General features: G+C 33.2%; 100 protein-coding genes, 2 tRNA genes and 1 pseudogene (2 of these 103 running past the window's edge). 73 read left to right on the top strand and 30 right to left on the bottom strand.

Features of this window, described 5'->3' with window-relative positions; translation table 11 throughout:
* The 4 genes from rfbB to FLAK523_RS06945 all read left to right on the top strand — a co-directional run.
* Positions 1–188 carry the final stretch of a dTDP-glucose 4,6-dehydratase gene (gene rfbB / locus FLAK523_RS06935; RefSeq protein ID WP_248907805.1) on the top strand. It extends 862 nt beyond the left edge of the window, so 188 of the gene's 1,050 nt are visible here — the last part of the coding sequence; the start codon falls outside the window, past its left edge; its stop codon occupies positions 186–188.
* 412 nt (positions 189–600) lie between these two features.
* Positions 601–732, top strand: coding sequence for a GxxExxY protein (locus FLAK523_RS15270; RefSeq protein WP_368670298.1), 132 nt, complete (start codon positions 601–603; stop codon positions 730–732).
* A 20-nt stretch (positions 733–752) separates the two neighbouring features.
* Entirely contained in the window at positions 753–1,619 is an 867-nt protein-coding gene (gene rfbA, locus FLAK523_RS06940; RefSeq protein WP_248907806.1) for a glucose-1-phosphate thymidylyltransferase RfbA, read from the top strand.
* 441 nt (positions 1,620–2,060) lie between these two features.
* Positions 2,061–3,692 (top strand): polysaccharide biosynthesis protein, encoded by a 1,632-nt coding sequence (locus tag FLAK523_RS06945; protein ID WP_368670299.1) that lies wholly within the window; start codon positions 2,061–2,063, stop codon positions 3,690–3,692.
* 175 nt (positions 3,693–3,867) lie between these two features.
* Here FLAK523_RS06945 and FLAK523_RS06950 read toward each other — a convergent pair whose 3' ends face one another.
* A complete protein-coding gene (locus FLAK523_RS06950) occupies positions 3,868–4,608 on the bottom strand; it encodes a tyrosine-protein phosphatase (RefSeq protein ID WP_248907810.1) in 741 nt (246 codons plus the stop codon).
* 156 nt (positions 4,609–4,764) lie between these two features.
* On the opposite strand from FLAK523_RS06950, the gene gmd reads away from it, so the two are divergent.
* The 33 genes from gmd (at position 4,765) to FLAK523_RS07115 (ending at position 40,335) form a co-directional block, all read left to right on the top strand.
* A complete protein-coding gene (gmd, locus tag FLAK523_RS06955) occupies positions 4,765–5,853 on the top strand; it encodes a GDP-mannose 4,6-dehydratase (protein ID WP_248908059.1) in 1,089 nt (362 codons plus the stop codon).
* The gene (locus tag FLAK523_RS06960; protein ID WP_248907813.1) at positions 5,854–6,777 is read left to right on the top strand and encodes a GDP-L-fucose synthase; all 924 of its coding nucleotides are present in this window, start codon (positions 5,854–5,856) and stop codon (positions 6,775–6,777) included.
* A gap of 139 nt (positions 6,778–6,916) precedes the next feature.
* Positions 6,917–7,786 carry an ABC transporter permease gene (locus FLAK523_RS06965; protein ID WP_248907815.1) on the top strand — a complete coding sequence of 290 codons (870 nt, stop codon included), beginning with the start codon at positions 6,917–6,919 and terminating at the stop codon, positions 7,784–7,786.
* A gap of 234 nt (positions 7,787–8,020) precedes the next feature.
* Positions 8,021–9,319 (top strand): ABC transporter ATP-binding protein, encoded by a 1,299-nt coding sequence (locus FLAK523_RS06970; protein WP_248907817.1) that lies wholly within the window; start codon positions 8,021–8,023, stop codon positions 9,317–9,319.
* A gap of 9 nt (positions 9,320–9,328) precedes the next feature.
* Complete coding sequence (locus FLAK523_RS06975) at positions 9,329–10,207, top strand: bifunctional 2-polyprenyl-6-hydroxyphenol methylase/3-demethylubiquinol 3-O-methyltransferase UbiG (protein ID WP_248907819.1); 879 nt, start codon at positions 9,329–9,331, stop codon at positions 10,205–10,207.
* 260 nt (positions 10,208–10,467) lie between these two features.
* Positions 10,468–11,466: a hypothetical protein gene (locus FLAK523_RS06980; protein ID WP_248907821.1), complete on the top strand. Its 999-nt coding sequence runs from the start codon at positions 10,468–10,470 to the stop codon at positions 11,464–11,466.
* 205 nt (positions 11,467–11,671) lie between these two features.
* The gene (locus tag FLAK523_RS06985) at positions 11,672–12,541 is read left to right on the top strand and encodes a nucleotide-diphospho-sugar transferase (RefSeq protein WP_248907823.1); all 870 of its coding nucleotides are present in this window, start codon (positions 11,672–11,674) and stop codon (positions 12,539–12,541) included.
* A complete protein-coding gene (locus FLAK523_RS06990) occupies positions 12,534–13,385 on the top strand; it encodes a glycosyltransferase family 2 protein (protein ID WP_248907825.1) in 852 nt (283 codons plus the stop codon). The genes FLAK523_RS06985 and FLAK523_RS06990 overlap by 8 nt, the downstream gene beginning before the upstream one ends.
* Positions 13,386–13,493: 108 nt before the next feature.
* Complete coding sequence (locus FLAK523_RS06995) at positions 13,494–14,546, top strand: hypothetical protein (protein WP_248907827.1); 1,053 nt, start codon at positions 13,494–13,496, stop codon at positions 14,544–14,546.
* Positions 14,547–14,577: 31 nt separating this feature from the next.
* Positions 14,578–15,480, top strand: a complete 903-nt coding sequence (locus FLAK523_RS07000) for a glycosyltransferase family 2 protein (RefSeq protein ID WP_248907829.1) — start codon at positions 14,578–14,580, stop codon at positions 15,478–15,480.
* A gap of 76 nt (positions 15,481–15,556) precedes the next feature.
* A complete protein-coding gene (locus FLAK523_RS07005) occupies positions 15,557–16,405 on the top strand; it encodes a glycosyltransferase (protein ID WP_248907830.1) in 849 nt (282 codons plus the stop codon).
* Between the two features lie 12 nt (positions 16,406–16,417).
* Positions 16,418–17,353, top strand: coding sequence for a glycosyltransferase (locus tag FLAK523_RS07010; protein ID WP_248907831.1), 936 nt, complete (start codon positions 16,418–16,420; stop codon positions 17,351–17,353).
* Positions 17,354–17,360: 7 nt separating this feature from the next.
* On the top strand, positions 17,361–18,224 hold the full coding sequence (locus FLAK523_RS07015) for a glycosyltransferase family A protein (RefSeq protein WP_248907832.1): 864 nt from the start codon (positions 17,361–17,363) through the stop codon (positions 18,222–18,224).
* Between the two features lie 308 nt (positions 18,225–18,532).
* Positions 18,533–19,264, top strand: a complete 732-nt coding sequence (locus tag FLAK523_RS07020) for an FkbM family methyltransferase (protein WP_248907833.1) — start codon at positions 18,533–18,535, stop codon at positions 19,262–19,264.
* On the top strand, positions 19,261–20,070 hold the full coding sequence (locus tag FLAK523_RS07025) for a glycosyltransferase (RefSeq protein WP_248907834.1): 810 nt from the start codon (positions 19,261–19,263) through the stop codon (positions 20,068–20,070). Before FLAK523_RS07020 ends, FLAK523_RS07025 begins: the two co-directional genes overlap by 4 nt.
* Positions 20,071–20,323: 253 nt before the next feature.
* The gene (locus FLAK523_RS07030) at positions 20,324–21,265 is read left to right on the top strand and encodes a beta-1,6-N-acetylglucosaminyltransferase (RefSeq protein ID WP_248907835.1); all 942 of its coding nucleotides are present in this window, start codon (positions 20,324–20,326) and stop codon (positions 21,263–21,265) included.
* Between the two features lie 4 nt (positions 21,266–21,269).
* Positions 21,270–22,286 carry a glycosyltransferase family A protein gene (locus FLAK523_RS07035; protein WP_248907836.1) on the top strand — a complete coding sequence of 339 codons (1,017 nt, stop codon included), beginning with the start codon at positions 21,270–21,272 and terminating at the stop codon, positions 22,284–22,286.
* Between the two features lies 1 nt (position 22,287).
* On the top strand, positions 22,288–22,920 hold the full coding sequence (locus tag FLAK523_RS07040) for a CatB-related O-acetyltransferase (protein ID WP_248907838.1): 633 nt from the start codon (positions 22,288–22,290) through the stop codon (positions 22,918–22,920).
* Positions 22,913–23,593, top strand: coding sequence for an acylneuraminate cytidylyltransferase family protein (locus FLAK523_RS07045; protein ID WP_248907840.1), 681 nt, complete (start codon positions 22,913–22,915; stop codon positions 23,591–23,593). Before FLAK523_RS07040 ends, FLAK523_RS07045 begins: the two co-directional genes overlap by 8 nt.
* Before the next feature lie 143 nt (positions 23,594–23,736).
* On the top strand, positions 23,737–24,777 hold the full coding sequence (locus FLAK523_RS07050) for an N-acetylneuraminate synthase family protein (protein WP_248907842.1): 1,041 nt from the start codon (positions 23,737–23,739) through the stop codon (positions 24,775–24,777).
* A 1-nt stretch (position 24,778) separates the two neighbouring features.
* Positions 24,779–25,900, top strand: a complete 1,122-nt coding sequence (gene neuC, locus FLAK523_RS07055) for a UDP-N-acetylglucosamine 2-epimerase (RefSeq protein WP_248908060.1) — start codon at positions 24,779–24,781, stop codon at positions 25,898–25,900.
* A 143-nt stretch (positions 25,901–26,043) separates the two neighbouring features.
* The gene (locus FLAK523_RS07060) at positions 26,044–27,477 is read left to right on the top strand and encodes an MBOAT family protein (RefSeq protein WP_248907844.1); all 1,434 of its coding nucleotides are present in this window, start codon (positions 26,044–26,046) and stop codon (positions 27,475–27,477) included.
* A complete protein-coding gene (locus tag FLAK523_RS07065; protein ID WP_248907847.1) occupies positions 27,477–28,358 on the top strand; it encodes a hypothetical protein in 882 nt (293 codons plus the stop codon). The genes FLAK523_RS07060 and FLAK523_RS07065 overlap by 1 nt, the downstream gene beginning before the upstream one ends.
* Positions 28,359–28,487: 129 nt before the next feature.
* A complete protein-coding gene (locus FLAK523_RS07070) occupies positions 28,488–29,402 on the top strand; it encodes a polysaccharide deacetylase family protein (protein ID WP_248907849.1) in 915 nt (304 codons plus the stop codon).
* The gene (locus tag FLAK523_RS07075) at positions 29,399–30,232 is read left to right on the top strand and encodes a GNAT family N-acetyltransferase (protein WP_248907852.1); all 834 of its coding nucleotides are present in this window, start codon (positions 29,399–29,401) and stop codon (positions 30,230–30,232) included. The genes FLAK523_RS07070 and FLAK523_RS07075 overlap by 4 nt, the downstream gene beginning before the upstream one ends.
* A complete protein-coding gene (locus tag FLAK523_RS07080; RefSeq protein WP_248907854.1) occupies positions 30,229–31,638 on the top strand; it encodes a hypothetical protein in 1,410 nt (469 codons plus the stop codon). Before FLAK523_RS07075 ends, FLAK523_RS07080 begins: the two co-directional genes overlap by 4 nt.
* Positions 31,620–32,771 carry a glycosyltransferase family 4 protein gene (locus FLAK523_RS07085; protein ID WP_248907856.1) on the top strand — a complete coding sequence of 384 codons (1,152 nt, stop codon included), beginning with the start codon at positions 31,620–31,622 and terminating at the stop codon, positions 32,769–32,771. Before FLAK523_RS07080 ends, FLAK523_RS07085 begins: the two co-directional genes overlap by 19 nt.
* 365 nt (positions 32,772–33,136) lie before the next feature.
* Positions 33,137–33,973, top strand: coding sequence for a bifunctional 2-polyprenyl-6-hydroxyphenol methylase/3-demethylubiquinol 3-O-methyltransferase UbiG (locus tag FLAK523_RS07090; protein WP_248907858.1), 837 nt, complete (start codon positions 33,137–33,139; stop codon positions 33,971–33,973).
* Positions 33,974–33,992: 19 nt separating this feature from the next.
* Positions 33,993–35,096 carry a glycosyltransferase family 4 protein gene (locus tag FLAK523_RS07095; RefSeq protein ID WP_248907859.1) on the top strand — a complete coding sequence of 368 codons (1,104 nt, stop codon included), beginning with the start codon at positions 33,993–33,995 and terminating at the stop codon, positions 35,094–35,096.
* Positions 35,084–36,211 (top strand): glycosyltransferase family 4 protein, encoded by a 1,128-nt coding sequence (locus FLAK523_RS07100; protein WP_248907860.1) that lies wholly within the window; start codon positions 35,084–35,086, stop codon positions 36,209–36,211. Before FLAK523_RS07095 ends, FLAK523_RS07100 begins: the two co-directional genes overlap by 13 nt.
* A gap of 148 nt (positions 36,212–36,359) precedes the next feature.
* Positions 36,360–37,442, top strand: a complete 1,083-nt coding sequence (locus FLAK523_RS07105) for a glycosyltransferase (RefSeq protein ID WP_248907861.1) — start codon at positions 36,360–36,362, stop codon at positions 37,440–37,442.
* On the top strand, positions 37,439–38,776 hold the full coding sequence (locus tag FLAK523_RS07110) for an O-antigen ligase (RefSeq protein WP_248907862.1): 1,338 nt from the start codon (positions 37,439–37,441) through the stop codon (positions 38,774–38,776). The genes FLAK523_RS07105 and FLAK523_RS07110 overlap by 4 nt, the downstream gene beginning before the upstream one ends.
* Positions 38,777–38,943: 167 nt before the next feature.
* On the top strand, positions 38,944–40,335 hold the full coding sequence (locus tag FLAK523_RS07115) for an exopolysaccharide biosynthesis polyprenyl glycosylphosphotransferase (RefSeq protein ID WP_248907863.1): 1,392 nt from the start codon (positions 38,944–38,946) through the stop codon (positions 40,333–40,335).
* Between the two features lie 432 nt (positions 40,336–40,767).
* Here the strand turns inward: FLAK523_RS07115 and FLAK523_RS07120 are convergent, their stop codons facing one another.
* Both FLAK523_RS07120 and FLAK523_RS07125 read right to left on the bottom strand, forming a co-directional pair.
* A complete protein-coding gene (locus tag FLAK523_RS07120; protein WP_248907864.1) occupies positions 40,768–41,907 on the bottom strand; it encodes a DUF4105 domain-containing protein in 1,140 nt (379 codons plus the stop codon).
* A gap of 19 nt (positions 41,908–41,926) precedes the next feature.
* The gene (locus tag FLAK523_RS07125) at positions 41,927–42,913 is read right to left on the bottom strand and encodes a PorV/PorQ family protein (RefSeq protein WP_248908061.1); all 987 of its coding nucleotides are present in this window, start codon (positions 42,911–42,913) and stop codon (positions 41,927–41,929) included.
* 278 nt (positions 42,914–43,191) lie between these two features.
* Between FLAK523_RS07125 and FLAK523_RS07130 the strand changes: the two genes are divergently transcribed.
* The 5 genes from FLAK523_RS07130 to FLAK523_RS07150 all read left to right on the top strand — a co-directional run bounded on the left by FLAK523_RS07130 (position 43,192) and on the right by FLAK523_RS07150 (position 46,623).
* Positions 43,192–43,902 (top strand): phosphatidylcholine/phosphatidylserine synthase, encoded by a 711-nt coding sequence (locus FLAK523_RS07130; RefSeq protein ID WP_248907865.1) that lies wholly within the window; start codon positions 43,192–43,194, stop codon positions 43,900–43,902.
* Between the two features lie 9 nt (positions 43,903–43,911).
* Positions 43,912–44,775 carry a glycoside hydrolase family 25 protein gene (locus tag FLAK523_RS07135; RefSeq protein ID WP_248907867.1) on the top strand — a complete coding sequence of 288 codons (864 nt, stop codon included), beginning with the start codon at positions 43,912–43,914 and terminating at the stop codon, positions 44,773–44,775.
* Between the two features lie 125 nt (positions 44,776–44,900).
* Positions 44,901–45,296: a transposase gene (locus FLAK523_RS07140; RefSeq protein WP_248902299.1), complete on the top strand. Its 396-nt coding sequence runs from the start codon at positions 44,901–44,903 to the stop codon at positions 45,294–45,296.
* Positions 45,297–45,334: 38 nt separating this feature from the next.
* Positions 45,335–46,159, top strand: coding sequence for an IS3 family transposase (locus tag FLAK523_RS07145; RefSeq protein WP_248908062.1), 825 nt, complete (start codon positions 45,335–45,337; stop codon positions 46,157–46,159).
* 95 nt (positions 46,160–46,254) lie between these two features.
* Complete coding sequence (locus tag FLAK523_RS07150; protein ID WP_248908065.1) at positions 46,255–46,623, top strand: four helix bundle protein; 369 nt, start codon at positions 46,255–46,257, stop codon at positions 46,621–46,623.
* Positions 46,624–46,747: 124 nt separating this feature from the next.
* On the opposite strand, the gene lptB is transcribed toward FLAK523_RS07150, so the two are convergent.
* The 4 genes from lptB to FLAK523_RS07170 all read right to left on the bottom strand — a co-directional run bounded on the left by lptB (position 46,748) and on the right by FLAK523_RS07170 (position 49,773).
* Positions 46,748–47,488, bottom strand: coding sequence for an LPS export ABC transporter ATP-binding protein (gene lptB, locus FLAK523_RS07155; RefSeq protein WP_248907869.1), 741 nt, complete (start codon positions 47,486–47,488; stop codon positions 46,748–46,750).
* Positions 47,489–47,646: 158 nt separating this feature from the next.
* Positions 47,647–48,000, bottom strand: coding sequence for a carboxymuconolactone decarboxylase family protein (locus tag FLAK523_RS07160; protein WP_248907871.1), 354 nt, complete (start codon positions 47,998–48,000; stop codon positions 47,647–47,649).
* Position 48,001: 1 nt separating this feature from the next.
* Positions 48,002–48,808 carry a twin-arginine translocase subunit TatC gene (gene tatC, locus FLAK523_RS07165; RefSeq protein WP_248907873.1) on the bottom strand — a complete coding sequence of 269 codons (807 nt, stop codon included), beginning with the start codon at positions 48,806–48,808 and terminating at the stop codon, positions 48,002–48,004.
* Complete coding sequence (locus tag FLAK523_RS07170; RefSeq protein ID WP_248907874.1) at positions 48,808–49,773, bottom strand: SIS domain-containing protein; 966 nt, start codon at positions 49,771–49,773, stop codon at positions 48,808–48,810. Before FLAK523_RS07170 ends, tatC begins: the two co-directional genes overlap by 1 nt.
* Before the next feature lie 85 nt (positions 49,774–49,858).
* On the opposite strand from FLAK523_RS07170, the gene FLAK523_RS07175 reads away from it, so the two are divergent.
* Positions 49,859–52,054, top strand: a complete 2,196-nt coding sequence (locus FLAK523_RS07175; protein ID WP_248907875.1) for an ATP-dependent DNA helicase RecQ — start codon at positions 49,859–49,861, stop codon at positions 52,052–52,054.
* A 43-nt stretch (positions 52,055–52,097) separates the two neighbouring features.
* Here FLAK523_RS07175 and FLAK523_RS07180 read toward each other — a convergent pair whose 3' ends face one another.
* The gene (locus FLAK523_RS07180) at positions 52,098–52,340 is read right to left on the bottom strand and encodes a hypothetical protein (protein WP_248907876.1); all 243 of its coding nucleotides are present in this window, start codon (positions 52,338–52,340) and stop codon (positions 52,098–52,100) included.
* 162 nt (positions 52,341–52,502) lie between these two features.
* Between FLAK523_RS07180 and FLAK523_RS07185 the strand changes: the two genes are divergently transcribed.
* Positions 52,503–54,083 carry an NAD(P)/FAD-dependent oxidoreductase gene (locus FLAK523_RS07185; RefSeq protein WP_248907877.1) on the top strand — a complete coding sequence of 527 codons (1,581 nt, stop codon included), beginning with the start codon at positions 52,503–52,505 and terminating at the stop codon, positions 54,081–54,083.
* Between the two features lie 16 nt (positions 54,084–54,099).
* Here FLAK523_RS07185 and FLAK523_RS07190 read toward each other — a convergent pair whose 3' ends face one another.
* From FLAK523_RS07190 to FLAK523_RS07200, 3 genes are all read right to left on the bottom strand, one after another.
* Positions 54,100–55,536 (bottom strand): amidohydrolase, encoded by a 1,437-nt coding sequence (locus FLAK523_RS07190; RefSeq protein WP_248907878.1) that lies wholly within the window; start codon positions 55,534–55,536, stop codon positions 54,100–54,102.
* A 23-nt stretch (positions 55,537–55,559) separates the two neighbouring features.
* Complete coding sequence (locus tag FLAK523_RS07195) at positions 55,560–56,876, bottom strand: amidohydrolase (RefSeq protein WP_248907879.1); 1,317 nt, start codon at positions 56,874–56,876, stop codon at positions 55,560–55,562.
* A gap of 267 nt (positions 56,877–57,143) precedes the next feature.
* Positions 57,144–57,605: a GNAT family N-acetyltransferase gene (locus FLAK523_RS07200; protein ID WP_248907881.1), complete on the bottom strand. Its 462-nt coding sequence runs from the start codon at positions 57,603–57,605 to the stop codon at positions 57,144–57,146.
* 165 nt (positions 57,606–57,770) lie between these two features.
* On the opposite strand from FLAK523_RS07200, the gene idi reads away from it, so the two are divergent.
* The 7 genes from idi (at position 57,771) to FLAK523_RS07235 (ending at position 60,978) form a co-directional block, all read left to right on the top strand.
* Positions 57,771–58,298, top strand: a complete 528-nt coding sequence (gene idi / locus FLAK523_RS07205) for an isopentenyl-diphosphate Delta-isomerase (RefSeq protein WP_248908067.1) — start codon at positions 57,771–57,773, stop codon at positions 58,296–58,298.
* Positions 58,299–58,364: 66 nt separating this feature from the next.
* Entirely contained in the window at positions 58,365–58,775 is a 411-nt protein-coding gene (locus FLAK523_RS07210; RefSeq protein WP_248907883.1) for a 6-carboxytetrahydropterin synthase, read from the top strand.
* Positions 58,775–59,239 carry a peroxiredoxin gene (locus tag FLAK523_RS07215; protein ID WP_248907886.1) on the top strand — a complete coding sequence of 155 codons (465 nt, stop codon included), beginning with the start codon at positions 58,775–58,777 and terminating at the stop codon, positions 59,237–59,239. The genes FLAK523_RS07210 and FLAK523_RS07215 overlap by 1 nt, the downstream gene beginning before the upstream one ends.
* Positions 59,240–59,289: 50 nt before the next feature.
* Positions 59,290–60,258 carry a type I phosphomannose isomerase catalytic subunit gene (locus FLAK523_RS07220; protein WP_248908069.1) on the top strand — a complete coding sequence of 323 codons (969 nt, stop codon included), beginning with the start codon at positions 59,290–59,292 and terminating at the stop codon, positions 60,256–60,258.
* A gap of 68 nt (positions 60,259–60,326) precedes the next feature.
* Positions 60,327–60,593, top strand: coding sequence for a hypothetical protein (locus tag FLAK523_RS07225; protein ID WP_248907888.1), 267 nt, complete (start codon positions 60,327–60,329; stop codon positions 60,591–60,593).
* A 78-nt stretch (positions 60,594–60,671) separates the two neighbouring features.
* Positions 60,672–60,745, top strand: a tRNA-Thr gene (locus FLAK523_RS07230).
* Between the two features lie 159 nt (positions 60,746–60,904).
* Positions 60,905–60,978, top strand: a tRNA-Thr gene (locus FLAK523_RS07235).
* A 298-nt stretch (positions 60,979–61,276) separates the two neighbouring features.
* Here FLAK523_RS07235 and FLAK523_RS07240 read toward each other — a convergent pair.
* The 6 genes from FLAK523_RS07240 to FLAK523_RS07265 all read right to left on the bottom strand — a co-directional run bounded on the left by FLAK523_RS07240 (position 61,277) and on the right by FLAK523_RS07265 (position 66,784).
* Positions 61,277–61,987 (bottom strand): DUF4369 domain-containing protein, encoded by a 711-nt coding sequence (locus FLAK523_RS07240; protein WP_248907890.1) that lies wholly within the window; start codon positions 61,985–61,987, stop codon positions 61,277–61,279.
* Between the two features lie 111 nt (positions 61,988–62,098).
* On the bottom strand, positions 62,099–63,961 hold the full coding sequence (locus FLAK523_RS07245; protein ID WP_248907892.1) for a peptidase M61: 1,863 nt from the start codon (positions 63,959–63,961) through the stop codon (positions 62,099–62,101).
* Between the two features lie 110 nt (positions 63,962–64,071).
* Positions 64,072–64,350, bottom strand: a complete 279-nt coding sequence (locus tag FLAK523_RS07250; RefSeq protein ID WP_248907894.1) for a DUF2805 domain-containing protein — start codon at positions 64,348–64,350, stop codon at positions 64,072–64,074.
* Between the two features lie 117 nt (positions 64,351–64,467).
* Entirely contained in the window at positions 64,468–65,295 is an 828-nt protein-coding gene (locus tag FLAK523_RS07255; protein WP_248907896.1) for a sterol desaturase family protein, read from the bottom strand.
* Positions 65,296–65,457: 162 nt separating this feature from the next.
* Positions 65,458–65,811: a DoxX family protein gene (locus FLAK523_RS07260; RefSeq protein ID WP_248907897.1), complete on the bottom strand. Its 354-nt coding sequence runs from the start codon at positions 65,809–65,811 to the stop codon at positions 65,458–65,460.
* 55 nt (positions 65,812–65,866) lie between these two features.
* Entirely contained in the window at positions 65,867–66,784 is a 918-nt protein-coding gene (locus FLAK523_RS07265; protein WP_248907898.1) for a DMT family transporter, read from the bottom strand.
* 240 nt (positions 66,785–67,024) lie between these two features.
* Here FLAK523_RS07265 and FLAK523_RS07270 point away from each other — a divergent pair, with 240 nt between their 5' ends.
* Positions 67,025–69,130 carry a TonB-dependent receptor gene (locus FLAK523_RS07270; RefSeq protein WP_248907899.1) on the top strand — a complete coding sequence of 702 codons (2,106 nt, stop codon included), beginning with the start codon at positions 67,025–67,027 and terminating at the stop codon, positions 69,128–69,130.
* A 137-nt stretch (positions 69,131–69,267) separates the two neighbouring features.
* A complete protein-coding gene (locus FLAK523_RS07275; protein ID WP_248907900.1) occupies positions 69,268–70,227 on the top strand; it encodes an L-threonylcarbamoyladenylate synthase in 960 nt (319 codons plus the stop codon).
* 317 nt (positions 70,228–70,544) lie between these two features.
* On the opposite strand, the gene FLAK523_RS07280 is transcribed toward FLAK523_RS07275, so the two are convergent.
* Positions 70,545–71,174: a hypothetical protein gene (locus FLAK523_RS07280; protein WP_248907901.1), complete on the bottom strand. Its 630-nt coding sequence runs from the start codon at positions 71,172–71,174 to the stop codon at positions 70,545–70,547.
* A gap of 782 nt (positions 71,175–71,956) precedes the next feature.
* On the opposite strand from FLAK523_RS07280, the pseudogene ltrA reads away from it, so the two are divergent.
* Positions 71,957–73,251, top strand: a pseudogene (gene ltrA / locus FLAK523_RS07285) (group II intron reverse transcriptase/maturase).
* Between the two features lie 95 nt (positions 73,252–73,346).
* Here ltrA and FLAK523_RS07290 read toward each other — a convergent pair.
* The 4 genes from FLAK523_RS07290 to htpG all read right to left on the bottom strand — a co-directional run bounded on the left by FLAK523_RS07290 (position 73,347) and on the right by htpG (position 79,113).
* Complete coding sequence (locus tag FLAK523_RS07290; protein ID WP_248907902.1) at positions 73,347–74,471, bottom strand: HAMP domain-containing sensor histidine kinase; 1,125 nt, start codon at positions 74,469–74,471, stop codon at positions 73,347–73,349.
* A gap of 67 nt (positions 74,472–74,538) precedes the next feature.
* Positions 74,539–75,339 (bottom strand): alpha/beta fold hydrolase, encoded by an 801-nt coding sequence (locus FLAK523_RS07295; RefSeq protein WP_248907903.1) that lies wholly within the window; start codon positions 75,337–75,339, stop codon positions 74,539–74,541.
* Positions 75,340–76,104: 765 nt separating this feature from the next.
* Entirely contained in the window at positions 76,105–76,719 is a 615-nt protein-coding gene (locus tag FLAK523_RS07300; protein ID WP_248907905.1) for a hypothetical protein, read from the bottom strand.
* A gap of 504 nt (positions 76,720–77,223) precedes the next feature.
* Complete coding sequence (gene htpG / locus FLAK523_RS07305) at positions 77,224–79,113, bottom strand: molecular chaperone HtpG (protein ID WP_248907906.1); 1,890 nt, start codon at positions 79,111–79,113, stop codon at positions 77,224–77,226.
* Between the two features lie 181 nt (positions 79,114–79,294).
* Between htpG and FLAK523_RS07310 the strand changes: the two genes are divergently transcribed.
* From FLAK523_RS07310 to FLAK523_RS07320, 3 genes are all read left to right on the top strand, one after another.
* A complete protein-coding gene (locus FLAK523_RS07310) occupies positions 79,295–79,774 on the top strand; it encodes a lipocalin family protein (RefSeq protein WP_248907909.1) in 480 nt (159 codons plus the stop codon).
* Between the two features lie 20 nt (positions 79,775–79,794).
* The gene (locus tag FLAK523_RS07315; protein ID WP_248907911.1) at positions 79,795–80,490 is read left to right on the top strand and encodes an OmpA family protein; all 696 of its coding nucleotides are present in this window, start codon (positions 79,795–79,797) and stop codon (positions 80,488–80,490) included.
* Between the two features lie 139 nt (positions 80,491–80,629).
* Positions 80,630–81,574 (top strand): ABC transporter ATP-binding protein, encoded by a 945-nt coding sequence (locus tag FLAK523_RS07320; RefSeq protein WP_248907913.1) that lies wholly within the window; start codon positions 80,630–80,632, stop codon positions 81,572–81,574.
* 59 nt (positions 81,575–81,633) lie between these two features.
* Here the strand turns inward: FLAK523_RS07320 and FLAK523_RS07325 are convergent, their stop codons facing one another.
* Positions 81,634–84,045 carry a S9 family peptidase gene (locus FLAK523_RS07325; protein ID WP_248907915.1) on the bottom strand — a complete coding sequence of 804 codons (2,412 nt, stop codon included), beginning with the start codon at positions 84,043–84,045 and terminating at the stop codon, positions 81,634–81,636.
* A gap of 290 nt (positions 84,046–84,335) precedes the next feature.
* Here FLAK523_RS07325 and FLAK523_RS07330 point away from each other — a divergent pair, with 290 nt between their 5' ends.
* Complete coding sequence (locus FLAK523_RS07330) at positions 84,336–85,343, top strand: 3-oxoacyl-ACP synthase III family protein (RefSeq protein ID WP_248907917.1); 1,008 nt, start codon at positions 84,336–84,338, stop codon at positions 85,341–85,343.
* 88 nt (positions 85,344–85,431) lie between these two features.
* On the opposite strand, the gene FLAK523_RS07335 is transcribed toward FLAK523_RS07330, so the two are convergent.
* Positions 85,432–87,861 (bottom strand): outer membrane beta-barrel family protein, encoded by a 2,430-nt coding sequence (locus FLAK523_RS07335; RefSeq protein WP_248907922.1) that lies wholly within the window; start codon positions 87,859–87,861, stop codon positions 85,432–85,434.
* 298 nt (positions 87,862–88,159) lie between these two features.
* Between FLAK523_RS07335 and argS the strand changes: the two genes are divergently transcribed.
* Positions 88,160–89,938, top strand: a complete 1,779-nt coding sequence (argS, locus tag FLAK523_RS07340; protein ID WP_248907924.1) for an arginine--tRNA ligase — start codon at positions 88,160–88,162, stop codon at positions 89,936–89,938.
* A 63-nt stretch (positions 89,939–90,001) separates the two neighbouring features.
* Here the strand turns inward: argS and FLAK523_RS07345 are convergent, their stop codons facing one another.
* Positions 90,002–90,238, bottom strand: coding sequence for a hypothetical protein (locus FLAK523_RS07345; RefSeq protein ID WP_248907926.1), 237 nt, complete (start codon positions 90,236–90,238; stop codon positions 90,002–90,004).
* Between the two features lie 305 nt (positions 90,239–90,543).
* Between FLAK523_RS07345 and ffh the strand changes: the two genes are divergently transcribed.
* From ffh to FLAK523_RS07405, 12 genes are all read left to right on the top strand, one after another.
* On the top strand, positions 90,544–91,896 hold the full coding sequence (gene ffh / locus FLAK523_RS07350; RefSeq protein ID WP_248907927.1) for a signal recognition particle protein: 1,353 nt from the start codon (positions 90,544–90,546) through the stop codon (positions 91,894–91,896).
* A 151-nt stretch (positions 91,897–92,047) separates the two neighbouring features.
* Complete coding sequence (locus tag FLAK523_RS07355; RefSeq protein ID WP_248907928.1) at positions 92,048–92,932, top strand: bifunctional 5,10-methylenetetrahydrofolate dehydrogenase/5,10-methenyltetrahydrofolate cyclohydrolase; 885 nt, start codon at positions 92,048–92,050, stop codon at positions 92,930–92,932.
* 48 nt (positions 92,933–92,980) lie between these two features.
* Complete coding sequence (locus tag FLAK523_RS07360) at positions 92,981–93,388, top strand: DUF1801 domain-containing protein (protein WP_248907929.1); 408 nt, start codon at positions 92,981–92,983, stop codon at positions 93,386–93,388.
* A 428-nt stretch (positions 93,389–93,816) separates the two neighbouring features.
* Positions 93,817–94,260: a hypothetical protein gene (locus tag FLAK523_RS07365; RefSeq protein WP_248907930.1), complete on the top strand. Its 444-nt coding sequence runs from the start codon at positions 93,817–93,819 to the stop codon at positions 94,258–94,260.
* Positions 94,261–94,372: 112 nt separating this feature from the next.
* Positions 94,373–96,118, top strand: a complete 1,746-nt coding sequence (locus FLAK523_RS07370; protein ID WP_248907931.1) for an ATP-binding protein — start codon at positions 94,373–94,375, stop codon at positions 96,116–96,118.
* Positions 96,111–96,857, top strand: a complete 747-nt coding sequence (locus FLAK523_RS07375; RefSeq protein WP_248907932.1) for a LytTR family DNA-binding domain-containing protein — start codon at positions 96,111–96,113, stop codon at positions 96,855–96,857. The genes FLAK523_RS07370 and FLAK523_RS07375 overlap by 8 nt, the downstream gene beginning before the upstream one ends.
* A 325-nt stretch (positions 96,858–97,182) precedes the next feature.
* Positions 97,183–97,467, top strand: coding sequence for a hypothetical protein (locus FLAK523_RS07380; RefSeq protein WP_248907935.1), 285 nt, complete (start codon positions 97,183–97,185; stop codon positions 97,465–97,467).
* 84 nt (positions 97,468–97,551) lie between these two features.
* Complete coding sequence (locus tag FLAK523_RS07385; RefSeq protein WP_248907937.1) at positions 97,552–97,791, top strand: hypothetical protein; 240 nt, start codon at positions 97,552–97,554, stop codon at positions 97,789–97,791.
* A 573-nt stretch (positions 97,792–98,364) separates the two neighbouring features.
* Positions 98,365–98,967: a phage tail protein gene (locus FLAK523_RS07390; protein ID WP_248907939.1), complete on the top strand. Its 603-nt coding sequence runs from the start codon at positions 98,365–98,367 to the stop codon at positions 98,965–98,967.
* A 156-nt stretch (positions 98,968–99,123) separates the two neighbouring features.
* Positions 99,124–105,504: an MBG domain-containing protein gene (locus FLAK523_RS07395; protein WP_248907940.1), complete on the top strand. Its 6,381-nt coding sequence runs from the start codon at positions 99,124–99,126 to the stop codon at positions 105,502–105,504.
* Positions 105,505–105,585: 81 nt separating this feature from the next.
* Positions 105,586–106,419: a hypothetical protein gene (locus tag FLAK523_RS07400; RefSeq protein ID WP_248907941.1), complete on the top strand. Its 834-nt coding sequence runs from the start codon at positions 105,586–105,588 to the stop codon at positions 106,417–106,419.
* A gap of 543 nt (positions 106,420–106,962) precedes the next feature.
* The gene (locus FLAK523_RS07405) at positions 106,963–107,889 is read left to right on the top strand and encodes a magnesium transporter CorA family protein (RefSeq protein ID WP_248907942.1); all 927 of its coding nucleotides are present in this window, start codon (positions 106,963–106,965) and stop codon (positions 107,887–107,889) included.
* A gap of 48 nt (positions 107,890–107,937) precedes the next feature.
* Here the strand turns inward: FLAK523_RS07405 and rluF are convergent, their stop codons facing one another.
* The 4 genes from rluF to FLAK523_RS07425 form a co-directional block, all read right to left on the bottom strand.
* Positions 107,938–108,750 carry a 23S rRNA pseudouridine(2604) synthase RluF gene (gene rluF / locus FLAK523_RS07410; protein ID WP_248907943.1) on the bottom strand — a complete coding sequence of 271 codons (813 nt, stop codon included), beginning with the start codon at positions 108,748–108,750 and terminating at the stop codon, positions 107,938–107,940.
* 186 nt (positions 108,751–108,936) lie between these two features.
* Positions 108,937–109,785 (bottom strand): alpha/beta fold hydrolase, encoded by an 849-nt coding sequence (locus tag FLAK523_RS07415; protein WP_248907944.1) that lies wholly within the window; start codon positions 109,783–109,785, stop codon positions 108,937–108,939.
* 39 nt (positions 109,786–109,824) lie between these two features.
* The gene (locus FLAK523_RS07420) at positions 109,825–110,604 is read right to left on the bottom strand and encodes a zinc ribbon domain-containing protein (RefSeq protein ID WP_248907945.1); all 780 of its coding nucleotides are present in this window, start codon (positions 110,602–110,604) and stop codon (positions 109,825–109,827) included.
* Between the two features lie 3 nt (positions 110,605–110,607).
* Positions 110,608–111,702, bottom strand: coding sequence for a Nif3-like dinuclear metal center hexameric protein (locus FLAK523_RS07425; protein WP_248907947.1), 1,095 nt, complete (start codon positions 111,700–111,702; stop codon positions 110,608–110,610).
* A gap of 109 nt (positions 111,703–111,811) precedes the next feature.
* On the opposite strand from FLAK523_RS07425, the gene lpxK reads away from it, so the two are divergent.
* Together lpxK and FLAK523_RS07435 are read left to right on the top strand one after the other, a co-directional pair.
* A complete protein-coding gene (gene lpxK, locus FLAK523_RS07430; protein WP_248907948.1) occupies positions 111,812–112,837 on the top strand; it encodes a tetraacyldisaccharide 4'-kinase in 1,026 nt (341 codons plus the stop codon).
* The gene (locus FLAK523_RS07435) at positions 112,809–113,621 is read left to right on the top strand and encodes a purine-nucleoside phosphorylase (protein WP_248907950.1); all 813 of its coding nucleotides are present in this window, start codon (positions 112,809–112,811) and stop codon (positions 113,619–113,621) included. Before lpxK ends, FLAK523_RS07435 begins: the two co-directional genes overlap by 29 nt.
* A gap of 6 nt (positions 113,622–113,627) precedes the next feature.
* Here the strand turns inward: FLAK523_RS07435 and FLAK523_RS07440 are convergent, their stop codons facing one another.
* A protein-coding gene (locus FLAK523_RS07440; protein WP_248907952.1) for a response regulator crosses the window boundary here: on the bottom strand, positions 113,628–115,343 show its 3' portion. Its footprint extends 450 nt past the window's final position; the window shows 1,716 of its 2,166 coding nt (coding positions 451–2,166); its start codon lies beyond the right edge, outside the window; the stop codon is at positions 113,628–113,630.

Genomic DNA, 115,343 nt, shown 5'->3' on the forward strand with positions numbered 1-115,343 from the left:
CGGGTCATGATTTAAGGTATGCAATTGATGCTTCAAAGATTAATCAAGAATTAGGTTGGAAGCCTTCTGTTACTTTCGAACAAGGATTAGAGCGAACCGTAAATTGGTATTTAGAGAATCAAACTTGGCTGAATAATATTACTTCGGGTGCTTATGCAACGTATTACGAAAAACAATATTCTAATTAACTCGAATTAATCCGAATTTAACTAATGGATGTAGCCAATAAAATACTTTACAAAGAAGAAAGTTTTGCTATTATTGGGGCTTGTATGAAAGTAAGGATTACTTATTTCTAAGATTATAATTTTCTTTTTTGCTTGATCAAAAAAGAAACAAAAAAATCAAGTCTCCACATCCTCGTCGGTCAAATTTATTTTCGAATGCTAAAAGAAAAAAACTCGTCCTGCGTCCTCAAACAGCTTTTCTTTTTACGCATTCTTCAAATATTTGACGCTCGACTGCGGATGTTAAGGACGTTTGGTTCTCGCAAAAGAAACAGCAATTTGGATTATAATTAAAAAATAGATTTAATACTCCAATTAATATTACTTTGTTTGTTATGATACCATTATTTTGGAAATAAAAGCAGTATCGCAAATGCCAGTTGCATTTTATGCACAATTGAAAAATTATTTAAAATGTACAAATATGGAAATGGGTATGTTGATTAATTTCGGCACGCCTTCATTAATTTATAAAAGAATGATTAATTTGAAAAATTCGAATTAATTCGTAAAATTAGTACTATTATGAAAGGAATTATATTAGCCGGTGGATCCGGTACAAGATTGCATCCATTAACATTAGCGATGAGTAAGCAAATGATGCCAGTGTATGATAAACCCATGATTTATTATCCATTGTCTACCTTAATGACAGCGGGTATTAATGAAATATTAATCATATCCACACCTCATGATTTGCCCAATTTCATAAAGTTATTAGGAGATGGTTCTGCTATTGGATGTAAATTCAGCTATGCAGAACAACCTCTTCCAAATGGGTTAGCCCAGGCATTTGTTATTGGTGAAGAATTCATTGGGAATGATAGTGTGGCGCTGGTTTTGGGAGACAATATTTTCTTTGGTTCTAATATGGATGAGTTGCTGCAGTCCAATACAAATCCTGAGGGAGGAGTGGTGTTTGCTTACCACGTTTCTGATCCTGAAAGATACGGAGTTGTCGAATTTGATAAAGATTTAAATGCGCTTTCCATTGAGGAAAAACCATTGGAACCCAAATCAAATTACGCGGTTCCAGGATTGTATTTTTATGATAATTCGGTTGTGGAAATAGCCAAAAACATTAAGCCCAGTCCCAGAGGCGAGTACGAAATTACAGATGTAAATAAAGTATATCTTGAAAAAGGAGCTTTGAAAGTTGGGATTCTAAGTAGAGGTACTGCTTGGTTAGACACGGGTACTTTTAATAGTTTAATGCAAGCAGGCCAATTTGTGCAAGTTATTGAAGAGAGACAAGGATTAAAAGTAGGATGTATTGAGGAAATTGCTTGGAGACAAGGGTTTATTTCGGATGAAAACTTAAAGGATCTTGCTGAGCCGTTAAAAAAATCTGGATATGGGGAGTATCTTCTTGGCTTGCTCAAATCTAGATAGTGCTAATAAAAAAAAATGATTTTTTAATTTGAAAGGGCTGAAACAGTTCTTTTATTTGTTATTTTTGCTACTGCGAATATAATAACGCTTATATAAATATATATATTGGATAATAGTACAAAACCATCTTCGACTTCTTTTAAAGCTAATTTTTTCTCCAGAGAAAACTTATGTTTTAATATTCATAGCTTAAGTTATTTGCCTCGGTGGATAATTGTTGTGATGGATTTGTCTGTATTAATAGTGGCTTTTTTCTTTACTTTTTTATTGTTCAGGGGAACGGGATTAGACTATATTATAACTCCACACAGCATCATTTTCATTAATTTGTTGTTTGGCGTTAACCTATTTTTCTTTTGGTTATTTCGAACCTATTCTGGTATAATCAGGCACTCTTCCTATATTGATGCGGTTAAGCTTTTGTTTTCCCAAATGGCTGTCATGATCCTGTTTCTAATGTTGAATTTTTTATTTGAAATATTCTTTGGACACAAGGCGTTTTTAAATACCGCGCTTTTTATCAATATGGTGTTGTCTTTCTGCGGCTTGTTTTTATACCGTGTGATCGTAAAACAAACTTTCGAACATTATTTTCAGAAAAAAAATGATGTTAAATTGATTAGGGCTATAATTTACGGAACGGACGCCAATGCCATTTCGGTAGCCAAAGCCTTAAAGTTGGAAACGCCAACCCGTTTTAAAATTGTTGGGTTTGTGGATAGAAACAGCCAAAACCATTCCAAGCGAATGTTGGATTTACCGATATTGGTGCTTAAGAAAAAGTTACCCACGCTGATGCGATCTGTTGGTGCCGAAGGGGTCATTATAGCGGACAAAAGCTTGTCAAAAGAGGAGCGCTTAGTAATTGTGGACCAATGTCTTGAATTCAATTATAAGGTATATATTGTTCCTGTGATCACGGATTGGGAAAATCAAAAGGAAATTTCCCAAAAAGTAAAGACCTTACAAATTGAGGATTTACTGGAGAGAAAAGCGATTGTCTTGGACAATAAATCCATTTCGAAACAGCTAAAAGACAAAACCATATTAATTACCGGGGCTGCCGGATCCATAGGAAGTGAAATAGTAAGACAGGTATTGGGTTTTAACCCTAAAAGGATCATTATATTAGACCAAGCCGAAACGCCGTTACATCACCTTTGTTTAGAAACGGAAAGTATCGTTACGACTTCTAAAATATGCACCGTAGTTGCGGACATCAGAAATAAAGAAGCATTGAATAGAGTGTTTAAACTGTACAAGCCCGACGTGGTATTTCATGCGGCAGCATACAAGCACGTGCCTTTGATGGAGGAAAACCCTGCGCAAGCGATTCTTACCAATATTGAAGGGACCAAGAACTTGGCCGATTTGGCATGCGAACATAAGGTGGTAAAATTTGTCATGGTTTCTACCGATAAGGCAGTCAATCCAAGTAACGTTATGGGAGCGAGTAAAAGGATAGCTGAGAAGTATGTCCAATCGTTGCAATTAAAAAGCCGAAAGGAGAATAACCTAAAAGCCACAAAATTCATTACTACGCGTTTTGGCAATGTTTTGGGTTCTAATGGTTCTGTGGTGCCTTTGTTCAGCAAACAAATTGAAAATGGCGGGCCGGTAACCATAACCCATCCCGATATTATCAGATATTTCATGACTATTCCAGAGGCCTGTCAATTGGTTCTGGAAGCGGGTGCCATGGGTAATGGGGGGGAAATCTATATTTTTGATATGGGTAAACCAGTGAAAATAATTGATTTGGCAAGAAAGATGATCAAATTGGCCGGCTTTACCCCGGATAAAGACATTAAGATACATATTGTAGGCTTGCGACCGGGAGAGAAACTGTATGAGGAATTGCTCAATGACACTTCAAAAACAATACCGACCCACCACGATAAAATTATGATTGCCGAGGAAATCCAGGACGAATATGAAAACCTGCATACCGAAATTGAGGAACTGATAGGAATCGCCAATTTTTTTGATAATGACGATATAGTTACAAAAATGAAAAAAATTGTTCCTGAGTTTATAAGTATGAATTCCACTTATGAGGTATTAGATAAGTAGCAATAGTTTAAATAATTTTAGTTCAAAAGGTTTACAAAGAATAGATTCGTTGTAAACCTTTTTTTATTTATTAGTATCGCTATTTAGCAGGCCTTTCCAGGAAGGGATAAATGAATAAAGTTCAGTGATGATCTAGTTTTTTATAACAGTAGATATTCTATAAAATAAAAATTACTTATTCGATTCTGAAAAATTGATTGTTTGCAATGACTTCTTTAAGTGGTGTTAAGTCCTTAATTTTTACTTTTTGATCAAAAGATGCTATATGATTTTCATGATGTACATCTGAACCCACATAGTCATACATCCCCTTAGAAAGTAATTGATTGGCTATTTTAGTGATTTCAGAACCGTAATAGCCTACAACTGATAAAAGATTTAATTGGAATAGACATCCCGCTCTTTTTAGCTTCACGTATTCGTTAAAATTATTGTGGTAAAACAAGTACCGTTCCGGATGGGCTAAAACTGGAATATATCCCGCCACTTGTAAGTCAAATAGAATCGAGTACAATTGTATGGGTGCATTGATGTAAGACATCTCTACTAAAACATAATTTCCTTTTAACGTTAATAATTTCCCAGATTGAAATAATCGTACAAATTGGTCGTCCATTAAGTACTCGGCTGCGGCATTAAAAGGGACTTTTATATTGTTTTTTTCAAGCTCTAGAATAGTATTGTTCTTATTGTAAACAATTTGCTCATAAGTGTTATCCCAGACATGCTGAATGATATGTGGAGTTGTGATGAACTGAGTGATTCCAATCTCTTGAAGCGCTTTTGTGAGTTTTAGAGTGTCTTCAAATGTTCTAGCACCATCATCTATACCCGGTAAAAGATGGGAGTGAATATCAATGTGGTTGTCAGGAATTAAATCTTTTAAAACCGTCTTGTTTTTAGTAAAAAAAAGCACATTTTTGTGTTTATAAATGAAACAGCAAAGTAACTGAATATTTTGCAATACTAATCTTAATTAATATATAATACTATCTGCAAATTGTTATATTTGTTTTAAAGCTTATAATTTTATCCTAAGGGTTTAATGGGAAACGAAAACGACAAAATCACAATGAAAACAGCTTTAATTACTGGGGTTACAGGTCAAGATGGGGCATATTTAGCAGAGTTATTGCTTTCTAAAGGGTATATGGTTCATGGGATTAAGCGTAGAAGTTCTATGTTTAATACCCAACGAATTGATCACTTATATGAAGATATCCATGTGGAAAACCAACGTTTTAAATTACACTATGGAGATCTAAGTGATGCAACTAATTTAATAAGTATTATACAAGAAACCCAACCTGATGAAATATATAATTTGGGGGCTATGAGTCATGTAAAAGTAAGTTTTGATATACCTGAATATACCGCTAATGTTGATGGTGTAGGGACATTGAGACTTTTGGATGCTATTCGATTATTGGGTCTTACAAAAAAAACTAAAATATATCAAGCTTCGACATCAGAATTATATGGAAAAGTTCAGGAAGTGCCACAGTCAGAAACCACTCCGTTTTACCCACGGTCTCCTTACGCAGTTGCTAAAATATATGCCTATTGGATTACCGTTAATTACAGAGAAGCGTATGGTATGTTTGCTTGTAATGGAATCTTATTTAATCATGAAAGTCCACTTCGAGGAGAAACATTTGTAACCAGGAAAATCACTCGTGGTATTGCTCAAATGGCTTTAGGGATTGAAACAGCATTGTACATGGGTAATATTGATGCACAACGAGATTGGGGGCACGCCAAAGATTATGTAGAAGCGATGTGGTTGATGCTACAACAAGAAAAAGCCGAAGATTTTGTCATTGCTACCGGAGTTACTAATACAGTTCGATCTTTTATAATATTAGCTTTTAATGAGCTTAGTGTGGAAATAGAATTCAAAGGAGAAGGTGTTTCTGAAGTTGGAATTATAAAGGCCAGCTTGAATCCAGATTATGCTTTTATAATTGGACAAGAAGTTATAAAAATAGATCCAACATATTTCCGACCTACAGAAGTCGATTTGTTGATTGGTGATAATACAAAGGCCAAGACGCTTTTGGGTTGGGAACCAAAATATACATTGGGGATGATTGTTAAAGAAATGATGGAGGCTGATTTGAAATTGATCAGAAGAGAGAAATTAGCTAAAAGTTTGGATTAGATGGATAAGAGTTCAAAAATATATGTTGCGGGACACAATGGTATGGTGGGGAGCGCAATTTTTCGGAATTTAAAAAGTAAAGGATTTAACAATATTGTTACGAGAACCTCCTCCGAATTAAATTTAATTGATCAACAAGCAGTAGCTTCATTTTTTGAAATTGAAAAACCGGAATTTGTCTTTTTGGCTGCCGCCAAAGTCGGAGGGATTTTGGCTAACAATACCCTTAGAGCTGATTTTATTTATCAAAACATCATGATACAATCGAATGTTATTCATCAGAGTTATAAAAATAAAGTAAAGAAATTATTGTTTTTAGGCTCAACATGTATTTATCCAAAATTGGCGCCTCAGCCATTGCGAGAGGAATATTTGTTGACTGGATTGTTAGAGCCTACCAATGAACCTTATGCGATAGCCAAAATCGCAGGCATAAAAATGTGTGATGCTTATCGTGAGCAATATGGATGTAACTTTATTTCCGTTATGCCTACAAATTTGTACGGTTTAAATGACAACTATGATTTGCAAAATTCTCATGTGTTACCCGCTTTATTACGGAAGTTTCATGAAGCTAAAATGAATGACGAGCGTGAAGTCACGGTTTGGGGGACAGGAAGTCCTTTAAGAGAGTTTTTGCATGCGGATGATATGGCGGATGCCTGTGTTTATTTGATGGAAAAATACAACGATCAGGGGTTCGTAAATATTGGTTCAGGCCAAGAGATTTCCATAAAAGACTTGGCTTCCTTGATTAAAAAAATAGTAGGTTACAAAGGTATTGTTGTGTTTGATAATTCTAAACCCGATGGCGCTCCAAGAAAAGTAACAGATACTACAAAGCTGGACCAATTGGGTTGGAAATTTTCAATTTTTTTAGAACAAGGGATTCGACAAGTATATCACGATACATTTAACAAGTAAAAGACGTTCAATTCTAAGTTTTTATAATTTCAATAGACAATAAAAGGGAATACTACTGTCAAAATGTTATATTTGGTAACTATAAATAGCATTGTTAAATGTTATTTTAAAATTAATTGATCCCCATATCATCTAGTAAATGAGTAGTTCAGAAAATACTAATACCACTTGGCTGTTTGAAATAACACCCAAAAACAAATTCTTCTCGCTGAACCTCAAGGAAGTTTGGCAGTATCGTGATTTGCTTATGCTTTTTGTGAAAAGAGATGTGGTGACGGTATACAAGCAAACCGTTTTAGGGCCGCTGTGGTATTTGATTCAGCCTTTGTTCACTTCGATTACCTTTACCATAATTTTTAATAATTTGGCTGGAATAAGTACGGGAACCGTACCTCCATTCTTGTTTAACTTAGCAGGAATAACCGTGTGGAATTACTTTACGGCCTGCCTCACGGGGACCTCAAACACTTTTGGTGCCAATGCGGGTATTTTTGGTAAAGTGTATTTCCCCCGAATTATAGTTCCCATATCCATAGTAATCTCCAATTTGTTGAAATTTGGGATTCAATTTTTAATATTTATCGCTTTTTATTTATTCTATTATTTTCAGGGCGCCGCCATAAGTTTAAATGGGATTAGTATTTTATTTCCATTGTTAATTGTAGTGATGGGGATTTTGGGATTGGGATTGGGGATGTTTATTTCTTCTTTGGTGACAAAATACAGAGACTTTAGCTACTTAATAGGTTTTGGAGTGCAATTACTGATGTATGTTTCAGCCGTGGTTTACCCTATGGCATTGGTTGCAGCAAAAATGCCGGACTATGCCTGGCTCGTTCAATACAATCCATTGGCTTATATTATAGAAACTACCCGTTATATGTTATTGAACGTGGGGCAAATTTCCATCTGGGGATTGGGTTATACTTTTGCGGTGACTGTATTTGTTTTTTTAGTAGGAATACTAATTTTTAATAAGACGGAGAAGAGTTTTATAGATACGGTTTAATTTGTTGCAGTTGCCATTTTTGTCTCTTAATTAAGGAATAAATGGATTTTTAATAGGTTCAAAACAAAGTAATTGCAATAGATGTGATAAGCAAGTTTGTTTTTGATTTTTTTTTTTTTCTTTTTTTGTGAGTCAGGGTTGCGAAGCGGTGCAAGTACTTTAATTAAACTTAAAATAGTTTAAAATTATGCCATTAATGAAAAACAAAGCCTTCAGATAGTCAAAAGTAATAAAATGAGTAAAGATATTATAATAAAAGCCGAAAATATTTCTAAGCAATACCGCCTAGGACAGGTAGGTACTGGTACTATGGCTCACGATTTGAATAGATGGTGGCATCAAGTACGCGGTAAAGAAAACCCTTATTTAAAAATTGGGGATACTAATGACCGTTCTACTAAAGGGGAGAGTGACTATGTGTGGGCTTTGCAGGACATTAATTTTGAAGTGGAACGTGGTGAGATTTTAGGTATAATAGGGAAGAATGGCGCTGGTAAATCTACCTTGCTCAAGATTTTATCACGAGTTACTGCACCCACTACAGGGAGCATAAAATTTGGGGGGCGTGTGGCTTCTTTACTTGAAGTAGGAACCGGTTTTAATGGCGAAATGACGGGTAGGGAAAACATTTATTTGAATGGTGCCATTCTGGGAATGACAAAAAAAGAAATCACCTCAAAACTGGATGAAATCATTAATTTCTCGGGTTGTGAACGTTACATAGATACCCCTGTAAAGCGCTACAGTAGTGGTATGACGGTGCGACTCGCTTTTGCAGTTGCCGCATTTCTGGAGCCTGAAATTTTAATTATCGATGAGGTTTTGGCTGTAGGGGATGCCGAGTTCCAGAAGAAAGCCATTGGCAAAATGCAGGATATTTCCCGTAAAGGAGGTAGAACGGTTTTGTTTGTGAGTCATAACATGGCGGCCGTGAAGAGTTTGTGTACGAGGGGGGTTGTTTTGGATAACGGGAAGGTTGCTTTTGAAGGCGAGATAGAGGAGGCTATTTCTGAATATTTGAATCTTGATAACCATGTAGCTTCTAGGAAAATATATAATAATGTTGAAGCTCCTTCAAGCGAAATTGTTAGGTTGCTAGAATCAGAAGTTATAAATGATATTTTTGAAAATAAAACGGATTATTTTATTATTGAAAAAGTTGGCATTAGAATAAAGTTTGAGATTTTGGTTGAAACATCCGATTTAGTTTTAGGTTTAAACCTTTATAATAACGAAGAAATTCATATATTGAGTTCCCATCAAAAAAATCAAAACATAAATTATAAAGTTGGAGCTTATCAAGCTATTGTTTGGTTTCCAAATAATTTTTTGTCTGAAGGATATCATTTTTGTGGAATAGCTGCTATGTCTTATAAAGGTGTCTTCAGAGTGCATTTTCACGATGTCAATAAGTTTTCTTTTAATATTATTGATGAGTTTATGGAAAATACCGCTAGAGGAAGTTATTATAAAGGAAAATTTCCAGGAGTTGTAAGACCAATTTTAGATTGGGATAATGTTGTTGTTTTATAAGATTAAAATATGAAAAATTTAGAGTTTACAGGTGAACGTATGACTACAGGTCTTGGATCAGTTCATGGTGTTATTGAGCATTTACATAGATATGCTATTGCTCAAAAAATCACTAACAATAAAGTTGTTTTGGATATAGCTTCCGGTGAGGGTTACGGAAGTTTTTTACTAAGCAAAAGTGCCACTAAAGTGTTTGGAGTTGATATAGATGAAGAATCAATAAATCATGCAAAAGTTAAATATGCCTCATCAAAGAACATTGAGTTTAGTGTAGGATCTACTGACGCTATTCCATTAGAAGATAGATCTGTTGATGTCGTTATTTCTTTTGAAACAATAGAACATCACGATAAGCACGATTTGATGATGAAAGAAATTTCTAGAGTTCTTAAAAAAAATGGCGTTTTATTGATTTCTTCTCCTGAGAAAAGTATTTATAGTAGTAGGGATCCTAACAATCCTTATCATATTAAAGAATTGACTTTAGATGACTTTAGCGATTTGTTGAAAAGGAATTTTAAAAATGTTAATTTGTTTAATCAACGATTTGTAATAGGTTCTTTAATTCATTTGATTGATCAAGATTGTGAATCAAAATTTAATTTGTTTGATGGGGACTATCTACAGATTAAGAATAAATTAGATGAAGATGATTTTTACAATAAGTCTTATTTTAATTTAGCGATATGTTCAAATGCAAACAACAATGATTATTTAGAAGTTGGATCGTCAATTTTTAATGGGGTAAGAGTTGTTAAGGAGGAAATAAATGTACTTAAAGAAAGTTATGAAAAACAGTATAATAATATATTATCTACTGAATCTTTTAAATTAGGTAATTCAATTATTAAAAAAATAAATTCAGTTAGAAAATTATTAAAAAGATAGCCCCTTGCGACATCTCTTTCCCAATTTCACATCATTCCAGAAAATTACACTTGCTTTCTTAAATTAATTATTAAGTTTTTAACATTTAAAACTGACTTTGAAATTATGGGTGCAATTGTTTTTATTTAAACCTAATTCGGATATTCATATTAAGTTTTTAAAAAGAATTATATTTAAATTAGAAAAAAATTGAGAATATGGATTATCAATAATAAAATGATATTTAATTTAAATAACTCTTTTAATACATTTGAAAAAAAATGCAATTAGCCTTCACAATTTGTTCTAATAATTATTTAGCTCATGCTAAAACTTTAGGAGATTCATTTTTGGAATTTCATCCAAACGTTAGATTTATAATAGGGTTAGTTGATAAATATGATTTAGAGTTTGATTATAGTTTTTTTTCGGCTTTTGAGATCATACTCGTTGAAGAAATAGCGGTTCCAAACTTCGAGGAGTTAAATGAAAAATATAACATTACCGAGTTAAATACAGCTGTAAAACCATCCTATTTACATCATATATTTAAGAAGTATAATGCAAAAAAAATACTTTATATTGACCCGGATATTTTAGTAACAAGTAGTTTTGACGAGGTTTTTGATGCGTTAGATTCAAAAAATATTGTTATAACACCACATATGTGCAGTCCTGTTGACGATGAGTTTGGTCCTAATGATTATGATGTGTTAGGAGGAGGAGTTTATAACCTTGGTTTTATTGGATTAAGCGATTATGACCAGGTAAAAGGTTTTATTGATTGGTGGCATAACCGCGTTGTAAAATATGGGTATGGAAATCAAAGAAAAGGAATGTTTTTTGATCAGCTATGGATTCAGTATGTACCATGTTTTTTTGATAATTATTACATTCTAAAACACTTGGGCTATAATATGGCTAATTGGAATCTTCATGAAAGAGAAATAAGCGCACAGGATAATGTAAATTTCATTATAAATGATGACTATACCTTACGGTTCTTTCATTTTAGTAGTTATAAATTCGAGAAGCCAGATACGATATGCAGGTATCAAACGCGATATGATTTTAATTCAAGACCGGACTTGGTACCACTTTTTAATAAGTATGCCACTAAATTAAAAGAAAATAAAGTAGATCAAATAAGTAAATTAAATGTGTTTTATTATCCTAATTTGCATCAATTGAGAGCAGTAGAAAAAAAAAAGACAACTACTCTAGAAATTATTTATCGAATGAAGAAAGCGATAAAAATTCTAATTAAGGGACGTATATAAAAATAGCGCTTATTTACAAACCATATAATATCTTTGAACAAAGTAAGCAATCAGTTATAAATGGAAATTTCAACACTTAGATAATTCAATATAAATTAAATACATGTCATTCAGTACCCCCATTCTTTTTCTGATTTTTAATCGTCCTGAAAACACTAAAAGGGTTTTTGAAGAGATAAAAAAACAAAAGCCCAAGTATCTTTATGTGGCTGCAGATGGACCACGTTCCAATATTATTGAAGATATAGAGAAATGTAAAGAAACAAGGAATCTGGTGCTTAAGGGTATAGATTGGGATTGTGAAGTAAAGACATTATTCAGAGACGAAAATTTTGGTTGCGGTAAAGCTGTCCAGAATGCTTTAGACTGGTTTTTTGATGAAGTTGAAATGGGAATTATTATTGAAGATGATATATTACCGGACTCCTCATTTTTTTGGTATGCTGAAATATTGCTTGATCGATTTAAAAATGATTATCAAATTTTTTCTATTAATGGATGCAGTTTGGCATATGAAAATCATAAATATGATTTTGGTTTAACTCGTTATTTTAATATGTGGGGCTGGGCTAGCTGGCGACGATCTAATGACTTGGTTAATAAAACCTGGAATACTTATAATGGTATTGACGATTTTAAAAAAGGCAGTAAATTGGTAAAATCATTAAGTTTGCCAACAATTTTACCGCAAAAAGAATGGATTAATAGATGGCAGTTTCTTTTTGATGCTACAAAAAACGGGAATATAGATACTTGGGATTATCAATGGGTATTTACTTGTTTGAAAAATCAGCAATATTGTATTCGTCCAAATTTGAATATGATAAATAATATTGGTTTTAATAAAGACTCAACACATACAATTCAAGTACCCCATATAAAATTGAGCAATATTAAAGTCAATACTCTAAAAATAACAAATGGTATTTTGAATGGCAAAATGAAAATAGATTCTATTTATGAAATTGTAAATGTTGCAGAATATTGGAATGGGGTTGTAATTAATTCTTCTAATTTCATTAAGAAAGTAAATGGTTATTTTAAAAAATCTTTAAATTTATTTAAAAATGCCTAAATTCTCCATCATCACTATCAACTACAATAATCTAGACGGGTTAAAACGTACTATCGAAAGTGTGGTCAATCAAACCTGGCAAGAGTTTGAGTACATTGTTATTGATGGAGGTTCTTCTGATGGTAGTTCCGCTTATATTGAAAGTCAAAGTACAAACATTGATTTTTGGGTAAGTGAATCTGATAAAGGTATTTATAACGCCATGAATAAAGGAATTAAGGTAGCCAATGGGGAATATTTGCTGTTTTTGAATAGTGGGGATCATTTTTACGACAATCGAGTTCTAGAAAAATTCCATTCCTTAATAGGGGAATTTGATTTAATATATTTTGATGAATATAGAGTAGGTGAACGACTTTCTGAAATTGTTAAATACCCGAGTAAATTAAACTTTTCGAATCTTTATTTAAGCTCATTGTCTCATCCCAATACTTTTATTAACAAAAACTTGTTTGATAAAGTTGGTCTTTATGATGAGAGTTTGAGAATTGTATCCGATTGGAAGTTTTCTATATTGGCATTATTTAAGTACAACTGTACCTATTTGAAAGTAGATGGTGTGCTTTCTGTTTTTTATTTAGATGGTATTAGTTTTTTAGAAGATAATTCTAAAGAGAGAAATAAAGTCTTAAATGATTATTTTAAGCCGTTTGTTGATGATTATGAAGAGTTTGTCCGTAATAGAAATGAGTTAAATCATAATAAATCAATTTTGCAATCTAATAGATTTAAAATGCTATTTGAAATTGAAAAAACAAAAGGGGGGATGAAGATTGTTTCACTTTTTTTTAGAATCTATATTATTTTTTTCTCAAAGGAAAAAATAAAAGATGTTTTGAATTAATAAGATAGTATGATGTCATACTTATTCTTAATCTAATAAAGGAATTTTCGATTATAGTTTTATTCTTTACATATATCATTTGTAAAGTAAAAAAAATAAAAAAGATTTATGAAAGTGTTTATACCCCATCATAAGGTTTTAAATATTTATTTTGATGAAATAAATAAATATGCAACAATTGATTATATATATGGGAAGCTGGAAGATTATAAACCTAATTATGAGATTGTAAATATTCAGTTTCCTGAAGCTATTTTTGCTTTTAAAGTACCTACAAAAGAACAATTAATTGATTTAGAAGAACTTTTTTTAATCTGGAAAATAAAATCAAAAATTGTTCTAACATTAAATGATATAGAGTCACACTATGATAAAGGTAATAAGTTTAGCACTTTGTTCAAATTATTGTATAAATATGCTGATGGAGTTATTCATTTAGGCAACTACTCATTAAATAAATATCAATCTATTTTTGCAGAAAAATGTAGGCATAAGTTAATTAATCATCCATTATATGATAGCCTTTTGAATACTAAGGAAGTCTTTGATTTTCAAGATAAGTTTAAAGTAGATTTTCAAGATAAATATGTTGTTTCTGCTATTGGTAGTTTTAGGTCAATGGAAGAAGTTAGGCTATTATTGGCAATTTTCAATAAAATTCCTGTAAAAAATAAATTTTTAGTAGTGCCTAATATGCTGCAATTTGTAAAACCTAAATATTTTAGACCCTATCGTTTTAGGAATATTTATAAATATATTTCTGAAAAAATAATTTGCTTCCCTTTAAAAAAGGAACAGTATTTTTTTGACAATCGATTTTTAGAATATGGATATATGACTGATTTAGTTCGGAATTCTTCACTTATTATTATTCCAAGGATTAAAAATTTAAATTCGGGGAATTTATTTCTAGGCTTAACTTACGACAAGCCAATGGTAATACCTAAAATTGGGAATTTAACCGAAGTAGCGGAGTATTTTGATTTACCAACGCTTGATTTGAAAAAGAGAAATTACAATGAAGTTTTGTCGATCGTAACGGATGAAAAAATAAATAAAATTTTCAAAAGTAATGAATATCTAAATAAAAAAGAACAATTTCACCCCAAGAAAATTTCAAAAGAATATGAAAGTTTTTTCAAGACCTTAGGAGGGATATAAAGTGTATTTTTATATTTAAAAATAAATTAGAATGTTAGTATCTGTAATAATACCTTGTTACAATCAAGGAAATTTTTTAAACGAAACCTTAGAGTCTGTTTATAAACAAACATATTCAGACTGGGAATGCATTATAGTTGATGATGGTAGTATAGATAATACTATGGAAATTGCTCAATCATGGGTGTCAAACGACAAAAGATTTAAATATTATAACAAAGAAAATGGAGGTGTAAGTAGTGCAAGAAATTATGGAATAGAATTAGCGCAGGGAGAATTTCTTCAGTTTTTAGATTCAGATGATATTTTGGACATGAAAAAAATCGAAATTTCAATAAATCTATTAAAATTGCCAAAAAATAGTGAAGTACAAATGGTGATTTCTAATTTTAAGATGATTTCATCAGATTCGAAGGAATTTTATCCGGCATTTTGTGAATTGACATACGAATCATTATCATTTGAAAATTTTTTATATAATTTTTTTTCAATTCAAATACAATGCGGTTTCTTTGATGTGAAATTGTTTGAGAGCATAAAATTTCCTGAAAACTTATCAGCTCAAGAAGATTGGGTTGTGTGGGTTCATCTTTTTAAGAATAAGCCCAATTACATTTTTAAAAATTTACCTTTAGCATATTATAGAATTAATCCTACTGGAAGAATGATGACAATGGGTGCAGATGATAATCAGATTAAGGTTTTAGATTCTTTGAAAGAAATACTAACATACCACCAATATCACCAGTTTTCTGTTCATTTAATGAGTAAATACTATGATTCAACAAAACTATTTAGAAATAATTTGACATTAGTAAAAACATCTAACACTTATAAAGCTGGATTAATAATAAAAAAAGTTCTGAATAAAGTTGGGATGTTGAAACTTGCTAAAGAAATTTTCAAAAAAATTCTAAAATTTAAAACAAGATAGCCTGAAAAAATGGTGTTTTTTTTATAAACTTAAGGCAAAATGATCAATGTTTTTAATTTTATAACAATACAAATTTATGATTTCAATAATTATTTGTTCTAGAGATTTACACCTATATGATAAGGTCGAAAAAAGTATAAAAAAAACAATTGGTTCAATAACGTATGAGATTATAAAAATTGATAACTCAATTGACAATATATCTATAACTAAGGCATATAATTTGGGTATTGATAAATCAAAATATGAACATTTATTGTTTGTTCATGAAGATATTTTATTCCATACAAATAATTGGGGTGATATTTTGATAAATATTTTTAAAAAGAATAGTAACATTGGATTGATTGGTATTGCTGGAGCTAAATATAAAAGTAAATATCCTAGTGCATTTTGGCATACAGAAACAAGTATGATAAAATTAAATTTGATACAACATTATAATTGTAAAAAAAGTAGTTTACATACAATTGGTTTTGAAAATGATGATTTTGAAGATGTAGTTGTTTTGGATGGTGTATTTATGGCATTAAATAAAAAATTGAATGTACGATTTAACGAGGAAATTTTAGGATTTCATTGTTATGACTCAGCGATATGTATAGATGTTTTAGAGATTAAACGTAAAATTATTGTCACGAATGAAATTTTAATTGAACATTTTTCTATTGGAAATACAGATTTAAAATTTGTAAATTCACTAATAAAATTTCATGAATTATATAAAAGAAAATTACCTAAATATTTAACCTCTAGTTCAAAAATTAATGATGTAATTGCTCTAAAAAAGTTTTTAGAAATTTGTTTGCAAAATAGATTTATTCCATATAATTTTTGGATAAAATATATGATTTTTAATTTATTTGATAAACTAAACTATAATTTATTAAAATTATTAATTCATAAAAAATTAAAAAAAAACTGACATAAAGATAAGATGAGTTTAGTTTCTATAATATTACCAAGCTATAACCATGCAAAGTTTTTAAAAAAACGTTTGAAAAGCATACAGGACCAAACTTTTAAAGATTGGGAACTAATAATTATTGATGATTGTTCTTCTGATGAAAGTGTATTCATTATAAATGAATTTATAAAAAGCCATCCTGCAATGAAAATCAAACATTTTATTGTTAACGAAACCAATTCGGGAAGTGGTTATAAATCCTGGCAAAAGGGGATTGTGCTTGCTGAAACTGATTACATCTGGTTAGCAGAAACCGATGATTATTCCGAACCTTTTTTTTTAGAAGAATCATTAGGTATCTTAGAAAAAAATAGCAATATTCCTTTGGTGTTTTGTACAAGTAATTATGTAGATGAGAATAATAAGTTTTTATATGATAGCAGAAAAAGAACATCTCCTCTAGGCATCTCTGAAGATACTTTCGGGGTAATAAAAAACGAAATCATTATAAACAGTTTTCCGTTTAATTCATTTATAACTAACGGCAGCAGTGTTGTGTTTAGAAAGCCGATTACTGCTATACCTGTTGAATTATTCCGAAACAGGCAGATGTCGGACTTATTTTTGTGGACTTGGCTCATTCAAAAACAGGATATTGCTTTTTTGAATAAAAAGTTGAACAATTTTAGACGACACGCTGATTCAACAACAACTAAAATAGATTTATATCAACGAGAAACTTTGTATACAGAATTTGTAGACTATTTGAATTTTTATCCCAATACTAAAAAAAACGAATTATTATTTGCAAAATTCGTTAAAGAGTATTGGATAATCCAATTAAAGAAAGGACATTTTTCCATACAATGGTTAAGAGGTTTAAAAAACTATAATTTTTTCACATTACGAACAAAACTGATGGTACATTTGTTTAGGTTTGTACTTTCTAAACTATATTTTTTTTAATCTATATATGCAACAACCATTAGTCAGTGTAATTATTACTACCTATAATCGAGATAAATATCTCGAGGAGGCAATCTGTAGTGTCGTTAATCAAACATATTCCAATATTGAGGTTTTAGTAATTGACGATGGTTCAGTCAAAAACTATGCAGAGCAAATTTGCGCTAAATATTCAAATTGTACTTACCATTATAAAATAAACGGAGGTTTGTCTTCAGCTCGTAATTGCGGAATTGAAAAAACCAATGGGGAATTTATTGCTTTTTTGGACGACGATGATTTTTGGCATCCTACAAAAATTGTAAAACAGGTTCTAGTTTTACTTGAAAACCCCAATATTGATTGTGTTCACTCTTCTGCGGCTGTGGTTGACGAAAAGTCAAACCCTACAGGAATTTATATTGGAGCAGCACAAAACAAAGTTCATAAACGTTCAGGATATGTTTTTTGGAATGCCTTGGGTTGTTGGGTAGTGAAATCCCCAACTCCCTTAATCCGAAAAAAAGTATTCAAATTCGACATGATGTTTGATGAAAACATTATGGTAGGTGAAGATATTGATTTTTACCAGCGCATATTCTATCGTCATAAAGTGCATTATGTCAATGAACCACTTGCTTTTTATAGGGAGTATGATGACGCAAGACGACTTTCTTTACAGAGAGAAAAGTTCGTTGGAATAGAAAAGAAAATGTTTTTAAATTTTAAAAAGATGGGAATTAAAAATCCATTTACTTTACACTTAATCGCAGTTAAACTTTTGAAAAAAGCAATCAAAGAGAATAATTCTTTATATTTTGAGGCAAAAAAAACAATCTCAAGTATAAATATTTATTTTCGACCTCGTTATTTTTTGAATCGCTATTTTTGATAATTACTAAGCTAATTAGATTGACAAGTAAATTTGTAATGATTGCGTTTTACTATAAAATTTATTCTTAAATCAGGCTTACTTTACTCGAAATATAGATTGAAAAAAGTAATTAAAAATTCCCGATAATTTTCTAATACATACTAATAAAACCAGAGAAAACATTTTTTATATTAAAAATCAAAAGCAGCATTGTAGTATAATTAATCTGGAAATAATTATAAATTAGGATGCCTATCAAAATTGTTGCAGTAAATGTTTTTAATTTAGGAAAGTTATATTATTCGCAAAAAGTAAACTAATACCATATGATTTTTTTTAAAAATGTTTGCGTTTTCATTCTGTTGAATGTTATGCGCAAATTAGGCAGAGGAAAGTATCTCACAAGTAAGGTATTTTCAAGTAAGAGAATATTAGAAAGAAATTTTCCGAAATCTACAAATTTTAATTTTGTTCAAGTTGGAGCTAATGACGGGGTCAGTTTTGATAGTTTATATGAAATAGTTGTTAATAGAAAATCGAGTGGTCTAGTGATTGAGCCTATAAAAGAATATTTCGACGTATTAGTTCTTAATTATATAGAATTTGAAAATATTGTTAAAGAAAATAAGGCTGTTCATCCAACAGAAAAGGAGTTTCCCATCTATAAGGTTAAAAAGGAAGCATATGATAAATATCCTGATTGGGCAAAAGGGATAGCCTCTTTTAATCCGAGCCATCATGAAGCATTGAATATTGAAACTTCTGATATATTTGAAGTCTTAGTGGTGTGTGATCACTTAATGAATATAATTAATCAAAATGTTGAAAATAAAGAAATAGATTATTTTCAAGTGGATACTGAAGGGTTTGATTATGAAGTTATAAAAATGATTAACTTTAAATTAATCAAGCCTAAAATTTTAAAATTTGAAAGTGTTAGTTTATCTGTAGAGGATATTAATTCGGTAAATAATCTGTTAAAAATGCAAGATTATTATATTTTTAAAGAAGGTAATGACGTTGTTGCAGTCGATTTGAAGAAAGTTAGATTACTATGATTGATAAAATTATTCATTATTGTTGGTTTGGAGGCAATAGAAAACCAGAGTTGGTTAGAGATTGTATTAAATCTTGGAAAAAGCATTTGCCGGATTATAAAATTATAGAGTGGAATGAAAAAAATTCCGATTTGTCCCATCCATTCGTTCAACATGCATATAAAATGAAAAAATGGGCTTTTGTAGCCGATTATGTAAGACTTACAGTTTTATATGAAAAAGGAGGATTGTATTTAGATACCGATATGTTGGTTTTGAAGCCACTTGATTCTTTTTTAAAAAATGATTGTTTCTTTGGAGCAGAAGATAATAATTACATAAATTGTGCGATAATTGGAGCAAAAAAAAACAATGAACTTATTGAGAAATGTCTTTTAAAATATGATTTAGTCGATGTTAATAAGGATATTAATTGGTTACAATTTACAATACCAATAATTATCACTGATGTCTTTAGGTTTAAATACGGATATAAGAATGGTTTTGATAATGATATCGTTAAAATTAATAATGTTGTAATTTATCCAACGATTTATTTTTATCCTTTTCCATATAGTTGTAAAAATGATATACTTAATTTAAAAAAATATATCCGCTTAGAAAGTTATACTGTTCATTTATGGGTTAGCTCATGGTTGCCACACAGTGAGTTTCATTACATAAGGGCTAGAGAATATTCAAAGGGGTTAAGACTTGTCTTTAATAATTTATTGCTAGGTAAAATAAATCTTAAATACATAAGAAAATTAGCTTCGTCAGTAAAGCAATCATTTATGAAAAAATCCATTGACACAACTTTCTCATAAATAATTAAATCTCTTGATAAGAAAAAAGTTTTGCCACAGACTTATTGTTTGTTGAAAATATTTGAGAGGGAGAAGATGCGTGTTTTTATGCAAGTGAAACTTTTGAAAAAAAGGCACTTAAAAAAATAATTCTTTTTATCAATGAGGTAAAAAATTATCTCAGAATAAATACTTACTTTCACTGCTGATATTATTTGAATCGCTAAAACTGTTGAATAAATTGAATGAAATTAAAAATAGGTAAAGAATTTTTATGCAAATCTGTTATATAATATTAGCTCATAGATATCCGAGTCAGTTAAAACGATTAGTTCAGAAATTAACTGCTCCTGAATCTTTTTTTTATATTCATATAGATAAAAATGTTTTAATAGATTCTTTTTTGAGTGAATTGGCTGATTCACCAAATGTATGTTTTATAGAAAACCGCAGAGAAGGAATTTGGGGAGATATCGGAACTGTTAAGGCTACAATCAGCGCTTTAAAGCAAGTATTAAAAGATAAGCGTAGAGGTTATTGTATTCTTCTAAGTGGTCAAGATTATCCAATTAAATCAAACGATTGTATTAAATCGTATTTAACATCTAATTTTGGAAATGAATTTATTGACATTTTTCCATTGCCAACAAAATATTGGTCGATAGATAGAATGGTAAAATATAAGTTTAATTTATCTTCCAGAAAACAAGATTTTGTACTTGTTGGTTCGATACTGGAACCAGAATTTTTTACAAAAAAAACATTTAAGAAAATCTATCAGTCAATTAAAGTTGGTCATTATGATTCTATATTAAAAATCTTTAAAAAAAGGAGATATCCAGACTATATTAAGCCATTTGGAGGAAGTCAATGGTGGGCTTTGACAACACAAACGACTGAAAAAGTTATCGACTTTGTTGTGAAAAATCCTGATTATGTTGACTATCATGTATATTCATTAATTCCTGATGAAATGTTTTTTCAGTCAATTATTATGTATTTAGTGGAGAAGAAAAATGATATTAAAATCATGCCATTTCTTTCGTATGCTAACTGGGAAAAAAAGAATTGTGATTTGCCAGTTACATTTACTTCTGCAGATTTTGAAGAATTAAGTTCTCAACCTAATTCTAAATTGTTTGCAAGGAAATTTGATATTAGTATTGATGTGGAGATTTTAGATAAAATAGATACCTTTCATTCTCAAAGAAATTAAAAAAATGCGAGTAGGATTCAACCCCAATAAAGATAAGATCCAAGAGCCTAATGATTTTTTTCATCAGGTTATCATTCCTATTTATATACCCAACCAAGAGGGGTATTTTAAGGATAGTTTTCAAATTCTGCGATTTTGTTTGGAGTCGCTTTTTAAAACTTGTCATAGTCAAACTTATATTACTGTTGTAAATAATGGAAGTTGCGATGTTGTCGTGCAATTCCTGCAGCAACTTTTGAGTGAAAAAAAAATACATGAGCTTATCCATTCTACAAATATTGGTTATGTAAATGCGATGCTTAAAGGCATTGTCGGACATGATTTTCAGATAGTTACTACAAGTGATGCTGATGTTTTGTTTTTAAATGATTGGCAAAAAGAATCTTATAAATTGTTTGATACTTTTCCAAAAGCTGGAGCCATATGTCCAACACCATCTTCAAAAACTTTGAAGTTTTATTCTTATAACCAAATGTTTGATTGTATATTCTCAAAAAAAATGAAATTTACAATTGTAAAAAACCCTAATGCTATGCGTAATTTTGCCTCAAGCATTGGGAATCCTAATTTTTATAATGAATTTCATCTGAATAAATTTTTAACAGTTACTAACAACAATATAAAAGCAGTTGTAGGTGCAGGCCATTATATAGTAACGTATAAGGGATGTATATTTATTAATCTTACAGAAAAATATTCTGGTTTTGTTTTAGGTGGAGGAAGTGATGATCTTTTGGATAAACCTGTCGTGAAACAAGGCTATTGGAGAATTGCTACAGAATATAATTACACCTACCATATGGGTAATATTATTGAACCATGGATGGCAGAAAAATTTAACATGATAGAAGATCAAAGTAATCTTTTATTAGAAAAACCAAGCTTAAAACAAATCAATCAAAATGAGATTGCTAATTTTATTAAAGAAAAGATTTTCATGAGATTTTTAATTATTAAGCCAGTTTGGAATTTGTTTTTAAAATATAAAGGATTATCAAACGAAGAAGCTAACCATTATTAATATGCGCAAATTTATTAAAAAAGTACTGCTTTATTTTTTAAATACTGTTGAAAAACGAGAAAACGTTATTGTTTCTGGTTTTTCAAGTGGATTGCAAAATGTAATTTTTGAAGGAAAAAATGTTGTTCCCGAAGGTTGTAATTTTTCTGGAAAAATAAAGATAGGTTATGCCACTACATTAGGTTCTAATAATCTTCTAGGTGGCATAATCAGCATTGGTAAATATTGTCAATTAGGAGTTGATGTTGCTATTCATGCTACGAATCATCCCCTTTCCTATATGTCGACGTACATTAATCAAAATTTATTTCAGGGTGAGTTAAAACAATTAAAACAAGAGAATAAAATTAGCATAGGTCACGATGTTTGGATAGGACATGGGGTTATTATTGTAGGCAATGTAACCATAGGCAATGGAGCTATTTTAGCAGCAGGAAGTGTTGTAACGAAAGACATTTTACCTTATGCTATTGTGGCGGGTGTTCCCGCCAAAGAAATTAGAAAACGTTTTTCGGATAAAGTTATTAATGAAATTGAAACTTTAAAGTGGTGGGGTAAATCGGAAGCCGAATTAGAAGAGATTAAGCTACTTTTTTTCAAGGATTTTACAAACAAACATAGTATTTATGACTAAAACAATAGCCATTATACCTGCTCGAGGCGGTTCAAAACGATTTCCGCAAAAGAATGTTCATTTATTTGGAGGCATTCCTTTATTGATGCATTCCATTAATTATGCGTTAGAAAACAGTGCTATAATTGATACTGTTTATGTATCTACGGATGATGCTATAATTAAAAAAATAGCATTAGATCATGGAGCAAAAGTTATTGATAGGCCTGAAACACTTTCTGGTGATCACGAACCTACAATCTCAGCATTGAAACATGTTTTAGAATCCATTGAAACAGCTGTTGAAAATGTTGTTTTATTACAAGCTACCAATCCATTGCGTCCTGCAAATTTGCTGAAAGAAGCTTTTGAAATCTACAAAAAAGAGAATTATGACAGCTTGTTTAGTGTTACTAGAAATCATCAAAAACTCGGAAAACTCGTCAATGCTAAATTCATTCCGTACAATTACACCATTGGACAACGCAGTCAGGATTTAGAACCGCTTTATTTTGAAAACGGTTTGTTGTATATCACAAATGCATCCTTAATTTTGAACAATGTTATTATTTCGGAAAATGCTTTTCCACTTGAAGTAAATCATGTTTTTGCAAGCATAGATATCGATACTCCGGAAGATTTGGAGTATGCGGAGTATTTAATGAAAAAAGTGTCTCGACTGCACTCGACATGACAAAACACAACCAGTATTAAAAAGTGTCTCGACTGCGCTCGACATGATATAATATAATTGTCCTCTCGAGTCTTTCGGGTATAGTTCAGGACAAGCTAAGTCAGGAGGTAAAAGAGATAACCCATAATTCATAACAGAAAACCATGAACCCATATATAGAAATCGCAGGAAGAAAAATCGGGCAAGATTTTTCGCCATTAGTCATTGCCGAAATTGGTATTAATCATGAAGGCTCTTTGGTCATAGCCAAAGAAATGGTAGATGCCGCTCACAGAGCAGGCGTTGAGGTAGTCAAACACCAAACCCATATTGTCGAAGACGAAATGTGTGGTGCTGCCAAAAAAGTAATTCCTGGAAATGCTGATGTTTCTATTTACGAAATTATGGATCGCTGTTCTTTGAACGAAACAGATGAACTGGAATTGAAGAATTATGTTGAAAGTAAAGGAATGCTATTTATTTCGACTCCTTTTTCCAGAGCGGCTGCGGATAGGCTTGAGAAATTTGAAGTCCCTGCTTATAAAATTGGTTCGGGGGAATGTAATAATTATCCGTTGCTAGAACACATTGCTTCTTTTGGGAAACCGGTTATTTTAAGTACTGGAATGAATACTATAGAAAGTATTACCAAAGCCGTTGCCATTTTCGATAAATACAATGTTCCTGTGGCACTCTTGCATACCACAAATTTATATCCTACCCCTATTCATTTAGTTCGTTTTGGCGCTATGATGGAGATGCACAATGCATTTCCTGATGCTGTTTTTGGATTGTCAGATCATACCATAAATAATAATGCTTGTTTGGGCGCTGTAGCTTTGGGTGCTTCTGTTTTAGAACGTCATTTTACCGATCACATGCAACGCACAGGTCCAGATATTGTGTGTAGTATGGACGAGAAAACAACAAAGGATTTAATAATAAACTCTAAGGAGATTTGGCAAATGCGCGGTGGATTAAAGGAACCTGCCCATGAGGAACAGGTGACTATTGATTTTGCTTTTGCAACCGTTTGTACCATTCAACCTATTGCAAAAGGAGAAATACTTACCAAAGAAAATATTTGGGTGAAACGTCCGGGAACTGGGAAGATTTTGGCGGCGCATTTTAACGATCTTATAGGGAAAGTTGCTACTAGAGATATTGAAAATGATGAACAATTAGATTTTTTAGATTTTGAGTAAAATAAAAAAAATAGTATTTCTAACAGGTACTCGTGCTGATTTTGGTAAAATTAAATCTTTGATTTCAATTCTTGAAAAACAACCAGAATTTGAGGTTTTTGTATTTGTCACTGGAATGCATTTACAAAAAGAATACGGATATACGCTGATTGAAATTGAAAGATGCAATTTCAAAAACCTGCATACTTTCGAAAATCATACCCACGAGACTACCATGGATTTGACATTAGCCAAAACCATTGAAGGTTTATCCAGTTACTGTAAACAAGTAAATCCGGATTTAATCGTAATACATGGAGACCGAGTAGAAACTTTGGCAGGAGCTATTGTGGGATCTCTAAATAATATTTTGGTAAGCCATATTGAGGGAGGTGAAATTTCAGGAACCGTAGATGAACTAATTCGGCATAGTGTTAGTAAATTGAGCCACCTTCATTTTGTTTCCAATGGGGAAGCAGCCAAACGATTGATACAAATGGGAGAGATGGAATCAGCGGTTTACACCATTGGGTCTCCTGATATTGACATCCTATTTTCGGATAAATTGCCTGATTTGGTTATTGTAAAGGATTATTACGAAATCGATTTTGACCAGTACGCCATTGTTATGTTTCATCCTGTTACTACGGAAATCGCAGCGATGGAAGAATATGCGCTCAATTTTGTGCAGGCTTTGCTCGCTGACAGTCATAATTATGTCGTTATTTTTCCTAATAATGATTTAGGAAGCACAACTATAATAAAGACGTACGAACTTTTGAAAAATAACAATCGTTTTCGAATTTTTCCCTCACTGCGTTTCGAATATTTTTTGACCTTATTGAAAAACAGCCAATTCATCATTGGTAATAGTAGCGCAGGAATACGCGAAGCACCTTATTACGGGATTCCAATTATTAATATAGGAACAAGACAACTCAATAGAGCAATTCATGCTGATATTATAAACGTGGATTACAGTCAAGAAAATATCACCAAAGCATTAAGGAGCATTGATTTGCATCAGACTCTAAAAATGGACGGCGATTTTGGGCAAGGCAATAGTGCTGCTTTATTCTTAGAATGTCTTATGAAGAAGGAGTTTTGGCAATTGAACCATCAAAAACAATTTAGAGATTTATAATTGGAAACACTGGATTTCAATCCTAAAGTAACCGCTATCAATACGGGTTTTGTTGCATATTCTTTTGAGGTAAAAAGGAAATTACAAAAGAATAATCCTTTTCTTTGCAGCTGTAAATTAGAAAATAATTTTTAAGACAAACTATGTTTTTCAACTCTTTGGCTTTTGCCATTTTTTTACCCATTGTTTTCCTTTTGTATTGGTTTGTTTTCAATAAAACAAAAAGCAGTCAGAACCTTTTATTGATTATTGCCAGTTATTATTTCTACTCCTGTTGGGATTGGCGTTTTTTATTTCTGTTGGTTTTCTCCACTTTTCTAGATTATTATACCGGCATTCAAATTGAAAAAAGCACTACTGAGAAAAGACGAAAGTTTTGGTTTTGGTTGAGCGTCAGCGTTAACTTAGGTTTCTTAGGAGTGTTTAAATACTATAATTTTTTTTCAGCCTCTTTTTCAGAAATGTTAAATGGTGTGGGGTTACAGACGAGCCCCTTGTTGTTGAATGTGATTTTGCCAGTGGGAATTTCCTTTTATACTTTTCACGGCTTGTCGTATGTAATTGATATTTATTTGAAAAAAATAAAAGCAGAATATAATTTTGTTGATTATTCCTTGTTTGTTAGCTACTTCCCCTTGTTGGTCGCTGGGCCTATAGAAAGAGCAACCCATTTGTTACCACAAGTAAAAATAAAAAGAACATTTAATTTGGCGCAAGCCAAAGAAGGAATTTATCAAATCATTTGGGGTTTAGTCAAGAAAGTAGTTATTGCTGATACCTGCGCGACCTATGCCAATGCTGTTTTTGATAATTACAGTTCAATGAATTCGTTGTCTCTGATTTTGGGTGCTGTTTATTTTGCATTTCAAATTTATGGTGACTTTTCGGGATATTCTGATATGGCGTTGGGGATATCAAAATTATTTGGTTTGGATTTATTACGCAATTTTAATTATCCTTATTTTTCAAGGGATATTGCTGAGTTTTGGCGCAGATGGCACATTTCGCTTTCCTCTTGGTTTCGGGATTACCTTTATATCCCGTTAGGAGGTAGTAAAGGTTCGAAAACAATGCAGGTCAGAAATGTGTTTATTATTTTTGTAGTTAGCGGCTTTTGGCATGGTGCGAATTGGACTTATTTAGCTTGGGGATTTATCAATGCTCTTTATTTTTTACCGCTTTTATTGTTGAATAGAAATCGTGCTAATATAGATGAAATTCAACTGAAATGGGATTGGGATTCCCTAAGAACAATTGGGAGTATGCTAATGACCTTTTTTTTAAGTACTATTGCCTGGGTGTTTTTTAGAGCCAAAACTATAACGGATGCTTGTTTGTATTTGAAACGAATAATAGTAAATAGAGAGTTTTCCTCACAGTACCTTGATAATGAGCGTTACAATTATGAATTGCTTCTCATGGTAGGGTTATTCGTTTTAGTAGAATGGAATAATAGAACCAAATTAGAACCTATTTCAGGAAAATACACTACCGTCAAACTGGCTTTGGCTTTACTGGCAATTATTGCATTTGGTACGTATTCAGATTATAAAGAATTTATATATTTTCAATTCTAATGAAAAATTTTTTACTATTCACTTTAAAAACAGTACTCTTAACACTAGCAATCGCAGTTGTTTTAGATTTTATGTATACGGCTGTTTATGCGCAGTCGAATCAAAGGGGTAAAATAGATTATATTTACAATTCACAAGGACGGAATTACGATGTGGTTGTTTTAGGTTCCTCTAGAGCCAATAATCATATTGTGCCTCAACTGTTTGAAGACAAAGGACTCAAAACCTTTAATTACGGTATGAGCGGTGCTCATTTATTTGAAGCTGATTTGTTATTGAAGTTGATGGTAGAGCGAAAATATAAAATTAAAAATGTGATTGTTGAGGTCGATTTGAATTTATCTAATGATCAAAGAGCCGATGGAATTGCATCTCGATTTTTACCTTATATTCATCTGTCGAATACAATAAAAGAGCATTTCTCTAGAGAAAGCGATTTCAATTTTTTGTATTATATCCCTTTTTACCGGTATGTAGAATTTGATTCTCAAATTGGATTCCGGGAGCTGTTTAAAACAGCCCATAAAGAAAGGACTAATTATTTTGAAAATGATGGGTACCATCCTTTATTGAGCACTAAGAAAGGAAGAATGAAAAATGATTTGACGCATTTAAAACCTTTGTTGCATAATAAGTATTATGAAGAAGTTAAGCAAATTTGTAAAATCAATAAAATTAATCTCATCGCTGTAATGACCCCGATGTGTTCGAATACAAAAGGTATGAACTATTTTGAAAAGGTGAACAAAATCTATCCTGAAATTCATAATTATGAGAATGTGGTGGTTGAGGATCGCTATTTTTCTTCCTGTGGGCATATGAACGATGCGGGTGCTAGATTGTTTACAGCAAGAATTATAAAAGATTTTTTCAACAAATAAATTAGGGGTATGGATTAAGTTAAAAAAGACGAAACTGATTTTAGAAATGAAATAACGTAATATTGTCTTTAATCACCGAAAAAAGCGATATTTGGTAACTCAATCACAGAAATAATTTAGATATTTATAATGTTAACAGTATGTAATTATCACTATATTAGAGAAAGTTATTTCTCAGAATACCCAAGTATTTTTGGAGTAACCCCGAATGGTTTTAAAAACCAATTAAAATTACTAAAAAAAACAGGTTGTTTTATTACTCCAAGTCAGTTGGTTGAAGATTATGATGCCGTAGTTTCTTCCAAATACAATTATTTCTGTATTACTTTTGATGATGGCTTAAAAGAACAATTTGAATTTGCATTGCCAATTCTACAAGAATTAGATATTCAAGCCTTTTTTTTTGCCAATTCTATTAATACAGAAATGCAAAAAGTTTGTACAGTTCATAAAATTCATCTTTTACGTTCAATACTTTCGCCAGAAAAATTGATGTATTTACTGAAAAAAAAAAGTACTTTTTCGTTAAATGAAGTAGAAATAAAAAATGGGGAAGGTCATTATCGCTATGATACGCCAGAATCTGCTCAATTGAAATATTTGCTTAATTTTAAAATACCATTTGATATTCAAGAGCAAATTATAGATATAGTATTTAATTCTTATTTCGATGAGGAAGTCGTCTTGAATAAGTTGTATATGTCTAAAGAAGAATTAATTTATTTAGGAAAAAACAATAATTTAGGAAGTCATACGCATACCCATTATCCATTGGGTTTATTAGAAATTGATAAGCTTCGTTATGAATTAGAGCATAGTAAAATGTACTTTGAAGCATTAGTTGGGAACGTAATTACTGCAGTGGCGTATCCTTATGGTACTGATGAAGCTTGTACGGGATTAGTTGCAGAAACTGCAAAGAAAGTTGGGTATTTGTATGGATTCACCACTAAAAGAGGAATAATTGACAGGTCAAACAACAAATTATTACTAAATAGATTTGATTGTAATGATTTAATTGGGGGTAAAAGCTATAGTAAATGATAACAAGGGAAGCTAATATAGAAGATTGGGAAAAATTATATGTTTTCTTTTCGAAGATTTATAGAGAAAATCACCCTTTGCAAAACAAAGAATTTTGGTATTGGCAGTATGGTGATAAACAATATGGCCGATCATTTATATGTTTATCAGCGGATAATGAAATTGTAGGCCATGTAGGAGCAAATTTCGGAGGGGGGTTGGCTTGGGTTATCAATGTTTTTCTAGAGGAATCTTGTAGAGGGAAAAGAGTTTTAACAGAATTATATGCTTTGGCGAGAGCTTATTATCCATTAGCTGCAACGGCAGCCAATGAGGCAGGATTAGGCTTGTATAGAAATATGCGATGGCATAGACATTATGATTTAGTTAGGTATGTTAAGATTAACCCTCGTTTTAAGAAGGCTTCTTTTAATGAAGTCTCTAAATATTGTAATGTTAATATAGATGATTATTTAAATGATGAATCACATTATTTTAAACAACCAGGGATAAAAGGATTATTGTTTGAAGACGGGTCAAGGGCAATAAGCCAAAATGAAGTGGGAGGTTTAAGAGTTATAGACATTTTAAATCTGAATGAATTAGAAAAAAAATCTTGGGAATTAGGATATAATTGGTTGGATTATATTTCATCTTGGAATGATTTAAAAATTAAAAATTTAGAAAAGAATGGTTGGGTTTTAGACTATAAATCTATTGTTCCTTGGCGGTTAAATCCTCTTGAGGAAAATTATTTTTGCGATATTACTTTTCTTTCCGAAGAGCCATTAAACAAAGAATTTATAGTTCATCGTTCGTTTTCAGATCACGGAAGAATAGGAAGTATATGAAATTATTATTAATAGTACCTGATGGTGTAGCAGTTAGAAATTATTTATATTCAAGTTTTATAAAGGAACTAAATAACAATGGTATCGAGGTGATGTTATATCATCAAATTACTGATGCAGCAATTCAAGAAGTAAAAAAAGTTCAGCCAAATATTTCTAAAATTCGAGCTATACCAATTTTTATAGAAAAGCCAAAAGCTAGATTGTTAAGGGAAAGTTTAGCTTATGCTAGATTATTGTATAATTCACGAAAATTAAAAAATCCCACTATTATGGCTTTTTGGAACAGAAACCAGAAAAGTCTTAAACAAAAACTTCTGTATCGTTTAGCTGAGATCTTAGGTAGATTAATCTCATTGGATTACAGTATAATTTTAAAATTAGACAAATCTTACGAGAGAGAAATTTTAAAAGATCCTGTTTTAAAAAAAATAAAAGAAGATTTAGATGTTTTACAACCTGATTGTATTTTAAATTTGCACCAGAGAGCATCTATAAGTGCACCTATAATAGAAATTGCTAAGCAAAAAAAAATACCAACATCAACTGTTATTTTTTCGTGGGATAATGTGCCAAAAGCGAGATTGGTTTCGAGATATGATAACTATTTTGTTTGGTCTGAATTAATGGGAAATGAATTGGACTTATTGTACCCAGATATTAAAAAAGAGCAAATCAAAGTAGTTGGCACCCCTCAATTTGAATTTTATTTTCAAGATAAATATATTTTTTCAAAAGAAATTTTTTTCAAAAAATATGGCTTAGATATTCGTAAAAAGACAATTTGTTTTTCTGGGAACGACATGAGCTCTCCTTATGAAGCTAACTATTTGGAAGATATTTGTGAAGAAATAGGTGAAATAGAAATTAGTCAACGGCCTCAAATTTTATTTAGAAGATGTCCAGTTGATAAGACAAAAAGATTTGACAAAATACTTGATAAATTTAAAGGTTTAGTCTTTTCAGTTGATCCAGATTGGAGAATTGAAAACAAAAACAATTCTTTTCATGCCGTATATCCATCTATTAATGATATTTCATTATTAGTAAACACAGTTAAACATTCTGATTTAGTAATTAATTTTGGAAGTACTATGGCACATGACTTCGCGGTATATGATAAGCCTTGTTTGTATTTAAATTATATTCCAGTTATGCATTCTAAGTATAATGTAAATGAAGTTTATCAATTTCAGCACTTTAAATCAATGAAAGGATTGGATGCTGTAGGTTGGATAAACCAAAAAGAGGAAATTACATCCAAAATACATCAAGCGATTGAATTTCCGGAAAAGGTAGGGCAAGACAGAAAAATTTGGATGCAAAAAATTGTGAATTATCCATTACAAGAGAGTAGTGTAAATATAGCTAAACAAATTAAAGAATTATGCACATCTGTTTCCTAACAAACGAATATCCAAAAGTAGGTTTTTCCCATGGTGGAATCGGCAGTTTTGTAAAAACACTTGCAGTTGCATTAGTCAAACAAGGGATTAGAGTATCTGTTGTTGGGATGAATTATACTGCAAACGATGAAAATGAAACTAGTGATGGAGTAACTATTTATCGTCTCCAAAAGAGTAAAATAAAAGGATTGGCTTGGTTTTATAATTCAAAAGCGATTAATGAAAAGATAATAAGTATTCATAAGTTGGATCCAATAGATATTGTAGAGACATCAGAACTTGGTCTTGCTTTTATAAAAAAAACAAAAAATATAAAATACATTATCCGTCTTCATGGTGGGCATCATTTTTTTGCTGAGGGCGAAAATAGAGGAATTAACAAATGGAAAGGATTTCAAGAGAAACGTTCTTTTAAAAAAGCAGACGCTTTTATAGCGGTTTCAAAATATGTAAAGAATCATACGGAGAACTATTTGAGTTATAATAATAAACCTCTAGCCTATATTAGTTATCCTATAAATACGGAGTTTTTTAAACCGTTGAAAGACCAAGAAGTAGCAAGGAAAATTGTTTTTGCTGGAACTGTTTGTGAAAAAAAAGGAATAAGACAATTGATTCAAGCTTTTCCATTGGTAAAAAAACAATTCCCACTTGCCACATTGGAGATCTATGGAAGGGATTGGTTTTATCCTGACGGAAGTTCCTATTTAGGAATGTTAAGAGAAAAAGAACTCCCGCAATTAGGAGAGATGGTTCAAGACGTACATTTTCATGGTGCTATAGCTTATGATGATATTCCTTCAAAGTATGCACAAGCTGAGGTTTGTGTGTTTCCTTCTCATATGGAAACCCAAGGATTAGTGGCTCCAGAAGCTATGGCAATGGAGAAAGCGGTAGTTTTTACCAAGCTAGGACCAGGGCCAGAGACTATAACGGATTATGAAACGGGATTGCTTTGTGATCCGCATAATCCCAAAGATATCGCTGATAAAATCAGTTGGTTTTTCATAAACCAAGAAAAAAAGGAAGCAGTAGGAAAAAAAGCAAGTGCTTTTGTTATAAAAAAATACGGATTGAATAGTATTGTTAATCAAAATAGGATTTTTTTTGAGATAATGTTAAAAAAAACATAACTTTTATCCAGATACAGGTTTAAAAACAAGTTCTTATTAAAGCCCACAAAAAGTCCATAAAATGAGGGTGAATTGGCGTGGATAATGAATAGTCAAGGAATTCTTAAGTCTTTCTTTGATGTAAAATTATGAAGGTATTGCATTACCATTCTTTAGATAATGTTTGATTTAATAATATATTTACAACAATTAAACAAAAAGAGACCTGACCGGAGCATTAGATTGGTCAGCAAGTATATGGCGTTTAATATTGAATAAACCCAAAAGCAATAAAAAAAGATTTTTATATATTCTAATTGTTATGAGTTTATAAAAAGGATTGATGTTTATAAAATGATTTGTATACGTAACACTATTTTTAAAGGATGAATAAATACATAGTATGTAAAGTTTGTAAAAGCGAAGTTATCTTAATTAATGAAACCTATAATTTAGGACAATGTAAAAATTGCCAACTTATTTTTTGTTTAACAATTTATTCTCAAAAAGAGTTTGTAACTATTTATGATGAATTATATAATGATGAGGATGCCGTTTACAGTAATCATTCTGTTTTAGAGTATGAAATGCTTTTAAAAAACAAAAAAATTAAAGTTGGACACCATCGATCAAGGCTTTTAAAGAAACATGTTCTCAATGGCATATGTGAATCGGTTCTTGAAATAGGAAGCGGTATAGGTCTAATTGGTTCTTATATTCGTAATAAAAATAAAAAGATTAAATATTTAGGTATTGAAATTGATAAAGAATCATATCAAAAATCTCAATTTTTAAAATTGAATACTATTAATGATGATTTTACTACTATTAAAACTATAGAAGAATCTTTTGATGTAATTATGTTGTGGGAAGTGATAGAACACTTACAAGATTTGAAATTATTTATTGAATTAGCTTATGAGAAATTAAATAAAAACGGAAAAATTATTCTTTCGACCCCTAATTACAATAAAATTTATAATTATCCAGAAAGAGAAAAGGATGCTTTATTTCAGGATAAACCACCTGTTCATTTGAACTTTTTTACAAAAGAAAATATCTGTACTATTTTTGAAATAAATCACTTTGTTAACTGTAAGGCTCGAGTAAAGAAATTTCCCTATTTCGATATAAAAAGCAAGAATTTCTATATTGATTTCATTAAATCTATATTCAATAAATATAATGGTTCTACCTTATATTTTGTAGGTACAAAAGCTTAATTAGAAACTGAAATTCGTAATGAAAACAATTCTTATAGCACATAATTATAGTGTAGTCTCTTTTTCGGCAATGAGTTATCATTTGGCGCATCATTTAGCTGATTTAGGTCATCAAGTTATATTTATTTCGCATCAACCTTATTTTTTAAAAAAGGAATATAAAGTTATAGGCAAAGGTAGGATTGTTTTATGTTCATGGCCTTCCAATAAAAGGCCGACTTCCGCTGAAGCTTTTTTTTGGTATACTAGGTTGCATTTAAAATATAAACCAAATGTAATAATTGGACATTTTGTAGGGAGTAATATTAGTATAGTAGTGTCCAAATTATTGTCTTTAGGAAGAGTGAAAACTTTTGAATATTATCATACTTTACGAGAGCAGATACTGGCTGATTTAAAAAAGGTTTCGATAAAACAAAAGCTCCTGTTTTTTCGAAAAAAAATGTTTTATAAATTTTTATGTGATGTAGTTGTATGTCCTTCTGAATTAGCCAAAACTAATTTGAAGGTGCATAATAATTTAATAAAGGGAATTGTATTGTTGAACCCTATGGTTGATAGGTTTAATAATAATAAAGTCATAGAAAAGAACACTATTGTTATTTCATATTTAGGCAGGATTGATCCTTCAAAAGGAGTAGTAGATTTAATCAATGCTTTTATAGCCTATAAAGAAAAGTTTGCTAGTTCAAGAATTGTGTTAAAAATTGCTGGAACTGGAAATCAAGTTGTAAATATAATAGAGTTAATTAAAGATAAACCTGAGATACATTATTTAGGGGGTATTGAATATTTAGATGTTGATGATTATTTAAAAGCAAGTCATTATACAATAATTCCCTCTAAATTTGATAATTTGCCCACAGTAGGGCTGGAGTCAATGATGAATAAAACGCCAATATTAATTTCTAATTCTACAGGTTTGTCTAGTTATTTAACAGAAGGGAAAGATTGTTTTAAGTTTAACCCGACTTTTGAAGATATGATAGCTTTATTTGAAAAAGTAGAGGGCAATTTTCATAAATATGAAAAAATGGCTCACTGTGCTAGGAAAACTTTTGAAGAGCAATTTAATATGGAAACCTATTGCAGAAATTTCAATACTCTAATATGCAATTTGTAATATTTACCCATGTACCACATATCAAACAAGCAAATTTATATTATGCTTACGCTCCCTATGTTCGTGAAATGAATATTTGGATTCAAAATGTGGATGATTTGGTGATTGTTGCTCCTTTGTCTTCCGATAAAAAAACGGAAATTGATGGTTTTTATATAAATCAAAATACTCGATTTAGAGAAGTTTCAAATTTCGACATACTATCGTTAAAATCTATTGTGGCTACCATTGTAAAATTACCTAAAATGATATGGGTAATTTATAATGCTATGCAAACTGCTGATCATATTCACTTGCGTTGTCCCGGTAACATTGGGTTAATAGCCTGTTTTGTTCAAATTCTTTTTCCAAACAAGCCTAAAACAGCTAAATACGCGGGGAATTGGGACCCAAATGCCCACCAACCTTGGACTTATAAACTGCAACAAAAACTTTTGAGTAACACTTTTTTTACTCGAAATATGCAGGTTTTAGTGTATGGGGAATGGGCAGGGATGACTAAGAATATCAAACCTTTTTTCACAGCTACCTATAATGAAGAGGATAAAAAAATAGTAACACCAAAAGTTTTAAAAGGGAAAATTGATTTTGTCTTTGTGGGGGCTTTAGTCAAAGGGAAGAATCCCTTTTATGCTATTCAATTAGTTAAATCGCTTTCCGAGAAAGGATGTAATGTCTCTTTACGTCTGTATGGGGAAGGGGTATTACGTAAAGAATTAGAAGAATATATCATAGAAAACGTATTGGATTCAATGATCACTCTTGAAGGGAATCAGTCTAAAGGAACCGTTCAAAAAGCGTATCAAGAAAGTCATTTTGTGCTTTTACCCTCCGAAAGTGAAGGTTGGCCCAAAGCCATTGCTGAAGGAATGTTTTGGGGTTGTGTTCCCATAGCAACTTCAGTTTCGTGTGTTCCGCTTATGTTGGATAACGGGAATAGAGGCGTTTTACTAGAAATGAATTTAAAAAAGGATACAAATCAACTACTCTTTTTAATTGCAAATCAAATGGATTATGACTTAAAACATATTAATGCAGTAAAATGGTCAAGTATCTATACTTTAGATTTTTTTAAGAATGAAATTGAGAAGTTACTATTACTAAATGCAAAATAGTACTTTTTTCATTTAATGATTAAGTTATAATTACCGAAATTGTCAAGGAAGGCAGGTGTTTATATGTTGCTTAATAAAACACGAGTGAAAATACTGATTATTGTATTTATAATAAAAAGAGATACATTTGGCAATAAAAAAAAATTGAATGCGCGTACTACAAATCATAGATTCACTGGAAGCTGGCGGAGCTGAGCGTATGGCAGTCAATTATGCGAATGCCTTGTCTAAAAGAGTAGCGTTTTCTGGAATTGTAGTGACAAGAGAGGAAGGACCGCTTATGCTGTTTCTTAATACTAATGTCACCTATTTTTTTTTGAATAAAAGAAGTAGTTTCGATTTAAATGCATTATTCCGATTAAAGGCCTTTGTTTTGAAAAATAATATTAATCTTGTTCATGCACATAGCACCTCTTTTTTCACGGCATTTCTTTTGAAATTTATTTGCCCCTCATTAAATATTATATGGCATGATCATTATGGGGACAGTGAATTTCTACATAAGCGACCATCTTTAGTTTTAAAACTGACGCTTCCATTTTTTACAGGAATTATATCAGTAAATCAAAAATTAAAAGATTGGGCAAAGAATCAAATGCGTTTTAATAACAGTTTGTATTTGCCTAATTTTGTATCTGAAGAAAGTAGTATTCAAGAGACTACTATTTTGAAAGGAATTGATGGCAAGCGAATCGTTTGTTTAGCTAATTTAAGAATTCAAAAAAATCATTTTTTATTGCTAGCTGTTGCTAAAAGAATCAAAATTGTATTTCCAGATTGGACATTCCATTTGGTGGGAAAAGATAGCGATGATTTCTATTCGGAAAAATTAAAAAAAATAATTTGCGAATTGGAACTTAAAGAGACTGTTTTTATATACGGTACAAGATCAGATATAAGTAGTATTTTGAAACAATCCACAATAGGGATTTTAACTTCTCAATCCGAAGGCTTACCTGTTGCTTTATTAGAATATGGTTTGCATAAAAAACCAGTGGTTGTGACGGATGTAGGGGAAGTCTCTTCTGTAATCGTAGACGGGAGTAATGGTTTTATTGTAAGTGTAGGTAATGAAATTATATTTTATGATGCACTTCTTAAATTAATTAAGGATGAAATTCTTAGATTAGAATTTGGAAATTCACTTCGTAAAACAATTATTGACAGTTATTCAGAAAATGTTGTAATGAAGCAATACTTAAATTGGTTACAAAGCACTATCCAAAAATGAAAAAAGAAGAACAGTCTTATCTTTATCTTATCCTTTTCCATATTTTTATTGGCTTTTTTATATATATATTCCCTTTTACTTCAAAAATATATGGCTATTCCATTTTTATATTTGGAGCATATTACATTATAAAAACCCAAAATAAAAACAACGAGGCACTTGTAGTAGCTGCCTATGTAGTAGGAGCTGAGGTGTTATTGAGGATGACTGGTGGTAATATCACATATGAGTTTTCAAAATACGGGGTGATGCTTTTTTTATTTTTAGGTATGTACTACAGCGGGTTTTCTAAAGGAGCTGCTCCTTATTGGATTTTTTTATTATTGCTTGTGCCTAGTGTGGTACTATCTACTTTTGTATTGAATTTTGATACCAATATAAGAAATGCAATTGCTTTTAATTTGTCAGGACCTGTTTGTTTAGGAATAGCTTCATTATATACCTATCGAAGAAAAATCTCTCTTGAACAAATGAATGTTATTTTACTAAGTTTAGGATTACCCATCATTAGCTGTGTAGTTTATTTAATTTTTTATACCCCTAATATTCAGGATGTGGTTACAGGGACACAATCTAATTTTGAAACTTCGGGTGGTTTTGGCCCCAATCAGGTAGCCACTTTTTTAGGACTAGGGATGTTTATTTTTTTTTCGAGAATTATTTTAGAGTCAAAATCAAAAATTTTAGTAGTAATTAATTTGATTGTAGCGTTTAATATTAGTTATAGAGGGATGGTTACTTTTTCCCGCGGTGGTATGATAACGGGATTTTTGATGATTGTATTGTTACTTGGCTTTTTGTATTCAAAGTCTAATTACCGTGGAAAGGTAAAGCTAAATTATATTATAGTATTGATTTCATTGGCGATGATGCTTGTTTGGGCCTATACTTCATTTCAAACGGGGGGGTTAATTGATAAACGGTATGCCAATCAAGATGCTGCAGGAAGAGCAAAAGAGAGTCAGCTTACTGGAAGAGAAGATATTGCCCAAAATGAAATCAATACTTTTTTTAATAATCCTGTTTTTGGAGTTGGTGTAGGGAAAGGGGTGGAGGTTCGTGAAGCTGAGACGGGGACTTTTGTGTTGTCCCATGATGAAATTACAAGAATGCTTGCAGAGCACGGTTCGTTAGGAGCTCTAGGTTTGTTGATCTTGTTTTTTACTCCTTTAGTATTGTATCTTGAAAATAAGTTCAATATGTTTTTGTTGTGTTTTGTAGCTTTTTGGTTTTTAACCATCAATCATGCCGCTATGCGAACCGCTGTTCCCGCCTTTGTATACTCCTTGTCCTTATTGAATGTGCAATTAGGAACGCCTAATAAACGAGAGTAGCGTTTTTAATAATTACAAACGCGTTTGTATTCAATTTTTATTTATTTAAATTCAATGAGAATGTTCTTGTTTCAAATGTTTTCACGCCATTTTTGATAATAGTTTAGTTTTAATTAAAACGATATCTTGACAAAATTACTATATTGCGCTACCAATCAAACGTTACAATGACTAAAAACAAAATGCATTTTGAAATATCAGAAAGGAAGATGATTCTTCGTTTTTTTGATGTTTTTTTTGTTTTGTCTGTCTTGTATGTAATCGGGAGTGTTTTTGAATATTCATATCTTGAAAATACGGCATCCTCTGTGAAAAGAATACTTGTCTTTGCCTTGTATCTCAATGTCTTTGGGGCAATATTTGAAATGTATAACTTACAGGTAGCCAGTAATGAATTTCAAGTTTTACGAAGTTCTATTCTTACTGGGTCAATTACTGTTTTGGCCTATTTATTAACGCCAATATTAACTCCTGTACTCCCTGAAAGCCGAATCCAAATTTTCTTGTTTTATATAATTGTAATAATTGTTTTGTACAGCTGGAGGTTGTTTTATGTCCGTTATTTAGCTTCAAACCGTTTTCGTCAAAATGCGGTTTTAATATGCGATAAAGATCAAGCCGAAGAATTGATTTTGGGATTAGAAAATATAGATCCACATTACAAAATTGTTGCGTATGTCAATTCGGATACTTTAGAAAATAAAAGTGAAGACTATCATTATGTTGAGAATATCAAAAGAACTGATTTGGTTTCATTTGTTAATGAGAATAAAATTTCGGAAATTGTTATTGCTTCCAAAAAAACGGAATTTATAACTACTGAACTTTATCAACAGCTAATACGTTTGCTTGAAACAGGTAACATCATTCGGGAGTACACTCAAGTTTATGAAAGTAAAACCCAGCGTATTCCAATTCATTTTATGGAAAGGGATTTTTATAAATTTTTCCCGTTTAGCGGAAGTAATCAAAACAAACTCTATTTATCCTTAATACGAATTTTTGATATTGGACTTTCGGTTTTTGGGCTATTTGTTGGTATTACTCTGACACCTTTTATTGTATTGGGAAATAGGATAGGTAATAAAGGGGATTTGTTTTATACTCAGGAACGAGTTGGGAAAGATGGCGAAATCTTTAATATTCTAAAATTTCGAACAATGGTAAAAAACGCCGAGTCAAACGGAGCAGTTTTCGCTGTTGCGAATGACAATAGAATTACGGGTTTTGGTAAGTTTTTAAGAAAAACCAGAATCGATGAATTTCCTCAGTTTTTAAACATATTAAAAGGAGAGATGGCTATAGTGGGACCACGTCCAGAGCGTCCCTTTTTTGTAAAAGCAATAGCAGCCAAAATGCCTTTTTACGAAACCAGACATGTGATAAAACCAGGATTGACGGGTTGGGCTCAAGTTAATTATGCTTATGGTGAAACTATAGAAGATAGTCTTATCAAACTGCAATACGATCTCTACTATATAAAACACAGGAGTGTATATCTGGATTTGAATATAGCTATTAAGACGATAACTACAGTATTGTTTTATAGAGGGCAGTAGGTAAATAAGAATATAACAAGTCGCGATGAGAAATAACAGCATCATTAGGCGATATTAAAAGGGTTTGTACTTTTCTTTAAATAACCCTTTGTTCATAATTAAATTATTTTAAAAATCAGACCTGTAATGATTATGCGGTCGTATTCCCCTCTTGAGAGGGGTAAGGGGTGTGTCCTTTTCTCAAAGCAAACAATACCTTATTGATAACATTCTGACTTCGTGTTTTTTGAAACCAAAAAACGTTAATAAAAACACACTCCTAGCCCCTATAACTCCGGTTTATATTCGTTTTGGAGTCGTTGAATCTTCGATTTCAAGAGGGGACTTCCGCCCCGTTTACATTTAATGTTTAGGTACTTATTAATTATATTATCGAGAAATCAAATTAACCCAAAAAGGTGAAAACAACTCATCCTTTATTATTTTCTTTTCCTAAATTATTATAGGAATGCGTTTCTTGTTTTGAATGGCCAATTTAACTAACACAGTGAAACTCGTTAGTATCAATGGGAGTACTATAATTAAATGCACTTTGTTGATCAGGATTAGCAAGTACACCACTAAGGAAAGGATGTTAATTAAAGAAAATCTGTAAATCCATTTTTTATTTTTTGTGAAATAAAAATACAGTAGCGCTAATAAACTTGGGTTGAATAATAATACATTGTAATTCAAAGCTAATTCCTTGTGGAAGGAGTAAAACCCAACAAAGACAAAAAACACTCCTAACAATCCCATTATAAAGAGATAAGATGCGTTTACTTTTTTATTGTTCAAAAGGACAATAACCACTAGAAAAATAAGGTAAGTATAGCAATTATTCCACCAAGATGCCGGTATGATTTTGTCAAATTCAATAATGGTTTTACTTTCAGCAGCGAGTGGTAGATTGTTGTATTGAACTCTTTTCAGGCTTTCCAGTAATTCGAAAGGAAGAAATATCTCTGTTCCATACCCATCTACTTTTTTTCCGAAAATGATACTAGTGCCCAGTTTCTCATAAAAATGGTTGTCAAAATAAGGACTCAAGATACTTCTATACGTCTTGTCAGTATCCACTTTTTTTACAATTACCTTAGATTGCAATGTTTTATTGATGATATCCACCACCATCGAGGTGCAGTTTTTATCTATAAATTTATAAGTGTAATGACTTTCTCCTGATGCTAAAGAGATGTTCAAATTATCAAATAACGTTTGTTTTTGATCCTCTGAAATGTTTAATTCCTGTTCGTAAACCGACCTTTTCTCATAAGTATATTCGCTGATGAAATTAGAATAGGAATGTACAACAGCATAATATTGTAAATCTCCTTTTGTGAATTTCAATACAAAATTAGGGGTGTTGAAATCAAATGCGCCGTAATTGTAAACTGCATCGATATTGTTGTCACTGTCACTTATACGAATGGCGGTGTGCCCAAAAAGAGAATAGGATTCATTTCCTGTTCCACATGTCAATACACTTACACGAGCGTTTTTTGATAAAGTAATGTTTTGACCATAACTTTGGGTTATGGTTAATAACAGGATTGTTAAAGAGAAAATATATTTTAATATGGAAATTTTCATTTGGAGTATGTTTACTAAATTAATTTCTAAATAGGGCTAAATCGACTTTTATTGAAAAAATATTTGAATACAAAGCCGCGCTTTGATTCCCGAGATCAGTTAAGGCGTAGTCTACCTGTATCCCTTTGTATTTAAAACCCAGTCCGATATTGGGTTGGAATCCTACTTTTTCGGTACTGTCTAATTGTTGGATATTCTGAAAATTCCCAAAGCCTGCACGTACGAAAACCAAATCAGTATAGCCAAATTCTAATCCCAAAGCAGGATCGATACTTACGAATTCAGTCGAAATGATATCATTAGTTTTTGCAAATCGCATATTGAGGTTGGCTGCTGCCAAAAGGCTATAATCATAGCGAATAATAAACTTTTTTGATAGGCCAAGTTGTGCTTTTGGAGCTGTGATTTCAGTGCTTTCAGGAAGTTCTTGATTTTGTCCCGGAATCGCATCAGCAATCTTTTTGTATTCCGTCTCATTGATATTCCAAACATTATATGTAGTGGTGATATCGCGTAACATTAAACCAAAATGCCAGTTGTTCTTTTCGAATTGTACGCCTACATCAAACCCAAAACCCCAAGAATTTGCAAATTTCCCGATGATTCGGCGTATTACTTTGGCATTTACACCATATTGGAATCCCTGAACGGGTAATTTTCGAGCATAAGAAAAGGTGAAACCATAATCAGCAGTGGAGAAAAGACTAATTCTATTGTAGTCAATATTACCTTGGCTGTCGATTAATTCGGTTGTATTCAGGATGTCATCAACACCAAAACGAATTAGGGAAATTCCCCAGGCACTGTCGTCATCAATAGGACTCGCATAAGCCAAATAATCGTATTGTGCGATATTTGCAAAATAACTGGCGTGCATTAATGAGAATTGATTGTCTTCTAACCCTATCAATCCTGCGGGATTCCAGTACCCAGAGTTCACATCAGCGGTAGATGCAGTAACTGCATTAGCCATACCTAAGGCGGCGGCATCTACACCAATATTCATAAACTCATTGGAGTATTTTCTAATGGCCTGACCGTAATTGCAGGAGCAAATCAATAGTATTAGAAATAATTGAATTTTTTTCAATCGAATTTTTTTTACAAACCAAAATGGTCGTTTAATTTTTATCAAAAATATAATTTTTTACTGAGCTTATTTCTTCCTTTCAGGATTAAAATACTAAAGTGATGGAGGGAATGAAAATCTGTATTAAAAAACGTAGTACTCATTCACTTATTATGTTAAATTTGTCATCTAAGACCCTTAAAACATAAATCAAAATGAATATAAAGAAACACATACCTAATTTAATTACCTTACTCAATCTTTTATCGGGTTGCATTGCGATTGTTTATGCGGCAAGACTTGAATTTGAAATGGCTTTTTATTTTGTGTGCCTTGGAATATTTTTAGATTTTTTTGATGGCTTTTTTGCCCGATTATTCAAAGTGTCTAGTCCATTGGGCTTGCAATTGGACTCTTTGGCTGATATGGTTACCAGCGGAGTTGTTCCGGGATTTGTGATGTTTTTTTTAATGTCCAAATGTCAAGTGGGAGAGTCGTTTCAGGCTATTTTCCCTTACCTGGGATTCATAATTACTATGGGTTCTTGTTATAGATTAGCCAATTTTAATATTGACACGCGCCAAACTGATTCCTTCATCGGTTTGCCTACGCCCGCTAATACACTTTTTATAATGAGTTTACCTTTAGTTTTAGATCATACGGGCTCTGAGCTTGTATTGGATGCATTGACGAATCCTGGGGTATTATTAGTAATTACACTGGCTAGTGCTTATATCTTGAATGCTGAGATTCCTTTATTTTCTTTAAAAATAAAAAAGTTTAATCTTAAAGACAATGCACTTCAAATTGTCTTTTTAATCTTCTCCTTTTTATTATTGGTTTTCTTTCATTACTTAGCCCTTCCTTTGATTATTATTGGTTATGTTTTATTATCTGTTGTCAATAACAAGCTATTGAAAAATTAGTTTTTTCGAATGGGTAAACAAAGAGTGATTAGGAAAAAAGTGGTTCGTAGAAAAAGCAATAAGAAAGTTTCTTTTTTCTCATTTCTTTTTACAAAATACAGCGTAATAGCTTTTTTGGTTCTCCTTTTTTTGGGTATGGGCTATCATTACCGAAATGGACTGGCTTATTATTTTAGTTTCAAAACGAATAAAGTTCTAAGAGAAAGAGCAGCTGATAAACGACTTTCGGATGTTCGTAATATTCAGGTTTTACAAAATCACTCAGGGAAGTCTATTGGAATAGATGTGTCCGAATATCAAGGCGAAATTCAGTGGTCTTATGTTGATACATTAGAAAATAAATATCCATTACACTTTGTGTTTATTAGAGCAACTGTTGGAAACGACAGGCTAGATAAGAAATTCAATGAAAATTGGCTTGGCGCCAAAAGAAACAAACTCATTCGGGGAGCCTATCATTATTATCGTCCTAATGAAAACTCATTGGAACAAGCGGAATTGTTTATTCAAACAGTAAAGCTTAGTAAAGGCGATTTACCACCTGTGCTGGATATCGAACAAATGCCTAAAAATCAATCGATGGTTAAATTGAAGGTTGGTTTGAAAAGATGGTTGAAAAGGGTGGAAGAGCATTATAAAGTTAGACCGATTATTTATACCGGTGAGAAATATTATGATGATTTCTTAAAAGAGGAGTTTTCCGACTATCTTTTTTGGATCGCCAATTATAACTTTTATAGAGAAAAAATTAATGAAGACTGGCTGTTTTGGCAATTCTCAGAGAAAGCATCAGTTCCTGGGATAAAAGGCAATGTAGATGTCAATATTTATAATGGAGATTTACAGCAGTTGCAGTTTATTACAGTGGAGTAGTTTTTTTAGTAATCAGTGATCAGTGATCAGTGATCAGTGTTCGGTGTTCAGTGTTCAGTGTTCAGTGGTCAGTAATCAGTGTTCTGTACTTCCCTGATATAGGTTGACCACAAAAGTCAAGTTATATGAATGCAAATTTAAAAGAAATTAGGAAACTCCGAGTTTATTCGGAAGAGTTTAAAAAAGGAATCGTAAGTTTTTACGAAAGCGGGAAGTATAGTGTTCTGCAATTAGAACGACTTTACGGAGTAAATAACGTTACAATCTACAATTGGATTTATAAATTTTCTACTTTTAATGAAAAAGGAATTAGAGTTGTAGAAATGAAAGATAGTAACATTGATAAGCTAAAACAGTTAGAACTCAAGATAAAAGAACTTGAACAAGCGGTTGGTCAGAAGCAAATAAAAATTGATTATCTCGAAAAGATGATTGATATAGCTAAAGATGAATTTAATATCGACATAAAAAAAAACTCCAACACCCCACAATCAGCTGGTTCGTTGAGAACCAGAAAGTAATAAGTTTTTCTTTAAATCAGCTTTACGAAACACTTGAAATAAGCAAGCAAGCAGTTAATCAGTATTCAAAAAGACAGGTTGCTTTTGAAAGAAAGATAGAATGTCTGATTTTAGAAGCAGAGGAACTAAGGAAAGAACACCCTGGTTGTGGGGTTGAGAAAATGTATTATGCTTTGCGTCCTAATTTCATAGGAAGAGATAGATTTATCGATACGTTTATGGATTTAGGGTTCAGGATAAAAAGGCATAAAAATTACAGGAGAACAACGTTTTCTGTGAAAGTTTATTTTCCGAATCTAATAAAGTCAATGTCTGTATATGCTCCGTCGACGATTTGGCAATCGGATATAACTTATATTTATGTTGGAGAAAGATTTTATTACGCAGTGTTTATAATAGATGTTTATACAAAGAAAATCGTTGGACATCAACTATCTAATCATATGAGAGCTACTGCTAATTTAAGCGCAATGCAAATGGCATTAGAAAACAATCAAGCTCCAATGATACACCACTCTGATAGAGGTAGTCAGTATATTTACAATGAATATATAGCTCTTCTCAAAGTGAGTGGATGCGAAATCAGCATGGCATTGTCAGGACAAGACAATGCTTATGCAGAAAGGATTAACAGAACAATAAAAGAAGAGTATATAGACCATTGGAAACCTAAAACATTTGAACAATTAAAAAAGGATGTAGATAGAGCAGTTGAACATTATAATAATAAGAGACCTCATAACAACATAGGGAAATTAAGCCCTGTTGATTTTGAAAATAATTGGTTCAATAATCCTCTTTTTTCTAAGCCTATTATTACTATTTTTGACAATGATAAATTAATAGAAATCGGTCAACTTTAATTAGGGACGTGCATTCGGTAATCAGTGGTCAGTGTTCGGTATACGGTAATCAGTATTCAGTAAGTAATGATTAGCTTTATAAGATAATACAAATGATGAAATTCCAAGATTTATTAGCATATAAGAAATCATTTTCACTAGCGATGAAAATTTTTGAAATAACAAAACAATTTCCGAAGGAAGAAATGTATTCTTTAACGGATCAAATTAGGCGCTCTTCAAGAAGTGTTCCTGCTAATATTTCAGAATCCTACAGAAAAAGAGTTTATCCTAAAAATTACCACAGTAAATTAACTGATTCTGATGCTGAAAATTCAGAAACTCAAGTTTGGCTGGAGTTTTCATTTAAATGCAACTATATAAATGAAAGTGTTTATAATGAATTGTTAAATGAAAGTAATGAAGTTGGAAAACTAATTAATTATATGATTTTAAATCCGCAAAAATTTGGTGTAGCTCTCTAGGAAAGTTGTCACTGTGTACTTGTTGCTTTTTTTAACTGATCACTGAATATTGTCTACTTTTTTAAAACTGATTACTGACCACTGAATACTGATCACTTTTTTAAACTGAAAACTGATCACTTTCTTAAAACTCCAACTTCTTTTTTCTTAATTCGAAATTTTGTCCTAGATACACACGGCGTACCATTTCGTCTTCCACTAATTCTTCAGGAATTCCTGCTTTTAATATTCCACCTTCAAACATCAAGTAGGTTTTGTCAGTGATTGCTAAAGTTTCCTGAACATTATGATCGGTAATAAGGATTCCGATGTTCTTGTTTTTTAATTGAGCAACAATTCTTTGAATGTCTTCTACCGCGACTGGATCTACACCTGCAAATGGTTCGTCAAGTAGGATGAATTTTGGGTCGGTTGCTAGACAGCGTGCTATTTCGGTACGACGGCGCTCACCTCCAGAGAGTAAATCTCCTCTGTTGGTACGAATGTGCTCCAGACTGAATTCAGCAATCAGGCTTTCCATTTTTGCTTCCTGTTCTTCTTTCGAAAGATTCGTAAGCTGAAGCACACTAAGGATATTGTCTTCGATACTTAATTTTCTAAAAACCGATGCTTCCTGAGCCAAATAACCAATACCGTGTTGTGCTCTTTTGTACATCGGGTAATCAGTAATGTTTAAATCATCAAGGTAAATGTTTCCTGAATTTGGTTTAACCAATCCAACAATCATATAAAAAGAAGTTGTTTTTCCAGCACCATTTGGTCCAAGAAGACCAACGATTTCTCCTTGATTTACTTCCACCGAAATGCCTTTTACAACGCTTCTTCCTTTGTATGTTTTAACTAAATTATCGGCTCTTAAAATCATTTTGTTTTTTATAATCGTTTAAGCGTTGATTTGCTTAATCGTCACAAATAAACGAATAAACAAATCAACACATAAGCGTGTTAACAATTATTTAGTTTCTTCACTGTTTCAATTAAATGAATTAGCTTGGTCGAAACTGCTATTGAGAAAGAAATGAATTATTTTGTAGCAGCTTCTTCTAATGCTTCCCAAAATTCATAGGCTCTGCGTAAATGGGGAACAACTATTGTACCGCCTACTAGTGTGGCGATTCCCATTGCTTCCATCATTTCTTCTTTGGTAATTCCTTCTTTGTGACTGGTTTCCAGGTGGTATTTTACGCAGTCATCACAGCGCAATACTGCCGATGCCACTAATCCCAGTAGCTCTTTTGTTTTTACATCAAGCGCTCCTGGAGCATATGCATTTGTGTCAAGGTTGAAAATACGCTTTACGATTTTATTGTTATCTGCCAGCAATTTTTCGTTCATTCTAGAACGGTATTCATTGAATTCTTCGATTATATTAGCCATTTTATTTTTTTTCTTTTTTAGATACAAATACCGAAATATAGATACTTGCTTCATATATTAATAACATTGGGATTGCGACAATAGTTTGACTCACGACATCTGGCGGCGTTACGATAGCTGCTATGATAAGAACGAGTACAATTGCATACTTTCTATAGGTTCTTAGAAATTCAGGGGTTACAAGTCCTAATTTTGTAAGAAAATAAATAATTATTGGTAACTCAAAAAATAATCCACTTGCCAGAACGGATGTTTTTACCATTCCAATATAAGAATCTAAGGTAAACTGATTTATCACCAAATCACTTACCGTGAAAGTGGCAACGAAATTGACCGACATTGGAATGACCACAAAATAACCAAAAAGTACTCCCATAAAGAAAAGCAGGGAAGAGAAAAAGATAAATACTTTTGCGTTTTTCTTTTCGGTATCATATAGGGCTGGACTTATGAATTTCCATATCTCCCAAAGGATATAAGGGAAACTCAGAATGAATCCGGCTAAGATGCAAACCCAGATAAATACATTTACCTGCCCTTCCATCTCTGTGTTTTGGATTATAAAAGGCATTTCTGTAACGCAGATACTTTCAGCGAAACCCAGCTGATGAGACAGATCACAAAAAAATTGATAGGTAAAAAAGGTAGGTCTTGTAGGTCCGAATATAATTGTGTCAAATAGATAATCGCTTATGAAATACGTTACTATCGCCATTATGATAATGGCAATTGTACTTCTTACGAGCAGCCATCTTAATTCTTCAAGATGATCTAGAAAAGTCATCTCACTTAGTGTTTTCTTTGTCATTATACTATGCCTTCTTTTAATATATCGTGTAAATGTAAAACCCCCTTGTACTCTTCGTTTTCAACAACAACTAATTGGGTAATTGAGAAATTTTCAAGAATGTTTAATGCGTCAACAACCATATCTGATGCTTGTATCAGCTTTGGGTTCTTGGTCATAATGTCTTTGGCAGTTAAATCTGCAAAAGAGTCTCTTTCGTTTAGCATTCTTCTAATATCACCATCGGTAATGATTCCGATTACTTTGTTTTGATCCACAACTGCGGTAACACCTAGACGTTTTTCTGATATTTCGAAAATCACTTTTTTAATTGAAGCATCAGGACTTACTGCTGGTTTTAGAGAGTGCTCTAACATATCGTTTACCTTTAGCAACAACTTCTTGCCTAAAGCGCCTCCTGGATGAAATTTAGCGAAATCTTCCGCTTTAAAACCTCTCATTTCCATTAAACAAACGGCAAGAGCATCACCCATTACCAGTTGAGCAGTAGTACTATTTGTAGGGGCTAAGTTGATAGGACAAGATTCTGAATCTACTGTTGTGTTCAAAACGTAATCCGATCCTTTTGCAAGAAAGGAAGACATGTTTCCAGATATAGCAATCAAGGTATTTCCAAAACGCTTTAACAAAGGAACTAAAACTTTTATTTCAGGGCTGTTACCGCTTTTTGAAATGCAAATAATCACGTCATCATTTTGAATCATTCCTAAATCCCCATGAATGGCCTCAGAAGCGTGTAGGAACAGTGATGGTGTGCCTGTTGAATTAAATGTGGCTACCATTTTTTGTGCGATGATGGCGCTTTTTCCTATTCCAGTAACGACTAATCTTCCCTTGGATTTGAAAATAATTTCAGTTGCATTTGAAAAATTATCGTCAAGGAAGTCCGTGAGTTTTGTAATCGACTCACTTTCAGATAGAATGGTTTTTTTGGCTAATGCCAATATATTTTCTTTTGATATCAAAACAGAATGGTTAAAATTTGTAAGTGTAAAAGAAATGAGTATCTTTATATGGTGCAAATTTATACAAAATACCATATAATAAAGAATGAATTCAAACGAAATTGATATCCACAAGGAATTAAAGAAATATTTTGGCTTCAGCCAATTTAAGGGATTACAGGAACAGGTTATTAAAAGTATACTCAGCCAGCAAAATACATTTGTAATTATGCCTACCGGCGGAGGAAAATCATTGTGTTATCAACTTCCCGCTTTGACTCAGGAAGGGACTGCAATTGTTGTTTCGCCATTGATTGCATTGATGAAAAATCAGGTGGATGCTATTCGTAGTCTATCTTCTGATTATGGCATTGCCCATGTTTTAAACTCTTCACTTACAAAAACCGAAATTGCCCAAGTAAAAATGGACATCACTTCTGGTATTACAAAATTATTATATGTAGCCCCGGAATCCCTGACTAAGGAGGAATATGTCAATTTTCTTAAGAATGTGCCCATTTCATTTGTTGCCATTGATGAAGCACATTGTATCTCAGAATGGGGACATGATTTCCGACCTGAATATCGAAATCTAAAACATATCATTAAACAATTGGGTGATGTGCCTATTATAGGTTTGACCGCTACGGCCACTCCAAAAGTTCAGGAAGATATCCTGAAAAACTTGGATATGACTGATGCGAAAACTTTTAAAGCGTCATTCAATAGGTCCAATTTATATTACGAGGTACGTACAAAAACTAAAAATATAGAATCGGATATCATTCGATTTATAAATCAACATAAAGGAAAATCAGGAATCATCTATTGCTTGAGCCGTAAAAAGGTAGAGGCAATTGCTGAGGTTTTACAAGTAAACGGAATAAGTGCGGTTCCTTATCATGCAGGATTGGATGCTAAAACACGTGCTAAACATCAAGATATGTTCTTGATGGAAGATGTAGATGTTGTTGTGGCTACTATCGCTTTTGGTATGGGAATCGATAAACCAGATGTGCGTTTTGTGATTCACCATGATATTCCAAAATCACTGGAAAGTTATTATCAAGAAACTGGTAGAGCTGGACGTGATGGAGGCGAGGGACATTGTCTTGCTTATTACTCCTATAAAGATGTAGAGAAATTAGAAAAATTTATGTCTGGTAAACCCGTTGCCGAACAGGAGATTGGTTTTGCCTTGTTACAGGAAGTAGTGGCGTATGCGGAGACTTCCATGTCCAGAAGGAAATTTCTATTGCATTATTTTGGGGAAGAATTCAACGGTGGTATCGAAGAAGGTTCGGATATGGATGACAACGTTAGGAATCCAAAAGCTAAAGTTGAAGCACAAGATCAGGTAGTGAAATTGCTCGAAGTGGTTAGGGACACTAAACACTTATACAAATCTAAAGAAATCGTTTTTACCTTAATAGGTCGTGTTAACGCTGTAATAAAAGCACATAGAACTGATTCTCAATCTTTTTTTGGATCTGGTTCTGCATTTGATGAAAAATATTGGATGGCCTTGCTTCGACAAGTTCTTGTTGCGGGTTATTTATCCAAAGATATAGAGACTTACGGTATAGTGAAAATTACCAAAAAGGGTTTGGGTTTTATAGAAAAACCAGAATCTTTTATGATGTCTGAAGATCATGAATACAATGAAACATCAGATGAAGCAATAGTAACCGCTTCAAAAAACTCAGGTACTGCAGATCCTGTATTAATGGGGATGCTGAAAGATTTACGAAAAAAGGTCGCAAAGAAATTAGGGGTTCCTCCATTTGTGGTTTTCCAAGATCCATCACTCGAAGATATGGCTTTGAAATATCCAATTTCATTATCAGAATTGGTGAATATCCACGGAATTGGGGAAGGAAAAGCTAAAAAATACGGAAGTGAATTTATAGCGTTAATCAATAGTTATGTTTCAGAAAATGATATTATCCGCCCTGATGATCTTGTAGTGAAGTCTACAGGAGTTAATTCGGCCAATAAATTATACATTATTCAAAATGTTGACAGAAAATTGTCTCTTGACGATATTGCTAAAGCAAAAGGGTTGTCAATGGAAAGTTTAATTAAGGAAATGGAGCAAATTGTATATTCTGGTACCAAGTTGAATATCAAATATTGGATTGACGATATGCTAGATGATGATCAACAAGAGGAAATTCACGATTATTTTATGGAATCCATATCCGATAAAATTGAAGATGCCTTAAAAGAGTTTGAAGGCGACTACGATATCAATGAATTACGCTTAATGCGAATTAAATTTATTAGCGAAGTAGCTAATTAGTTTGCAGTAATCAGTGTTCATTTATAATAAAACTGAACACTGATTACTGATCACTAAAGACCTCTCCTCGATGTGGTTTCAAAGCATCTCTAACTTGTATCATATTCTCATCAGTTACTACCATAAACGCAGTTGCGTGCATTTCATTATGAATATCAAAACCAGTGATATTCAGAGGTAGTTTTTCAATAACAATGAATTCCTTCAAATGAATTTCGTGGTGTTCCGCTATTTTTGCAGATACCGGCCCGCGAAAATCCCATATTAGTTTTATTTGTCTTGACATTTCTTCTATTGTTTAGCAAGGGCAAAGTTACAATGTTTGTCTGCATTTAAACGAATATCCAGTTCAACAAATTACCAATTCCACTTCAAATCACTACTTTTGTACCCTGAAAATGTTTTTATGGACGAATAAATATCCAGAAAAGCGAATAAACAAAATGTAATGCCACAAGAACTTTTATTACAAGTATCTCCCGAAATAGCTGCTAACGAGCAGTTACTTAGATTTCATATTGCTCAATTGATAAAGCTTTCAGCTACGGATATTCAACATATATCGATTTTGAAACGTTCAGTTGATGCGAGACAAAAAGCAATAAAATTCAATTTGAAAGTGGTGATTTATAAGATAGGGGAGACCCTGCTTGAAGATAATATTGAACTCCCGGAATATAAAAATGTTTCAAACTCTCAGGAAGTTATTGTTGTGGGAGCGGGTCCTGCCGGACTTTTTGCTGCTTTGCAATTAATAGAGTTAGGCTTAAAGCCAATTGTTGTTGAACGTGGTAAAGACGTTCGCGGTCGCCGTCGTGATCTAAAAGCGATCAATGTTGATCATATTGTTGATGAGGATTCTAATTATTGTTTTGGAGAAGGTGGAGCAGGAACGTATTCAGATGGAAAATTATATACGCGTTCAAAAAAGCGAGGTGACGTAACCCGAATTTTGGAATTGTTAGTTGCTTTTGGTGCTACTCATGATATTTTAGTTGATGCTCATCCGCATATAGGAACCAATAAATTACCCCAAATTATTCAAGATATACGGGAGAAAATCATAGAGTGTGGAGGACAGGTTTTATTTGAAACCCGCTTAACGGATATTTTAATAAAAAATAAAGAAGTACAAGGGATTGTAACTCAAAAAGGGGAAACGATTCTTGCGAATAATATAATTCTTGCCACTGGCCATTCGGCACGTGATATTTTTGAGTTATTGGACAGGAAAAAAGTTTTTATTGAAGCTAAACCTTTTGCTTTAGGAGTAAGAGCGGAACATCCACAATCGTTAATTGATAAAATTCAGTACAGCTGTGATTACCGTGGTGAATTTTTGCCGCCTGCACCTTATTCGATAGTAAAACAAGTAGGAGGAAGAGGAATGTATTCCTTTTGTATGTGTCCCGGTGGTGTCATTGCTCCTTGTGCTACAAGTCCAGGTGAAGTAGTCACTAATGGTTGGTCACCATCTAAAAGAGATCAAGCCACTGCTAATTCAGGAATAGTAATCGAATTGAAGTTGGAAGATTTTAAGCCTTTTGCCAAGTTTGGTGCATTAGCTGGAATGGAGTTCCAAAAAAGTATCGAACAAAAAGCGTGGAGTTTGGCTGGTAAGACTCAAAAAGTCCCTGCCCAGCGTATGATTGACTTTACACAAAGCAAAGTCTCCGCTGATATTCCGAAAACATCCTATGTTCCCGGAACCACTTCGGTTGAAATGGGAGCTGTTTTTCCTAGTTTTTTAACTCAAATTCTAAGAGAAGGTTTTACTGAATTCGGGAAATCAATGAAAGGATATTTAACCAATGAAGCCATTCTACATGCGCCTGAATCGAGAACCTCATCACCTGTTCGTATTCCAAGGGATGCTATTTCTTTAGAGCATGTTGAAATAAAAGGATTGTATCCTTGTGGTGAGGGAGCAGGTTATGCTGGAGGAATTATTTCTGCAGCTATAGATGGTGAAAAATGCGCATTGAAAATAGGAGAAAGTTTAAATAAAAACCCTCGAATTATTACTTAATTCGAGGGTTTGTGTATTAGTCCGCTGGTATTGGTGGCGGGCCATCCGGAAGCATCGCTTTCCATACTTCTTTACCTTTTCGTTTTAAAAATTCTTCTTTGATTTGAGTGCGTAATTTTTCGTTTTCAAATAAATCAACCATTGTTGTTCCTAAAGATTTTGAAGCAAATAACATTCCTTTGTGTCCAATACTCATTCCACCACTGGCTACTACAACCCATGAATGCCAAGGCGATTCATAAGGAGCAGTTGTGGCTAATAAAGTGATTTGTGGAACAATGTAACTGACATCCCCCACATCAGTAGAACCGTTATTTGGATCTGCAATAGTTGTTTCAAGGGGTTTGATTTTCCCATTGATCCCTTTAGTCTCCATTCCGTATTCCTTCATGATTTTGTCGGCAAAATCAATTTCTTCTTTAGAATAAGATATTGGACCAACAAAATTCATATTGTCCTGCATTACTTTAGCTCCCGTTTCGTTTATAAGTAATTCGTATAAACCGCTTTGTAGTTTTACTTCGTAATCTACACCAGCCATTAAAGCTGCGCCTTTTGCAATATCTTTCATTCTTTCGGCAACTTCAGCAACTCCGTTTCTTTTAGAATCACGAATCCAGAGCCACACACTAGCTTCTTCAGGAATTACATTAGGAACCTTACCAGCATTACTATATACATAATGCATACGTACGCTTGGTTTAACATGTTCTCTCATGAAATTAATTCCAATATTAAATAATTCAGCTGCATCAAGTGCGCTTCTTCCGTTCCATGGATCAGCTGCCGCATGAGCACTTTTTCCTTTAAAGCTGATTAAAAAATCACTCACTGCTTGAGAACTTTGCATATTTGCTTTGTTTTCAAAATCAGGATGCCAATCTAAACACACATCAAGATCATCAAACAAACCAGCTCTTCCCATATAAACTTTCCCTGCTAGATCTTCTTCAGCGGGTGTGCCGTAAAAACGGATAGTCCCTTTCAGTTTTCCTGCTGCAATTTGCTCTTTTATTGCTACGGCTGCTCCTAAACTCCCAGCCCCAAACATATTGTGACCACAGCCATGTCCGGCACCCTCTTTTACTAATGCTTCTTTAGAGGGAATTGCTTTTTGAGAAAGTCCCGGTAAGGCATCGTATTCTCCTAGAATACCAATTATAGGTTTTCCACTTCCATATTCAGCAATAAATGCTGTTGGAATATCTGCTACACCTCTTGTTACTTTGAACCCCTGTGACTCAGCATAATCAGCCAGAACTTTGGCTGATTTTGTTTCCTTCATTGCGGTTTCAGCAAATTCCCATACTTGATTGCTAAGCTTTATAAGCTCTTGCTCGTGTTTGTCTACAGATGCTATTATGGCTTTCTTTTTTATTATCGAACGGCTATCTTGTGCTTTTGAATGTGAAACAAAGAAAAGTAAGGCAAGGGTTAAGAACTTTATTTTCATTGGAATTATTTGTTTTTTTATTATTATTTTGAAACTTTTTTTGCATTCATTTCCATATAATCTAAAGTAAGATTTGTCATTGCTTTTACTCCTAGGTTAAATCCGCTTTCGTCTATGTAAAAATCAGGTGTATGGTGTGAAGCAGTTTCAGTTGCTATTTTTCCTTTAGGCATCCCTCCTAAGAATATAAAAAGGCCGGGAACTTTATCTTGAAAATAAGAGAAGTCTTCAGCTCCAGTCATTGCATTTGCAAGGATTATATTGTTTTTTCCTGCTGTTGCTTCTAATGAAGGTAACATCATACTAGTTAAATCTGGATCGTTGTAAGTGATTAGTGTTTGCTCAGTGATGTTTATTTCTGCGGTAGCGCCAGCACTTTCTGCGATGTTGCTCACAATTTGATTTATTTTCTCGTGAATCATTATCTTTACTTTAGGATCTAATGTTCTAATGGTACCTGCCATTTCAAGATCTTCAGGTATAATGTTGCTTCTTACTCCAGCAGTTACTTTCCCTACACTTACTACAGCCGCTGATTCAGTGATGTCTACATTTCTACTGACAATAGTTTGCAATCCCATAATTATTTGTGAAGCAGTAACTATTGGATCCACACTTTGCCAAGGACTTGCTCCATGGGCTTGTTTCCCTTTTATTTTTATTTTGAACCAGTCTGAAGATGCCATAGCTCCTTTAGGACGGTAATTGATTTTTCCTACTTCAGTTTGGGCGCTAATATGCAAACCAAAAATAACATCTACCTTAGGGTTTTGTAGCACACCTTCTTTAACCATTAATGCCGCACCACCTTCTTCTCCTTCTGGCGGTCCTTCTTCAGCGGGTTGGAAAATAAATTTCACAGTCCCTTTTATGTCGTTTTTTACAGATGCCAATACTTCAGCAGTTCCCATTAATATGGCCATATGAGAATCATGACCGCAGGCATGCATTACACCTACAGCTTGTCCGTTATATTCTCCCATTACTTTTGATGCAAAAGGAATGCTGACCCTTTCTACAACCGGCAATGCATCCATATCAGCTCTAAGGGCTACAACTGGCCCTGGTTTCCCTCCTTTTAAGATACCTATAACCCCAGTTTTAGCAACTCCGGTTTGGACTTCTATTCCTAAAGAACGCAAGTGAGCTGCTATTTTATCAGCAGTTTTGAATTCTCTATTGCTTAATTCCGGATGTTCGTGAAAATCGCGGCGAATAGAGATTACCTTAGATTCTATTGCGTCAGCTTTTTTATTTGTTTTTGTTATTAGATCTGAATTTTGGGCTGCTGCAAAAAGGCTTATTGATGCAAGAGCCGTGGTAAGTATTGTTTTTTTCATAGTCAATTATATGTGGTTTTTTTATGTCAAAAAACAGGTTGTTTCTGTAATAGGATTGTTTTTTAAGCGAATGCAATATAGCAATCTTTTGCTTCGGATTATTTGAAAAAGAAAAAGGAAATGAGGATTTGAATGTTCAAGCAAAAAGTTGCATTTGTAACTTGAATCCAGCGGTTTTTAAAATGTTTTTGAATTGTTGTTTTTTTATAGCGACACAATTGTGATTGTGTTGAAATGTATTGAAAATAAGCTTCTTATGGGTTTTTTTTATAAACCCATTCTCATATTAATTAGGTGTTTTTTGAATCCGACTTTTTCATATGCCTTTATCGCTGAGGGATTGTCATTATATACGTCCAAACGTAGTTCGGTTACATTATGTGAAACACACCAATTTTTTAAGGTTTCAATGATTTTAGCATTGACTCCTTTTCCCCTATGATGAGAAGCGGTAAACATAAAGCCTAGATAGGCATAAGTTTCGTGTATTAAATATGGTTTTGCACTTTCTATTCTCGCGTAACCGGAGCCTATTATTTCCGAATTGATTACAGCAACTAAAACTTCGATATGTGATGCCTCAATCATTTGTTGAATATCGTAGTAATGGATTGTGCCTTCTTTTAATGTTGGATCAAAAGGGCGTTCAGCGTTTATGATTCCTTGTTCAAATTCAAGGAGAACTGATAAGTCTTCTAATTTTGCTTTTCGAATGTGTATTTCGTCCATTATGTTGAATTATTAGTGTCCCAAAAGTACAAAACATAGTTTTAAAAAAAGGCAGCGTGTTTTTTATTGATTTTTGCGGATATTAAATTGGATATTTTGAAACAGAAGGAGAAAGCTGTTACCACTATTTTTCTTTTTTGTATTTTTGTAAGTCTAAAAATGAATATGACAGAAGAAAACGTAATATTAGTTAATCATAATGATGAGCAAATTGGGCTTATGCCAAAGCTGGAAGCACACGAAAAAGCCGTTTTACATCGTGCCTTTTCGGTATTTGTTATTAACAGTAATAATGAAATAATGTTGCAGCAGCGAGCGCATCAAAAGTATCATTCCCCATTGTTATGGACTAATACATGTTGTAGTCATCAACGGGAAGGGGAGTCTAACATTCAAGCGGGAACTAGAAGATTGTTTGAAGAAATGGGCTTTACTACTGAGTTAAAGGAGTTGTTTCATTTTATATACAAAGCACCTTTCGATAACGGTTTGACAGAGCACGAACTCGACCATGTAATGATAGGGTATTATAATGGAGAACCGGAAATTAATAAAGAGGAGGTTGAAAGTTGGAAATGGATGGGTATTGATGACGTGAAAATGGATATGCTACAACATCCAGAAATTTACACCGTTTGGTTCAAAATAATTTTTGATGAATTTTATCATTTTTTAGAAGATCACAAAATATAAGAAAATAGTTTGTAGGTTTCTTTGTTTCGAAATCTATAAGATGAAATCTAAAATCGTAATAGCACAATGAAAGTAACTATAAGTAGAAAAGCCCATTTTAACGCAGCTCACCGTTTGTATCGAAAAGACTGGACTTTTGAGCAAAACGATGCGGTTTTTGGTAAGTGTAATAACCCTAATTTCCATGGACACAATTATGATCTAACAGTTAGTGTCACTGGTAAAATTGACCAAGAGACGGGTTATGTAATGGATGTGAAATTTTTGGCTGATATTATCAGGGAGGAAGTGGAGTGTCAATTTGATCATAAAAACCTCAATTTGGATGTTCCTGAATTTGAAAATCTTAATCCTACTGCCGAGAATATTGTAGTGGTTATCTGGAATAAAATTAGAAAAAGAATAAAATCAGAATTTGATTTAGAAGTGGTTCTTTATGAAACACCTAGGAATTTTGTAACCTATAGAGGAGAGTAATGGCATTGCAAATAGGAGATAAAATCCTCAATTTTAAAGCAAAGGATTCCTATGGGAATGATTTTGATAGTCATGATGTTGTTGGGATTAAGCCATTAGTGATTTATTTTTATCCAAAAGACAATACGCCAGGTTGTACTGCTCAAGCTTGTAGTTTCAGGGGTCAATATGAGGATTTCACTGATCAGGGTGCTGAGGTTATCGGTATTAGTAGTGATAGTGTAGCTTCACATCAAAAATTTTCCAACCAATATAAACTGCCTTTTATTTTACTTTCGGATTTTGATAAAAAGATCCGAACACTCTTTGGGGTTCCTCCATCTTATTTTGGATTGATTCCTGGAAGAGTTACCTATGTAGTGGATAAAGGCGGTATAATACAGATGGTTTTCGATAGTAAAAAAGCAACAAAGCACATTGAAGCTGCTTTAGAGGTCGTTAAAAATTTGAAAACTAATAAATAATAACAACTTGATTTGCTTTTAAAATCAAGTGTATTTTTTTAAACATATTCATAAATATGAAAATTTATCCTTTACAATTTGAACCCATTCTAAAAGAAAGAATTTGGGGTGGTGAAAAATTAAAAGCCGTATTAAATAAACCAATTTCTTCATCAATTACTGGTGAGTCATGGGAGCTTTCAGCAGTAGAGGGCGATATAAGTGTTGTGGCAAATGGAGATTTAATAGGTAAATCATTGTTATGGCTTATTGATTCAGCACCAAATGAATTGTTAGGATCTAAGGTGTATGAAAGATTTGGCAAACAATTCCCATTGCTTTTTAAATATTTGGACGCTCGTGAGGATTTATCTATACAGGTGCATCCTAATGATGAATTAGCTAAGCAGCGTCATAATTCATTTGGAAAAACAGAGATGTGGTACGTTATGCAAGCTGACCCTGAGGCAAGTATAATTGTAGGTTTTAAAGAGCCTTCAAATGCTAAGGAATACGTTGAAAACTTGAATAATAATTCTTTATTGTCAATATTAGAAGAGATTAAAGTGGAAGCTGGCGATGTGTTTTTTTTAGAAACCGGAACGGTACATGCTATAGGATCGGGTAATCTTATAGCAGAAATTCAACAAACTTCGGATGTGACGTATCGATTATATGATTTTGATAGAGTAGACGCTCAAGGTAATTCAAGGGAGCTACATGTTGATTTAGCACTAGAAGCTATAAACTACTCTAAAATAGAGTCTAATAAAAAATATGAAAGGAATCTCAATGAATCTAATGTCATTGTTGATTGTCCTTATTTTACCACTAATTTTATTCCTTTAGACGGGGAAGTGGTTGTTTCTAAATCAGGAGATACATTTACAGTGTATATGTGTGTTGAAGGCGAATTTGAAATTACTTTTGAAAAAGCAATATATAAATATTTGAAAGGGGATACGGTATTGATTCCGGCTGCAATGAATGCTTATATTCTTAATGGAAATGCTTCAATTTTAGAAATATATATTTCATAGTCGGTAATAGAAAGATAATGTGTACTTTTGCACACGCAAATTAAAGTTTTAAAATAAAAAAATAGAAAATGGCAAACATTAAAAATTTAAAGAAAGACATCAACTACGTATTAGGAGATATTATTGAAGCAGTTTACTTATTTGAAATTTCTACTACAGGAAAGCCAACTGAGGAAACTAACGGTTTAATTGACGAAGCTATTGCTGCTTTTGACGTTTTGATCACAAAAGTGAACGCTAAGAATGTTGAAAACAAAAAAGCTCACTTCAAACAAATCAATGTTGAATTGGAACAAACTGCTAATCAATTGATTGCTAAAATCAACGAATTGTAGTTAAAAAAAACTATAAAAAATTGCAGTTTTGTTTTGGATTATTCGAATTCAGCTGTATATTTGCACTCGAAATGAGTCGCCAGCGTAGCTCAGTTGGCTAGAGCAGCTGATTTGTAATCAGCAGGTCGTGGGTTCGAGTCCCTCCGCCGGCTCTTCGTAAAACCATCTAACTTTTGTTAGATGGTTTTTTTATTTACCATCATTTTTCATATAGTATTGGTTTTTAAACACTTTGAAAAATAATGAAATTTAATTGTTTTTATTGTTTGAAAATATAAAATACAGCTGTATATTTGCACTCGAAATGAGTCGCCAGCGTAGCTCAGTTGGCTAGAGCAGCTGATTTGTAATCAGCAGGTCGTGGGTTCGAGTCCCTCCGCCGGCTCTTTGTAAAACCATCTAACTTTTGTTAGGTGGTTTTTTTTTGGATCCTATAAAAATGAATTTAATCGTTATTTTAGTGAGGAAGTTAATACCTTTTGGAGGTGTATCAATCAGTCTTTAATTTCAGTTGGCCTGTTTAAAAATAAACGCTGTTTTTCAAGTGGTTTTAACGAGATCTAAAGAAGTATTCTTTAATATGAAGGTATTGCTTCGTTTTATAGTTTTAATCAAAAAAAGCCGTCTCGTGTATATTACGAGACGGCTTTTAGATTTTATGGTAAAAAAGGATTTTAGTCCTTTTATTTTTGAGTTTTGATTTTAGCTACATACTCAGTTAATTTCTTCCCGTATAGCGATTTTGCAACCTTAGGAGTCATCGATTTTTGTATGGTGTCTAAATATTTAATGTTGATATCGTAAATATCAGACAAAGTAATATAAGGTGCTACTTCGTAGTCTTTATGATTTATTGCGAAATTAGTTGCGAATAAATATTTTCTTTTTGTGTTTGCATCTTGTTTAGCACTTATGCTATCAGTTGTTTTAGCATTATTGTTTTTTATAGAATTAAACTTAAGTTCTATTAAGTCAAGTTCTTCATCTCTAAATCGAGTGTTTATTTTTTTGTATTCTTCATAAAGTTCATGATTTTTTGACCCTGTAATTTTAGCATTCGACAAGAACTTGTCTAAGCTTGTGTCAACGGTAATGTTACCAGGTTCAGCAAAAAAAGATAAATTATTGTCTAATGAATTGCTTACGCCTCTGTCCAAGAATAAATAAAGCATTTCAGGTGATTTTAATTCGATATCACTTTCAAAAGCTGAATCCCCATCGATATTGATAGTGTCTAATGCTACAAGTTTAGAGTCAACAACTCTTTGGATATATAAAGTTCCCTTCTTTAATCCTTTTATATTTCCTTTAATATGTAAGTTAGCTTTTGAGTCACCCTTGTTACAAGAAATTAAAAGTATAAGTGTAACGAATGCAATAATAGTTTTTTTCATTGGTTTAATTTTTGGTGCAAAATAAAGAAAAATGTTGGTAAGTTACGGGTATGCTTCTGCTAATTTTTAAAAAAAATATCCCAACCTATTTCTAAGCTGGGATTAGCTTTATTATGATTTAAGCCAAGACTCTTTTAATGCTCTTTTGGAAAGATCAGTTGCTTTTAGACCTTCTTTTTCTTCATAAGTAAGTTTTACTTTTCCTTTAATAGTTTGTACAACCCCATTTCGTTTAATTTTTAAACTAATAACATCGTTTTCTTTCCAGTTTTGACTTTCGCTTATCATATCATAGATATTATCCAGTGTATAAGCTTTATCATTTATGGCCATTATTATATCATCTCCTTTTAACTTAAGAGAAGTGTAAAAAGTATTTAATTCAATATTAGGAATCACAATTATTTCCTTGGTCTCTTGGTTCACATCTATATAAGGGGTGTTTCCCTTAAGGAATACATTTTCCGCTACTTTTTCAGTGGTTTTAGTCACTCCAACTTTTGCAAAATAAGTGTCATAAGGAATTGGTGTGCTTCCAGAAACATAAGTAGTTAAAAATTCTCCCACTTCCGGATAGGTTAAAGATGTGATCTTAGCAAAAAGTTCGTTGTCATTAAAAGCTTTTGAAACGCCATATTCACTAGATAGTTTTTGCATTAAATCCAGTATTCCTCTTTCACCATTACTTTTTTCCCTGATTATAATATCCAAGCACATTCCAATTAATGACCCTTTTTGATATACATTTATATATTGGTCTTTATAAGGTTGTTCTAGTACATTAGCACTCATAGTTGTAAAAGGCATCGTGTCATTCATCGCATTTGCCTGTTCTATCTGTCCTGAAAGGCGAGTGTAAAATTCTTCTTCGGTAATAAGTCCCTGATTAATTTGGAAAAGATTAGCAAAGTATTCCGTCACTCCTTCGTACATCCATAAATGGGCTGACATTTTTGGGTCGTTGTAGTCGAAATCGTGAATTTCTTTAGAGTGAATGGTCAATGGAGTTACAATGTGAAAAAATTCGTGTGAAACCACATCCATCATTGATTTCACTAATTCATCTTTTGGCATCATTTCAGGTAATACAACTGTTGTTACGGTAGGATGTTCTAATGCACCAAATCCCTTAGCGTCATCCTCTTTCATAGTTGATAAGTACAACAAAATACTGTATTTTTTAGTTGTATTTATTTTTCCTAAAAAATTCTTTTGTGCTATCATCATAGTTTTCATCTCAGGAGTAATGCTTTCGGCGGTGAATTTTCCTGTAGGAGAATAAACAGCGATTAAGATCTCCATTCCGTCCACTGTAAAAGTGGTATAGTCGGGTTTAGAATACATAATAGGGTTTTCTACCAGTTCAGCGTAACGAGAACTGATAAAACTATCGTTTGTGTCGCTAGCGTCAAGGTCAACCATAGAAGTTGCTCCCCACAGCTCGGCTGGATGTGAAATAGTAATATGATACGGAATTGACATTTGATTGGTAAAATAACCCACAAAACAATGTGTGTTAAGCATTATGTTTTTTCCAGAATCAATATTTGAGCCTGCGGGAGAAAAGATTTCATCCTCTCCAAAATTCTTACCCGTTTCGGTATCAAAAGAGTCGTTAACCAAATAAGTGATTTTGTCTAGCATTTTTGCGTTTGAAATAGACCAAGAATTCACATCATTCTTTTTTACATTCAATACGTTACCTTTTGAATCATACGCTTTTAAATCCTCAATGTATCTACCATAATTATCTTCCGAATATGTTCCAGGAACCGTCTTTGGAATGTAATACGTAATTTCATCAGTCAAAATTGAAGGCGCGGTTACAGTAACCATTACCTTGTCATTGTTTATTTCATTCAGATTGATTGCAACCTGGATTTGCTCTTTTTTAAGGGTAGGGGTTGTGGTACCAACGGTTTTACAACTCCAAAGAACAGATGCAAATGCAAATGCATAAAATATTTTTTTCATTTATTGTGTAATTTTACTTTTTTATTAGTCTTTCAAATTAGATTAATGTTACAGTCCATATTGGTTTTAAACCATAAAAAAAACACTCTGAATCAGAGTGTTTTAATGGATTAATCCAATTTATTTTTTATGTAATATTTACCGTCCAAATCTTCGTCAAAATCATCAATTTTAACAGGTTTTGGTTTTGGTTTATTTGCAGTAGCTTTCTTTTTCCACATTTCAAATTTTTCTGCCGGCATCTTCTTTTTCATGATTTCAAGAACCTCTTTCTCGGATAAACCAAATTCTTTTTTAATGATTTCAAAAGGATTTTTTTCCTCTAAGGCCAATGTAACAAGTTTCTCTGTTTGTTCCCAGTTCAATTCTTTGCGGTTACTCTTTTTCATCAGGTGAAAATTAATTCAAATAGTTTTTAATGATTAAAATAATTGATTCTAAAATATATACCAATATTAATGAAAAAATATAAACTACTCAACATAAATTGATATTTTTTCTGATTATCAGTAGTTTTCGTTCGATTGTTGTTTTTGAAACGGTATTTTCAATAGATTTTTCAATTGATTGTGTTCTTCAGTCTTCATATGTGTATCTACTCCATAAACGATATCTTCTTTGGGTAAAGTCATAAATGTGCCAAAAAGGCGATCCCAAACCGAGAAAATATTACCATAATTACTATCAGTATACGGTAATTTATAATGATGATGTACTTTATGCATGTCCGGAGACACAATAAAATAACTCAAGACAGTATCCCATTTTTTAGGCAATGAAATGTTAGCGTGATTAAATTGGGTCGCAATTAATGAAAGTGTTTGATATAAGAAAACCATCCACATAGGACTTCCTACAATTAAAACGCCCATTGTTGTAAAAGCAAAACGAATAACGCTTTCACCAGGATGATGTCTATTCGCCGTGGTGGTGTCTATCCAAGTATCTGTGTGATGAATTAGATGAAATCTCCATAAAAACTTGGTTCTGTGTTCGATATAATGAACAAGATAAGCTCCAATTAAATCCAATAACAATAAACCGGTTAAAGCATAAAGCCACATAGGCATCGGTGGAAGCCATTGTAGTATTCCAAAATTATTTACAATAGTCCAATTGGCCGATTTTATTAGGATGAATGCCAATAAAAAATTAATGATAACTGTGGTTAAGGTTAGGAATACATTAATTCCTGCATGATGCCATTTTTTATAATTGAAATTAAAAAGTGGGTAAGCATTTTCAATTAGCCAAAAGATAGTGATACCACATATTAGAATTAAACTCCTATGAGAAGACGGTATTGTAGAAAAATAAGTAATAATTTCATTCATTTTGTTCTGGTTTGATCCAAAAATAGTCTTTTTTGCTCTAACTATTTATTTGATAAAAAGATTTATAATCCCAACTTTATTTTTATCTGCGTAGGGAATTTTGATTAAATTCGATTCAAAAACAAATTGGCAAACAAGAAATAAAAAGTTATAACTATCTGTCTAGGTGTAAATATAGGCCCAATAGATTAAAACTAACTGAAAAGGCATACGTAAAAGCAAAACGTATTTTGGCAATCCCATCCCCGCTTTTTGGTTTTGGTACATGTATATATGTGAAGGGAAAACAGAAATTAACAATGCTATAATTCCCCAAGCCGCAAAAGGGGAGAACATAGGAATCATAAGTGTAATTCCCAGTATTACTTCAGCTAGTCCACTTATTGTGTTTAATAATTTAGGATTAGGAAAATAAGGAGGAATTATTTTTAGGTAAATTCTAGGGTTTCGGAAATGATTAAATCCTGCTACCATATAAATCAAAGCCATTAAGTAAAGGTGCCAAGGTAAACTCATAATGAATTAAATTAAGTGACTAATATATGTATAATAATGGTTAGTAATCCAACAATTAATTAGAAACGGCCGATTGTTTATTTCGATTTTTAAAATTCACATTCATAATTACAATAGCCATTATAATCAAAAAGATTCCGAACCACTGTGTCGCATTTACGCTTTCATTTAAAAGGACAAAAGCCATCATTACAGATACAGGCAATTCAAGCGCCGAAACAATACTTCCCAAGCCAATTCCTGTAAGGGGAAAACCGGCGTTCATAAGCATAGGCGGGATGATAGTCCCAAAAAGGGCTAAAACGATTCCCCATTTCAGGAAAATGTCAAAATTAAAAGGGGTAACCTGAGTCGCTATAGAAAAGGAGAAAACAATAACTGCACCACCTAAAAGCATGTATAAACTGCGTTGAGCAGAAGATATCCCAGTTGCAACACTATTAGCGGTAAACATCGTGGTTGTGAAAGAGGCTGCGGCCAGCATTCCCCACATGATTCCGTGCCAGTCCAGTTGTACGTCATTATTAATTAAATTAGTGGCTAAAATAGTTCCCACTAACACAATACCTACGGATATAATTTTTTGGGTCGAAGGGATTCTTTTCTCTAGTATCATTTCGAGTAAAACGCCCATCCACACCGTTTGCATTAAAAGGACGATTCCTATTGAAACAGGAATGTATTTTACGGCTAAATAATAAAAAACACTGGTCATTCCTAGGGAAGTTCCAGCAAGCATAAGATGGAAAATGTTTCTTTTTGAGGCTTTTATGACTTCGTTTCCTTTTTTTGTTTTTTGAAATAAATTGATGATAAGTATTCCAATGATTCCTATAATAAATTGTGACGTTGTAACTTCTGCCGTGGTGTAATTTTCATCGTATGCCATTTTCACGAAAGTGGCAAGCATACCATAGCTTGTAGCTCCTAATCCTACTAAAAACACTCCCTTTAACACTCTATTTCCAAACATTTTTTCAATTTTAAAAAGCGGGCAAAGATAGGCTTTAGTTGGGAATTACAATCAATGACTATTTTCTTTTTAAAATAAACCTTCTAAGGATTGGTTTTTTATCCCAATTCTAGTGAAATTAAGATTGATCTTCTCCTAAAGAATGTTGGGTTCCTATTGAGACTGATGTTTAATTTATTTTTATTAGAGTGTAACAATAAGCTTACAACGAGTACTAATTGTGAATCTGAAATAAAAGACATGAAAAAGATTTTACTGATTACCTTGGTCCTATTAGGAGGGGTTTTTACCATTTCGGCTCAAGAAAAGCCAAAAACGACAACGGAATTAAATGAAGTTGCCATTATTACAACCAAAAAAGCAATCGAGCAAAAAGCGGATAGAACCATATTTGATTTTGCCGGACAAGCGAGTTTGAATACAGGTTCCGTATTAGAGGGAATAAAAAAATTACCGGGATTAATTGCTTCAGACATTGCTGGGATGATGTATCAGGGAAAACAATTGGATGTGTTTATGGATGGTAGACCGTTGAATATTTCTTCTAATGAATTGAATGCTTTTCTGGAAGGAATGCCGGCAAACGCAATCGAAAAAATCGAAATTATTACACAGCCAGGAGCTGAGTTTCCTGCGACTTCAGGTGGAGCCATATTAAATATTATTACCAATAAAAACGCTAAAAATTATCTAAGTGCCACTTATACTAACAGTACTAGTTTTACCAGTTATAAAGATGTAAGATGGAGAGTTAACAATAGTATTTTATTAAGTGCCAAAAACAAATACTTTGGATGGCAGTTGAATTTTGGCCAAAATTATAGAGAAAGTGCTGTTTGGACCCGTTTAGAAAAAATGGAAAACAATACTAATTCATTGCTTTCAGCAACTGATGCCGATAGAGTAGGGAGAAACAATTTTGTAAAATCGGCGGTGACTTTTGATATTGGTAAAGATAGATTGTTGTTGAATTATGATGTTAATTATAATAATAATGACAGTCACACAAGAGGTAACGGAGTTGGGTTTAGCACTAATGATGCTTCTCATACTGATGGTTTAAGACAGGATGTTGTGGCTACCTACCAGAAAAAGTTCAAAGACAATGCACGAAAACTAGAGTTTAAATTCAATTTAAATTCTAACACAAGTGATTTTGAATTAAATCCTGTTGGGAATCCGGTATCTGATTTAGATAATTCATCGGATCAGAATTTGTACAATATAAAATTTGATTATTCGCAACCCATTAAATTTTCTGATGAAGGAAAGATAAGTGTTGGTAGTTTGTACGAGGAGCTTTTATTCGAAACAGAAAGCAAGGGCGTAAAAAATCTAGATTATAAACGCCGTACGGCAGCGAGTTATTTAGAATTACAGTCACGATTCAATAAGATGAATTTCATATTAGGAGGAAGAGCTGAGGATTATAATATAACTGGAAATACGGATACTGCAGAGTTGAATTCTTTCAAGCAATTTCGTTTTTTTCCTAACGCAAGCGCGCAGTATAATTTTAATAAATCGATGTATTTTAATGTAAATTACAATAAGAAAATAACCCTTCCTAGTACGTCAGCATTAAACCCGAATAACACGAATTACCAAAACCCGAATGTCAATTATTCAGGGAATCCCAACTTACAACCTACTATTTTTGATAATTACGAAGTGAAATTAAGCGCTTATGATTATGCTTTTATAGGTTATAATATGAGTTCGGCGAAAAATCAAGTGATCAATAGAGTTACTTTGGATAATGACAGGGTCATCAACAGTAATGAAAATGTACCCGAAATAAAAATTCATAATTTCAATGTGGGAATGCCAATACCTTATATGCTATTAACAAAAGGGCTGAAAGAAACTATGAAAATGGATGTCAATCCAGACACAATGAATTTCTTGTATGTATATGCAGGGTATCAATTTCATCAAATACCTAATGTGGATACCAATGGTTTTTGGATGTTTAACTTGATGTCGCAAATCGTTTTGCCTAAAAAAGTGAAATTCGTGGCCAATTATAATTATACAATCCCTAAGGGTAATTATTTTTATTTCATAGCAACAAAACCTTTTAGACATTCTTTTGACGTTACTTTTTCAAAGAAAATGTTGAAAGAGCAATTAACGCTTTCAGTTTATGCTGATGATGTTTTTAATTCGAATAGAAACGAATTCAACTCATTCGGTACACCATTGTTGATTAGTAATAAAAACGACACCAGAAAATTTGGATTTAGTGTGAATTATAAATTACCAACAAAAAATAAACTGGCTAAAGAAAATCCTAATTTATTGAACAAGGATAAAAAGGAAGAAAACAGTATATTGAATCAATAGCTTTCTAATTTTGGCTTGCATTTTCATTAAGAATTCAGTGTAATTTTTTTCAATGCATTGTATAGTTGCTAAATGATTATTTTTATAAGTAAATTTGCGTGCTTTAATAAAGCGATTAATATTATAATTATTTATAAATGATAAAAGTTAGTGCAGATGTTAGTTGTGCGGCCGACTTGTTGAAACAAGACGAGATTGTAGCTATACCTACAGAAACAGTTTATGGATTAGCCGGGAATGTTTTTAGTGAAAAAGCGATTAAAAGCATTTTCGAAATAAAGAAACGTCCCTTTTTTAATCCCTTGATTGTGCATATAAAATCAATAGATTATTTAGATGAAATTACAGTTGATGTGCCTGAAAATGCACGTAAACTTGCCAGTAAATTTTGGCCAGGACCATTGACAATGGTGTTGAAAAAGAAAGATGTGATTCCGGATTTAGTTACTGCAGGAAAAGATACTGTAGGGGTAAGAATGCCGGATCATCCTGTTGCCTTGGCTTTATTAAAATCTTTGGATTTTCCATTAGCAGCTCCAAGCGCGAACCCTTTTGGTTGCATAAGCCCAACCAAAGCGCAACACGTTGCTGATTATTTTAAAGAAGACTTAAAAATGGTTCTTGACGGCGGTGTTTGTCAAAGAGGAATTGAATCTACCATTGTTGGTTTTCAAGACGGAAAAACGATTATTTATAGATATGGTTCTATTTCAGTAGAAGATATTGAAGCAGTAGTGGGGGAAGTTTTTTTTATCACCAAGAACGATACCGCGCCAGATGCACCTGGAATGTTATCAAAACACTATGCTCCTAAAACGAGTACGTATCTAACAGATAATGTTAAGGAGCTAATTGCATCCTTTCCAGATAAAAAAATTGGTGTATTGTTATTGAAAGACGATACCGAAATTGACAAAACGACTGCAAGAATCCTGCTTTCAGAAAAAGGAGATCTAGTGGAAGCAGCCAAAAATTTATACGAGTCATTGCATCTATTAGACAAAATGGAGTTAGATGTCATAATAGCCCAAAAAATGCCTGACGTTGGATTAGGGAAGTCTATAAATGATAGATTAGAACGAGCCACAAAAAAATAATATAAAAAGCAAACCCTGAAAGAATCACTTTCAGGGTTTGCTTTTTATTGTAGAATGTGTCGTGAAAAATAACAATTTATTATTTCTAAAGAACACTTCGAGCCGAACGGGTCATTGCGAGGAACGAAGCAATCTCATTCAGTATTTCCGTTCCAATACTCCACCCTTTTTTTATTTTCTTTGTCGATTTGTTTTAGTGCGATAGCTTTCGCCCCGGCGAACAGGTCGTTTCTCGCTATGACTTTTATTGAGGTAAAGTAATGTTTGCTCAGCGTGTTTTGTGAATTAGTTAGACTTCACAATATACAAACTGTACTTTATTTAATACCAAATGGTTTCATTGGCAATTCTTTCAGCCAATCCTCTCCATATTTACTATTTAAATAATCAGAAATCATTTGGTTGTTTTCCCTCGCTCTTTTAAATGATAAAGGATCGATTACACAATTCTCTTTGATTAGCCCAATTCCATATTTTTCTTTGAATTGCGCAAACTCTTTTGGTATTGAATTATCAATTCCGTGAATTATGAAGTTTAGGGCGCCTTTTGAAATTCGCTTTTCAATATCTTGATCGGTTAGATTTGTATCAAAATTTATCGGGAAAGAACGCGTTACTTTATTAAAAGGCAAATCCTTTTTTTCTACTAATCGAATTGTTATAGTATTATTTTTGGCAGTAATTCTTGCAGGATAAAAAGTATAAGCAATAAAGTCTTTTGTAGAAAATTCAAATTGGTATTTCCCTTTCTCAGGCAATGTTACTTTGAAACTTTGTGTATTCTTAATTTCGATTCTTTCGTTAGTTTCAGTTACATAGAACTCGCCAGAATTTAGTGTTTTACCTGTTAAGTTTTCAAAAACCACTTCTGCAACTATCTCTTTTTCGGTTGCATTAGAAACTGTGAATGTTAATGCTAAAATGAGAGTCAATACTAAATTTTTCATCGTTACTGTTTTTTAATTTTTAAAATGTCTTATTGTTAAATGTAGTCCTTGAAATAGTAAATTGCTGGTTTTTGTTTGTGAAATGACTTTCGGTGGAGCTTGAAAGTATTAACGGTTTTGGGCTTGGCGAAGGTGGCGATTTTCACCACAAATGGTGATACGGAGAACCAAACTTTGATTAACCACAAAACTGACTGCGGAGCACTGAACCGCCATTTTTGCCAAACCCGTGTGTGTGCCCTGCATGAGCAGGACCCACACTGTAAGCTCGAATAAAAATTCGAAAATACAAATTTACGAATTCTAAAACAAATCTTACAGTGTGTTATTTTTCCAGAGGGTGTAAGTCCCTTATGGGCGGATTGAAACCCCGAACCATTAGTACGTCGCAAGCTGGTTTATCGTGAGATATGCAGTGAAGGAAGCGAAACGGCAAAATCCGGTACTGACGAACAGAAACGGCATAAGAGGCTGTTATACGAGGATAAGCAAGCACAGCATTGCAACGTCCAAAGATTATCAAAATCGTATCTCAGTAGATGTCGCAGGGATTGGACGAAGGAAAAAGCTCTTACCAGGGGAGGTCTTTGCAACCACGAGTTGGTAAAGTAAAGAAGTCAGCAGAAGTCATAGTACTTGGGGCAACGAGTTGCGAATAGATACCGCACAAGTCTCACAAACAAGGAAGGACTGAACGCAAGTGGTTCTTAATTTCTAAAGGAATGACGCAAGTTATAGCCCTAGAAAAGCGGAACAGGAAGAATTTAATGTAAAACTTAAGAATGATTGCACAAGTAACACATCCTTACAATCTCCAAAAGGCGCTACGTCAAGTAGTAGTCAACAAAGGTAGTGCTGGCGTTGATGGTTTAAAAACCACTCAGCTGACGGATTATTTCCGTGAACATAAATCTGCATTACTGGAAGATATTAAGAATGACCGTTATCTACCGCAACCCATCCTTGGGGTGGAGATTCCCAAAGGAGGCGGAAAGTTCCGACTCTTGGGAATCCCAACAGTAGTCGACAGACTACTTCAACAAGCCGTATCACAAGCGATGATGCCAAGATTCGAAAAGGATTTTAGTGTGAATAGTTTCGGATTTCGACCCAATAAAAATGCCCGCCAAGCGGTAGGCAAAGCCTTGGGAAACATTCACGAAGGCTACAATTATATTGTAGATATTGACCTAAAGAACTTCTTTGACGAAGTCGATCATTGCTTGTTGCTGAACCTAATTTACCAAAAGGTAAAATGCCCAACGACTTTACGGTTAATCCGCAAATGGTTGCGAGTGCCTATACTCATCAAAGGAAAACTAGTCAAACGTAGAAAAGGAGTTCCGCAAGGAGTCCAATTAGTCCGCTTTTGTCAAATATCCTACTCCACGAATTGGACAAGGAATTGACAAGAAAAGGAGTGAAGTTTGTTCGTTATGCCGATGATTTTAGCATTTACACCAAATCGAAAACCCAAGCCAAAACGGTTGGTAATGCTATCTTTCTGTTTTTGAGAGACAAGCTAAAACTGACTATTAATCAAGAAAAGAGTGGGATTAGAAAACCGATTCAGTTCACGATATTGGGCTTTTCGTTTGCATCGACCTATCAAAAAGGCGTAAAAGGCAGGTATCAATTAACGGTAGGAAAGAAAGCTTGGGCAAAACTCAAGCAAAGTTTAAAGGAAGCGACCCGCAAAACTGCACCTAGAAGTTTCGAGGAACGTATCCGAAAAATCAATGAAATTCAACGAGGATGGTTAAACTATTTTCGGGGAACGAGTATTCAAGGAAAGCTACGAGATATTGATGGTTGGTTGCGCAATCGTCTGCGCTATTGCATTTGGACGGATTGGAAGAAACCCGAACGCAAAAGGAAAAACCTGATGCGACTAGGAGTTGATAAAGACCACGCCTATGCTTGGAGCAGGACAAGAAAAGGAGGCTGGCGTATTGCTCAAAGTCCGATTCTAACTTCTACAATTACCCTACTACGGCTTAAGAAGAAAGGCTATCGGTCTATGTTGGAAACACACATTGAACTCAACCCATCACTTTGCGAACCGCCGTATACGTGACCCGTACGTACGGTGGTGTGAGAGGCGCACTCCGTTAGTTTCTAGCGGAGCCGTCTACTCGATTAGCGGTTGTTGCATTCTCTACAGTCATTTATTTAATGTCCACTTTTAAACTTAGTATGAAATGTAGACCCTTTGCCCAAACTGCTTTCGATGTCAATCTGTCCTCCGTTTTGTTTCATGAACTCGTAACTCAACATAAGACCCAACCCAGTACCCTTTTCTCCATCTGTCCCATTGTTGCTTTGTATTTTACTAATAGAGAATAATTTTCTTTTAATTTCATCAGAAATCCCTACTCCGCTGTCTGAAACGGATATTTTAACTAGTCCGTCTGGTAATGATTTAGCCGTCAAACTTACAAAACCGTTTTTATGAGTGAACTTAATAGCATTGTTCACAAGATTTCTAATTACGAATTCTATTTGATTTTTGTCACCAATTATGGTAAGAGAGTCGTCAACCGAGAAACTTATATTTATTCCTTTTTCTAATGCTACCTTTTGATAAACGTCAAATATGTTTGAGGTAATGTCTTTAACTTTTATTGTCTCTTCATTGAATTGGGAGTCCCCCATTTGTACCATCGCCCAAGTGATTAGATTGTCGGCCATTTTAATTGTACTGTCAACTGAGTCGCTAAGTTGCTTGCTCATAGTCAAAATCTCGTCCTTGTTAAGATTGTCAAAATGGTCAATTAACAAAATTGAGAACGACTTCAAAGAAATAAGAGGGCTTTTTAAGTCATGAGCTACAATACTAAAAAATTTATCCTTTGTAGTATTTAGTTTTTCTAGTTGACGACTTTGTTCTGCAATTACTTGAATATTGCTTGTTAGCTCTTTATTTACTTTTGAGAGTTGCGTCAACAATTCCTCAGATTTTCTTTTAGCATTCATTAATTCTATCTCGTACTGCTTACGTTGTGTGATGTCTAGCACACTAAATTGAATATAATTGTGCTGCTTCTCATTGGTACTTTGCTTAATTGCATTGATAAGCACTGGAAAGCGAGTTTCATCCTTTCTAATAAAATCAAAACTAATTTGACTGACCTCTCCATACATATGCAGTAAGGGAGCAAAATGCGTTTCGTAGTAAATTTTACCTCCTATGGAAAGAAAGTCTTCGAATCTTTTAGTTTCAATGATTTCTTCGCGAGAATAACCAGTGAATGCCAAGAAAGTATCATTCACATCTATTAGGGTGCCATCCTCCATGGTGTGTAAATAGCCACAAGGTGCATGATGATATAAGGTTTTGAAATCTAATTCCATACATTATTTGTTACCTAGCACTTAAGAATTTCTTCATGCTCTGAATGGTTTCTTCCGGTTCGCTCAAGTGTGGACAATGTCCTTTTGCTTTCAGTTGGGTTAATTGACTGTCTTTAATGTGTTGTTGTACATAGGTACCCACATGAAGAGGGGCTATCATATCTGACGAACACTGAAGTATCAGGGTAGGTACTGTTACCTTTTCTAAATCCGCTCGATTATCTCCTAAAAAAGTTACGCGGGCGAAATGTTTAGCAATTTCGGGGTTATTGCGGCAAAAACTATTTTTTAATTCTTGTGTTAATGCTGGCCGTTCAGTATTTCCCATAATCACAGGGGTAATGGCACTCGACCATCCAAGGTAATTAGAATCGAGGGCTTCCAATAATTCATCTATACTTTCCTTCGAAAAACCCCCATTATAAGAATGGTCGCTAATATACCGGGGAGAGGGGCCTATCATGATGATGCAATCAAATACAGCAGGATTTTGTATGGAGGCTAGTGCACCAATTATGGCACTTACAGAATGTCCGACCAACACGACATCTTTTAAGCATAGTTCCTCAATAAGATCAAGAAGATCGTCTGCGTGTGCTTGGAGGGTATTGTATTTGTCAAAATCATAGGCATTAAGATCAGATTGGCCTGAACCCACCAAATCAATAAGTACAATTTTGTAAGAAGTTTCAAATGCAGGGGTAATAAATCGCCACATGTTTTGGTCACAACCATAACCGTGAACGAATAGCATTGTCTTTTCTCCTTTCCCTAGAATCTTGGCATTATGTTTTTTCTGTGATTTTGTCATAAAGCAAGAGTTTAATATTGAAAACAAGTATTCTTTAGACTTCTGCTATGTCTTGACCTATTGACTGGCTGAAGAGGATAAGTGTAAAAAATATAGTTTGGGTTATTTTCATTTAGTCAAGTTCGATAGTTTTTAATCCGTCCTGCAATAACCGCTAACTTGTATATAGGCGAAATAAAACTTCGCCAATTTACCCTTTTCAGGATGTATACACGAAGTTTTGTTTCGCTTTATTTGATTTCAAATATATTAATTTATTTCCTATAAAACTTATGATTAATTTATTAATTATAAGTTTTATTAAAATACACAAGCTAATCATTATTATGAAAAACTGTATTTTCTAATCAGCCCCGATTACTTCACTTTGCATCAATTTTTAATAGGAGTTCAGTGAACTTCGTTTGCAGTGGAAATCCCACGCTTTTTTCGCGTGGATTGCAGCGAATAGCGGGAGGGATTTATTTTATCTAGGAACACTTCGAGCAGAACGGGTCATTGCGAGGAACGAAGCAATCTCATCCAGTATTTCCGTTCCAATACTCCACCCTTTTTTTATTTTCTTTGTCGATCTGTTTTAGTGTGATAGCTTTCGCCCCGGCGAACAGGTCGTTCCTCCCTATGACTTTTATTAACGAATAGTTATGTATGCTCAACGTGTTTTGCGAAGCCAGGTTCCGATAGCTATCAGAATCACACAGCAATTCCGGTTTTTAATGAGGTTAATTTTATTAAGGAACACTTCGAAAAGCAGGGTTATTCAAATCAATAATTAAAATTATATTCATTTACTTGATCTTCTTGAAATTGTATTTCAGGTGTAACACCACTTGATTCGATTGTATTTTTTAATTTTAACCAGTAAATTTTATAATTATCCGCATTTTCAGGAACATTGTAATATACAATTGAATTTACATTTATACCTCTCCAAGAAGATTCTTCAAACGCTCCAGTAGTTCCGCCTCCAGGAAGATTTTCTGCTGGATAATGCTTGTTCTGTATCCCGAAATTTTCAATTTTTGTTCTAAAACTCTGTTTGTTTCCAGAGAAAAAATCAATATAAATGTAATCATTAGCATCAAAAGGATTGGTGTTGTTTACATAAATTTTAAATTTTAAAAATTTATTCACTTTAAGAACAATATCTTTATTTGTATTAAAATTACTCAATTCAAAAGCAGTATAATTATCGTCTTGCGATTTAAAAACAGATACAAAAGTATTGGATTCATTTTTCATTGATGTACTAAAATTTCCATTTGAATCTGTTGTAACTTCTTTTGAATCAATTCTTGTAGTGTATGACCAATAACCAGTGCCGTGAACTTGATTTATTTGTAATAAAACTTGTTGGTTGGAAATTCCTTCACCATTCATTTCTCTTTCAACTCTACCTTATTACTGTAATGTAATTAGTTTCATCATTTGAACAACCAAACAAAATAAAAATCAATGCAGAGATTAATATTGAAATTTTCATAATCTTTTTTTTTAAGTTACTTACTTTCGTTTAGCTCAATGGTTTTGCACAACGTGTATATGCTCGCTTCATAGTAGTGATTATACGCCTAAAATCAGATAGATAGTTGCTATTAAATAGTGAGTTATTATCAAATGTATAAATAATATTTTTATTTGTTACTAATTTTTTAATGTCCTTAGTGCCTTTTCAGTCTTTTTTTAATTTAATCATTATTATGATAAACTGTATTTCCTAAATAGCCCCGATAACAGTGGAAATCCCACGCTTTTTTTGCGTGGATTGTAGCGTATAGCGGGAGAGAAGTTCTTATGGAAAACAATCCATTTGCTCCAAAAAAAAACCTGCAAGTTTTCACTCGCAGGTCTTAATTCCCCTCCTTTGGAGGGGTTAGGGGAGGATTATTTAATCATTTCGAAACTTCTCTTTACAAAGGCAGTCAATGCTTCTCCTTTTAATAAGTTTTGAGACAATTTAGCAAGGTCTAAAGCTTGTTTTACCAAGTGCTCTTGATGCGTTTTGTCTTCGGTATTTAAAATGTTAGTTGCCAAATTTGAATTGGTATTTACTACCAAGTTGTACATTTCAGGCATATTTCCCATCCCGAACATTCCGCCGCCACCACCTGACTGGCTCATTTCTTTCATTCTACGCATAAATTCTGGTTGCGTGATGATAAATGGAGCTGCTTGGCTATCCATAGCTTCCAGTTGAACGCTATAGTTTTGTTTTGGCACGATTGCTTCTAAAACTGTTTTCAGGTTCGTTTGTTCGTCTTCAGATAATTTAGAAATCGTGTTTTCTTCTTTCTTGATTAAATTATCAATATGGTCAGAATCCACACGTACAAAAGTAATGTCCTTATTATCACCTTCAATTTTTTGGATTAGGTGCGAAATAATAGGAGAGTCAAGAAGTAATACTTCGTATCCTTTTTCCTGTGCTATTTCGATATAAGAGTGTTGCGCGTCCTTGTTTCCTGCGTATAAAACCACTAGTTTACCGTCTTTGTCCGTTTGCTTGTCCTTCAGGTTTTCTTTGATTTCTTCTAGAGTGTAGAATTTATCAGATACAGATGGGTACAATACAAAAGCACCCGCTTTTTCATAGAATTTGTCATCAGAAAGCATTCCGTATTCCAAAACGATTTTGATGTCATTCCATTTTTTCTCAAAATCTTCACGGTTTTCAGTAAACAACGATTTCAATTTATCAGCCACTTTACGGGTGATGTAGTTAGAGATTTTCTTAACTGCACCATCTGCTTGTAAGCTAGAACGAGAAACATTCAACGGGATGTCTGGTGAGTCTATAACTCCTTTTAACATCGTCAAGAATTCAGGTACAATTCCTTCCACATTATCCGTTACATATACCTGATTTTGGTACAATTGGATTTTGTCTTTTTGGATTTGCATATCCGAACCTAATTTTGGGAAGTATAAAATTCCAGTAAGGTTAAATGGATAATCTACATTAAGATGAATGTGAAACAATGGCTCTTCAAACTGCATTGGGTACACCTCGTGGTAGAATTTTTTATAATCCTCATCAGATAAATCAGTTGGTTGTTTTGTCCAAGCTGGATTTGGGTTGTTGATGATATTGTCAACTTCCATAGTTTCTGCTTTGTAATCTTCAGGAGCATCTTCCGGTTTAGGAAGTGTTTCTGTTTTTGTTCCAAATTTAATTGGAATAGGCATAAACTTATTGTACTTGTTTAAAAGCTCTTTGATTTTAAATTCTTCAAGGAATTCCAAAGAGTCTTCTGCAATATGTAAAATGACTTCAGTACCACGTGTAGTTTTGTCAGCTGGTTCCAAAGAGAATTCAGGACTTCCGTCACAGATCCAATGTGCTGCTGGTTCGTCTTTGAATGATTTAGTGATAATCTCCACCTTTGAAGCTACCATAAAAGCAGAATAGAAACCAAGACCAAAATGCCCGATGATTCCAGAATCCTTAGCAGAATCTTTGTATTTTTCTAAAAATTCTTCGGCACCAGAAAAAGCAAGTTGGTTGATGTATTTCTCCACTTCATCAGAAGTCATTCCTAATCCTTGATCAATGATGTGTAGTTTTTTACCTTCTTTATCGATTTTCACTTCGATAGTTGGGTTTCCGTATTCCACTTTGGCTTCGCCAATGCTGATAAGGTGTTTTAGTTTTAGAGTTGCGTCAGTTCCATTTGAAATTAATTCACGTAAAAAAATCTCGTGATCACTATATAGAAACTTCTTGATTAAAGGGAAGATGTTTTCTACTGAAACATTAATTTTTCCTGTTGTCATATTTTTAATTTTAAAGGTTTTTTTTGTATCTTTTGAATATCTTTCAAATAGAATACCAATTGAGAGTGAAGTGACAAAATGGCGTAACTGTTAATTTTGAAACAAAATAAATCAATTTTGAAACAATCGCTTTAGATAGCTTTGTATCTTTGTACTAGTTTAATTATAAAAACGACATAAAATGAAAAAAATTATTTTAATAATGGCAATGAGTGTATTGCTGTTTTCTTGTAAAACTTCATCTATAACTGACAAGAAATTAGATAAAAAAGCTCAAGTAGCAGTAAAAGGAAACTGGGTATTAACTTCAGTGACTTATCCAGGATCAGAATATATCAAGGTAAATTCTTTTGATATTGCAGATTCTAAATGTTTTGTGGGAAGCACATGGAAATTTGTTTCGAATAATAACAAAGGGAATATGGCTTTAACAAAGTTTGATTGTCCAGTATTTAGTTCTCCAATCACTTGGTTTATTAATACAAATGGGGAATTCATTTTGAAAGTTCTAGACGCTGGTGAAAAAGCCAAAAGAGTAAGAGCAGGTTACATTTTACATGTTGCAAATCAAACTGATGATTCTTTCCAACTGGTTGACAAAGGAACTAATGTAGGTGGTAAAGATATTGATGTAGTTTACCAGTTTCAAAGAGCAAATTAATAATAAAAAAAAATAGAGATATGAAAAAGATTTCAGTAGTTACAATAGCATTAGTAATGGTTATTGGGTCAATCTTCACTAGTTGTGAAGCTTTAAAAAACACAAATAATACACAAAGAGGAGCAGGTATTGGAGCAGCGAGTGGTGCTGTGATAGGTGCTATTCTTGGGAATAACCTTGGAAAAGGTGGAAAAGGCGCTATGGGTGCTGTTCTTGGTGGAGTTGTAGGTGGAGTTGCCGGTGGAGTTATTGGTAATAAAATGGACAAACAAGCAAGACAAATTGACGAAGTGCTTCCTGGTGCTGAGGTAAAACGTGTAGGTGAAGGGATTCAATTAGTTTTAAATGAAAATGCAGTGCGTTTTGATACTAATAAATCAACTTTAACTGCAACTGCTAAAGCAAATTTAGATAAATTAGTACCTGTTTTTACAGAGTATCCTGATACTGATATTACTATTTTTGGATATACAGATAGTACTGGACCAGCTGATTATAATTTAAAACTTTCAGGAGAAAGAGCAGCGTCAGTTAGAAATTACTTAGTAAGTAAAGGAGTTGCTTCGGCTAGATTTCACGTAACTGGATTAGGAATTGCTGATCCTATTGCTTCAAATGAAACTGTTGAAGGAAGAAGTCAAAATCGTCGTGTAGAGTTTGCAATTACTGCAAATGACAAAATGCGTCAAGATGCTGAAAAAGAAGCTGGGAATTAAAACCACCCTTTTTTATAATATTGAAAATCGCTTCGTTTAATACGGAGCGATTTTTTTTTACATAAAAAATCAAAATTCATCAATTCATCTTTATCAAAGAAATCTATCTTTGCAGTCTTAAAAATTCATTATTATAAAAATGCTTCAAGTACAAAATATCTCATTTGGTTATACCGAAAAACCGGTTCTTCAGAATATCAATTTCACGGTTGAAAAAGGGCAGAATATTGCCATAATAGGAGAGAGCGGATGCGGAAAAAGTACGCTTTTAAAATTGATTTATGGTTTGCATGATTTAAATGAGGGGAATATTTTCTGGAACGAAACCAAAGTGTTGGGACCAAAATACAATTTGATACCTGGGATGCCTTTTGTTAAATACTTGGCACAGGATTTCGATTTAATGCCTCATATTACTGTTGCAGAAAACGTGGGGAAGTTTTTGTCTAATGGTTTCAACTGCATGAAAAAGTTACGTGTTCAGGAACTCTTAGAAATGGTTGAAATGACGGAATTTGCTAATGTGCATGCTAAGTTTTTAAGTGGAGGTCAGCAACAACGTGTGGCGCTTGCTCGAGTTTTGGCTTTAGAACCGGAAGTATTGTTGCTCGACGAGCCTTTTAGCCATATCGATAACTTTAGAAAAAATGCTTTGCGTCGGAATTTGTTTGCTTACTTAAAGAAAAAAGAGATTACCTGTTTTGTGGCAACTCACGACAGTACTGATGCCCTTTCTTTTTCTGATGAAACGATTGTATTGTATAAAGGAATGTTAGTTGATAAAGGAGATTCGGCATCGATTTATAATCAACCAGTAAATAAATATGTCGCCTCCCTTTTTGGTGAAGTAAATGAATTTATGTTGTCTAATTTAGTGCCTATTGAGGGTGAAGATGAAGTCGTCTTGTTATACCCACACCAGTTAAAAGTTGTTGATAATAGCTTAATGAAAGCGGTTGTTAAACAATCGTATTTTAAAGGGGGACATTATTTAATCAAAGCCGCATTTGAACGAAGAGCGATATTCTTTGAACACGATACACCTTTAGAACTCAATGAGGAAGTGTCCTTAATGATGTCATAAAAATGAAAAACCCCGAAATTCATAAAATTTCGGGGTTTTTTAATACTAAAAGAGTAGCATTAGTTTTTTAAATATTTCTCCAGGAATTGGTCTTGTTCCCATAGTAAATGCAATATGTTTTCTTTAGCAGCATAACCGTGTGATTCTTTAGGTAAAATCACCATTCTTGCAGGTGCTCCTAGACCTTTTAAAGCTTGGAAATAACGCTCCGTTTGTAATGTGAATGTACCAGGGTTATTGTCCGCTTCTCCGTGAACTAACAACAATGGTGTTTTCATTTTATTGGCATTCATAAAAGGAGACATCGTGTTGTACACTTCAGGAACTTCCCAGTAATTACGTTGCTCTGACTGGAATCCAAAAGGAGTAAGAGTTCTATTGTATGCGCCACTTCTAGCAATTCCACAAGCAAATAAATTAGAGTGAGTCAATAAATTAGCAGTCATAAATGCTCCGTAAGAATGTCCTCCAATAGCCACTTTTTTCCTGTTGATATATCCTAAAGCATCTACTGCATTAATTGCAGCCTCAGCATTATCGACAAGCTGTGTGATAAAATTATCATTTGGCTCTGTTGTTCCTTCTCCAATAATAGGGAAAGCAGCATCGTCTAAGACAGCATATCCTTTAGTAACCCAGTAAATGAACGATCCATAATTAGGGAATGTAAATTCATTTGAGTTTTGACTGCTTTGTCCAGCTGAATTCTTGTCTTTGTATTCTGCTGGGTAAGCCCAAATTAATAATGGTAGTTTCTCTTTTTTAACTTTGTCGTAACCTGCAGGTAAATAAAAAGTTCCGGATAATTCCACTCCATCTTTACGTTTGTATTTGATCACTTCTTTGCTAACATTTTTAATGCTTTCAAACGGATTTTCAAACGATGTTATAGGTGTTAGTTTATTTTTTTGCTTGATGTTTCTAAAGTAGTAATTTGGATATTCACTTTTAGATTGAATAAGTACTAAAACCTCTCCTTTTTTGAAATCTTCTATAGATAATAAGTTTTCTTTTTTATCAGTATAAGTTGAAGTATAAAGACGATTTGTTTTTAAAGTATTCAAGCTAAATTCATCTATAAAAGGGAATTGACCTTGTTTAGTAAAACCATCACCCATTAAAAATAGCTTGTTATTTTCTATAGCTAAAACACGTTTCCCGTATTGATTTTTTATAGTTTCAAAATTACCTGGATCAGAATAGATGTCTTGTGAATTTCTGTCTGAAATCACTTTTGGTACTTGATTTACATCTGATGGATTTAGTAAATAAGTTTTAGTGTTTCTAGTGTCATACCATTGATCAAATACTACGGCAGTAGTTTCATTCCCCCAGATCACACCTCCAAAACGTTGTTTTGTTTTCATCACTATTGAAGGAGCAACATCAAATGGTGCATTCCATAATGAAACTGCATCTCTGTAGTCCACTTTGTTTTCAGGATTTCCTTCGTCTAAAGCTTCCACAAAAGATAAAGTGGCTGGTTTGTCATTTCTCCAGTTCATACTTCTTTTTCCGGTACGTACTGCCATAAAACCTTTTGGCATTATTTCGAATAAAGGAACTTCATTAACCGTTTTTACCGTTTTACCTGCTCTGTCATAAACAATTGTTTTTGATGGAAAACGAGATAATGGGACAATGTATGAAAACGGTTTTTGGATCGTAGAGATCATTATGTAGTTCCCGTCTGGAGAGAATTCCTCGCCTGCATACATATCAGCGTTTTTAAATAAAGTTGCCGTTCCGTTTAGGTTTACTTTATGTAATTCTGATGTGATGATGTTTTCAAAATTAGTCTCATCAGCTTTATTTTTCAATAAATCCTGGTAGGTTCTGTTTTGTGATTTAGAACCATCTGCATTAGAAACGATTGGGCCCAATGGCAAATCTTTCTTGGCATCTAATAAAGCTGCACGGTTTTTAGGCAACATTTTCACCAATATGTTTTCGTTGTCATTGAACCAGCTGAAAGGATTTCCAAGGTTTGCGTTTACATTAGCCTCGGTTAATTTTGTAGCTTTTGCAGTTGCAACATCTACAAACCAAAGTTCAACTCCTGTTGAAGTGGTGTGTGAAAAAGCGATTTTCTTTTCGTTTGGCGACCACGAAATATTAGTTAAACGAGGATTAGTGGGTAATCCTGAAACTTGCACTTCGTTTTGGTCTTTTATTTTTCTTAGTTTGATATTGTTAATATAGGTAACCGTACTAGAGATATTAGTTATTGGGTTAATTCTCAAGCCTCCAAGTCTTAATTCATCTTGATTTAAATCGTCTAATGTTTTATAGGTGTTTCTATAAGACAGCAGCATGTATTCTTTTTTAGTATCCATAGATACTGAAGGTGCTCTTTCGTAATCGGCTAAATCTAATATCGATTTAGAGGGTTTTTGATACGTCAAGTTTTCTTGTGCAAAAGCATTTAAGCTGATGCATAGAAATAACAGAAAGCCTATTTTTAATTTCATAATTGGAGTTATTTTGGTTTTTAAAATATAATTTTAATTTATTTGTCTATTGTATGCACATCTTGTTACATATAGAATGAAATATTTCTTTTGAATCGAAATTCCTAGCCCTGATAGAAGTGAAAATCCTTTTATGGTTTTTTTAGAAAACCATAAAAGATTGAAGCGGATAGCGGGAAATTGCTACAGAAAATATTAAAATGATAATTTATTAAAAAAGTAGTAATTTGTGAGCCAATAATTTATAGTATTTGTAAATTTGCAAACTTATTTTAATTAAAACAATAATTATGTACCATTCTAAAATAACAGGATTAGGGTATTATGTTCCCGATAATGTGGTGACTAATGACGATTTGTCGAAGTTGATTGACACTAATGACGAGTGGATTCAGGAAAGAACGGGAATTAAAGAGCGAAGACATATTATAAAAGGCGAGGATACTACGACTTCTATGGGAGTGAAAGCGGCTGAGATTGCTATTGAGCGTTCAGGAGTTGCTAAGGAAGATATCGATTTTGTGGTTTTTGCCACATTAAGCCCGGATTATTATTTTCCAGGACCTGGGGTTATGGTTCAACGTGATTTAGGGTTAAGAACCGTAGGAGCACTAGATGTTAGAAATCAATGTTCGGGTTTTATATATGCTATTTCAGTAGCGGATCAATATATTAAAACGGGTATGTATAAAAACATATTGGTAATAGGTTCAGAGGTTCATTCTACAGGATTAGATATGACATCTCGTGGACGTGGAGTTTCGGTTATTTTTGGTGACGGAGCTGGAGCAGCGGTTTTGAGTAGAGAAGAAGATTTGACAAAAGGAATTTTGTCTACACATTTACATTCAGAAGGATTGCATGCTGATGAATTAGTTCTAAAAGCTCCTGGAATGGGAGGTAGATGGGTAAATGATATCTTAGCGGATAATGATCCTGACGATGAAAGTTACTTTCCTCATATGAACGGACAGTTTGTGTTTAAAAATGCAGTGGTGCGTTTTAGTGAAGTAATTAATGAAGGATTGCAGGCTAATAATCTACAAGTTTCGGATATTGATATGTTGATTCCACATCAGGCTAATTTGAGGATTTCTCAATTTATCCAGCAAAAGTTTAAACTTACGGATGATCAGGTTTTTAATAATATCCAGAAATACGGTAATACAACCGCAGCATCTATTCCTATTGCTTTAACTGAAGCATGGGAACTTGGGAAAATCAAATCTGGAGATACGGTAGTTCTTGCCGCTTTTGGAAGTGGATTTACATGGGGAAGTGCTGTTATTAAGTGGTAATACTTTTTCTATTTTATTATAAATACAAAAAACCCGGAGTTGGCATACTCCGGGTTTTTTTTGGCAACAAATTATTCAAACTAAATTTTTATAAAATTCCACCCCCACCTTGGGTTTCATTTGCATCACGTTGTTTACGCTGAAGCGCTTTGTTTTTTGCTCCACCAAAGATGTAGTTAAACCCGATGTAATAGGTTTGGCTTTCCCAATAAAAAGCCCCTACTTGGTTGTATGGAATTTTTCCATTGAAACCAAAGTGCATTGTATTAAACAAATCATTTGCACGTACAGTTATCGTTCCTTTTCCTTTTAACACATTGTAAGTTGCTCCTAAATCAGCTTTGTACATTGCATTTCTTTCAAATTGTAATCCTAAATCACGACCTCTATACATCCCGAAAAGTTGGAAACGTAATTCTTTAGTAGCGGTAAATGTATTGTTCAGTCTTGCGTTAAAAGTAGTTACATCGACTTGTCCGTTTTCTAATAATCCGGTATTAGCATTTTCAACAGTTCCTTTAACGGTTTTGAAATAAGCATCTACACTTGCATTTATGGACCACCAAGGAGTGAATTTTAAATTTGCCGAAGATTCTATACCGTATGAATTATTATTGTCAAAGTTGTTGAATGATATAATATCTTGATTGCTGTTATCAGGATTTTTATAAATCACTCTTCCTATTTCATTATTGATTTGTCTATAGAAAATTCCCGAAGTAATAGAACCTATTTTAGTGGTTTTAGTGTAATTTACTTCAAATGAATTGGTAAATTGAGGTTCCAATTCTGGATTTCCTCTAGATTCCACTAATGGTGTTGTCCATTCTCTAATAGGATTTATTTGACCAACACTTGGTCTGTCAACTCTGCGTGAATAATTTAAATTGAAAGTGTTTTTATCATCTAAAGTATAAGTAAAAAAGGCTGATGGGTAAAAAGAGAAAATATTGTCTTCTATGTTTTTATCACTTGTAAAAGAAGGATTAACAACTTTGCTGTTAAATGCTGCTTCGATCGAATAGTTCTCTAGACGCAAACCAACTTGTCCACTCCATTTTTTCCATTGTTTGCTGTAATTAGCATAAGCAGAATAAATGTTTCTGTCGTAACTAAAATGGTTAGTTGTGTTAGGAGTAGCCGTAATGTAATCTAAGAATTGATTTGAAGTGGAAAGATTTCTGCTTTCAGCACCCAACTCCAGTTTTGCAGTTTCAGATAATGGATTGACGTAATCTATGTTTATTTGGTAATTATCAGTATTACTGTCTATGTTATTCGTGTTCGATGTTGGTATAAAAGGAAATTGATACAGCGTGTTTTCGTTATTTTTTGTTTTCGAAAAATTAGCTTGCGCTTCTATGTTTTCCCCTTTTTTAGTGAATTCGTGTTTGTAATCGATGTCATAAGTCTGTGTGTTATTGTCACTTTTCGAATTAAAAAGCTGTTTAGTGTCATCATTAGAAGGATCTATATAATTCACAAATGTGCTTCCGTTTCCTTTACCGTCAACTATATTCTGATTTGTATAAAACGAAAGAGTGTTTTTTTCATTGATATAATAATCAATTCCAGCTTTAAGTAAATGAGATGTGTTTAGATTAATGAAATTAAAATTTTGTTCGTTTTCAAGATTTGGTCTTTCACTATTTATGAATCCGCGATTTGCGTTTCTTCCATGGTTTAATCCGTAGTTACCATAAATATTTATTTTACCTGTTTTATAATTTAAATTAAGAGCAGTGTTTAGTTTTGGTGTGATACCAAAAGTTACTCCGCTATTGATCGAACCATTAAAACCGTCTTTTGCGTTCTTGTGTAAAATGATATTGATGATACCACTCATTCCTTCAGGGTTGTATTTTGCCGATGGATTTGTAATTAATTCAATTTGTTTAATGGAAGACGAAGGGATTTGTTGTAACAATTGTGCAGTATCAATATTAGACGGTTTTCCGTCTATTAATACTCTTACATTGTTGTTTCCTCTAAGACTTAATTCTTTTGTTTGGGGATCAATACTTACTGTTGGGATATTGTTGAAAATTTCAGAAGCGTTAGTTCCTGAAGCCACAATATCTTTCCCTACATTAATTACTTTTCTATCTATTTTTTGTTCGAAAGTGGATTTTTCACTAATGATTTCCACACCTTTAAGTTGGATGGCGTCTTCTTCAAGAACAATTGTGTTTAAGTTTCCATTTTTGTTTTCATTACTTAAACTCACTTTTTTTGTTACTGTTTTGTAACCCATAAACTGTATTTCTACGGTGTAGGTTTTTAAAGGAAGGTTTTTGATTAAGAAAGTCCCTTTGTCAGATGAAATGTCACCAGTAATAAATTTGGTTCCTTCCTTTACAATAATATTTACATACGGAAGAGGTTGGTTACTATTCTTGTCAATAATTTTTCCGGAGATAGTTCCCTGACTTTCAAGAAGTGCAGGTTTGACTGAGTTTTGCCCTTGCATCGAAACGAGTGTTCCGAATAACAAGACTAAAAATAATTTGAATTTCATGATTTTTGATTTTGATTGTGAATTGATTGATGATGCAAAGGTAATCTTTATTTTGAATAACTTGTAATACATAGTACTGTTTTTAACAATATTTAATATTTCCTAGCAAATACTAGTATTAGGTGTTATACAATAGACTCTTTAATGAATAAATTGTTACAGTTTTTTTTTTAAAAACACTGTAATTCATACTTTAATGCGTTAATTGCCTCATTTTGAGTAAGAAATTATCTTGTTATCCGATTTTCAATTTGCTACATTATAACTATCTTTGCTTCTTTAAAAATAAAAAGACAAAATGACATTATCACAGATTCTTACCCCCTCAATTGAGAAAGCTATTCATGCTTTATTTGATATTACTATTGAAAAAGTTGAGTTTCAATCTACGCGGAAGGAATTTGAAGGAGACATCACTATGGTGATTTTTCCTTTATTGAAGGTTATAAAGAGTAATCCTGTAGAATTAGGGAATAAAATAGGGAATTATCTAGTTGAAAATGTAGCTGAGGTTTCCCGTTTTAACGTAGTGTCAGGTTTCTTGAATATCGTGATTTCAGATGAGCATTATTTAAATTTTTTCAATGCAATTAAAGACGATGCGAAATTTGGTATTAAATCTCCTAATCCAAATGACAAAGCGGTGTTAGTTGAATATTCTTCTCCAAACACTAACAAGCCTTTGCATTTAGGGCACGTTCGTAATAATTTATTAGGATACTCAGTTGCCGAAATTATCAAAGCTTCAGGGAAAAAAGTATACAAAACCCAAATCATCAATGATAGGGGAATTCATATCTGTAAGTCTATGTTGGCTTGGCAGAAATTCGGAAACGGTGAAACTCCTGAATCAACTGGTCAAAAAGGAGATAAATTAGTCGGGAATTATTATGTGGCTTTTGATAAAGCGTACAAACAAGAAATAGCTCAGTTAATGAGCGAAGGAAAAACAGAAGAAGAAGCAAAAAAACAGGCTCCAATAATTATTGAAGCTCAGGAAATGCTTTTAAAATGGGAAGCTGGAGATGAAGAAGTGATTTCGCTTTGGAAAACGATGAACCAATGGGTTTATGATGGTTTTGAAATAACATATAAAAACCTTGGGGTTGATTTTGATTACTATTATTATGAAAGTAATACCTATTTATTAGGGAAAGATGTTGTCCAAATAGGATTAGAAAAAGGAATATTCGAAAAAGATCCAGATGGTTCTGTTTGGATTGATTTGACTGATGAAGGATTAGACCGTAAAATTGTATTGCGTTCAGATGGTACTGCAGTTTATATGACTCAGGATATAGGAACTGCAATTCAACGTGTGAAAGATTTGCCGGATGTAGGTGGAATGGTTTATACGGTAGGGAATGAGCAGGATTATCACTTCAAAGTGTTATTCCTGATTTTGAAAAAACTTGGTTTTGACTGGGCTTCCAGTCTATTTCATTTATCATACGGGATGGTGGATTTACCTTCCGGAAAAATGAAAAGCCGTGAAGGAACTGTTGTGGATGCAGATGATTTAATGCAGGAAATGACGGATACTGCCCAGAAAATATCGGAAGATTTAGGGAAGTTAGAAGGCTATTCTGATGAAGAAAAATTAAAACTATACACCACTATTGGTTTGGGTGCTTTGAAATATTATATATTAAAAGTGGATCCAAAAAAACGAATCCTTTTCGATCCGGAAGAATCTGTTGATTTTGCCGGAAATACAGGTCCGTTCATTCAATACACTTATGCAAGAATCCAATCAATAATCCGCAAAGCTGATTTTGATTTCACTGGAACTTCTACTATTACGGAGCTTCATGAAAAAGAAAAGGAATTGTTGAAACAACTGGAATTGTTTCCAGAGGTAATTCAAAATGCGGCGCATCATCACAGTCCGGCTTTATTAGCTAATTACACATACGATTTAGTTCGTGAGTACAATTCATTTTATCAAGCTGTTCCTATTCTTGGAGAAGAAAACCTAGACAAGAAAGTATTCAGAGTGCAGCTTTCTAAGAAAGTGGCTGATACTATAGCGGTTTCTTTTAAATTATTCGGAATAAACGTACCTGAGAGAATGTAATCCTAACTTATATTATATAAAAAAAACGACTTCAATTTGAAGTCGTTTTTTTTGTTTAAAATTTTACTTTTTGGAAGATTGGATTAATCCAAATAAGCTTACTATACCCCAAGTTCCTTCTAGAATGATAAAAGGCACGTAGTTAATTAAAATTGATGCATAACAAGCAATGCTAGCTCCAATTATGTTCAGGACGAAATATAATTTCCCTTCTTTAGGGATGAAAGAAAAGATATTTAAGAAGTAGGCAATTAGTATAATGCCAACTCCTATAGAGCCAATAATGTCGTTGTAACTCATAGTTTTGTGAATTGATTTAATAGTTCAAACAAATCGATTTTGTTTTGTTCTAAGTGAAAATAATTTGCTTTTATTTCTTCTTCAACCTGTATTGATATAAATTCTTTATTGGTCAAAAGTAATTAGAATATTTATTTGTAGATGATTTATCTTGTAGATATGTATGTTTATTTTTTTCGATTAAATTTCGAAATATAAATTTTTCACTTACTAATTTGGAAAAAGTTGGTTTTTTATTTCTAATACTATTTAAACTTCAATATCAAATGATTAAATTTGCTGCTTAATTAAAGAGAAATAGAATTATGTTCGATAATTTAAGCGATAAACTAGACAAAGCCTTTCATATATTAAAAGGACACGGGAAAATCACCGAAGTAAACGTAGCCGAAACTTTAAAAGAAGTTCGTCGTGCTTTACTTGATGCCGATGTGAATTTTAAAATCGCTAAAGATTTTACCACTAAAGTAAAAGAAAAAGCTTTAGGACAGGATGTTTTGACTTCTTTACAACCAGGTCAACTATTAGTTAAGTTGGTTAAAGATGAATTGACTGAATTAATGGGTGGTGATGTAGCTGGAATTAACCTTCAGGGATCGCCTACTGTTATTTTAATGTCAGGTTTACAGGGTTCTGGAAAAACAACTTTTTCTGGAAAACTAGCTAATTATCTTCAAACAAAAAAGAATAAGAAACCACTTTTGGTAGCCTGTGATATTTATCGTCCAGCGGCAATCCAGCAGCTTTATGTTGTAGGAGATTCAATAGGGGTTGAGGTTTACTCAGAACCAGAAAATAAAAATCCAGTTGAAATCGCTGAAAATGCTATCAAGCATGCAAAAGCGAATGGTTTCAACGTAGTGATTGTCGATACTGCAGGTCGTTTAGCAGTTGACAAAGAGATGATGGATGAGATTGCTCGTGTTCATAAAGCAATTCAACCACAAGAGACTTTATTTGTTGTGGATTCCATGACGGGTCAAGATGCGGTAAATACTGCAAAAGCCTTTAACGATATCTTAAATTTTGACGGGGTAATCCTTACTAAGTTAGATGGTGATACTCGTGGTGGAGCAGCGTTATCTATTAAAACGGTTGTTAATAAGCCTATTAAGTTTGTAGGAACTGGAGAGAAAATGGATGCTATTGATGTTTTCTATCCAATTCGTATGGCTGAACGTATCCTAGGAATGGGAGATGTTGTGTCATTAGTGGAAAGAGCACAAGAGCAATTTGACGAAGAAGAGGCTAGAAAACTTCAAAAGAAAATTGCTAAAAATGAATTTGGTTTTGATGATTTCCTTACTCAAATTCAACAAGTAAAGAAAATGGGTAATATGAAGGATTTAGTCGGGATGATTCCTGGTGCTTCAAAAGCTATGAAAGATGTAGAGATTCAAGATGATGCATTCAAACACATTGAAGCTATCATTCACTCAATGACGCCAATAGAAAGATCAAAACCGTCAGTGATTGATGTAAAAAGAAAAGCAAGAATCGCAAAAGGTTCCGGAACTAAAATCGAGCAAGTAAACCAACTAATGAAACAGTTTGACCAAATGAGCAAGATGATGAAAATGATGCAAGGCCCAGGAGGAAAAAACCTTATGAAGATGATGGGTGGAATGAAAGGAATGCCGGGCGGAATGCAAGGATAATTTATATTAAGGTTTAAAGATTCAGTTTGACTGAAACTTTAAACCTTAATTTTTAAGATACTACACAATAAATACAATACAGTTCCAAAGTTTTTTTTAGTTCCAAAGGGAACTTTAAACCTTAAACTTTAAACTTTTAAACTAAATTTAAATGCAACTACTAGACGGAAAAAAAACAGCAGAAGACATTAAAGCAGAGATTGCGGCCGAAGTGCAAAAAATTATTATAAGAGGAGAGAAAGTGCCTCATCTTGCAGCAATTATTGTTGGTAATGATGGTGCTAGTTTAACTTATGTTGGTAGCAAAGTGAAAGCTTGTGAAAGAGTAGGTTTTGAATCTACTTTGGTAAAAATGCCAAGTACCACCTCTGAAACGGAATTGTTGAAGAAAATTAAAGAACTGAATGAAGATGATAATATTGACGGATATATAGTTCAATTGCCTCTTCCAGTTCAAATCGATGAGCAAAAAGTATTGATGGCTGTTGATCCTAGTAAAGACGTTGATGGGTTTCACCCGGAAAACTTCGGGAAAATGGCTTTGGATATGACTACTTTTATTCCTGCAACTCCTTTTGGAATTTTGGAATTATTAGAACGTTACGGAGTAGAAACTCAAGGAAAACATACTGTAGTAATAGGTCGTAGTCACATTGTGGGACGTCCCATGAGTATCTTGATGGGTAGAAAGGGATTTCCTGGAAACTCAACAGTTACCTTAACACATAGTTACACTAAAAATATCGCTCAAATTACAACTCAAGCTGATATCATTATTACTGCACTAGGAGTTCCTAATTACTTGAAAGCTGAAATGGTAAAAGATGGAGCCGTTGTTATTGACGTGGGTATTACCAGAGTTGCTGATGAGACAACCCCAAAAGGGTATGTGATTACTGGAGATGTGGATTTTGAAAACGTAAGTAAAAAAGCAAGTTTTATTACCCCAGTTCCTGGTGGAGTAGGACCTATGACAATTGCTATGTTAATGAAAAATACACTTTTGGCAAGAGAGATGAAAATCGCAAAAAAATAGTTGAAACTACAGCCTATCCACCAAACGGATAGGCTTTTTTTATAACATATGGGAAATCCACAAGAAGTACAATTTAAATCTATTGACGAATGTCTAGACTCTCTTCCCCAGAACGAGCTGGAGATTGTTCTTTTTCTTCGCGGTATAATCTTGGAATGCATGCCGGATTGCAAAGAGAAATTAGCTTATAACGTCCCTTTTTATTACCGTCATTCCCGTATATGTTATATTTGGCCCGCATCTATACCTTGGGGAAAAGTAGAAAAGGGAGTTGCCATAGGTTTCTGTAAAGGGGATCTATTGTCAGACAGGACTTTTGCGGCTTCAAAATTCATTTCTAAACTTACTTTTACTTCTATAAAAGAGATTGATGTTGCCTTTTTAAAACAACAAATCTACGAGGCTATTTTGATTGATAACGAAATTGTGAAAGCAAGAAGAAGAAAGATCCAATAGCATTCATAAAGAGTAAGAAATTTATTAAAAAAGATCAAATACGTATTGCACTAATTTAAACAATTTCATTTGTATAATTGGTGTCTTTTATTGATGCGATTCTCTTTTTTATATTAAGGTTTTATATTTATTAATGGGTTCCTTTTTTGACAAATCAGTCTCTTCGGTATTATTATAAAACTCAATTAATTCCTTGGTTTTTTAGTTTTACATCCTTCAATACGTTATATATTTCACAACAAAATCAAAATAAATAATGATAATGTGGATTACATATATCAACATCACTTCATAACTCCAATATGATTTTTTTTAATTTTACTCACAAAATTTATTGTAAAATTTGAAGTGAAATAATATGTTTAACAAAAAAAAAACTACTATTTTGCACGCCAAATAAAAAAACTAACTTAATTAAATTTATTATTATGAGTTCAACAAATTCTAATTGCCCTACAGAATATCCTGCTGGATCAACTCTATTGACAACGATTAATCAACTTACTAAAGGGGATTTAATAAGCCCTTCTACACAAACTACTACGACACCTTTAGCTCCTGTTGTAACTGCAAATTATAATAATGGAGACACTTCAATTACTGTAGAAGTAACTGTTTACATTGATTCTTTAGATTTAGTTACATCTTTACAGGTCTATGCAAATCCAGTACTTGAAGATTCTTCTCATAAGCAATTACTTTATTTTGTTTATAATTTTAAGGAAGAAATTCCTTTAGCAGTTTATCCTTATAGTTTTAGTTTTCAAATCCCTTCATCTTCACATGGACATACTATAAAATTCCTAGAAACTTTTCTTTGGGATTCAGATCCAATTGGGTCAAGAGGAACAGAAACGACAGTACAGGGATAAATAAAATAGTATTGTTTTTTATAATGAACAAAAAAACATTTTTAAAAAATAGAGGAAGTAAAACCTCTATTTTTTTTTTAGGAATTGAGTACTTTCACGAAAAATTAATTTAATGAATGCTAAAATTAAAATATCCTTTCTTTTAATACTATTGAGTGTTTCTACTTTTATTTATTCTCAACAAAAAAATATTGATAAAACATTTGAAATTGAGATTAAAAACAAGAGTAGTAAGTTTACTAAAGAAGCCAATTTTCATAAAGCTCAATTGTTTTTTTTAGCTGAAAAATGGAATTCTACTTTAGTATATTCTATGAAACAATTAAGTGTTAATTCAAATGATGTTGAACTTAATGATTACTGTCATTTTTTTAGAGGTTTTAGTTTTAAGCAAAAAAAGTTATTTAAAGAATCTCAAAAAGAATTAAATAAAATCTCTAGTGATTTTGAATTTTACAATAGAGTGAAAATGATTCTGGGCGAAATTGCACTAGAGCAAAACGAATTTCAAAAAGCTATAAATTATTTCGAGGAGCTAGAAGATATTGCTGACACTAATTTTTTTGGTTTAAAAACAAGTAAAGTAAATCATAATCTAGGTATTTGCTATTTGCATTTAAATGATTTTAAGAAAGCCGAGTCCTATTTGATTAAAAGTACAAAACTACAAGAAATCGAAAAAGACACTCTGATGCTTGTTGGGGCTTATGGAGATATCGCTACTTTATATTACGATCAATACAAAGACAATGAGGCTATTCCTTATTTTGAGAAAGCATATCATTTGTCTAAAAAAACAAATGATTTTCAATTAAAGAAAACGGCAGCTATGAATATGGCCGTAGTGGAAGAGAATAGAAAAAATTTCCCATTGGCTTTGACCTATAGAAAAGAATTCGAAAAATGGAAAGATTCTCTTAACGACCAAAACAAAGTTTGGGCAGTTGCCGAACTGGAAAAACAATTTGCTGTAAAGCAAAAACAAAAAGAAGTTACTGTACTACAAGCCGAAAACAAGTTAAAAGTAGCGGAGCGAAATGGACTCTTTTATTCTTCGGTTTCCTTATTGCTGTTGTTTGGAGCAGGTACTTATTTTTACAGACAAAAAGTAAAAAACAATAAAATTATTCTGGCGCAAAAATCAGAGCTAGACGAATTGAATGCCACTAAAGACAAATTGTTTTCAATTGTGAGTCACGATTTGCGTTCTTCAGTGAGTGCTTTAAAAACGAGTAATACCAAATTACAACATAGCCTGGAGACTAAAAACTTCACAGAGTTGGATATTCAACTGAATAATAACAGTGCGATTACTAATGGTGCTTATAATCTATTGGATAATTTACTGCATTGGGCTTTATTGCAAACCAAACAATCTTATTTTAATAGAGAATCTCAACGGTTGTTTTTTATAGTAGAACAAACTGCTTATAACTACACGCCTTTAATGCTCGACAAGAACATTAAATTCGAAAATAAAGTGTCAAAAAGTGCTTTAGTTTTTGTCGATCAGGAATCTTTAAAAATGATTCTTAGGAACTTTTTAGACAATGCCATTAAATTTTCTAATCAAGAAGGGGAGATTACGGTATATAGCAGAGATTCTAATGAGGACTATTGGGATCTGGTAATTGAGGATTCCGGTTTAGGAATGAATGATGTAACCTGTCAAGAGCTTATGAAAGAAACGGTTTTATTATCTAAGAAAATAAATGAAGACATAGTAGGAACTGGATTGGGATTGCAATTATGTAAATCGATGATAAAGAAAAACGGTGGTAAGTTCAGGATTGAGAGTGAAGAGGGAAAAGGAACAAAAATGATTGTATCTTTGCCCAAAACCCAAAAAGATGGATAAAGTAAGCGTACTAATAATTGAAGACACTCCAGCCCAAAGCGATGCATTGGTAAAAGTGCTCTTGTCAAATAGTTATGAAGTAGCGGGCGTTGCAACTACTTACAGTGAAGCATTAAACTTGTTTTATGCTAACAAAGTGGACGTTGTTATCATAGATATTTTTTTGAATGGTAATCCTGAAGGAATCACTTTTGCCGAAACGATTAATGTGGTTCCTAATGCATCAAAACCTTTTGTGTTTTTAACGAGTTCAAATGACCGACAAATATTCGAAAGAGCTAAATTGACCCGTCCGTTTAGTTTTTTAATGAAACCTTTCAACGAATTAGAAATTTTGTATGCCATAGAAATGGCTGTAGAAAAGTTTCATGATCAAAATGATGTTTTCTTTAGCGATGAACAAGACACTGTAATTAGTTCGGAATTTTTATTTATAAAAAAGGGGAAAGCCTTAAAAAAAGTACATATTGCCGAAATCGTTTACATCGAAGTAGAAGAAAGATACTGTAACATCATTACCGAAAACGAGAAGTTTGTGATTCTAATATCTTTAACTAAAATCTTGGAACTTCTTGATACGTCAATATTCTGCAGAACGCATAGAAACTTTATCGTCAATACTGAAAAAATAATCGAAATAATACCATCAGATAATCTTATTGTATTGTCAGGAAATCATAAAGCCATTTTGAGCGACAAATACAAGAACCTTATCAATAATTTACGCATACTGAAATGATTTGTTTCATATTATAAAAATGAATTAATTTAGAATCTTCCGTCCTCACGGGAGATTTTTTTTTGCCTTTAAATCTTGTCATATGTATTCACCACTTTATGACAAGGATTTCCCAACCCATTCCATTTTATTATCAAACAGTCCTTCTTTAGTTTAGTATTGTAAAAGAATTACAATTATAAGCGCTATTATATTTTTCAAGTTTGTTTCTAATGACTTGTATATAAGTTGCGTAAGTAATAAAGTGGAGTCTAGAAATCACTATAAAAAACGGGGCGTATCTGAAAAGCCTTACGAGTAGGAAAACAATTAAATATTAGATAATATGTCAAATCAAGCAGTATTAAACAATGAATCATTAGTGGGAGGTTGGTCAACTTATCAACCACTTTCTCCTAGAGACAGACAAGTATTTGAAGAAGCTTTAAATGGTTTTTTAGGAGTGGATTATACACCTACTTCAGTTTCAACACAAGTTGTAGCAGGGATGAATTACCGTTTTAAATGTAACGCTCAAGTTCCACCATCAGAAGTGATTTGGGAAGCTGTAATTGAAATTTTTGCTCCATTAGAAGGGACACCACATATTACAAATATAACAAGGATTTAATCATTGATTTAAATAGTGTCGAAAAGGCTATTAATTGTGAAACAGAAACGACTTTTGAGTTGGAATATCAAATGTATTTAAATTATGGAAAACACTTTAAATGAAACAGTAGAATTGCTTACACTACCTTCTTTTGGCTTTATGATGCGACAAGAGTTGTTATTAAAAGATTACCATCTCTTATATAAGCATTATGTTAATGCAACTTTACTTCCATCAAATTTCCCGCCCGATGTTATTAAAAAATTCCCGAATATATCCTTCAAAGGACAACTCGAATTAGCTATTGCCAGTTTGAAAACAGAGGTAGGTTATTTAATATAGTTTCAACTATCGTATTTTACTTATTACCATTTCTATTGTCTTCTTAAAAATAAAAAACAACCCGCATTGGGTTGTTTTTTTATAACACCTATTTTTCGGTAACTACATAAAATTCATATTTCGGCTTAATATATACTTGTAGTGCTGAGTAATTTGAAATGAACTTTCATCATTTCATTCACAAAATGGTAAAACGCATCATGAATCTTGTTTTATGGGGTGTTTTGTTGAAATCTTAAATAATTTCCATTGCAAGGCTGAGGTTTGTCTCAAATTTACTGCATATCTAATTTTTCATTTGCTTTAGAAATTCTACGCGAACCTTACATGTTGATTTTTTTATCACTTTGTGACAATAATTTCCTGTCTTGTGACATTTTTATTTCCATTTCAAATGTTTTAGTATTTTTTTGTGTAGGATTAGCAATAGGTTACAGTAGATTATTTTTTTGGCTCTAATAAATTTATTTTGCTGATCAATAAGTTTATTAATCATAAAACAAGTAAAAACACTTAGATGTAGAACTTTTTCTAATCATATTTTTGAATTAAATTTTTAAATAATTATATTTTATGGATCCAATTTTAGCTCAAATTATCATGTTCGCTGGAAATTTTGCACCACGTGGCTGGGCCTTCTGTGATGGACAATTGTTACCCATCGCTTCGAATCAGGCGCTATTTTCATTATTAGGGACTACTTATGGAGGTGATGGAACAACCACATTCGGACTACCGGATTTAAGAAGTAGGGTTCCCATTCACCCAGGAACAGGACCAGGGCTGAGCACTTATCGATGGGGTCAGCGTGGGGGTGTAGAAACAGTGACTTTGACATTGCCGCAAATACCGTCCCATAATCATTTGGCACAATCTACAGTAACTGCGGGTTCTGCAACTGCTACTATGAATGCTAGTTCTGCTGGAACTACAAATGTTCCTACTGGAGCGTACCCGGCACAACCCGGAAATATAGGCCCTAGTCAAATAAATACATACTCATCTTCGAAAGATACAACAATGGCTGCTGATGCTATAGCTGTTAACGTTTCAGGAATGGGTGTGGCTACTACAGTTGTGAATAATGGTGGAAGTCAATTTCATACTAATATTCAACCTTTTGTATGCGTGAATTATATCATAGCGCTGGTAGGTACTTTTCCTTCAAGAAGTTGATCAGGTATAACTAAAAAAAGCCTGAGGTTTAAATAATTAGTTTGTTTTTTGAAAATGAACTAATTGCCTCTTGTATTTATATTATATATGAATGCTCTAAGCCCTACTTTTAATGTCTTAGTGCTATTTATAATCTATTAAAACAAAAAATCTTTTATGGAAACAATAATTTGTAAATTTCGATTTGCCTTCCTTTTAATCTTATTTCAGTCTCTATTTTACACGGTGTCCTATGGACAAACCGTAACCGTAAATATGTCTGGAACTTCCGATGGAACGAACATCGGGGCAAATGCTTTTGATGGAGGGTCGAACAATTTAATATTTGAAAAAAATGGATTTCAATTTTTTGGAGATCATAACAATGATGGGGTTGCCTCTAGCAGTCAAATTCAATACAATAAAGCAAGCAGTTTGGGTGTTGGAACTGAAGGGGGTTTCTTTAACATAGGAACAGCATATGATGCAGCGACAAGATTTGTTGTTAAAAAGACTGATGGAGGAGAATTTGATTTTCAGAGTGTGGTGGTTACGGAGTTTAGCAGCTTCTATACACCATTGGTAATCGAAGGATTTAAAAATGGGGTCTCGGTTGGAACGCAATCGATCAACAATACTGTTTCTACACAATTTACAGTCTTACCAAACGCAACGTTTGATGATGTTGATGAAGTGCGATTTCATAGTACAGGTGGATTTGGAGAACAATATGCTTATGATAATTTTGTTTTTGTTCTAGCAGCTGCTAATACCGCTCCAGTCATTGGAGGAACCTTGGCAGGTCAAACCGTAAACGATAATGCCACTATAAAACCATTTTCAGGAGTTACCATTACTGATGCAAATGGGGATAACGTAACAGCTATCATTACCTTAGATACTAATGCTAAAGGGGTGCTTTCTGGAACCGATCTATCAGGAACAGGACCCTACACAATTGCAAGCAAGACAGCTGCAAATATGCAGGTCGCAATTCGTGCATTAACCTTCAATCCTACTGATAATCGTACTGCTACATCTGAAACCACTACATTTACGATTAATATAAATGATGGAATAACCAGTACAAATAACAATACGACTACTGTAATTTCAAGTGCAGTTGCACCAATTGTTTCTAGCGTTAACGTCCCTGCTAATGCAACATACATTGCCGGTCAAAATTTTAATTTCACTATCAATTTTAATGAGATTGTCACTGTCAATACTGGAGGAGGGACGCCTCAAATGAGTTTAACTATAGGGGCGACTACTCGCCAAGCAGTATATTTAAGTGGATCGGGAACAGCAGCATTGTTATTCCGCTACACTGTTCAAGCAGGTGAATTGGATACTGATGGAATTACTGTTGGTACCTTAGCTGCTAATGGAGGAACGTTGAGAGACTCTGGAGGAAAGGATGCTAATCTTACTTTAAATAGTGTTGGCTCAACTGCTAATGTAAATGTAGATGCAACTGCTCCAACCATTACAAGTGTAACAGTTCCGGCCAATGCGACTTATATTGCAGGTCAAAATCTAGATTTCACTATTAATTTTAGTGAAAACGTAACGGTGAATACAGGGGGAGGTACTCCTCAAATGGGTCTTACCATTGGAGCAACTACTCGCCAAGCAGTATATCTAAGTGGTTCAGGAACATCTTCTTTATCATTTAGATATACCGTTCAAGCTGGAGATTTGGACACTGATGGTATTTCTATAGGAACTTTAGCTGCTAACGGTGGTACTATTAGAGATAATGTAACGAACAATGCAACTCTTACATTAAATAGTGTGGGTGCGACTACTAACGTAAATGTAGATGCTGTTGCTCCTACAGTTACTTCGGTAACGGTTCCTGCCAATGCAACTTATATTGCAGGTCAAAATCTAGATTTCACTATTAATTTTAGTGAAAATGTAACGGTTAACACTGCTGGAGGTACTCCTCAAATAAGCCTTACAATTGGATCTACAACTCGCCAAGCGGTTTATGTAAGCGGATCAGGAACATCTTCTTTATCATTTAGATATACCGTTCAAGCTGGGGATTTGGACACTGATGGTATTGCTATAGGAACTTTAGCTGCTAACGGTGGTACTTTAAGAGATAATGCAAGCAACAATGCTAATCTTACATTAAATAGTGTGGGATCGACTACTGCGGTACTTGTAGATGCAGTTGCATTCAGTCACGTTTATTCGGCTACAAATACTGCTCGAATAGCATCTAATATTACACATACTTATAATGATATTTCATCTTGTCAAACAGCTATTTCTTTGAGAGTAATTTCAAATGATGTTATTTATAATTCAGCGGGGGGGAATGCTACTATAAAATATAATATAATTGTAAATGGCACTACAATATCTACTGGAAATGTTTATGGGAACACTTTTGATTTATCTAGTTATATTCCAATAAATTCTGTTCAAGTTGCATCATATTATGGAGGTCTTGGCGCTTCTATTTCAACTGTAACTTTTAGTTCCCAATTGACTGTCGCTTCTCCAACTACTTTAATGCCTGTGAAAGGCCCAAATGTAGCTAATGTTTTTCATTGCATGAATACTTCAGTAACACCATTAACTGCCGAATTGTCTGGTACTGGTACTACTTTAAAATGGTATACAGTTTCATCAGGTGGTATGCCAAATGCAACAGCTCCAACACCTAATGCTAGTTCTTCAGGAATAACATCTTATTGGGTATCTCAAACAGGTACAGGCGGTTGTGAGAGTGAAAGAAGTCAAATAGACGTTATGGTTTATCTTTTGCCAACTACTCCAACTATTACAGCAGGTGGACCAACTACTTTCTGTACTGGTGGGAATGTTATTTTAACATCTTCTTCTGCAAGTGGAAATGTTTGGTCAACAGGAGCAACAACTCAATCTATTTCAGTGTCAACTGGAGGAACATATACTGTTGCAGTTACTGGCGAAAGATGTACATCAGTCACATCTACGGGTACAAATGTTATAGTAAATCTAACTCCTGCTGTTCCAGCAGTTACTACGCCTATAACTTATAATGTTGGAGCCACTGCAACTGCGTTAACTGCAACAGGAACCGGTCTGTTATGGTACACAGAAGCAACCGGAGGGACAGGAACGGGAACTGCACCAACATTAAATACAGCAACCAGTGGGACAACTTTTTATTGGGTGTCACAATCTACAGCTACTTGCGAAGGTCCAAGAGCTCGGATAGATGTTAATATTTTACCAAACGCAACGCATTTAAATTTTGATGGGGTTGATGATTATGTAAATTGTGGAAATAGTCCAACTTTAAATTTAACAGGATCTGTTACTGTTGAATCAATGATTTATAGAAACTCTATAGGTGATGACGGTTGCATTGTTGGTAAAGATAATTGGAGTGCAAATACTGGGTATTCATTTTGGGTGTTACCAGATAATAAATTTGGATTAAGATTTGGAAATAGAGTTTTTTCAAGTACGAATGTTGTGCCCAGCAATGAATATGTTCATTTATCAGCAACTTACAATTTAAGTACAAAAACGGTTTCAATTTTTTTAAACGGGGTTTTAGACGGGACTTATTCGGATGTTAGTAACCCAGTATCTAATTCAGGAAATTTATATTTAGGAACTCCTCAAGATGCGGTAGGGAGCTCTTCTTATGCTTTTAATGGAAGTATAGACGAAGTTCGTATTTGGAATAGAGCGTTATCACAAGCTGAAATTGTTAATAATATGAATTGCGAATTGCCTACCCCAGCAACGCAAACAGGATTGTTGGCCTACTATCAATTCAATCAAGGAGTTGATGCAACAGATAATTCAGGAGTGACATCATTAGCAGATAGCAGTGTTACGGCAAGCAATGGGACATTAACTAACTTCGGTTTAACTGGAGCGACATCAAACTGGGTAGCAGGTTCACCTATTGTTACGGGAACTAATTGTCCTTATATAGTTCCTACGATTACTGTTACCGATATTAATAAAACATACGGAGATGTTAATTTTGATTTAGCGGCAACTTCAAATTCTACAGGATTAATTTCCTATAGTATTATAGGCGCTAATACTACAGGAACATCTTTAAGCGGAACCGATAATAAAACGGTGAATGTGGGAAGTGTAGGTAGTTTAACAATACGTGCAACCCAAGCTGCTGAAGGGAGTTATGCCTCAGAGACAAAAGATATTACACTAACAATCTCAAAAAGAGCAATTACTATTACTGCTGATGCGAAATCGAAAATTTACGGAGGTGTAGATCCTGCATTAGCGTATCAGCTTACTGCTGGAACTTTAGTATCAGGCGATTCATTCTCAGGATCGTTGACTAGAAGTGCTGGTGAAAACGTAGCGAATTATGCAATCTCGGCGGGAACAGTTTCAGCTGGAGCAAATTATACGATGACATTTGTGCCATCCAATTTATCGATTACTGCAAGAGCAATTACGATTACTGCTGATGCAAAATCTAAAATTTACGGAAGTGTAGATCCTGCATTAACATATCAACTTACAACAGGAGCTTTAGTATCAGGAGATTCATTCTCAGGTTCATTGACTAGAAGTGCTGGTGAAAACGTAGCGAATTATGCAATCTCAGCGGGAACAGTTTCTGCTGGAGCAAATTATACTATGACATTTGTACCTTCAATTTTATCGATCACTGCAAGAGCAATTACTATTACTGCTGATGCAAAATCGAAAGTTTACGGTGGAGTAGATCCTGCATTAACATATCAACTTACTACAGGAAGTTTAGTATCAGGAGATTCATTTTCAGGATCATTAACTAGAAGTGCAGGTGAAAACGTAGCTAATTATGCAATATCAGTGGGAACAGTTTCAGCTGGAGCAAATTATACGATGACATTTGTACCATCTAATTTATCGATCACAGCAAGAGCAATTACCATTACTGCTGATGCAAAATCGAAAGTTTACGGTGGAGTAGATCCTGCATTAACATATCAGCTTACTGCTGGAGCTCTAGTATCAGGAGATTCATTCTCAGGTTCATTGTCTAGAAGTGCTGGTGAAAACGTAGGTAATTATGCAATCTCAGTGGGAACAGTTTCTGCTGGAGCAAATTACACGATGACATTTGTACCATCTAATTTATCGATTACTGCAAGAGCAATTACGATTACTGCTGATGCAAAATCGAAAGTTTACGGTGGAGTAGATCCTGCATTAACATATCAGCTTACTACTGGAAGTTTAGTATCAGGAGATTCATTCTCAGGATCATTGACTAGAAGTGCTGGTGAAAACGTAGCGAATTATGCAATCTCAGTGGGAACAGTTTCAGCTGGAGCAAATTATACGATGACATTTGTACCATCTAATTTATCGATCACTGCAAGAGCAATTACGATTACTGCTGATGCAAAATCGAAAGTTTACGGTGGAGTAGATCCTTCATTAACATATCAACTTACTGCTGGAGCTTTAGTATCAGGAGATTCATTCTCAGGTTCATTGACTAGAAGTGCTGGTGAAAACGTAGCTAATTATGCAATCTCAGTGGGAACAGTTTCTGCCGGAGCAAATTATACGATGACATTTGTACCATCTAATTTATCGATCACTGCAAGAGCAATTACGATTACTGCTGATGCAAAATCGAAAGTTTACGGTGGAGTAAATCCTGCATTAACATATCAACTTACTTCTGGAACTTTAGTATCTGGAGATTCATTCTCAGGTTCATTGTCTAGAAGTGCTGGTGAAAACGTAGGGAATTATGCAATCTCAGTGGGAACAGTTTCTGCTGGAGCAAATTATATGTTGACTTTTGTAGGAAATAATTTCAGCATTATTAAAGCAAACCAAGTTATTGTATGGAGTCAAACTTTAGCATTGGGTTGTGATGGTAAGACTACAACTGTTTTAACCGCTACTTCTAATAGTGGTTTAGCTGTGAATTATGTTTCTTCGGATAGTAATATCGCAACAATTTCAGGCAATGTACTAAGTTTGAAAAACTATGGTTCGGCAACTGTTACCGCTACTCAATCAGGGGACGGTAATCATAATGCTGCTCTATCTATAGTATTTCCTTTAGTGAATTACCAACCAAATTTATTAAAGAAACATTTTGACAATGTTATTTTCTTTGATAATAGTTCTAAGGAATTTGTTGCATATAGCTGGTATAAAAACGGAGTTTTAGTCCCGGGTCAAACTGCTCAATATTTTAAAGATAGTGGAGTTTTAAATGGAACCTATTTTGCTAAAGCTACAAAAGTAGATGGTATGGTTGTTACGACTTGTGATTTAACGTTTTCTTCTTCAACAATAGAAGTAGAGTTTTTAAAAGTAGCGCCTAATCCGGTTAAAAGTAATTCAAGTTATCAAATCATTACTAACATAGATTCAGTTAAGTTGCAAAACGCTCGTGTTACAGTGTTTAATACACTTGGAACACTAATGGATGATAAAATCGTTAGTAATAAAATAACTGATATGATTGCGCCGACTACTGAGGGGATTTATATTGTAAGGTTGACCCTGTCAAATGGTAAAAACTTTACAAAGAACCTTTTAGTTAGGAATTAAAAATTAAATCAATAAAAGTATGAAATCCTCATTTTATAGAAATGAGGATGGATTACTCAAATGTAATAAACATAAATAAATATGAAATTTGATATTAAATATATAATGGGCGTTGCGCTAATTTTATTCTCTCAAGGAATTAAAGCGCAGTTTTATGTAGGAATACAATCAGGAATAGGAAATATTCAAAGTGATGTAAAGGGAGTGAAGTCAGGCACTGATATTGGTGGAGCTTTAAAGGCAGGTTATATTTATTCCTTGACGGATCATATAGGCATAGGTTCAGGAATTGAGTTTGCACAATATAAGCAAACGGTATTTTTAGCACAACCATCAGCTTCACTAATCAATTTTGAAGTTGATCGTACTGGATCCGCTTTTGTATATACTATTAATACAAGTAATTATAAAGAAAAGCAAACATTGCAAGCTATTCAAATTCCGCTTTTTGTACAGTATAAAAAAAATATTAACACAGGAGTTGATTTTAATTTTAGGGCAGGGGTTAAGTACTTCTTACCTTTAAGTTACAAAATCAAATCTTCGGCAGAAACGGTAAAAGGTGTTGGATACTATCCAGATGTTAATTTAACCGTTGATAATTTACCGGAATATGGTTTTGGTAGTCAATCCAATTTTTCAAAATCAGGTGAGTACGACACTAAAGGAATATTAATGAGTACGTTTGAGTTGGGTTTTACTTTTCAAATGGGAGAAAAAAGTTCTTTGTACACTGCTATGTTTCTTGACAGCGGTTATGGAACAATTTTGAACCAGAAACAAAACGAGTCATATATAAGTTATAATCCAACATCAAGCACTGACAGGAATGTAAACGGATTGTATAGTACTGACAAAGACGCAACTATTAAACCTGTTGCATTTGGTTTGACATTGGGTTGGAATTTTAAATAAATTTGCTGTTTTTAACTAATAGAATGTAAAGATCTAGTTGGGAGACTGAATACAAAAGACACGAGTTAATTTTTTGTCAATTTTAAGGATTGATCTTGATATCAAGAATTCGTTTAAAAAGTTTAGATTTATAAGAGGGTGTCTTTAATATAAAGGCTCCCTCTTTTTTTATGAAGCTCATTTAGAATTCAACTATTCTTTAAATTCAGTTATCCCATCTATTCTTAAAGTTGAGGGTCGTCTCTTCTAATGTTTTTTTTTGTAATCTCTGCTTTTGGTGGGTTATCTTCTTTTTTTTCGAAGGTTCGAATGATTCTTTAAAATTTGTAATCTAGAGATTAAATTACGTTTGGGTTTTTCTATTTGTAAAATTAAATTTTTCTTAAAAAGCATACAAATAGTTAGGGAGTATGAAATAAAGAATACTTTTGCAACACTAAAAAAATAGTACTTTATAATGGACGATTATTATTCGGAAATGTTGAACTAATTGTAGCGCTTGTAAAATTTCAAGAGGCTATGGTAAACCTATAGAAATTTGAAATGAGAGCTTTTTATAAAAACAATAACGGATTAATTGTAGTGCCAGAATGGTTTCCTAACTGCTGGATAAATATCGAATGTCCAACGGAAGCCGAGAAAAAATACTTACTCGAAGAGCTTCAAATTCCTGAGGCATTCTATGATTACATCGAAGACATTGACGAAAGACCACGTGTCGAGTTAGAGAACGGCTGGAGTTTAATTATTATGCGTATTCCTGTCACAAGTGATGATGTGAGATTGCCTTTTCATACCATTCCTTTGGGTGTTGTTTTCAAAGGCGACGTTTGTGTTACTTTAAGTTTTTCTGAAACTGAAATGCTGACTGACTTTGTTACTTATACACAAAAAAAGAGTATCGATATTAAAGATAATTTTGATTTGGTTTTGAGACTATTGTTGTCTTCAAGTATTTGGTATTTGAAATATTTAAAGCAAGTCAATCAAATAATTAGGTTGGCAGAGGATAACTTGGAAATGTCTATCAGGAACAAGGAATTACAGGCTTTACTCCAAATAGGGAAATCATTGGTATTCTTTATGACTTCCTTAAAAGGGAATGATATTTTGCTGCATAAAATTAAAAACATAAAAGATAAAAGAGATTATTTCGATTTCGATTTATTGGAAGATGTAGAGATTGAATTACGACAAGCCCAGGAAACCACAAGTATTTACAGTGATATTTTGACGGGAACAATGGATGCTTATGCGTCTGTGATTTCTAATAATATGAATGACATTATGAAGCGGTTGACTTCAATTTCCATAATACTGATGATTCCCACCTTAATTGCCAGTTTATACGGTATGAATGTGCCAAATGACTTTCAGAATAATCCTTATGGATTATGGATTATTATTTCTGTGTCTATTTTGCTGTCTGCTTTTGGGGTGTATTTATTCAAATTGAAAAGATGGTTTTAAATAATAAAAAAAACGGTGTGAATAATTTCACACCGTTTTTTTTATTATTTAATACTCCCCTCTATTCTTGAATCTGGGGTCGTCTCTTTTTATGAATTCCGTTCGTCTTTTTGCAGGTTCTGCTTTTGGTAGACTTGCTTCTTCTGTTTTGCTCGAAGGTTCGATAAGTTCGTTTAATTCTTTTATTTCAGCATCGGTCAAGTCGCGATATCTCCCTACGGGAACGTCAAGCGAAATGTTGATGATGCGAATTCTTTTTAAAGCCGTCACTTCATAACCCAGATATTCGCACATTCTACGAATTTGTCGGTTTAAACCCTGTGTTAGGATGATTTTGAAGATGTTTTTTGAGATTTGCTCTACTTTACAGTTTCTAGTAACGGTGTCCAAAATAGGCACTCCATTCCCCATTCTCTCAATGAATCGGTCTGTGATGGGTTTATTAACGGTAACGGTATATTCTTTTTCGTGGTTGTTTCTGGCGCGTAATATTTTATTGACGATGTCTCCATCATTAGTCATAAAAATCAATCCTTCACTGGCTTTGTCTAATCGACCAATAGGGAAAATACGTTTTGGGTAATTGATATAATCCACAATGTTGTTGCGTACATCTAAGTTGGTCGTGCATTCAATACCTACAGGCTTGTAGAAAGCAAGATAAACGGGTTTCTCATTTCTTTCACGGATTAATTTACCGTCAATTCGGACTTCATCAAATGGAGTAACTTTTGTTCCTAATTCAGGCACAATTCCATTGATGGTCACACGACCTTCTTCGATAATTTTATCGGCTTCACGGCGGGAGCAGTATCCTGTTTCTCCAATGAATTTATTGAGGCGTTTTAAATTTTCTTCCATACTGCAAAAGTAATCAATTTAGATTATCTGTTTACTATGGTCGTTATAAAATGGTGGATAGGAAGTTTGAATTCTTGGTAAAAAGGTAATTTGTGGCTTTTTAGCCCTGGGTGAAGCGGCATCCCATTCGTTTTTCCGAATGGATACAGCGGAAAACAGGAACCCATAACAGTAAATAAAGCCTATTTATTCTGCTTCAAATAAAAATTGAAAGATTTTATTATACAGCTCGTCATCGTGCATACTGTGGCCAAGTCCTTTGGTCTCTATAAAAACCGAGTCGTTCCAGTTACTTGCTATTTTTTTTCCTTCTTTAAATAATACTACCGTGTCGTCAGTATCATGCGCTATAAACCCTTTTATTTTGATTTTTGATGCAAATATTTGACCGGAAAAAAGATTTAAATCAAGCTTAAAATGGGTTAGATAATGAGATTCTAATCCTTTATGGATAGTTGTATTCAGACTTAGTAATGCGATATAGTTGTTCAAGATAATATTGAAGTCACTTGGAGATCCTAGAATCACCATTTTTTTCAGCGCTGTGTTTTGATATACGGATTGGTAATAAAGACACGTTTTACCGCCTAATGAGTGTCCTATAAGGTGTTGAGGTTTGAATTTTTGAACTACAATGTCAATAAATGCGGCATATTGCGGAATATTGAATTCTTTTCCGCTGGATAGTCCGTGGCCAGGTCCGTCAATTGCAATAATGGTGCTTCCTGATTTTTGAAGGTAAGGGATAATGTTTTCCCATCTAGAAGCGTTGCTTTCCCATCCGTGGACTAATAATATGGTGTTTTCATTTCCTTTCCAGGTGTAGGCTTGAAAATGATCATCGTTATGCTTGAAAGTTTCGTTTTCTGATTCCTGAAGTACTTTGGGAAGCTTGTCTATTGATAATTTACCAATTCTAGGTTCGCTGAAAAGTGCGTAAGCAAGTTGCGTGGCTTTTTCAGGAAATACAAAACTCAGTGCGTTAATATATAATCCTATGGATTTAGTAAATATAAAATAGAGGGTTTTCTTCATGAAAAAAAAAGCCACGTTTTTGACGTGGCTTAGATATATTTAGAATTTAGAAAATAATTTTTCCATTTTTTCTTTTTCTTCTTCAGCTAAAACGCTGTCTACTAAAATTCTTCCTGAATGCTCATCAGTGATGATTTTCTTTCTAGAAGCAATTTCAACTTGCGTCTGAGGAGGAATGGTAAAGAATGATCCAGCAGATGCACCTCTTTCAATAGAAACAACTGCAAGTCCATTACGAACGCTAGTTCTAATTCTAGTGTAAGCAGCCATTAATCTTTCTTCGATTAACGCTTGGTACTCATTAGATTTTTCTGTTAAGAAAGCTTCTTCTTTAGCAGTTTCAGATAAGATAGCATCTAATTCTGATTTTTTATGTTTCAAGTGGTTTGATTTTACTTCTAATCTTTCTTTAGATTGAGAAATAACTTCTTTCTTGTGTTCAATAGAAGCTTTCATTTCTTTAATTTGCTTTTCAGCTAATTGAATTTCAAGTTCTTGGAATTCTACCTCTTTAGTTAAAGAGTTGAATTCTCTATTGTTACGTACCGTTTCTTGTTGTTTTGTGTATTTTTTGATAGCCTCTTTGTGCTCATCAATAGCATTCTTTTTAGATTTGATAAGCTCTTCTACTTTCTCAAGTTCGCTTTTCAATTTTTCAGAACGGGTGCTTAAACCAGCAACTTCATCTTCTAGATCTTCCACTTCAAGAGGAAGTTCACCTCTTACGTTTCTAATTTCGTCAATTCTTGAGTCAATAAGTTGTAAATCGTAAATTGCTCTTAACTTGTCCTCAACACTTAATTCTTTCGTATTCGCCATATTCTATAAGTACTTAACTGGATTTGTATTTTCTTCAGATAAAATGATTGCAAAATTAAGGATTTTTTTCCGAAGATTATCAACAATATAATTTTTTGTATAGCGTTCGCTTTCAAAATGTCCAATATCTGCCAAAAGAAGTTGATTTTCTGCCTCATAAAACTGATGGTACTTCAAATCTGCGGTCAAAAAAGCATCGGCACCAGCCATAATTGCGTTTTTTATGGCATAACTTCCAGAACCTCCCAAAACTGCCACTTTTTTTATTTTTTTTCCAATAAAAGCAGAATGCCGAATCCCATCAGACTGCATTTTGTCTTTTACTAGAAGTAAAAAGGCTTTTTCATCCATAGGAGTATCTAATTCTCCTATCATTCCTAATCCAATGTTTTGATGTTTGTTTTGTAAATCATAAATTTCATAAGCTACTTCTTCATAAACGTGGTTGCTGAAAAGGGCTTTCAATATTTTGTTTTCCAAGTGTTTTTCGAATGTGACTTCGATCTTTATCTCTTCTGTTTGCACAAATTCAAAGCGTGTTCCTAATTGAGGATTACTATTCTCGTTCCCCATATAAGTCCCGATGCCTTTAGTGTTGAAACTGCAATCTTCATAATTACCTATATTTCCGGCACCAGCATCAAATAAAGCATTTCGTACTTTTTCGGCATTTTCTGGAATGGTATAGGTGATTAATTTTCGAATAAAATTTTGCTTCGGAATAAGAATCTTAGTATTTGTGAGTCCAAGGGCGTCACAAAATATTTTATTCACGCCATATTGGTGATTGTCTAAAGCGGTATGAACTGCGTAAATGGCAATGTCGTTTTTAATGGCCTTGATGATGGAGCGTTCCACATAATTTTTCCCGGTAATTTTCTTTAATCCCGAAAATAAAATAGGGTGAAAGCATACGACCAAGTTGCATTTTTTAGCAATAGCTTCATCAATAACGTTTTCTAAAGCGTCGTGACATACTAGAACACCAGTGGCATCCGCGTTTTTATCTCCAACCAATAAACCTACATTGTCAAAATCTTCAGCATAGGCAAGAGGCGCCATTTCTTCGAGTACGGAAAGGATTTCTTTTATTTTCAATTTTTTTAGTTTAGAGTTTAAAAGTCCAGGTTTCAAGTCGCATAACTTCAAACTTGAAACAAAAGCAACAAAATTTCAATTCAAAGATAAAATATTATACTTTCGTATTATGAATTTACTTAGAAAAATACTTTTCCCTCTTGCTATCAAATATGGATTCATCACCAGTATCCGTAATTTTCTTTTTGACAAAGGGGTTTTAAATTCATATACTTTTGATTTGCCAATAATTGCCGTGGGGAATCTTAGCGTAGGAGGAACTGGAAAATCTCCGCAAATAGAATATTTAATTCGGTTGCTTTTAGATAAATACAAAGTGGCTACTTTAAGCAGGGGCTATAAAAGACAATCTCAAGGGTTTATTTTGGCTGATTCTTCATCCAATGCTGCTTTAATAGGGGACGAACCTTTTCAATTTCATCAAAAATTCCAAACGATTCAGGTTGCCGTAGATGCCGATAGAAAAAACGGGATTGAACAATTGCTCTCCCAGCCAATAAAACCAGAGGTCATTTTACTTGATGATGCCTATCAACATAGAAAAGTAAAAGCGGGTTTCTATATACTATTGACTTCTTATGGAGATTTGTATTCAGATGATTTTATGCTTCCTACAGGAAATTTACGAGAAAGCAGGAGCGGTGCAAAACGCGCTAATATTGTAGTGGTTACTAAATGCCCTCCTGATCTTTCAGTTGAAGAGCAGAACCAAATTTCAGATAAATTAAAACTTTCTTCGACACAAGAGTTGTACTTTAGTAGGATTGAATATGATGAGTTTGTTTATGCTAAAAATAAAAAAATCAAGATAACAGAAATTCACGATACAGATAAATTACTATTGGCGGGAATAGCAAAACCGGAACCGTTTTTCGCTTATTTAAAAAGCGCTAATGAGTTGTGTTTGACTTATCCGGACCACCATCATTTTGACGAAAAAGACATTTTAGATATTATTAATAAATCACAAAACAAGATTATCATTACTACTGAGAAAGATTACGTAAGGCTAAAAGGGAAAATCCCCGGTGAAAAACTTTTTTACCTGCCTATACGAAGTTCATTTCTATCAGGAAGCGATAATTTTGATAAAAACATTTTAAATTATGTGGGAACAAGTACAAGAAACAGTTAGTTATATTAAGGCAATTACAAATTTCACTCCTGAATACGGAGTGATTTTAGGATCCGGATTAGGCAGTTTTACTGATGATATGGATATAGAATTTACTATACCTTATAATGAGATTCCAAATTTCCCTGTATCGACTGTTTTGGGTCATAAAGGGGCATTGGTTTTTGGGACTATGGGAAATAAGAAAATTGTTGCCATGCAAGGGCGTTTCCATTTTTATGAGGGCTATTCGATGAAAGAGGTAACTTTTCCTGTTCGTGTGATGAAGTATTTAGGAATAAGTAAATTGGTCGTTTCTAATGCATCTGGTGGTGTAAACCCTGACTATAACATGGGAGAAATCATCATCATTAAAGACCATATCAATTTTACACCTGAACATCCATTAAACGGGCCAAATGATGAACGTTTTGGTCCCCGATTTGTAAATATGAGTGAGCCTTATTCGAGGAAAATGATTGTAAAAGCTAAAGAACTAGCCAAGGAATTAAATATTGTTGTTAAGGACGGTATCTATTTTGGGTTGCAAGGACCTAGTTTTGAAACTTTGGCCGAATACAAAATGGTTAAAATTCTTGGTGCTGATTGTGTGGGTATGTCCACTGTGTCCGAAGTTATTGTGGCGCGTCATATGGATCTGGAAACTTTTGGAATATCGGTTATTACTGATATCGGGGACGAAGATAATATTGATGACATTTCTCATGATGAAGTATTGGAAGCAGCTAAAAAAGCAGAACCAAATGTGAGAAGATTGATAAAAGAACTGATATTAAAATACTAATCTCTTTTATATATTCTTAGCAATAGTAGCATAAAAATCTTCGGGAGCAAATGGTTTTGTAATAACATCATTCATCCCGAATGATAATAACATTTCCCTGTTTTCATTTAATGATATTGCTGTGATGGCAATAATAGGAGTGGTGGGGTCGAATTCTCGAATTGCTTTTGTAGCTTCAGTACCGTTCATTCCTGGTAAATGAACATCCATTAAAACCATATCAAATTTATTGTTTCTAACGATTTCAATAGCATCCTCACCGTTGTCAATTACTTCGCATTGGATTCCCTTGTTCTCCAGCATTTTTTTGGTAATCATTTGGTTTATGCTGTTATCCTCTACTATTAAAAAGTTTTTGTTTGCAAATATAGAATCGTCATAGTTGAGTTTTTTTATTTCAGCGGGTAGTTGTTTTTCATTGACTTTAAACTCTAATTCGAATGAAAAAGTAGAACCTTTCCCAAATTCACTTTTCAGTTCAATTTGGCCACCCAATAGTTTTACTAAGCTTTCAACTATTGTTAATCCTAGTCCAGTTCCACCATATTTTCTATTGATTTCTACTGAACCTTGTGAAAAACTTTCAAATACCGTTTTTAGCTTGTCTTCTTTTATTCCAATTCCAGTATCTATTATTTCAAATGATATTTTAGAAATATTATTTTCTAATGAAGTTTGTTTTGCAACAATAAAGACACTCCCGTTTTTAGTGAATTTAAGAGCGTTATTAATTAAATTCATTAATATTTGAGACAATCGAGTTGGGTCACCTATTAAATAATCAGGAATGTCCGAATCAATATTTAATTTAAAACTATTATTGTTTTGAATGGCAATCTCTTTTAAAGAGTTTTTAATGTCTTTCAAGAGCTGCTTGAGGTTGAAACTTATCTTTTCAAGTTCCGTTTTATTAGAATCTATTTTGTTTATTTCAAGTATATCATTAATAAATGTAGATAGGTAATTTCCTGAAAATTGTAAAGATGATAAATATTTAATTTGCGATTTTCTTGGGTTTTCCTCTAGTAGTAAATGGGTTATTCCATTTATTGCATTTAGAGGTGTTCGCAACTCATGGCTTACAGTAGATAAAAAGTCGGATCTTGCCTGTGTGGCTTTTTCCGCTTTTTCTTTGGCAATTAGGAGTTCTTGGTTTTTTTCTTTTAATAATAAATTAGATTTATTTCGTATAATGTTATTCTTGTAAAGCGATAAACTTAACAGGGATAAGATTGAAATTAAGGAAATTGCCAGAATATTGATGAGTTTAGAAAATTTCTCTGATTTTTTCTTTTCCTCGTTTTGTTTGTTTAAAACAGTGATCTTTTTAAGTCGCTGGGTTTCTTTAAAATTTTCATAATCATCAATCCCTAGTTTTTCATTGTTTAAGATAGTAAGTCTTTCCTTTAGATTTAAATGTTGTTTCAAATAAGAGTATGCATTACTTTTATCAAGCATTTTTTCATGTACAAAGCCTAAGGCTAACAGGATGTTAGATTTCTGCTCAAGATTAGTTCCTTTAGCATTGAGTTCTAAAGCTTTGTTGAAATAATTTAAAGCTAAATTATTTCGATTTTTTTTCTCTTCAATAACCCCAATTTGGTATAAAGCTTCTGCTTTGCTATTTAATAGTAGCGGGCTGTCAGGTTTGGCAATGATAGTATTGAAAATAGCTAATGCTGATTCATTGTTTCCTGTCAGTTTGTATATAATCCCTTTTTG

This window comes from Flavobacterium sp. K5-23 (assembly GCF_023278045.1).
In the GTDB taxonomy this organism is placed as follows: Bacteria; Bacteroidota; Bacteroidia; order Flavobacteriales; family Flavobacteriaceae; genus Flavobacterium.

Coding starts and splice junctions, on each gene's coding strand:
- FLAK523_RS07390 (WP_248907939.1), top strand. CDS start 98,365: ATGGATCCAATTTTAGCTCAAATTATCATGTTCGCTGGAAATTTTGCA.
- FLAK523_RS07250 (WP_248907894.1), bottom strand. CDS start 64,350: ATGAAAAAGAGTAACCGCAAAGAATTGAACTGGGAACAAACAGAGAAA.
- FLAK523_RS07045 (WP_248907840.1), top strand. CDS start 22,913: ATGACTAAAACAATAGCCATTATACCTGCTCGAGGCGGTTCAAAACGA.
- FLAK523_RS06970 (WP_248907817.1), top strand. CDS start 8,021: ATGAGTAAAGATATTATAATAAAAGCCGAAAATATTTCTAAGCAATAC.
- FLAK523_RS07210 (WP_248907883.1), top strand. CDS start 58,365: ATGAAAGTAACTATAAGTAGAAAAGCCCATTTTAACGCAGCTCACCGT.
- rfbA (WP_248907806.1), top strand. CDS start 753: ATGAAAGGAATTATATTAGCCGGTGGATCCGGTACAAGATTGCATCCA.
- FLAK523_RS07435 (WP_248907950.1), top strand. CDS start 112,809: ATGTGGGAACAAGTACAAGAAACAGTTAGTTATATTAAGGCAATTACA.
- FLAK523_RS06960 (WP_248907813.1), top strand. CDS start 5,854: ATGGATAAGAGTTCAAAAATATATGTTGCGGGACACAATGGTATGGTG.
- FLAK523_RS07065 (WP_248907847.1), top strand. CDS start 27,477: ATGAAAAATTTTTTACTATTCACTTTAAAAACAGTACTCTTAACACTA.
- FLAK523_RS07325 (WP_248907915.1), bottom strand. CDS start 84,045: ATGAAATTAAAAATAGGCTTTCTGTTATTTCTATGCATCAGCTTAAAT.
- FLAK523_RS07415 (WP_248907944.1), bottom strand. CDS start 109,785: ATGAAGAAAACCCTCTATTTTATATTTACTAAATCCATAGGATTATAT.
- FLAK523_RS07190 (WP_248907878.1), bottom strand. CDS start 55,536: ATGAAAATAAAGTTCTTAACCCTTGCCTTACTTTTCTTTGTTTCACAT.
- FLAK523_RS07110 (WP_248907862.1), top strand. CDS start 37,439: ATGAAAAAAGAAGAACAGTCTTATCTTTATCTTATCCTTTTCCATATT.
- FLAK523_RS07015 (WP_248907832.1), top strand. CDS start 17,361: ATGCAACAACCATTAGTCAGTGTAATTATTACTACCTATAATCGAGAT.
- FLAK523_RS07395 (WP_248907940.1), top strand. CDS start 99,124: ATGGAAACAATAATTTGTAAATTTCGATTTGCCTTCCTTTTAATCTTA.
- gmd (WP_248908059.1), top strand. CDS start 4,765: ATGAAAACAGCTTTAATTACTGGGGTTACAGGTCAAGATGGGGCATAT.
- argS (WP_248907924.1), top strand. CDS start 88,160: ATGACATTATCACAGATTCTTACCCCCTCAATTGAGAAAGCTATTCAT.
- FLAK523_RS07320 (WP_248907913.1), top strand. CDS start 80,630: ATGCTTCAAGTACAAAATATCTCATTTGGTTATACCGAAAAACCGGTT.
- FLAK523_RS07400 (WP_248907941.1), top strand. CDS start 105,586: ATGAAATTTGATATTAAATATATAATGGGCGTTGCGCTAATTTTATTC.
- FLAK523_RS07040 (WP_248907838.1), top strand. CDS start 22,288: ATGCGCAAATTTATTAAAAAAGTACTGCTTTATTTTTTAAATACTGTT.
- FLAK523_RS07150 (WP_248908065.1), top strand. CDS start 46,255: ATGAAATTCCAAGATTTATTAGCATATAAGAAATCATTTTCACTAGCG.
- FLAK523_RS07030 (WP_248907835.1), top strand. CDS start 20,324: ATGCAAATCTGTTATATAATATTAGCTCATAGATATCCGAGTCAGTTA.
- FLAK523_RS07105 (WP_248907861.1), top strand. CDS start 36,360: ATGCGCGTACTACAAATCATAGATTCACTGGAAGCTGGCGGAGCTGAG.
- FLAK523_RS07245 (WP_248907892.1), bottom strand. CDS start 63,961: ATGAAAAAAATATTTTATGCATTTGCATTTGCATCTGTTCTTTGGAGT.
- FLAK523_RS07275 (WP_248907900.1), top strand. CDS start 69,268: ATGATAAAAGTTAGTGCAGATGTTAGTTGTGCGGCCGACTTGTTGAAA.
- FLAK523_RS07375 (WP_248907932.1), top strand. CDS start 96,111: ATGGATAAAGTAAGCGTACTAATAATTGAAGACACTCCAGCCCAAAGC.
- FLAK523_RS07380 (WP_248907935.1), top strand. CDS start 97,183: ATGTCAAATCAAGCAGTATTAAACAATGAATCATTAGTGGGAGGTTGG.
- FLAK523_RS07370 (WP_248907931.1), top strand. CDS start 94,373: ATGAATGCTAAAATTAAAATATCCTTTCTTTTAATACTATTGAGTGTT.
- FLAK523_RS15270 (WP_368670298.1), top strand. CDS start 601: ATGCCAGTTGCATTTTATGCACAATTGAAAAATTATTTAAAATGTACA.
- FLAK523_RS07265 (WP_248907898.1), bottom strand. CDS start 66,784: ATGTTTGGAAATAGAGTGTTAAAGGGAGTGTTTTTAGTAGGATTAGGA.
- FLAK523_RS07315 (WP_248907911.1), top strand. CDS start 79,795: ATGAAAAAGATTTCAGTAGTTACAATAGCATTAGTAATGGTTATTGGG.
- FLAK523_RS07035 (WP_248907836.1), top strand. CDS start 21,270: ATGCGAGTAGGATTCAACCCCAATAAAGATAAGATCCAAGAGCCTAAT.
- FLAK523_RS06990 (WP_248907825.1), top strand. CDS start 12,534: ATGCCTAAATTCTCCATCATCACTATCAACTACAATAATCTAGACGGG.
- lptB (WP_248907869.1), bottom strand. CDS start 47,488: ATGATTTTAAGAGCCGATAATTTAGTTAAAACATACAAAGGAAGAAGC.
- FLAK523_RS07385 (WP_248907937.1), top strand. CDS start 97,552: ATGGAAAACACTTTAAATGAAACAGTAGAATTGCTTACACTACCTTCT.
- idi (WP_248908067.1), top strand. CDS start 57,771: ATGACAGAAGAAAACGTAATATTAGTTAATCATAATGATGAGCAAATT.
- FLAK523_RS06975 (WP_248907819.1), top strand. CDS start 9,329: ATGAAAAATTTAGAGTTTACAGGTGAACGTATGACTACAGGTCTTGGA.
- FLAK523_RS07175 (WP_248907875.1), top strand. CDS start 49,859: ATGAATTCAAACGAAATTGATATCCACAAGGAATTAAAGAAATATTTT.
- FLAK523_RS07270 (WP_248907899.1), top strand. CDS start 67,025: ATGAAAAAGATTTTACTGATTACCTTGGTCCTATTAGGAGGGGTTTTT.
- FLAK523_RS07200 (WP_248907881.1), bottom strand. CDS start 57,605: ATGGACGAAATACACATTCGAAAAGCAAAATTAGAAGACTTATCAGTT.
- FLAK523_RS07300 (WP_248907905.1), bottom strand. CDS start 76,719: ATGAATGGTGAAGGAATTTCCAACCAACAAGTTTTATTACAAATAAAT.
- rluF (WP_248907943.1), bottom strand. CDS start 108,750: ATGGAAGAAAATTTAAAACGCCTCAATAAATTCATTGGAGAAACAGGA.
- FLAK523_RS07255 (WP_248907896.1), bottom strand. CDS start 65,295: ATGAATGAAATTATTACTTATTTTTCTACAATACCGTCTTCTCATAGG.
- FLAK523_RS07050 (WP_248907842.1), top strand. CDS start 23,737: ATGAACCCATATATAGAAATCGCAGGAAGAAAAATCGGGCAAGATTTT.
- ffh (WP_248907927.1), top strand. CDS start 90,544: ATGTTCGATAATTTAAGCGATAAACTAGACAAAGCCTTTCATATATTA.
- FLAK523_RS07100 (WP_248907860.1), top strand. CDS start 35,084: ATGCAATTTGTAATATTTACCCATGTACCACATATCAAACAAGCAAAT.
- FLAK523_RS07260 (WP_248907897.1), bottom strand. CDS start 65,811: ATGAGTTTACCTTGGCACCTTTACTTAATGGCTTTGATTTATATGGTA.
- FLAK523_RS07240 (WP_248907890.1), bottom strand. CDS start 61,987: ATGAAAAAAACTATTATTGCATTCGTTACACTTATACTTTTAATTTCT.
- FLAK523_RS07195 (WP_248907879.1), bottom strand. CDS start 56,876: ATGAAAAAAACAATACTTACCACGGCTCTTGCATCAATAAGCCTTTTT.
- FLAK523_RS07280 (WP_248907901.1), bottom strand. CDS start 71,174: ATGAAAAATTTAGTATTGACTCTCATTTTAGCATTAACATTCACAGTT.
- FLAK523_RS07135 (WP_248907867.1), top strand. CDS start 43,912: ATGGGTAAACAAAGAGTGATTAGGAAAAAAGTGGTTCGTAGAAAAAGC.
- FLAK523_RS07085 (WP_248907856.1), top strand. CDS start 31,620: ATGCACATCTGTTTCCTAACAAACGAATATCCAAAAGTAGGTTTTTCC.
- FLAK523_RS07070 (WP_248907849.1), top strand. CDS start 28,488: ATGTTAACAGTATGTAATTATCACTATATTAGAGAAAGTTATTTCTCA.
- FLAK523_RS07185 (WP_248907877.1), top strand. CDS start 52,503: ATGCCACAAGAACTTTTATTACAAGTATCTCCCGAAATAGCTGCTAAC.
- FLAK523_RS06995 (WP_248907827.1), top strand. CDS start 13,494: ATGAAAGTGTTTATACCCCATCATAAGGTTTTAAATATTTATTTTGAT.
- FLAK523_RS07215 (WP_248907886.1), top strand. CDS start 58,775: ATGGCATTGCAAATAGGAGATAAAATCCTCAATTTTAAAGCAAAGGAT.
- FLAK523_RS07420 (WP_248907945.1), bottom strand. CDS start 110,604: ATGGCGAATACGAAAGAATTAAGTGTTGAGGACAAGTTAAGAGCAATT.
- FLAK523_RS07130 (WP_248907865.1), top strand. CDS start 43,192: ATGAATATAAAGAAACACATACCTAATTTAATTACCTTACTCAATCTT.
- FLAK523_RS06945 (WP_368670299.1), top strand. CDS start 2,061: ATGATCCTGTTTCTAATGTTGAATTTTTTATTTGAAATATTCTTTGGA.
- FLAK523_RS07075 (WP_248907852.1), top strand. CDS start 29,399: ATGATAACAAGGGAAGCTAATATAGAAGATTGGGAAAAATTATATGTT.
- FLAK523_RS06965 (WP_248907815.1), top strand. CDS start 6,917: ATGAGTAGTTCAGAAAATACTAATACCACTTGGCTGTTTGAAATAACA.
- FLAK523_RS07290 (WP_248907902.1), bottom strand. CDS start 74,471: ATGGAGGATGGCACCCTAATAGATGTGAATGATACTTTCTTGGCATTC.
- FLAK523_RS07355 (WP_248907928.1), top strand. CDS start 92,048: ATGCAACTACTAGACGGAAAAAAAACAGCAGAAGACATTAAAGCAGAG.
- FLAK523_RS07115 (WP_248907863.1), top strand. CDS start 38,944: ATGACTAAAAACAAAATGCATTTTGAAATATCAGAAAGGAAGATGATT.
- FLAK523_RS07180 (WP_248907876.1), bottom strand. CDS start 52,340: ATGTCAAGACAAATAAAACTAATATGGGATTTTCGCGGGCCGGTATCT.
- FLAK523_RS07010 (WP_248907831.1), top strand. CDS start 16,418: ATGAGTTTAGTTTCTATAATATTACCAAGCTATAACCATGCAAAGTTT.
- FLAK523_RS07000 (WP_248907829.1), top strand. CDS start 14,578: ATGTTAGTATCTGTAATAATACCTTGTTACAATCAAGGAAATTTTTTA.
- FLAK523_RS07335 (WP_248907922.1), bottom strand. CDS start 87,861: ATGAAATTCAAATTATTTTTAGTCTTGTTATTCGGAACACTCGTTTCG.
- FLAK523_RS07365 (WP_248907930.1), top strand. CDS start 93,817: ATGAGTTCAACAAATTCTAATTGCCCTACAGAATATCCTGCTGGATCA.
- FLAK523_RS07080 (WP_248907854.1), top strand. CDS start 30,229: ATGAAATTATTATTAATAGTACCTGATGGTGTAGCAGTTAGAAATTAT.
- FLAK523_RS06980 (WP_248907821.1), top strand. CDS start 10,468: ATGCAATTAGCCTTCACAATTTGTTCTAATAATTATTTAGCTCATGCT.
- FLAK523_RS07345 (WP_248907926.1), bottom strand. CDS start 90,238: ATGAGTTACAACGACATTATTGGCTCTATAGGAGTTGGCATTATACTA.
- FLAK523_RS07405 (WP_248907942.1), top strand. CDS start 106,963: ATGAGAGCTTTTTATAAAAACAATAACGGATTAATTGTAGTGCCAGAA.
- FLAK523_RS07090 (WP_248907858.1), top strand. CDS start 33,137: ATGAATAAATACATAGTATGTAAAGTTTGTAAAAGCGAAGTTATCTTA.
- FLAK523_RS07140 (WP_248902299.1), top strand. CDS start 44,901: ATGAATGCAAATTTAAAAGAAATTAGGAAACTCCGAGTTTATTCGGAA.
- FLAK523_RS07125 (WP_248908061.1), bottom strand. CDS start 42,913: ATGAATATTGGTGTAGATGCCGCCGCCTTAGGTATGGCTAATGCAGTT.
- htpG (WP_248907906.1), bottom strand. CDS start 79,113: ATGACAACAGGAAAAATTAATGTTTCAGTAGAAAACATCTTCCCTTTA.
- FLAK523_RS07295 (WP_248907903.1), bottom strand. CDS start 75,339: ATGACAAAATCACAGAAAAAACATAATGCCAAGATTCTAGGGAAAGGA.
- FLAK523_RS07330 (WP_248907917.1), top strand. CDS start 84,336: ATGTACCATTCTAAAATAACAGGATTAGGGTATTATGTTCCCGATAAT.
- FLAK523_RS07360 (WP_248907929.1), top strand. CDS start 92,981: ATGGGAAATCCACAAGAAGTACAATTTAAATCTATTGACGAATGTCTA.
- tatC (WP_248907873.1), bottom strand. CDS start 48,808: ATGACAAAGAAAACACTAAGTGAGATGACTTTTCTAGATCATCTTGAA.
- FLAK523_RS07225 (WP_248907888.1), top strand. CDS start 60,327: ATGGCAAACATTAAAAATTTAAAGAAAGACATCAACTACGTATTAGGA.
- FLAK523_RS07005 (WP_248907830.1), top strand. CDS start 15,557: ATGATTTCAATAATTATTTGTTCTAGAGATTTACACCTATATGATAAG.
- FLAK523_RS07020 (WP_248907833.1), top strand. CDS start 18,533: ATGATTTTTTTTAAAAATGTTTGCGTTTTCATTCTGTTGAATGTTATG.
- FLAK523_RS07160 (WP_248907871.1), bottom strand. CDS start 48,000: ATGGCTAATATAATCGAAGAATTCAATGAATACCGTTCTAGAATGAAC.
- FLAK523_RS07120 (WP_248907864.1), bottom strand. CDS start 41,907: ATGAAAATTTCCATATTAAAATATATTTTCTCTTTAACAATCCTGTTA.
- FLAK523_RS07095 (WP_248907859.1), top strand. CDS start 33,993: ATGAAAACAATTCTTATAGCACATAATTATAGTGTAGTCTCTTTTTCG.
- lpxK (WP_248907948.1), top strand. CDS start 111,812: ATGAATTTACTTAGAAAAATACTTTTCCCTCTTGCTATCAAATATGGA.
- FLAK523_RS07060 (WP_248907844.1), top strand. CDS start 26,044: ATGTTTTTCAACTCTTTGGCTTTTGCCATTTTTTTACCCATTGTTTTC.
- FLAK523_RS07025 (WP_248907834.1), top strand. CDS start 19,261: ATGATTGATAAAATTATTCATTATTGTTGGTTTGGAGGCAATAGAAAA.
- FLAK523_RS07310 (WP_248907909.1), top strand. CDS start 79,295: ATGAAAAAAATTATTTTAATAATGGCAATGAGTGTATTGCTGTTTTCT.